Raw genomic sequence first — 111,048 nt, 5'->3', positions numbered from 1 at the left:
GGTCATGCGTGATCCCGAGGAGCACGAGTTCTGCCTGGTCCAATACTTCCGTTGAGAAGCCGGCTGGTCACTACACAGTTTGACGAAGCCCAAAGGGACACCTTCGATTCCGAGCTGCCATGGTCACGGCTTGTGGATCGACGCATGCCTCGATCGCGGCGAGGTGGCGACCGAGCCGGGTGTCGGACAGACGGTCGTCGACGGGTTCGATGTTGTCGGCTTCACGATGTGGGCCGCTGTCACAACCCCGTGCCGGTCGCGCAGAAGATCACTGCTGGGTAGGTGGCGACGAATGCCCAGGTGAAAGTGGACAGGCGCATGAGGACGGCGGTACCGAGGTGCAAGAGAGCTCCGCTGATCAAGAGTGCGTAGGTGAGCGGTCGAATGCCGAGGAGCGCCAGGGGAAATGCGCACTCCAGCAGGATGACCGACCAGCACATCGCCGTCGCGATGCCTCGATGGCGCGCCAAGATCTTGCCGGCCCGCGCGTGCCCATAGGCCTGTGTCGCCAAGACGCCCGGTAATGCCGCTCCGCTGCGCCACGACGGGCTGACCAGCTTCGCCGCGCCTGCCGTGAAATACGCGAGACATACTTGTGCTGCCAAGAACCAGAGCACGATCTCGTTGGCGCGCTCTTGCCCGATGCCGAAGGCGAGAGCCAACGATGCAAAGACGATGATTGTCAACTGGTCTGCCCCGTCGCCTCCGAAGCGCGAGCGCATACTCAGCAAGATGTAGGTCACGGCAATCACGCCGGCAGCCAAGGAGTTGAAGGCCGACGAGGGGTGCAGCGCCAGGAGGACCCCGCAGGCCAGGCAGACGGCGACAAGGCCGAGCACTCCCGGATACGCCAGCAGCCGTCCGGCGCTGCGCTGGAAGGGCCTCCTCGTCAGCATGGCGACACTCGTAGTCGACACAGGCCAGCTGGCGAGGGCGCCATCGGAAAGATGCCGAGGCATCGCCAGCCTCTCCATCGACCCGATGATGACGGCAACGGAGCCGATCGCCGCCGAAAGATGCAGCGCGTCCGAGCTGGTGAACATCGGCTGCTTACCTCTCGCCGAGCAACTGTTCTGACAGATGCATGGTCGACAAGAAAATCACGTGGTGATCCGGATCTTCGTCAGCTCCCTTCGACCGCATGATGAGAAACTGGGTGGCCTGGGCGCGATAGTCTCGTGGCAGACTGCAGACAAAGTTGAGCGTCGCGATATATGGCAGCGTGAGTTGCATCTGGGCGGTGTCACGGTTCAGCGACAAGCTGGCCTTGACGAGTTCGACCGTCACGTCGATCAGTGCCTTGTTATGCCGCCTGCCTGGATTCCAGACCGGTCCTATCCATTTCGGAGACGGGTGCGGACGAACCTCGCACCAACGAGTTATGTGGCCATCCGGCAGCCGATCGCGGTACAGCAGATGAAGATCGTCCGTCGCCGGTGTGGGCGCAAAGAAGTTCCAGCGCGGTATGAATCCGAATACGTCGTGCGCGCGAATCCACTTCTCCGCCCTGCCGGCTTCCCACTTCTCGACATTACGGGGTATCTGACAGACGGCAGAAACTGAAAACCACACCAAGAGAAATATGGCAAGCGCAGCTGATATCAGATGGTCGATCGCCATCTTGATCAATGCACATGCCCGAGAGCTTCACGGCGGATATCGAGCAATTCCCGTGCCGTGGTGGCCGGGCCCAATCTCCGAATTTGCTCGTCCGAGAGGTGCCGATCCTCTTCCTCTGCGGCCATGACAGCTGCCGTACACAGGACAGCGACGGTGACGGCCATGGCAGCCCACGCGACAAAGGTGCCGTTCTCGCAACAACTTGCGTCCGCCGTCAGGTTCGCCTCCAGCTGATCCTCCGGCACCTGCGCCAACGCGGCCCGTTCAGCTGGGGTCAGCGGCGGCTCGTGTTTGAGGGCCACGGCCGCCAATGCGTCGTCGGTACCGTCACGCCGGTGCTCGACGAGAGTCAGAGATTCCGGGCTCAGCTGTCCACCGTTGTACGGATTGTCCAGGATAACTACGCCGAGGTCGTCCGGTGGGAAGATGTTCGTCGCGAGGGTCCGGCCGCCATATCGAACGCTCGCGAATACGGGAGAACGCTGCAGTAGACGCCAAGCCTGGTACGTCGAAAGTCTCGTGCGACCTTCGAAACGGGGCCGGAGCTCGTTCTCGACCATGGCGACATCGTCGCCATTTCGCAGGGTAGCGGCATCTCGAACTCGCTGCAGTATCGGATCATCCTGGGCGGCGACGAAAACCCGGACGGATCCGGGCAGGCAAAGCAGCGCACGATCAGGCTGTGTAGGGACGTAGTCCAGAACCTCGATCTCGCGATACCTGAGCGATCGCATCGCAAGCTCGTCAGCGGCGAGCTGCAACAGTGTTTGTTGATCCACGTCTCGACCTCCCAGCTAAGGGTGACGCCTTCTGACCAGACCAGACGGAAACGTAGCACACGCACTCGTCGACGAGACGGTATTTCGGGTCAGGCGGGCCACCGCGCGGCCGCGGCGCCCCGATTCGTGGCGTGTGCACGAGTTCGTCGGCCACGGTGAACGCGTTGAATTGCCCGGGGCGATTCAGCGTGATGGTCAAGACGGTGTATCAAGCGTCGCGAATACCGACCTCGAGCAGGTGCAGGGCGGCGTCGACTGTGGCGGCGACGAGGGTGTCGTCCAGTGGGCCGGTGGCGGGGAGCATGGCGTGCAGGAGTAGTGGCCCGGTCAAGATGTCCGCGACGAGGTTGGAATGAGTGACCGGTGGTATTTCGCCGCGGTCGACCGCGCGTTGGAACATCGCCTGGGTCGACCGGCGGCGAGGGGCCATGAAGGACTCGTGGAACAGCGCGCTCCACTGCGGGTCGGTGCTGAGATCACCGAGCAGGCCTGCGATGCCCGCTGCGATGATCGGGGTGTTGAAGAACTCGACCTGTGCGCGTTGCAGCGAGATCAGGTCGTCGCGCAGGTTGCCGGTATCGGGCGCAGGATCGGTGCCGAAGTGCGTAGCCATGCTGTTGGCAATGAGTGCGACGCGTCCCGGGAAGCGGCGGTACAGCGCGGTGCGCGTAGTACCAGCCAGCGCGGCGACCTTGTCGATAGTGATCGCGCTATAGCCGTCTGTCAGCAGTAACTGCTCGACGGCGGCGGTGATGGCGGTGTCCAGGGCCGTGTTGCGGGGGCGGCCCATTCCGGCGGGTTTTCCCTTGTCAGACATACGCGACACATCGTAGCGGTTCAACTCTTGTCGGACATACGATACACGATGTAGCGTATGTCCATGGGTGAAATCTGGATCATCGGCGCGACCGGTCGCGCCGGGGGAAACATCGGTGCCGAGTTGCGCGGCTGCGGGCATCGGATCGTGCTGGTCGGCCGCAATGCTCAGCGATTGGCCGAGGCTGCGGCGGCGCTCGAGGCGCTGGGCGGGGCACCTCCGCGAACGCTGATCACCGATGACCCGGTCGGCCGGATCGCCACGGGCGGACCGGATGTCGTCGTCAACACGGTCGGCCCCTTCGGTGCGACGACCATCCCGACCGCGCGGGCGTGCGTAGCCGCGGGCAGTCACTATGTGGACCTGGCGAACGAATTCCAGCCGGTGCGGTCGTTGCTGGAGCTGGATTCGGTGGCCCGCGCCGCCGGGTCGACGCTGGTGACGGGTGCGGGGTTCGGCACTCTGGCGAGCGAGGCACTGGTCTACGAGCTGTGCACGGGGCGTCCCGCCCCGATCCGCGTGCGAGTGGCAGCGATGCCTGTCGTGGACGGCTTGGGATCGGCCGTGCTGGCCAGTGTGGTGGACGCGGCGGCGACCGGCGGGCTGACCTACCAAAACGGTCGCCTCGTGCGGACCCGGCTGGGTGCTCACCCGCACCACATTCCGCTGCCGGACGGTACGACGCGTGCCACCGGGGCCGTACCCACCGGTGAGCTGGAGGCCGCGCGCCGGGCCTCCGGTGCCGACGAGGTGATCGCGACCTCCAGCGAGGTGCCCACCGGCCGGGTAGCTAGAGCCGCACTGCCGATCGTGGGTGCGGTGCTGCGAGTAGATGCGGTGCGGCGCAACGTAATCCGGATTGTCGACCGCTGGCAGCTGACACCACCGAGCACGCCGGGTGAAGGGTCGTGGGCCTACGCGTCCGCGGAATGGCAGGACGGGGAAGAACGCAGGGCGTGGTTGCACACCGGCGAGGGCTACCAGTTCACCAGCCGTGTTGCCGCCACAGTCGCGGGAAGGCTGGCCGACGGTGATGCCCGCCCCGGCGCGTTCACCCCCGCCGCATTGTTCGGCGCCGACCTCGCCCGATCCGCGGGCGCCACCATCACTCTCGACACGACCGCGAAGGATCCGCGATGACTGACACCACCCGCGAGCATGTACGTATTCCGGCAGGCGCGGACACCGAATTGGACTGCTGGCTGTACCTCCCGTCGTCACCGGCGCCGCATCCGACGGTGGTGATGGCCCACGGCATCGGCGGAGTCAAAGCCGCCGGCCTGGCCCCGTTCGCGGAGTTCTTCGCCGACAACGGCTTTGCCGCCCTCGTCTTCGACTACCGGCACTGGGGGCGGTCCGGCGGCACTCCGCGCGAACTCCTCTCGATCCGCCGCCAGCGAGAGGACTACCGCACCGCCCTGGCCTGGGCGCGTCGCCACGACTCGCTCGACAACGATCGCCTGTTCATCTGGGGAACATCCTTCGCCGGAATGCACATCCTCGATATCGCCGCCACCGATCCGGCACTGGCCGGAGCCATCGCACAATGCCCCCTCGTCGACGGCCTGGCCGGGACGGGAAAGGTGCACCCACCGCGCGCGCTGCGCCTGATCGCCACCGCAGTGGCCGACCTGCTCGGTGGCGTCGTCGGCAAGCCGCCGAAATATCTGCCCCTCAGCGTCGCACCCGACAGCATCGGCGTGATCGCCACAGACGACGCACTCAGCGGACTGCACCGACTCGCCCCGGCTGACGGCGAGCCGTGGCCGAACCGCATCACCGCACGATCACTGCTCGACATCGCTGTCCACCGCCCCGTCCGCAGTGCCAGCCGGATCCGATGCCCGCTGCTGATGGTCGTCGCCGAGACCGACACCATGGCCCCCACCGGACCCGCCACTCAGACCGCCGCGCGAGCACCCCGCGGCGAGCTCTACCGCAGCCGAGGCGGGCACTACGACGTCTACGCCGGCGGCCTCGACCACCCCGATGTGCTCCGCATAGAACTGGAGTTCCTCACCAGACACGCCGCCGGCCGCGGTCGATAGGCTCGCTCGTCCTTCTCGGCGCGCATCCTCCCGACACGCACGGTCATGGCATAGCGGGTCGACCTACCAGTCCGCGCGCTACTCGAATGTCGCCGAGCTTCACCGGCTGGAGTGCGGCCGAGGCCGGTCCGGCCGACCTCAGCCGGCCGCGAAGCGCGGACGCTCTGATCGAGCGCAAGCCCGCCGGTCTATCACCGATGACAAACTCGACCGACATCGATTGGACCGCACGCCAGACTGCCCCATCGTTGGTTGCAACAGGACCGGTCGGTACCGCAGGATCGACTCCTCGAGAAGTCTCAGCGTGAGTTCGTCGCACCGAGTGGGTGATCGCGAACTCGAACAGTCACCACGGCTGGCCTCGCTCCACCGGCCACCATGCTTTTCCTCGAACAATTCTAATGGTCGGAGGTTGTGGAGTGGTCGATCCGATGGGGCGGCACGAGTGGTACATCCGCACCGTGATCTCGCTGCCGGAGATGGAGGCGCATGCTCGAAGTCCGCTCTGCGCCGACGGCCGGCTCCGCACCCCGACCGATCAGATCTTCGGGTGGCAGGTCGAATGCAGTTGCGGACAATGGCGCGGGAAGCTGTGGCAGCGCGCGGCTCGACCGCTCGATCACAACTTGCCCGAACGCGTCCTGTTCAGCGCGGACGGGGAGCTGTCGCCCGCGTCACGGCAGGCGGTGCTGGCGGACTGGGACGGCCACGTTCATCGCGTCTGGACAGTCATGCCGGTTCGCCTCGCGCACGAGTTTCTGCTCGAAGCTCAGCTTCGCCTGACCGAAGCGGTCCGATTCGCTCGCAGCACCGATGCTTCCTGGGATGACATCGGCTCCGCCGCAGGCGGCATCGCCGGACCAACTGCACGCGAGCTCTGGGAGGGTGTTTCCGCACCGGAGCCGCAGGTCATTGGTTCTCTCGACGACCAATGGAGGATCTGAAGGACTTGCTGCAGCCGCAGAATAGAGCAAAAGACCCAGCCTCTTTTGATCTCGCAGGGTCGTACGGCAGGACAGTGGCGTCCGTTCCAAATCTAGAAGTTAGCTATTCTTCACAGGCGCGTGCTCGGATTTCTGAGGTGCCTGTTCAGGAGATCATCGTGCATGTTGACACAATTCTGAATCTCGCGGCTCGAAAAGTGAGCATGGCCGGGTTGTCGCCGAACGAACTCGCGTGGTGACTCCGACGATGGTGCACAATCCCGGTTTACGGATACCTCCCCAGTACGGTCCGTTTCTGTCACCGCAGGATCTGCTGCGTGCGGTCAGTGGATCCGCCGACAGTGATTGCCCGCTGGCGCAGTGGGCGGGAACGCTGGGTTCGTTGTATCGAGCGTGGCTCGGTGATCCGTCGGCCGAGACGATTCGCCGGCAAGTCGCGGGGGTTGTCCACGAGATCGATGCGTGGATCGCCGCGCAGTTGCCCCGGCCGCGGGCCGGGACGCCTCGGGGAACCGATTCGGTGGGTGGGGTGATCGCGCGGGTCGCGGAAGCCTCGGCGTGCGCGCATTGGGCTCTGCATCATATGGAGGATGCCGTCCAGCGTCACCGGGCTTGGGATCACCTCGCGGAGATGCGTGAGGGTTATGAGGATCTGGTGTTGCTGGCACTGGGTGGCTTGATCAGATTGCCCAAGTCCTGGCCCGGAATCAGCTGGCTGGCCGGCGCCACAGCGAAGTAGCCTGGACAGGTCACGTTGCGCCTCGACAGCCCGTCGAGCAGGCGAAGTGCGTCGGTGAGTTCGGCGGAATCGCCTGGGGGACTGTCGACTTCGTCGAAGCCGGGTCGCGAGAGCCCGGCCCCGCCGCACTGATGCGAGATGGGGCCGGGCTCTGACCCGACCGCTACTTCACGAAGTTGCGGACGCCCTCGAAAACCGTCGCCGACGACAGCAGCGAGATATGGCCGATGCACAGCGTCTGGGTGTTGGTGGCACCGCTGAGAATGGTGCTCGTATCGGGGTTGATGATTTCGTCGCACGGTGACCACCAGGTGCCGTAGTTCACCTGTCCCGGGGTTTCGTCGCCGGCGTTGAGTTCGGCCAGGAATGCCGAGCCGGGCCGCATCTCCACGCACGAGTCGTCATAGCATCCGTCGGCAACTTCGGTGCCGTGATTGGGGCCGCCGATGGAGACCCAGTCGTCGACGAAACTCAGGCCGTCGAGCTTCTTCAGGTACCAGCGGCTATTGAGGCCACCCATCGAGTGGGTGATGATGTCGACTTTGGCGGCACCTGTTTTCGCGCGCAGTGCATCGACTTGCGCTTTCACCTCCAGCGCGATGTTCTCGTTCGATTGGGAGGTGTCGTAGCTGAATCGTGCCAGCTCTTCGATGGAGTATCCTGCCGCCAGGAACCGGCCTCGCATGTAATCCCAATTCGACGCCGAACCCTGCCAGCCGTGGACGAAAAGAATCGGATCCCGCTCTGCGTCCGCAGCGGCCTGTGGCGTGGCGATGCCAATTGCAGCGGTCGCGGTCGCGGCCAGGGTGATTGCGGCCGTCGCGGCACGACGCGCGATCGATGTGTTGTGCATGAAAATGACTCCGATCTGCTCGCGGCACTGCGAGCAGACAGAAGATACTTCGCGAGGACTCATCCCGTGCACTGTGAAATTTAATTGTTCAACTTGCCGCCGTATTCTTGGAATTATCGCGGCACCGAAGAGGCATAGGGAAAGTGGCGTCGAACCGCTTGGTCGAGTGGCGCAGTCGGGTGGTCGCGGCTGACGAGGGGAGCTGGGCATCTCCCTGATCGATTGTGCCGCAGCATGATTCACTGATCGAGTGGAAGTGGCTGCACTGTGTGCGGCAGTCTCCTTGTTCGCTTGTCGCGCATGCGGGGGACTGATGTGTCACGAGCCGTCTTCGATGGTGTCCGCGGCGGTGACATCGTCGTTCGGCCTGGCAAGATTCTGACCGGCCGTGGGGCCTTCGAGGATGCGGATGGTCAGTGCCGCTGCCAGGGTTCGGCCTTCGCGGGGCTGCGTCGGGTCCAGACCGGTGAGTTCGGTGATCCGGTTGAGCCGGTAGGTGAAGGTGTTCGGATGCACGAACAATTCCCGTGCGGCTGCTTGCCGGTCGGCGCCGTGCTGCAGGTGCGCCTGGAGGGCGGCGATCAGGTGCGGGTGTCCGGCCACTGGCTCCAGCAGCTCGATCAGGCGTTGTTTGGCCCGGCCGGGCCGGGTGATCTGAAGCTCGAGCAGGAGATCGTCGAGACGGTAGCAAGCAGGCGGGCGGCCCCTGAGCCGGGCGAACAAGGCGAGTTCGCGGGCATCGGCGACGGCGGAAGGGATCTCCTCGAGAGCCACGCCAGGCAGGAGTCCGAGATAGGGTCTGGCATCCAGTGTCGAGCGCAGCCTCTCGGCGAGCTGATCAAACCGATCCGGGGCGATCGCGGTGTCGGCGAGCAACGCGATCCCTGTGCCGCCGTCGAACTGGAACAGGACGGTCGAGGTGGAGAGGTCGTCGAGACAGCGGGCGATGACCTGTTCGCGGCGCCGGGCAACGAGTTCGGGGACATCGGGGGCAGCAGTGGCGTCCAGGTCGATCGCGAGCACGGTGTAGGAGCCTGCCAGCGAGATCCCGGCCTTCGCCGCATGGCCTTGTGCCGGGGAACCGGACAGCAACGCGGCCAGCAACTCCCGGCGCGCACCCTGGTCGCGCCCGAACGTCTCCCGCTCGACCACAGAATAGGACTCGGCCGCGATGATGACGATATGCCCGGTCACCTCGAGCAGCCGCTGCTCGATGTCGGCGAGCTCGGACCTCTGCTCGGGCGTGGTGGCCAGGGCGGTTGCCCCTGACACCGCTGCCCGCGCCGTTGCGTGCACCAGTTCCAGCAGAGCCGGCAGGGGGAGCCGGTGCTCGGCGTGACGCTCGGCCAGTGGTGCTATCGCCCGCGCGATGTCGGTGCGACCGAGCGATCGCTCCGCGCTCATGGCGTCGAGAAGCACCCGCGCGCATGTGCTGATCGTTGGCGCGTACTCGGCCTTGACATACTGCTCAGGTAAGCCTGCGGCCTCGCTCGCAGTTCGCACGCTCTGTTGTATCTGCTGAGCGACAGCAGAGCGGCGCTGCGACAGCAGCACCCGCAGTGCCGGCGGCTGCCTAGTGCCCTCATCCACAGACATCGCCCCATTGTTGTCGGTTGCGGTCCGGCTGTGAAGTCACGGGCGGCCTCGAAAACGATCAGCTCCGAAGGGGTCGGTGCCGGGTAGTCCGGGGTGGTCGACCTCGAGCTCGCTGACATCGAGCGCTTCGCGGCTGGTCGCCAGGATCCGCAGGCGCGGACAGGCGCCCAGCAGTGTTTCTCCGGACAGCATGCGGGGCGGGCAGGTGACTGTCGTCATAGCTTGCCCTCCGCACGGGGCCGCTATTGTGTTAGTGACTAACAGTTGTTAGTGGATAACACTTATCTCGCTCGGGGTCGTCGACGCGACGACCGAGAATCGGAGGATTTGCGATGGCGTCATGGCTGTACCGGCTCGGCCGGTTCTCGTTCCGGCACAAGTGGCGGGTGATCGCCGCTTGGGTGATCGCCGCGATCGCGGTGGCCGGGTTGGTCGGTGCGCTGAATCCGAAGTTCGCCAAGGATTTCGACCTGCCGGGAACCGATTCGGGTACGGCGACGACTCAGGTGGAGAAGTATTTCCCGGAGGTCATGCAGCAGCAGATGCGTGCCTCGACGAGCGTCCTGATCGCGGCTGAGGACGGCATCGCCAACCACACGGCGCAGATCGACGCGCTGGTGGCGGATCTGCGAACACTGCCGGATCTGACCGATCCGGCGACCGTGGTCGATCCGGTGCTGGTGGCACAGGCCGATCCCGTGATGGCAGCGTCGGTCGTGGGCGACGACGGCAAGGTCGGACTGATCCAGGTTCGCCAGAACACCGAGATCATGGACCTGAAGGTGGACCAGAAACACCACCTTCAGGACATTCTCGCCCAGCACAACGGCAACGGCCTCCAGGTGGAGGCCACCGGTTCGCTGATGCAGGTGATGGAGCCACCCGGCAAGGCCGAGATGATCGGCTTCGCGCTCGCCTTCGTCGTCATGATCGTGGCTTTCGGAGCGCTGATCGCCGCGTTCATCCCGCTGGTGACCGCCGTGGTCGGGGTGCTGATCACGATCCTGCTCGTCACGTTGAGCGCGGAGTTCATCAGTGTCAACGAGAGCGCGACCGGCATTGTGACGATGCTGGGCATCGCGGTATCCATCGACTACGCGTTGTTCATCGTGTCCAGGTACCGCAGTGAGCTGTCGCGTGGCGGCGAACGCGCCGAGGCTGCTGGGCGTGCGGTCGGTACCGCCGGTTCAGCGGTGGTCTTCGCCGGGCTGACAGTGATCATCGCGGTGGTCGCGTTGACGGTGATCGGTATCCCGTTGATCTCGCAGATGGGGATCGGCGCCGCGGTCGCGGTGGCGATCGCGGTGTTCGCCGCGTTGACGCTGATTCCGGCGATTCTCGGTGCGGTGGGGCGCTTCGCGTTCCTCCCGCGGGTGCCGTGGATCAAGCACGCGGAGCAATCCGGGACCGCCGAGACCAACGGGGTGAAGTTCGGGCGGATGGTGGTGCGCCGACCGGTGCCGTTCATCATCGCGGGCCTTGCGATCCTCACGCTGGTGGCGCTGCCGATGAGCAAGCTCGAGCTGGCGTTGACGACGAGCACTCCGGACGAAACGCGCGCGATGACGTTGCTGCAGCGCGGATTCGGGCAGGGCATCAACGGCCCCTTGCTGGTCATGGTGCACAGTGACGACGGCGACGTGAGCGCGGCGGCCGAGGCGAGCGTGGCCCACATCAAGACCCTCCCCGATGTCGCCAACGCCGACACCCTGATGTGGACCGGCAACAAGGCCGCGCAGCCGTCGCAGGTCTCGGACACCGCGTTGATCATGGTGATCCCGACCAGCGCGCCCGCGGACCAGGCGACCCACGATCTCATGGAGCGGATTCGCGACTACGCCCCTGTCGCCGAGACTGCCGGCGCGCAACTGCATGTCGGCGGCCAGACCGCGATCATGTCGGACCTGTCGGCCAAACTCGATCGAGCGTTGCTGCCGTACCTGATCGTCGTCGTCGGGCTGGCGTTCCTGATCATGATCGGGGTGTTCCGATCGATCTGGGTTCCCCTGGTCGGCACCCTCGGCTTCATCTTCTCGGTGCTGGCCACCTTCGGTGCCACGGTCGCGATCTTCCAGGAGGGCGCTTTCGGCCTCATCGAACAGACCCAGCCGATCGTGTCGTTCCTGCCGATCTTCCTCATCGGCGTGGTTTTCGGGCTCGCGATGGACTATCAGGTGTTCCTGATGACCCGCATGCGGGAGGAGTACATCCACGGCATGACGGCAAAGGACGCCATCATTTCGGGTTACCGGCACGGGGCGCGGGTGGTGACCTCGGCCGCGATCATCATGGTCAGCGTCTTCGCTGCGTTCATGCTCGCTCCCGACACCATGATGAAGATGCTGGGCTTCGCGCTGGCGATCGCGGTGTTCTTCGATGCCTTCATCATTCGCATGATGGTGGTGCCTGCCGTCATCGCGATCCTCGGCGACCGCGCCTGGGGTCTGCCGAAGTGGCTCGATAAGCTCGTGCCGAACTTCGACATCGAAGGTGGAGCCGTCCGCGACCGTGGCGTTCCCGCGGACACCGGCGCTCCCGTCGCTGCCGAACTCGTCGAAGCGAGGAGTTGACCCGGCACAGCCGATGAAGGAGCCGAGATGACGAACGCGATTGCCCCGGGCGAGAGCCCGGGGCGTCGGGTCGGGCTGCGCGAGAAGCAGAAGATGCGCACCCGCACCGCGATCCGCGAGGCCGCGATGCGCCTGTTCGAGCAGCAAGGCTATACAGCCACCACTGTCGAGCAGATCGCGAAAGAGGCCGACGTTTCCCACACCACGTTCTTCCGCTACTTCACCTCGAAGGAGCAGGTCGTCATCAACGACGACCTCGCCGAGGAACGGGAAGCCGCGATCGCCGCCCTGCCCCAGGGCCTCGATCATTTCGATCTGCTCCGCGCGATAATCCACGAGCTCTATCGGCTCGCCCTCGAGAATCCGTGGGCATCCAGCCCCGAGCGGATGAAACTGATCCACGCCGAACCGGCCTTGCGAATGGCGTATCAGATCGAATCCGACCGGGCGATCTCCGAAGCCAACGAGTTCTTCGCCGGCTATCTCGGCGTCGCACCGGACAGTCTTCGGCTCCGGGTGTTCATCGCGGCGGCGGGTGGGGTCATGTTCCACATCGCCAACAGCACTGTGGATCCCCGCGACGACCAGGCATTCGCCTCGGTGCTCGAGGCGGTCGATCTGCTCGAGCAAGGACTGCCGCTGTAGCGGTGGTGGACGGTGATCAGCTGATCGCCGCCGGCAGTGTGAGAGTCGTCTACTTCGGCCCGGCAATCCGGCAAAATTAGAACGCGTTCTAGTAGGGTTCGGCTATGGAACGACTCACTGGATTGGATGCCAGTTTCCTCTATCTGGAGACCGATACCCAGCATCTACACGTCTGTGCACTGCTGATTCTCGACCCGGCCGACGGGCCGTACTCGTTCGCGAATCTCCGCGACGAACTGCGCAGGCGATTGCCTCTCATCCCGCATATGCGCCGCCGGGTTCACCCGGTGCCGTTCAACCTCGACCATCCGCTCTGGGTCGACGACACCGACTTCGACATCGACAACCACATCCGGCGCGTCGACCTGCCGGAGCCGGGCGGTCAAGCCGGTCTGGCCGCGCTGATCGGTGACATCGCGAGCCGGCCGATGGATCAGAGCCGGCCGCTGTGGGAGATGTCGGTGGTGGAGGGGCTCGACGACGGCAAGGTGGCGGTTGTCTGCAAGTACCACCATTCGGCCGTCGACGGCATCACCGGCACGAACATGATGATGCACCTGTGCGATCTGGAGCCGGGGCTCGGCCGCCCGGAACCCGAACCGTGGCAACCGGAACCGGTGCCCGGCGATCTCGAGCTCATCGCGCGCGCCGCGGTCCGGTTTCCCGCCAGGGCCGGGATGCTCGGCATGGTTCCCAAAACCCTCGGCATGGTCGCCGGTTTCGCGCAACGGCGGCGGAACAATGAAGCGGGGATGGCGCTTCCGTTCTCCGCGCCGCGCACACCGTTCAATCAGGCCGTCACCGGGACACGGTCGGTCTCGTTCACCAAGACGGACCTGGGCGTGATCAAGGAGATCAAGGCCGCGTTCGGGGTGAAGGTGAACGATGTCGTGCTGACCGTGGTCGGCGGCGTGCTGCGCCGCTACCTGGCGGATCGGGGCGAGCTGCCCGATCGCTCCCTGGTCGCCTCGGTGCCGGTTTCTGTGCACGAATCCACCCGCCACACCGAGGGAATCAACAAGGTCTCGACCCTGTTCTGCCGCCTCGGTACCGATATCGCCGATCCGGTCGAGCGGCTGGAGGCGCTGGCCGTCGCCAACCGCGACGCCAAGGCCGAACATGATCTGATCGGCGCCGACTTCCTCCAGGATTGGTCGAAGTATGCCCCGCCCAACACCTTTCGTCTCGCCTCCCGCGTCTATTCGTCGCTGAAGCTGGCCGAACGGCACCCGGTGGTGCACAACCTGGTGGTCTCGAATGTGCCCGGTCCGCCGATGCCGCTGTACTTCCTCGGTGTCCGGGTGGACGGCATGTACCCGTTCGGTCCGGTCTTCCACGGCGCCGGGCTCACCGTCACCGTGCTGTCGAACTGCGGTGACCTGGATTTCGGGTTCATCGCTTGCCGTGACCTGGTTCCCGATGTCGACGCGCTGGCCGATGCGGTGCCCGCCGTGATCGACGAACTGCTGACCGCGGCACGCGCTCGGGGCTGATCGCCCACTTTCGAAAGTCCGCCCTGTTCGCCATCGGCGTCGAACAGGGTCGTCGACTACAGCCGCGCGGCCACCGCCCGGCACGCGTCGGCCAGCGCCGGCACGAACCGGTCCGGCGCGACAGCACACGCCGCATGACCCGCCGCGACCGGATGAACGCTCGACCCGGGAACCGCGGCCGCGAGTTCGATCTGCCGGTACACCGGGATCGCCCGGTCCTTGGTCGTGATGACCACCGCGGTCGGCACCCGCAGCTCCGGCAGCCACGCGGAAGCGTCGAACGTCCCGATCTCGGCCAGCACGGGCGCCAGCGCCCATCCGCTCGTACTGCGGAATTCGCCTACCGCCCACCGCCGTAGCTGACCCGGCACCAGGGCGGGCGGCAGTTCCGGCAGGCCGCGCGTCAGCCGCCTGGCCCGCTGATACGGATAGTCGCCCATCGCCTCGGCGACGGTGGCGAAACCGCGATGGAACGCCCGCTCACGCCGCTTCTCCTGGAAGCGATACGGAGTCGCGCACAGCACCAGCCCGGCGACCCGGTCCGGATGCCGGTGGGCGGTGAGCAAAGAGACGATGCCGCCGAGGGAATAGCCAACGCAGACAAAGCGATCCAGGCCGAGCGCGTCGGCGACCGCCACCACATCGTCGGCACAGTCGTCGAGCCGGAACCGCGCCGATTGGATCCCGCGCCCGTGCCAGCGCTGATCGAACAGCACCACGCGATACCCCGCGCTGAGGGTCTCCAGCGCCGGAAACCAGTTCAGGGCCGCCGTGCAGGCGGTGCCGTGCAGCAGTATCAGGACGGGTGCGCCGACTGGTCCCGGGATGTCCACGACGTAGGTCTGGCCACGCCCCGGAAGCTCGAGCATCCGTCCACCGGGAATCTCGTCGACGGCGGGCACGACGAAAGGCCCCGTCCGCACTGGTCGCGCAGCTCCCACGAAGGCCTCCTCGAACATTTCTAGAACTCGTTCTATTTGATGATGCCATATCGGCGCGTGCGCTCAGGTTGCCTCATTTGGCCTATCGCCCGGCCACCTGCTGGATTGCGTGGAGCCACCCGGCGTTGTCCTCGACGACATCCGCGATTGATCGACGGCCGAGATTCACGTCGTGGATGCGCCACCCGCCGCGCGGCGGAACCTCGTCGCAAGGCGATCGAACGCCACCGCGAGCTCGTCGCCGTCGATCACCTCGATGTCGACGTCGAGCTGTGTCAGCCACAGCGCGAGCCGGTCTGGGTCGTTGGAACCCAGCTCGACATGGCACGTGGACTCGTCGACCACCTCGATATCGACCGGGATCCGGATCTTCGCGGCGACCTCGGCGGCGGGAGCATGCACGAGTACCCGCGCGCGGTAGGTCCAGGCTGCCTTGCTGACGCGTCCGACGACATACTCGACGACATCGTCCGCAGGGATCACACGCGGCTGGAACCGCGCACCCGTCGGTGCTTGCGCAACCATGCGGTCGACACGAAAGACCCGCCAGGCGTCACGGTCGAGATCCCACGCGAGCAGGTACCAGAGCGGCCCCCAGCTAACCAGCCGTTGCGGTTCGGTGTGGCGGGCTCCTGCACTGCCCCCGGGCTTCGTGTATCCGAACCGGAGCCGTTCGTGGCCGCGGATCGCGGCAGCGACCGCGCCGAGAACCGAGAGGTCAAGCGGCGGCTCCGCCCCTGGAACGACGCTCGTCGCCTCGCGTACCGCCTCGACGCGCCGACGCAGGCGCGAGGGCAGCACTTGCTCCAGCTTCGCGAGCGCGGTCAGCGATGTCTCCTCGACTCCGAGCCTTTGGGTCGCGACCGCACCCAGTCCGACCGCGACGGCGACGGCTTCGTCGTCGTCGAGCAGCAGTGGCGGCATCGCCGTCCCCGCGACCAGTCGGTACCCGCCAGCGACGCCGGGCCGCGCGTCCACGGGATAGCCGAGCGACCGCAGCTTGCCGATATCGGCGCGCACCGTCCGCGTGCTCACATCGAGCCGGCCGGCGAGCTCGGAGCTCGTCCAGTCCCGCTTGAGCTGGAGCAACGACAGCAGCTCGAGCAGGCGGGCCGAGGTCTCCAACATGTTCTCGATCATTTCAGCAATTGCGGAAGATATCCTGCCGCATTACCCGGGAATGTGGGTGTCATGAACAACAACAACGCACTCACACCCTTCCGCATCGACATCCCGCAGGCCGACGTCGACGACCTTCGCCACCGGCTGACACACACGCGCTGGCCGATGCCAGTGCCGGGCCGAGACGATCGCACCGACTTCAGCCGGGGCATCCCGCTCGCATACCTGAAGGAGCTCGCCGAGTACTGGCGCGACGGGTTCGACTGGCGTGCGCAGGAGGCGAAACTCAACGAGTACGAACAGCTCACGACGGTCGTCGACGGCCAGACGTTCCACATCGTCCACGCGCGATCGGCGAACCCGGAGGCCACCCCGCTGATCCTCAACCACGGCTGGCCGGGCTCGTTCGTCGAGTACCAGCGACTCATCCCGCTACTGACCGACGAGTTCCACGTGGTCATCCCGTCGCTGCCCGGCTTCGGGTTCTCCACCCCGCTGTCCGGGTCCGGCTGGGAGCTGGCACGGACGACGGAGGCCTACGCCGAGATCATGACGCGGCTGGGCTACGAGAGGTTCGCCGCCCACGGCTCCGACATCGGCTCGGGCATCACCGGCCTCCTCGCGGCGCGCTACCCGGAGCGCGTCATCGGCACGCACACCGGCGCCGACCCCAAGTGGCTCGGGTTGGTCGGCGACAAGTTCCCTTACCCCGACGGTCTGTCCGATGACGAGCTCGCCCAGATCGAGGCAGTGCGCACCGAGGACGCGGCCGAGCGCGGGTATCTCGAGATGCAGAACCACCGTCCCGACACGATCGGCGCGGCGCTCACCGATTCGCCGGTCGGTCAGCTCGCGTGGATCGCCGAGAAGTTCAAGACCAGGGCGGGCGGCGCCTACCGGACGCCGGACGAGTCGGTCGACCGCGACCAGCTCCTCACCAACATCAGCCTGTACTGGTTCACTCGCAGCGGCGCATCCAGCGCGCAGTTCTACTACGAGGGCGAGCACTCCGGATTCGACTGGGACATGGCCTCCAGCGTGCCGTCCGGATGGGCCGTGTTCGACACCCACCCGCTCATGCGCCGCGCGCTGGACCCGTGGAAGGCGATCGGCCACTGGAGCGAGTTCACCGAGGGCGGCCACTTCCCGGCAATGGAGGTGACGGAGCTGCTCGCGGACGACATCCGCACCTTCTTCCGCGGCATTTCCTGACCCCGCGTCAGGACCGGCCGGCCACGAAGACCCCATTCGAGGCCGGCCGGTCCGGCGCGTCCAGGATCTCGTCGAACCGCAGGGTCGAGACCGAGGTGACTGCCTCGCCGCCGGGCCGGAGCGCTCCCTTGGCCGCCGCGAGCGCCTCTGCCCGTTCGGCGTCGGTGCGGAGCACCTGCGCGACGTCGCCACCGACGTCTGAACTGGATCACACAGCGCTGACCGAAACATGTCGGCGAACCCGGCTGGACCGCAGCGCCCCGGCTCGGCCTTCAAGACAGGCGGGGACCACACCCGCACGTGAATCTTCAGCCCAGATATGGCGTGCGTCGCCCCTCCATGTAGTGAGTCAGCCTGAGTCGCTGCGTGTGGTGCATGTCGAGGCTGTCCAGTTCGGCAGGGGGCACGAACCGTAGTTCGGTGGACTCGTCGGAGATGGCGAGGTCGCCGCCGGTGACACGGGCTAGGAAGCATACGTTGAACTGGCGTCGGACCTCGCCATCGCTGTAGGCGATCACGTGGCGTGGATCGGTGTAAGTACCGACGAGCCCGGTGATCTCGATGTCGAGGCCAGTTTCTTCTTTGACCTCGCGCACCGCGCAGCCTGGGAGGCTGTCGGTCATCTCCATGCCGCCCCCGGGTAGTGCCCACAGGCCGCTGTCGGCGCGCCGCTGAAGCAGGATGCGGCCGTTGTCGTCGCACACGACGGCGGACGCCGCGACGACAAGACTGTTCGGCTCTGGTGCGGCGGGGTCGTCGTAGAACTCGGTGCGCGCCATCGGCTCAGCCTTTCACCGGTCGGCCAGTTTGCCAGACCGCGTCGAAACTGTCTGTGTAGGTGTCGAACAGGCCACCGTCGAGGGTACGGCGCAGGTGCCAGACGGGCGCACCGTAGGCGTTCACGCCCCACACGTGGGCATTGACATACATTTCGTCGTCGGCGCGGAAGATGCTGTTGTAGAGCGTCGTTTCGTGGGTCCGCACCTCGATGCCCGGGCTTGCTACCAGCGCGCGGTAGTGCATCAGGGCCAGACGGCAGCGAGATTCGATACCGTGCCCGAATTTCTCTTCCCTGCCCCGTTGCTGGACGTTGGCACTGTCGGCGTCACCCACGGCTATCCGTATCGCGCAGCCCGCCTCGGCACGTTCGGTCAGCAGGTCGTTGAGCCGTGGGTATGCCTCATGGAGAAAGACCGCGGCGTAGACCAGGATGTCGATGTGGTCGCGCGCCGGCGTCAGCAGATTGACGAACATCGACGCCGAGACATCTGCTCTCCGGTCGTAGAGGGCAACGAGTTCGGGACTGACGGCACGAGCTGTGCGTGCCTGCTGTAAGGCGGGCCACAGGGCGTGGACGTCCTCACCCAAGCACTCAGCAGCTTGGATTGCGGTGCGCCGCCGGGGGACTCGACCGAGGTTTACCCAGCGTTCAACGGATTTCGGGTCCACGTTGGTCGCCTCAGCCAGTCTCGCGTGTGTCCATCCTCGCGCGGCTATCGCGGCGCGCAACCGCTCGTTCGACATAGGGACGTTGTACACCCGTTGGGACGTCCTGAAATGGGAAACGCGGGAGGTTCCGTCGTCCCGGCGATCAGAGAGACGCTGATGCCAGCCCCGCCGCAGGGTCGAGAAATCCCCGGCGGCGGGAGCAATCACCGACGAGGGGAAGTTACTGTGTGGAGACGAACTACCGGGCAACGGGCAACGGTCGATGCGATACAGGCGAGGCTCGCTCGCGAGGCAGCCTGTGCCGCGATCGCCCAGGACGACGAGCAGACCGGCCGCGACACCGTGATCGTGCACTCGGCACCGGTAGTGCGGTTCTCAATCGACCAGGCACGCACGACAGTCCGGGATCATCGCGGCTGTGACCGCACCATCTGCCCGCGGAAGATGGCCGCGATCAATGTCCTGGTCGGCGCCGGCCTGATGAAGCTGGATCGTCGTGTCGGGTACTGAGCACGAGCCGGGCACCGTCCCGGCGGCACGGTTGGCAGTCGTCGACGCGATGCGCGAGGTCGTCCGGGCCGACCGGCCCCGGGTCGCCGGCTGGCTCAACAGCTGGCACCCCGTCGACGAGACCGGACACGTCGGATCCGCATTCGCTGTCGGGCCGCACCCCGGCCACGACCTGTACTCCGACATAGCGGGCGCGCTGGCCGCGGTCGCAGTACTGACCGCGCCGGGCCCGACAGCGTTCGACGCGATCGGAGTCGACGCGATCTTCACGCCCGCGCTGCAGCGCCTCCTCGGGGTTGCCGAGCGCTTCGCTCGCGACAGCGGTGCGACGGCTGTCGACGTCGCTCACATCGAGATCGCGCTCGACCAGCGTCGAACGGAAGGGGATACCTGATGGGCACCATGACCCTGACCACCGCGCCACAGATCGCCGCCGGGGAAAGTGTCCCATTCACCGCTCATCTTGGCTTCCCTGGAAGTCGAGGTGTGTGCGAGCATTCCGCGATGGCTGGTGGAACTGATAATTGGCCGGTCGTCGACCTGGCCGACCTTCTGGAAGTGCTTGATCTCGCCGAGGTCGCGCCCGGACGATTTCGGGCGAGGAACGTGGCTTCGACGCTGCCGACTACGTTGGGCAGTCAGACGCTGGCGCAGGCAGTGGTGGCGGCCGAGCGCACGGTGCCGCACATGGCGGTGCAGTCGCTGCACGGTGTGTTCCCCCGCGGTGGGGACGCCGATCGGGAGGTCGACGTGGACGTCGAGGTCGTCCAGTCGGGGCGGTCGCTGGCCACCGTGCAGGTGTCGTTCCGGCAGGACGGGCGCGAGCACGCGCGGGTGTTGGCGATGCTTAGTGTCGACGAACCGGACTTCCTCGCACACCATGCCGCACTGCCGCCCGAGGTGCCGGGTCCGGAGGACTGTGCCGACCTGCCGTGTGCCCTGTTGCCGTGGGAGGTCCGGACGCCCGGTGGGGCGGACGCGCTGGCGCTCGACCTCGCGGGCCCACCATCGCTGGATGTGTGGATGCGCTGCGACAAGGCTCCCGATCTGCCTGTGGTCTCGCGGGCGCTATTAGCCCATGGCAGTGAAGGCTTTCTGGGCCCGGTCGCCCTGCGCCCCTACCCGCAGTCCGAGATCGTGCGGCGCGGTCGTCGGGGGAAGTCGGCCATGCTCACCCAGACCGTCACCTTCCATCGGCCGTTCACCGTGCACGACTGGCTGCTGTTGCGCTGCGAGAGTCCTTTCGCGGGCGCGGGCCGCATGTATTCTCGGATTCAGATATTCACGCGCGCAGGAGAATTGGTGGCTTCGGCGGATGCGCAGGGCCTTATGCGCGCGCACGGATATCCAAGCAACGCCTTGCACTCCACGGGAGGGGCGACACACGGCTCTATTCACCCGCGCCACGGTTTCATGAACTCCTGATCACTCACCCGGACCGGTGCCAAGTTGACGGTGATGACTGCTGGGAACGTTCATGTCTGGTCCGCCGTGCGCGGCCAGTCTGATCGGATCACCCAAACACGAGTAGCCGCCTACTCGACACTGTGACTTCCGATTGAGGGACAGTCGAGAGGAGATCGGACAGCAGCAACGAGAAGTATCGCCTCCGGAACAACTGGAGCCTGCCATTTGCGGCTGGTCACGGCGGAAAGGTCGTCGCGGACATGACTGAAGACGAGCGCCATCGGTGGGCCATGGACAGGCTTCCATTCCCCTACGCCGAGGCATTGCGGCTATACGAGGCGGGAATCACCGACGAGGTCATCGCTGAGGTGCTGGGAGTCGACATCAATGCGGTGGACTCGGTGCTCGATATGGCCGCGCGGAAGCTGGCTGTGATCCGTGATCGAGATGGTGGGTGAGGTTTTGCCGGGGCCCGAACAGTTTCCGAAGCCTGCCGGGACTGACTACCCTGAAATGATGGTGGCGGGGTGGTCACTGACCGGGCGAGCCGAGGAAATCGCCAAGCTGTGGGAAGCCACCGCTCCGAACACACCCGGCTGTGTCGTGGCGGGTTCTGCCGGTGTCGGGAAGACCAGACTGGCCACCGAGATCGCGTCGCGGTGGCGTTCCGAAGGCCGACCGTGCAGGTTCTTTGTCGCTACCCGGTCAGCCCAGTCGGTGCCGCTTGGCGCGTTTGCCGAGGTCAGCGAAAACTTCGGCACCGATCCGTTGCGCCGGGTCCAGGCAATGGTCGAGGCCCTGACTACGATGACAGCGGTAGGACCCGGTCTGCTGGTCATCGATGATGCCAACCTGCTCGACGAGCAATCGGCCTTGGTGGTGTACCAGATCGTTCGATCAGCAAAGGCGTCAGTGCTGCTGACGCTTCGCCATGGTGAACTCGCCCCGGACGCGTTGTCGGGGCTGTGGAAGGACCAGTTGCTGCTACGTCTGGACCTTCAGCCGCTCTCGCAGCTCGAAACCACCGGTCTGCTGACCCAAGCCTTGGGCGGTCGGGTCGAATCCTCGACTGCTGCCAGAATGTGGCAGTTCACCCGCGGAAACGTTCTCCACCTTCGGTATCTCGTCGAAGGCGAGCTCGCGAGCGGCCTACTCACTTGCCGTCACGGGGTCTGGGTGTGGGATGGAAGGCCGTCCGTTTCGCCGCCCTTGGCCGAACTCGTCGCTGCCAGTATCGCGCGCCAACCACCGATGGTTTTGGGCGTGCTGGACGTGTTGTCCGTTGTCGACCCGATCGGGGTCGACGTGCTGACCGCGGTGTGTGATCCACAGGCGGTCGAAACCGCGATCGCGGCCGGGTTGATCACCATCGACCGCGGCAGCAGCGCGGCATCGGTCAGACTGGTCCATCCGTTGCTGGGTGAAGTGCGGCGAGCAGCGAGCTTGCCGGCACGGCTGCGGGCGCTGCGGGGCAGTGTTGTGCAGGAGCTGCAAATCCGGAACGACGACTGTGGGCCAGTCGAAAAGGTCCGACGCGCGGTGCTGATGTGCGAGTCCGACCTCACTGCCGATCCAGCCGTGCTTATCGAGGCCGCCCACGCCGCGTTGCGATTGTCCGACCCGGTCACTGCCGAGCGGCTTGCCCGCCACGCCGTCGCCGCCGGTGGTGGTTTCCGCGCGGACCTTGTCCACGTCAGCGGACTGATCGAGACGCAGCAGTTCCAGGAAGCGGTCGAGGTCGCCACTGCGCTCGAACGCAGGCCGCTGCCGCCACGTGTACACGTGCCCCTTGCGCTGGCCCGCATGGTTGCCGAAGCCACCTTGGCAGGCCGACCTGAGAGCGGACAGTTCTCCGCCATCGAGCACGACGCAACCGCTGCGGGATTGACCTGCCTGTACGACGCTTCGGTTGCTTTCACCGCGGCGTTCCACACAGACCCGGTAGCGGCGCTCGAATCAGGTCGCAAAGCACTGGGCACAACAGCGCCGATGGACAAAGGGTTCGAGGTCCTGGCCGCGGTCGCCGTCACCGGTGGGACTGCGATGCTGGGTGCCTACACCGAGATGACGACGGCAGCCGAACATGCGTACGAGCTGTGCCGTACTTCGGATAAGACTGCAACCTTGCATTTCCTGAACGGCTGCTTCCACCTGATGGGACTTTGCACCGCCGGCTATCTCGCCCAGGCCGACGAGCTCGTCGCGCGACTGACGCGCGAGCCGCTGGATTTCCCGCTGGCCTATTCCTATTGGTCACTCCTGGAGTCGATGGTCGCAACCGCCCGGGGCGACCTGGCGGCCGCGGTCCGCAAAGGACAGGAAGCACTCGCGGTGAGGTTGCCTTCCGAATCCACCTGGATACCCACTGCTGCGCTACTCCAGCAGATCATCGCCGTCTCCATGCAGGGAGACGCCACCTCGGCATCGTCTCTGCTCAGTGAATATCGACCTCCGGGGCCCGCTGCCGAGGCCTTGCGCCCACGTAACCACCACCTGTTGGCACGGGCGTGGGTGGCTGCCGCAACCGGTGTCACCAGCCGTGCCATCGCACTCGCTGTCGATGCCGCGGACATGGCACAGCGGCAACAATTCCTCGCTCACGAGGTCGTCTGTCGCCAAACCGCGGTCCAGTTCGGCGACAGACACCAGACCTCACGGCTCACCGAACTCCGTGCACTCGTCGAAGGACCGCGAGTGACGGTAGCTGCCGATCACGCCGAGGCCCTCGAGCGGGGCGACTCTCAGGGCTTGAAGGAAGCTGCCCGTCGCTATGACGAGTTCGGCGATCGTATTGCTGCTGCGGATGCTGCCGCGCAGGCCTCGCAACTGTTCCGGGCGCAAGCGTTTCGAGGTGCAGCCCTGACCACTGCAGCCGCTGCTCGACGATCAGCCTCGGTGACCAGTGCGGCCACGCCCGCCCTCCGCGCGTTGCACGGTCCGGCTCCCCTCACGGCCCGGCAGCGCGAAATCATCGCTCTGGTCGCCGTCGGCATGTCCAATCAGCAAATAGCCCGAGAGCTGGTCATGTCGGTCCGCACCGTGGAGGGCCACCTCTTGCGAGCGTGTCAACGGGCCGGAGTCAACAGTCGCAACGAACTCGCCCAGTTGCTCGAGCGCCCCCGATGACGAGCGGGTAGAGAGGCGTTCATCAACTTCTTTCGGGTTGTACGCGCCTGCTTCCATGGGTAGGTACTGGTGCTGATCGAGAGAGAACCGCAACACCGTTGGGGGACAGGCAACTTGCTGGTTCGGCTGCGGTCTGAATCGCTACTCACCGGTATGTCTGGCCGATTCTGGTGGTCCCGCGGGTGTGGCAGTGTCGTCGCGATGCGTTGATGCCAATAGCTGGGTTCAGATGCGCCCCAGCGGAATTCGCTGGGGCACAAGAATCTACCGTCCATTCGGGAAGGAACACTGTCTGTGGAGGACGCCCATGTCTCCCGTCGGCCCGCGCCGCAGTCGCCGTCGTACTCCGACCGGGGTGCTGGTTGCCCGGTGCAGGGGCTCGTCTATGTGCCCGAGTTCGCTGCCGATCCGCACGGCAACTACCGCGCCATGCGCGAAAGGCACGGGGCGATAGCGCCGATCGAGTTGTCGCCGGGCGTCCCGGCCAGCCTGGTGCTCGGGTATCGGACCGCGGTGCGAATCCTGCACGACCCCGACCACTTTCCCGCGGATCCGCGGGTGTGGCAGGACAGCATCCCGGAGGACTGCCCGGTGCGGCCGATGATGCAGTGGTATCCGAACGCGCTGCGCAACTCCGGACCTGTCCACGCTCGCTATCGGCAGGCCTACGTCGCCGCGATCGGCAGCATCGACCACCATGCCCTGCATGCGACCGTGGAACAGGTCGCTGTTCCGCTGATCAATTCGTTCTGTGGCACCGGCTCCGCGGACGTGTTGACGCAGTACGCTTTTCCGCTGGTCTTCGAGACGCTCAACCGGGTGGTCGGCTGCACTCCGGAGCTGGGACGGCGGGTTGCCACCGGGATGGCGGCGCTGTTCGACACCGTCAACGCGGCCTGGGGTATGGAGTACTTGTCCGCGGCGCTGATCGAGCTGATCACCCTGCGCCGCGACGCACCGGGCGACGATCTGACCTCGCGGCTGGCTCACCATGCCGCGGGTCTGGACGACGAAGAGATGCTGTACAACCTGATCAGTTTCTACGGCGCCGGTATCGAGCCGATGCAGAATCTCATCAGCAATGCGCTGCTGCTCATTCTGACCGACTCCCGATTCGGTGGCGGGGTGATCGCGGGCAGCCTGTCCACGCGCGACGCGCTGGACGAGGTGTTGTTCCTCGACCCGCCGATGGCGAACTTCTGTATCACCTATCCGCGGCAGCCGGTCATGATCGACGATGTGTGGCTGCCCGCCAATCAGCCGGTGGTGATCAGCCTGTCCGCGTGCAACAACGACCCGGCAATCGCCCAGGGCGACCGCAACGGCAACCGATCCCACCTCGCCTGGGGTGCCGGTCCGCACGCCTGCCCGGCTCGATCGGTGGCCTATCAGATCGCGCAGGACGCGCTCGATCAACTGCTCGACGCGCTGCCGGACCTGACCCTGGCCGTGCCGGCGGAAGAGATCGGCTGGCGGCCGGGACCGTTCCACCGGGCGATGACGACGCTACCGATCAGCTTCCCGCCGTCCGCGCCCCTGTTTGTCCCCTGAGTGGTCCGGCCGCGGGGTAAGTTGCCCACCACGCGGCCGAAACCGGCTGCGGCACTGTCGATCACGGGCCGCGGTCCCTGATATGGAGGAGATTGTCATGGAACCGATCGTGCTGGATTCGACCGGCGCCGACATCCAAGGTGAGTCGGCGCGCATTCAGCAGCGTGGTCCGGTGGCGTTGGTCGAGCTGCCCGGCGGCGTGCCCGCCTGGTCGGTGACCGATCAGGCGGTGCTCCGGAGCCTGCTCGCCGACCCCCGGGTGTCGAAAGATCCCAGACAGCACTGGATGTCGTTCATCAACGGCGAGATCACCGAGGCGTGGCCGCTGCTGCCGTGGGTGGCGGTGGACAACATGTTCACCGCCTACGGCGCCGATCACCGTCGGCTGCGCCGACTGGTCTCCCCGGCATTCAGCCATCGTCGCAGCATGGCGTTGCGTCCGCGGATCGCCGAGATCACCGAGAGCCTGCTCGACGCGCTGGCCGCCGTCCCGGCCGGCGAGCCGGTCGATCTGCGCACCGGCTTCGCCTACCCGGTTCCGATCCGGGTCATCACCGAGCTGCTAGGTGTGCCCGAAGAGCTGGGGCCTGCCTTGCACAAGTGCGTCGACGGCTTCTTCGACGGCTCGTTCACCGCCGAACAGGCACAGGCCAACTACCTCGAAATGTACCGATTGGTCAGCGAACTCGTCGACTTCTGTCGCCGGAATCCCGGCGATGACGTCACCAGCGTGCTGATCGCCACCCGCGACGAGGACCACGACTCACCGCTGTCCGAGAAGGAGCTCGTCGACACGTTGATGCTGGTCATCAACGCCGGTCACGAGACAACGGTCAATTTGCTCGACCAGGCGATCGTCGCCCTGCTCACCCATCCCGAGCAGCGGGCAGCGGTCGCCGCGGGTGATGTGTCGTGGGCGGACGTGGTGGAGGAGACGCTGCGCTTCCAGGCGCCGGTGGCGCACCTGCCGCTGCGGTACGCGGTCGAGGACATCGATATCGCCGGCGGGTATCGGATCGGCAAGGGCGAGGCCATCCTGGCCTCCTACGCCGGTGCCAGCCGTGACCCGAAAGTGCACGGCGCCGGCACCGCCGCGTTCGACCCCACCCGTGCCACCCGCGAGCAGCACCTCGCCTTCGGCCACGGTGCGCACCACTGCATCGGCGCATCGCTGGCCCGCCTCGAGGCCGCCGTTGCGCTGCCTGCGCTGTTCGACCGGTTCCCGGAGATGAGACTGGCCACGAGCCCGGACGAGTTGGCGCCGGTGCAGAGCTTCATCTCCAACGGGCACACCAGTATTCCGGTGTATCTGCACGCACACTAGTTCGAAGTCACCGCCTCCGCGCAGTCCTGCCGGAGGCGGCGCCTTCGCTGTGGTCCCGGTGGTGTTTCTCAGTGAACGAGTCATGGGGTAGCCGACTACGCGCGACGAACCCGCGTTCGAAGGCGCAGGCTGACGAGAGCACAACACCATCTGGAGGTGCACTCATGACAACGACCACGACGCCGGCTTCCCGCACGGAACCTCCCACGTCGCAGATCCGCTATTCACCGAGTTTCCCCGCCGAACACCGCCGTTTCGTCGAGAAGTCGATCGAAAACATGATCGAACGTTCCTCCGCGGAGACCGCGCGCAGGCGCGCCGACGCCGCCGAACGGACCGCGATCTCGCAGGCGCTCTACGCGCCCCTGATACGACTGGCACAACAGGATCCCGACACGGCGGACATGCTGCGGAAAGCGGGTGAAACCCCGGTACCGTTCGACGAGGATCTGGCACACCCGCAGCGCACCGACTCGCGCGGGAACCACCCGGAAACAACGGCACCGCTCGATATCCGGGCAGGCACCGAGATCTTCGGGATCCCGTATCACTTCGATTGGGCGTGGCACGACCCGGCAGGCGGCAGACCGTTCAAGATCATTGTCGATCGCGACAACGGCCGCGTCGCCATCGACGGCCGCGCAGGCCCGAAGATCAGCGGCGCCGAGGACTTCGTCTACGCGCGCGCCGGATTCGGGGTCACGCTGCAGACCGATCATGAGGTCTCCGTGATGGGTCGCGCGTACCGGACGACCGACGACCACTACACGGTCGGCGCCGGGTTCGGCGGCAACGCCACCGCGGAGGGCGGTACCGATCTCTCGGTTTTCGAGAACGGCAACTTCGTCACCTCCGCCACCGACAAACGCTGGCGTAAGCGAGTCAGCAATGAGGTCGACGTCTACAGCAGTGGCGGATTCGGTCCCGGGGCGACCATCGATGTGTTCTGGACGATGCGTCCGGGCAACACGTATACGTTCAACGTCGGAGCGTGGGTCTTTGCCCACCGGGACGACGGCCTCGGAAACACGTGGAGCCAGTCCGACATCATCGCGAACCTCATCTTCATGAGCGTCTTTCGATAGCGGGGCGGCGGCTGACCAACGGTCTGTGGGAACCTGGGCGGCGCGCATTCCGCGGAGCCCGATCCGCCGATCGGTGATCGAATGCTCGACCAAATCTGGAACACGTTCTACACTCCGGCCATGGACCTTGTCGCTATCGAGGAGATCAAGCGTCTCAAGCACCGCTACTTCCGCACACTCGATCTGAAGCTGTGGGACGAGTTCGCGGACTGCCTCGCCGAGGATGTCTCCGCGCGCTATGGCACGCAGGCCATGGGCGAGCCGCTGCATTTCGGCGATCGGGCCGGCGTCGTGGCGTTCATGGAGAAGAACCTCGGGCCCGGGATCGTCACGATCCACATCGCCAACCATCCCGAGATCGAGGTCGATGGCGATACCGCGAAGGGATCCTGGGCGTTCGAGGACACTGTTCTCGTGCCGAGCGCGAAAGTACAGATCCGTGGTGGCGGATACTATTCCGACACCTATCGTCGCGACCCGGATGGGGTGTGGCGGATCGCCTCGACACGGTACGAGCGCATCTACGAGGCGTTGACCTCGCTGGAGGACCTCCCGAGCTTCACACTGCTCGCCAACCGCTGGGATCCTTCGATCGAGCACTGACTATCGCCACACCATGGTGGCCGGACCGGCCCTGCTCCGCCGGACCGGTCGAGCTAGCGCTGTTCCGCCAGCGCCCGACGCGACTCCTCGTGCAGGATCGCGAGGAGTTCCTCTTCCAGCGCGACGAATTCGGGGGCGGTGATCGTGGACAACTCGCGTGGTCGCGGCAGGTCGATGCGCAGTTCGTGGCGCACGGTGGCCGGGCGCGCCGACAGGACGAGCACGCGGTCCGACAGGTACACCGCCTCACGGACATCGTGGGTGATCATCAGGACCATCCAGCGGTAGCGCTGCCAGACCTCCTGTAACCACGACTGCATCTCGGTGCGGGTCAGTGAGTCGAGTGCGCCGAAGGGTTCGTCGAGCAGCAGCAGTTCGCGCTCTTGGACCACGGTCCGCAGAAGGGCGGCCCGCTGTCGCATCCCCCCCGACAGCTGGGACGGGCGAGCGTCCTCGAAACCGGACAAGCCGAAGACCGGGAACAGTTCGCGGGCGCGGCGCCGGGCCTCCGATTTCGGGACACCCTGGACGCGCAAGCCGAGGATGGTGTTGTCGAGGACGGTTCGCCAGGGGAACAGCAGGTCCTTCTGCGGCATGTAGGCGCAGTGCGATGCGGTGTCCTCGCCGTCGGCCGCGCGGAAGCCGACGCTGCCGGAATCGGGGGATTCGAGTCCGGCCAGCATGTTGAACACGGTGCTCTTGCCGCAACCACTCGGCCCGATGACGGTGACGAACTCGCCCGATCGGACCGTGAACGACACCCCGCCCAGCACCTCGAGGTCCGGGCTGCGCCGACCGGGCTGCGGAAACGACTTGGTCAGATGGTCGACGACGATTCGGTCGCCCCCGGCGTCAGTCATGTCGGCTCCTGTTCTGCGCGCGCGACCACGGCGCGACGAGGCGTTCGATCGCGAACGTCGACAGGTACAGCGTGATACTCAGCAGTGCCGTGACCAGCACCGCCGCCAATACCAGGTCGGTGCGGAACGAATTCTTCTGCAGGCTCATATAGATGCCGAGTCCGGCGCTCGCGCCGACATATTCGGCGAACACCGCACCGACGACCGCGTAGGTGATCGCGATCCGTAGCGCCGTGAAGAACCGCGGCAGCGCGGACGGCAGGCGCACGTAGCGGAACTCCTGCAGCCGCGAGGCGCCCATGCTCCGCAGCAGCGCGCCCGCGTCACGGTCGGCCGCGGCGAATCCCTCGATCAGGCCGATAGCCATGGGGAAGAAGGTGACCAGCGCGACCACCAGGATCTTCGGCAGCAGACCGAACCCGAACCAGATGATCATCAACGGTGCGATCGCGACGATCGGCACGGTCTGCGACGCGACGAACAGCGGCACCAGCGCACGCCGCAGCCAGGGCGAGAAGTCCACGATCACCGCCAGCACCCACGCCAGCGTCAGCGACACCGCGAACCCGACCACCGTCACCTGCAAGGTGGCGGCCGCGTGCGAACCGATCTCGTCGCGGTGTGCCCACCCCTGCTGGACGACCCGCAGTGGCGACGGCAGCACCTGCGGACGGACGCCACTGCTCGTGACGTAGACCTGCCAGATCGCGACGAGGACCACCACCGTGACCAGCGACGGCACCGCCCACCGGATCCCGGCCCAGCGAGCCGTCCCGCCGTCACCGTCGGCGAGGACCGGCGGTGACGCGGCTACGGACCGCTCACGGGGTGGCGAGGTACTCATTGGTGAAATAAGTCGACCAGTCGGGTTCGGTGGTCAGCGGCTTCCCGTCGGGGCCGGTCAGCAGACCACCCCGATACAGGAAGCCGGAATTCGCCGACCACTGCTCCACCGTCTGGAGGCCCACCTTGCCCGCGGCGTTCTTCATGAACTGCTCGGCCAGCATGCGCTGGCTCTCGAAGACCAGTTTCTCGTCGGTGAACGCGCCCGGATTGGCGTCGATGAGATCCTGGGCCGCCGCGTCCGGATTGTCCGCGGCGAACTGGTAACCGCGTTGCAGCGCCTGCACGAATTTCGCGGCGCGGTCCGGGTTCTGGGCCAGCCAGCCCTCGTTGCCGTCGACCACGATCGCGTAGGCGTCCGGGAAACCGAAGTCCGTGTACCGGAAGTAGCGCATCGGGGTGCCGTGGTGTTCGGCCTCGATCCCTTCCCACGCCAGATACGAGACGGTGAAGTCGGCCTTACCGGAGTAGACCGCTTCGTAGGCCGACGAACCCAGCATCACCGAGGTGAAATCGCCGGTGCCACCGTCGTTGCGGATGACCTGCTGGAGGGCTTCCTTCTCGCCCGGGTCGCCGAAACCGGCGTAGGTCTTGCCGTCGAGGTTCTTCGGGCTCGCGAGGTCGGCGCGATCGGCGCGCACGCCGATCCCCGTCGCCCAGTGCTGCAGCGGGGCGAGCACCGACTTGACCCGCGCACCCGACGCGCGGGCGAAGGTCGACGAGTTGTGGGTGCTGATCCCGAACTCCGCGTTGCCGGCATCGATCACCGTGTCGACGGAGGTGTTGTTGTACGGCAGGACCTGCACGTCCAGACCCGCGTCGGTGAAATAGCCGCGTTGCAACGCGACGTAGAGCCCGACGTGGTTGGTGTTCGGTGTCCAGTCCAGCGCGAACCGGATGGTGTTGTCGGAGCCGCCGCCCGAACCGCAGGCGGTGAGCAGCGACACGGCCGCGACGGTGGTGGCCAGGACCGCGATCGCGCGGCGCAGACGCCCGGTCATGCGGCGGGCCAGGGCTGCGGATGCAGGGCGGTGTCCCAGAACATCAACTCGTAGCGCACGGCGGCGACGAACGCCTTCTCCATCGCCGCGCGCTCCTGCTCGCCCGCCGCCTCGGCGGCGGCATCGACCAGCGTTCGAGCCGTGGCCGCGGACTGCTGGAACTCCGCCGCGCCGTAGGTGGTGACCCACTGGGCGTACGGGTGTGTGGGGTCGGCGGCGATCACCTTCGCGGCGCTCTCGGCCAGGTCGCGTCCCACTTCGGCATAGATCCAGAAGCAGGGCAGCGCGGCTGCCGCGGCGACGGCGTAGGACTCGGTCGCGGCGGCCGCGATCAGGTAGGAGACGTAGGCCAGGCAGGTCTGCGAATGCTCCGGCTCACCCTGCCGCGGGGGCAGCACGCCACCGGTGAGCAGCTGCTCGTGCATGGCCGACTCGACAGCGGCGGCGTTCGCGGACGACGTCGCCCAGAAGGCCGCGGTCTGCGGGTCCGGCGACTTGGCGGCGAGAATCGCCAGTGCCTTCGAGTACCCGGTGAGATACAGCGAATCCTGCTCGATGTAGGTGCGGAACACCTCGAGCGGCAACGTGCCCTCGCCGAGGTGCCGCAGGAATTCCAGGTCGTCGATCGCACTCCGCAGGACTTTGGTCCGGTCCCAGAGGTGATCGGTGAACAGGTCGGTATTTGTGGTGTGGGCGCGCAACACCGTGACATCCCTTCGTCAGCATTACCTGAACAGGTTCAGCGGGTCTGTTCTCAGCCTCGCGGTCGCGAGGCACCCCGTGTCAGAACTCGACCGACACTAGCAGCGACCGCCGACACGCGGACTACGCCCGGTTCCGTCCAGACCCCCGGTGACGGTGGTAAGTGTTCGGCCGCGGATCGGTGCCAAGTAACTTGGCTGCCAAGGAAGCCGTCTTCCGCACCCGTCGGACCCGCCGAACAAAGAGAGCTGATCAATGTCGACCTCTACCGCGCGTGCACACATCGGTGTCACCGGCCTGGCCGTGATGGGCAGCAACATCGCCCGCAACTTCGCCAAGCACGGCTATACCGTCGCGCTGCACAACCGTTCCGTGGCCAAGACCGACGCGCTGCTCGCCGAGCACGGCGATGACGGCGATTTCGTCCGGACCGAGACCGTCGAGGAGTTCGTCGCCGCGCTGGAGAAGCCGCGGCGGGTGCTGATCATGGTCAAGGCGGGCGAGGCGACCGACACCGTCATCGAGGAGCTGGCTGCCGTGATGGAGCCGGGCGACATCATCATCGACGGTGGCAACGCCCTCTACACCGACACCATCCGTCGCGAGGCTGCCCTGCGCGAGCGCGGCCTGAACTTCGTCGGGGCGGGCATCTCGGGCGGCGAGGAGGGTGCGCTCAACGGTCCGGCGATCATGCCGGGCGGACCGAAGGAGTCCTATGAGTCGCTCGGCCCGTTGCTGGAGTCGATCGCGGCGCAGGTCGACGGCACCCCGTGCTGCACCCACATCGGCCCTGACGGTTCCGGGCACTTCGTCAAGATGGTGCACAACGGCATCGAATACGCCGATATGCAGTTGATCGGCGAGGCGTACCACCTGTTCCGTGACGCGCTCGGTTTCGACGCCGGGCAGATCGCGGAGGTGTTCACGCAGTGGAACTCCGGGGACCTGGAGAGCTACCTGGTCGAGATCACCGCCGAGGTGCTCGCGCAGGTCGACGCGAAGACCGGCGAGCCGCTGGTCGACGTCATCGTCGATGCGGCCGAGCAGAAGGGCACCGGCCGCTGGACGGTCAAGTCCGCGCTCGATCTCGGTGTGCCGGTGACCGGCATCGCGGAAGCGGTCTTCGCCAGGGCGCTGTCCGGTTCCCGTGCCCAGCGCAAAGCCGCGGTGGGCCTCGCGTCGGGCACACTCGCCGACAAGCCCACCGATGTCGAGCAGTTCACCGAGGACATCCGGCAGGCCCTGTACGCGTCCAAGGTCGTCGCCTACGCACAGGGCTTCGACCAGATCGCCGCGGGCAGCGCCGAGTACGGCTGGGATCTGCGCCCGGGTGATCTGGCGACGATCTGGCGCGGCGGCTGCATCATCCGCGCCCGGTTCCTGAACCGGATCAAGGAAGCCTACGAGCAGGACCCCGCCTTGCCGAGCTTGATCCTCGCGCCGTACTTCCGACAGGCGATCGAGACCGCGATCGACAGCTGGCGGCGCGTGGTGTCCACCGCCACCCTGCTCGGGATCCCGGTCCCGGCGTTCGCGTCCTCGCTGTCCTACTACGACGCACTGCGCGCCGAACGCCTGCCCGCCGCACTGACTCAGGGCCAGCGCGACTTCTTCGGCGCGCACACCTACGAGCGCATCGACGCCGACGGCAAGTTCCACACCCTGTGGAGCGGTGACCGCAGCGAAGTGACCGCGGACTGATCTCCGGATACGAGTCTGGCGGGGGATAGGATCGCAAACCCCTTCGGTACCCCCGGCCGGACACGCCCCCTCTGACATGTTCGGAGGGGGTTTCTCGTATCCGGAAGTGCTCAGCGCGGCCGGGGTGGACTCGCCGCGATCCCGCCCGATCGGGGAGTGAGCTTGCCGCCGTGACTATTCCACTGCGGAGCCTGGTCAGTGGCGCTCTTCGAGGCCGACCGATTCTCGGAGTCGGGCGGCGGCCGCGTGGAGTTCGGGGTCGGTGGAGGCGGAGGAGGTCATGAGGGTGGCCAGGGCCTCGGCGATGACGTTGAGTTTCTCCTGGGCGGTCTCGCTGGCGCGGCGGCCAGCGTTTTCGAGGAGGACCACCAGCAGCAGGGTGAAGACGCTCGCGACGGTGTGGATGGCGACCTGCCAGGTTTTGAGATCCGTCCACCACGGCAAGCTGATCAGCCACGCGGCGACGATGGCGACGCAGAGGAAGAAGAACGGAGCCTGGCTCACCCGCAGCTCGGCCTGCTCGACGAACCGGTCGAAGGGCGATCGGTGATCACGTACACGACGGCTGCGCGCGGCCTCGGTGCGGCGCTCCATCACCGGATTCTAGTCTCCTCGAACTCGGGTCGCATCACTGCCGACGCTCCGGGACATTCCTTTATCTGTTCACTTGGACAGATAAAGGGCGTAGTGTTCTGAGAGGTGAACGGCAGCATCGTGGCAATGCACATGAGCGACGGGATCGTCGATGCGCCGACGTCGCTGATCTTCGCGGGGATCGCGGCCGTGGGGCTCGGGTTCGCGGGCTGGCGAGCGCGGGCCGAACTCGATGAGCGCGCGGCGCCGATGGCGGGGCTGGTGGCCGCGTTCATCTTCGCGGTGCAGATGGTGAACTTCCCGATCCTGCCCGGCGTGAGCGGGCACCTGCTGGGCGGGGCACTGGCCGCCATTCTGGTCGGGCCCTACCTCGGGGCGCTGTGCGTGGCGATCGTGCTGGTCGTCCAGGCGCTGCTGTTCGCCGACGGCGGGCTGACCGCACTCGGCACCAACATCACCAACATGGCCCTCCTCGGTGTCGGGGCGGGATATCTGGTCGCCCGCGGCGGGGTCGCGCTGCTTCGCCGGCGGACCGATACCGGCATGGGCATCGTGGCCTTCGTCGCCGCGCTCATCGGAACCCTGTGCGCCGCGATGGGTTTCGTCGTCGAGTACGCGATCGGCGGCGCCGCGGGATCCACGGTCGGTGCCGTCGCGGGGTACATGTTCGTCACCCACGCGCTGATCGGGATCGGTGAAGGCATCATCACCGCGATCACCGTGGTGGCCGTGGTGAACGCACGACCGGACCTGGTCTATGTCCTGCGTGCGGCGGAATCAAGCTCCGCCGCAGCATCTCCCGCTCCCGCACGGCTGTCGTTCACCAGTTTCCTGTGGGCGTTCGCCGCGGCCGCGGTGCTCGTCGCGGGCGTGCTGTCCTATGCCGCGAGTTCACAGCCCGACGGGCTCGACGCCACCACACAGCGCGGGTGCATCACGGTCGAGGTGAACGGCGCCGAGGAACTGCATGGTGAGTGCATCGCCCAGAGCGCCGAGGAACACCGGTTCGCCGGTTCACCGCTGGCGGACTACACGATCGGCGGTGACAGCGATCTGGCCGGTCTGGCGGGCATCGTCGGTGTCGCGGCCGCCTTCGCCGTGCTGTTCGCGGTGGTCCGCACGATCCGGATCGGGCGAAGCGCAACGCGCCCGGCGGTCCGTGCTGGTGATGTCGCGGCGCGGTCGAACGCGGAGCCGGAGTAGGTGAGCGGCCCGGTCCACCGGCTGTATCTGGTGGGGAATTCGCCGGCGCATCGGGCGCAGGCCGAGGTGAAGATCGTCTGCGCGGTGGTCGCGGTGTTCGCGGTCGTGGCGACACCGCGGGAGTTGTTGTGGCCGTTCGGCTGCTATGCCCTTGGCTTGGTCGCGCTGTGGCGATGGTGGGGAATCCCGGTGCGCTGGATCGCGCCACGGCTGCTCATCGAGTTGCCGTTCGTCGTGCTGGCGATCCTGCTGCCCTTCGCCGCCGGGGAACCCCGCACCGAGGTCCTCGGGCTGTCGCTGTCGGTGACCGGCCTCTACGCCGCGTGGGGGATCATCGCGAAAGGCACTATCGGCGTGGGTATCTCACTGACATTGGCCGCGACGACGAGCGTGCGCGCCTTGCCCGAAGGGCTGACGCGGCTACGCGTGCCTGGCACGATCGTCATGATCGTGGTGCTGATGCTGCGCTACGTCGACGTGCTGGTGGCCGAGGCGGCGCGGATGCGGCTGGCGCGGATCTCGCGCGGCGACGACCCGCGCACACTGCGCCAAGCCGGTGCGACCGCACGCGGCGCGGGCACCCTGTTCCTGCGATCCTACGAACGTGGCGAGCGGGTCCATTTGGCGATGCTGTCGCGCGGATTCGACGGCGCCGTACCCGATGTCGGCACCCGGCCCGCCACCGGCAGGCAATGGCTGCTCGGCTGTCTGCCCGCGGCCGCCGCGATCGCTGTCTGCGCCGGTGCTTGGATGGTGCGGTGACCGAACCGACGACACCCGCGGTGCGTGTGGTCGATCTGACCTTCGCCTATCCCGACGGGACCGGCGCGCTGAACGGGGTGAACCTGCAGATCGCGCCGGGGGAGCGGGTGGCGGTCCTCGGGCCCAACGGGGCAGGCAAGTCCACGCTGATGCTGCACCTGAACGGGGCGCTCACGGCCGCCTCGGGGCAGATCCACATCGGCGATGTGCGGCTGGACCGCGACAGTGTCCGCGCCATCCGGCAACGGGTCGGGGTGGTGTTCCAGGACCCCGACGACCAGCTGTTCATGCCGACCGTGGAACAGGACGTCGCGTTCGGGCCCGCCAATTTCGGCGTCCGCGGCGAGGCTCTCGCCGAACGCGTGCGCGAGGCGCTCGACGCGGTGGGGATGACGGATCGGGCCGGGCGCTCACCGGCGCACCTGTCGCTCGGGGAACGCCGGCGCGCCGCGCTGGCGACGGTGCTGTCGTGCAGGCCCGAAGTCCTCGTGCTCGACGAACCGGCCGCCAACCTCGATCCGGTGGCACGCCGCGAGCTGGCCGAGATCCTGCTGTCGCTGCCCACCACCATGCTCGTGGTGACCCATGATCTGCCCTACGCGCAACGGATCTGCGATCGGGTCGTCATCCTCGACGCGGGCGAGGTCGTCGCCAACGGACCCACCGCCGACATCCTCGGCGATGCGGACCTGCTCGCCGCACACCGTCTCAGCTGAGCGTTCGGCCATCGCGTCGGCGGGTTGCCGAGGAGTAGCCTCAGCAATGGGTTCATCCCTCGACGAGCCGAGGCTGCGATGCACGAAATGGCGATCACCCAGAGTGTCATCGACGCCGTCTGCGAACACGCGGCGGGCGCGCGGGTGCACAGCGTGCTCCTGGAAGTGGGCGTGCTGTGCGCGGTCGTTCCGGAGGCGATGCAGTTCTGCTTCGAACTCGCCGCCGAGGGAACTCTCGCCGAGGGCGCGCGTCTCGAGATCGACGCGGTACCCGGCCGTGCGGCCTGCCGAAGCTGTGGCGCCGAGTTCACCGTGCTCGAACCGATCGCCCTGTGCGAGTGCGGCAGCGCCGATGTCGAGATCAGAGCCGGGCACGAACTCCGAATCCGGTCGATGGAAGTGAGCCGAGAATGTGCGCAACCTGTGGATGTGGCGACGACAACGCCGCGGTGATCACCCTCCCGCACGAGCACGAGCACGAGCACGAGCACGAGCACGAGCACGAGCCGCACCGGCACAGTCATGGTCACGGCGGAGATCACGTGCACCTGCCGGTGACCGAGACCGTCACCCTCGAACAGAAAGTCCTGGCCAAGAACGACCTCTTGGCCCAGCGCAACCGTGACTGGCTCGCGGCCCGCGACATCCTGGCACTGAACATGACCAGCTCACCCGGTGCGGGCAAGACCACCCTGCTCGAACGCACGATCCGCGAGTTCACCGAGGTGCCGATCGCGGTGATCGAGGGTGATCAGGCGACCCTGCTCGACGCCGAGCGGATCGGGGCGACGGGCTGTCGGGTCGTGCAGATCAATACCGGCGCGGGCTGTCATCTCGACGCCGAGATGACCTACCGCGCGCTCGAGTCCCTCGACCCCGCGCCCGGCACGCTGCTGTTCGTCGAGAACGTCGGCAACCTGGTGTGTCCGGCGTTGTTCGACCTCGGCGAGCGGGGCAAAGTCGTGGTTATCTCGGTGACCGAGGGTACCGACAAGCCGCTGAAGTATCCGCACATGTTCGCCGCGGCGTCCCTGGTCCTCGTCAACAAGATCGATCTGCTGCCCTATGTCGACTTCGACCTGGACAAATGCCGGGAATACGCGACGGCGATCAACCCGCACGCGCAGATCCTGCCACTGTCGGTGACCAGCGGTTCCGGTCTGGCGCAGTGGTACGACTGGCTCCGGCTGCAGCGCTCGGCAACTATTGAGGATCACTCACCAGCGACATAGACTGACGTGATCAGGATCACGTCGCAGGCTCCCGGGCCTGCGATGCCCCGCTTCAGAAAGTGGCACAGCCCATGCCCACCCAGGAAGCAATCAAAGCAGAACAGGCCCTGATCCACGTGCTGTGGATCAACGCAGGCCTCGGTTGTGACGGTGATTCGGTCGCGCTGACAGCAGCGACACAGCCCAGTATCGAGGAGATCGCGCTCGGCGCTCTTCCTGGGCTCCCGCAGATCGCGGTGCACTGGCCGTTGATCGATTTCGAATGCGGTCCCACCGGCGGCGCCGACGATTTCCTCGAATGGTTCTTCAAAGCCGACCGCGGTGAACTCGAACCGTTCGTACTCGTCGTTGAAGGCTCCATCCCGAACGAACAGCTCCACGAGGAGGGCTACTGGTGCGGCTTCGGCAACGATCCCGCCACCGGTCAGCCGATGACGACCAGTGCGTGGCTCGATCGGCTGACCCCGAAGGCCACCGCGGTGGTCGCGGTCGGTACCTGTGCCACCTACGGCGGCATCCACGCCATGGCGGGTAACCCCACCGGCGCGATGGGCGTGCCGGACTATCTCGGCTGGGATTGGAAATCCAAGGCCGGAATCCCGATCGTGTGCGTGCCCGGTTGCCCTGCCCACCCGGACAACATGTCCGAAACGCTGACCTACCTGCTCTACATGGCGACCGGACAGGCGCCGATGATCCCCCTCGACGAGGCGCTGCGCCCGAAATGGTTGTTCGGCGCCACCGTCCACGAAGGCTGTGATCGAGCCGGCTACTACGAGGAAGGTGACTTCGCCGACGAGTATGGCTCCCCGAAATGCATTGTGAAACTGGGATGTTGGGGCCCGGTCGTCAAATGCAACGTCCCCAAGCGGGGCTGGATCAACGGCGTCGGTGGCTGCCCGAATGTGGGCGGCATCTGCATCGGCTGCACCATGCCGGGATTCCCGGACAAATTCATGCCGTTCATGGACGAGCCGCCGGGCGGGAAGATCTCCTCGACGGCATCAGGGCTGTACGGGTCGGTGATCCGCAGCCTGCGCCACATCACCGGACGCACGGTGGACAAGGAGCCGCGTTGGCGGCACAAGGGCGAGAAGCTGGAATCCGGCGCCACCCGCACCTGGTAGGAGGCGATTGGAATGACTGCCATCATCCCCGAGCCGTCACACAAGCGGATCGATCCCGACAGCCTCGTCGAAATGGCCTGGGACCCGATCACCCGCATCGTCGGCAGCCTGGGAATCTATACCAAGATCGATTTCGACAACCGTGAAGTGGTCGAGTGTCACAGCACCTCGTCCATCTTCCGCGGCTACTCGATCTTCATGCGGGGCAAGGATCCCCGTGACGCGCACTTCATCACCAGCCGCATCTGCGGTATCTGCGGCGACAATCACGCCACCTGTTCGTGCTACACCCAGAACATGGCCTACGGGGTGAAACCGCCGCACCTGGGCGAGTGGATCGTCAATCTCGGCGAGGCCGCGGAATACATGTTCGACCACAACATCTTCCAGGAGAATCTGGTCGGCGTGGATTTCTGCGAGAAGATGGTCGCCGAGACCAACCCCGGTGTCCTCGCCCAGGCGGAGAAGACCCCGGCCCCGCATTCGGCCGAGCACGGCTACCGCACCATCGCCGACATCATGCGCGCGCTCAATCCGTTCACCGGCGAGTTCTACCGGGAGGCATTGCAGGTCAGCCGCTACACCCGCGAGATGTTCTGCCTCATGGAGGGCAGGCACGTGCACCCGTCGACGCTGTATCCCGGCGGCGTGGGAACCGTCGCGACGATCCAGCTGATGACCGACTACATGACGCGCCTGATGCGCTACGTCGAATTCATGAAGAAGGTCGTGCCGATGCACGACGACCTCTTCGACTTCTTCTACGAGGCGCTCCCTGGGTACGAACAGGTCGGATTGCGGCGCACCCTGCTGGGTTGCTGGGGCTCGTTCCAGGACCCGGAGGTGTGCAATTTCGAGTACAAGGACATGGAGGAGTGGGGCAGGCGGATGTTCGTCACCCCCGGCATCGTCATCGACGGGAAACTGCTGACCACGTCCCTGGTCGACATCAATCTCGGCATCCGAATCCTGTTGGGCAGTTCGTATTACGACGACTGGACCGACCAGGAGATGTTCGTGAAGACCGACCCGCTCGGCAATCCGGTCGACCGGCGCCACCCCTGGAATCAGCACACCAACCCCAAGCCGCAGAAGCGCGACATGGACGACAAGTACAGCTGGGTGATGTCGCCGCGCTGGTTCGACGGCACCGACCATCTGGCACTCGACACCGGGGGCGGGCCGTTGGCCCGGCTGTGGTCGACGGCGCTGGCCGGGCTGGTCGATATCGGCTACGTGAAGTCGACCGGGCACAGTGTGCAGATCAACCTGCCCAAGACCGCGCTGAAGGGCCCGGTCAGCTTCGAATGGACGATCCCCGCGTTCGGCAGCAACACCATCGAACGCGATCGCGCCCGCACCTACTTCCAGGCCTATGCCGCGGCCTGTGCGCTGCACTTCGCGGAGCAGGCGCTCGAGGAGATCAGAGCGGGGCGGACCAAGACGTGGGAGCACTTCGAGGTGCCGGAGGAGGGCATCGGCTGCGGGTTCACCGAGGCGGTACGTGGAGTGCTGTCCCATCACATGGTGATCAGGGAAGGCAAGATCGCCAACTACCACCCGTATCCGCCGACGCCGTGGAATGCCAACCCCCGCGACAGTTTCGGCACGCCGGGCCCGTACGAGGACGCGGTGCAGGGCCAGCCGATCTTCGAGGAGAACGACCGCGAGCACTTCAAGGGCATCGACATCATGCGCACCGTGCGCAGCTTCGATCCGTGCCTGCCGTGCGGGGTGCACATGTACCTCGGCAACGGCAAGACGCTGGAGAAACTCCACTCGCCCACCCAGACACTCACCGGGGAGTAACGGTGATGCCGGATCGGCCGGGGGAGCACGACGAGGCAGCGATCGACCAAGACCGATGGCGCGGCGCAGGCGAGCGGATCGAGACCCTGCTGAACGCGAGTTCGGCGGGTGGGGTCGTCGCCCGTGAACGTGCCGAGCAACTGGTGCGCGAGGTCGCCGACCTCTACGGCGCCGGACTGGCACGGGTCCTCGCGCTCGTCGACGACGACGTGCGCGATCGGCTCGCCGCCGACGATCTCGTCGCGAGCCTGCTGCTGGTGCACGGCCTGCATCCGCACGACGTGCACACCCGCGTCCGCGCGGCGCTCGACAGTGTCCGCCCGTACCTGGGGTCCCACGGTGGTGATGTCGAACTGCTGAGCGTGACCGACGGCGTCGTGCGCCTCGAACTGTCCGGTAGCTGCCGCACCTGCCCCTCGTCCTCGGTGACCCTGGAACTGGCGGTGGAGGACGCGGTGCGTGCCGCGGCGCCGGAGATCGAGTCGATCGAAGTGGCTGCCGCGCAACCGGAGTCGACCGACGCCCTGATCTCCGCCGACTCACTGTTCGCGCGGGTACACGCCGAGGCCCGCCCGGTGGGCGAGCACCACGGGAGCTGGATCGCTGTCCCGGAGCTGGGCGAGCTCGGTGCAGGCGAGGTCGGCGGCTTCTCCATCGGCGGGCACGCGGTGCTCGCCTGCCGGGTCGGTGACGAGCTGTTCGTCTACCGCGACCACTGCCCGTCGTGTGACAACTCCCTGGCCGGTGCCGCGCTGCAGCGGCGGGACGGATTCCCGGTCGGTGACGCGGTCCTGCGCTGCCCGACGTGCCGAGCGCACTACGACGCCGTCCACGCCGGTGCCCGGGTCGACGGCGACGGCCATCTGGAACCGCTGCCGGTGCTGGTGCGCGCCGGTGAACTGTCGGTGGCCGTCCCGGTGGGGGTGGGCGGGTGAGTTCTCCGCTGGGGGTGCTGCGGCGCCTCACCGTCGACCGCAAGCCCGCCGTGCCTGCGGGCGAACGGTGTGAGATGTGCGCGGAGTCCATCGCCGCCGAGCACCAGCACGTGGTGAATATCGAAGGACGTCAGCTGCTGTGCGTATGCCGGGGCTGCTACCTGCTGTTCACCGACCAGAACGCCACCCTGCGGTATCGGGCGGTGCCCGACCGGTACCTGCGCTTCCCGGAGTTCACCATCAGCCACGGCGAGTGGGACGCGCTCGAGATCCCGGTCGGTCTGGCGTTCTTCTTCGACAATTCCGCACTGGGCCGCACCGTCGCGTTCTATCCGGGACCGATGGGGGCCACCGAATCCGAACTGCCCCTTGACCAGTGGCGCACGGTGCTCGACCGGCACCCGGAGATCGACGTGGCCCTCCCCGATGTCGAGGCGCTGATGATCCGGGTCCCCGAGCGCGGCACCGCCGAGGCCGCCTGCCTGCTCCTGCCCATCGACGCCTGCTACGAATTCGTCGGCCACATGCGGTTGCTGTGGCGCGGGTTCGACGGCGGCCAGGACGTGCACCGGTATCTCGACGAGTTCTTCGCCGCGGTGTCGGCGCGCGCCCGGCCGGGTGGTGTGTGATGTGCCCGGCCTACTCGACGACCTTCGCGGTACTCGGCATCGCACCCGAGCCCTACGCCGTGACGCCGACCCTGACAGCGCGCGTCGGGATCGCCGCGCTCGCCGAGGAACCGGTGCACGCCATCGCCTTACGCGCGCAGGTGCGGATCGAACCGCACCGGCGCGGCTACACCGACGAGGAGAGCGCGGGCCTGGTCGACCTGTTCGGGCCACGCGAACGCTGGCGTGACACCCAGCGTTCCTTCCTCTGGATGCACTGCGCCACCATGGTTCCCGGATTCCACGGCGGGGCTCAAGTCGACCTGCCGATGCCGTGCACCTACGACTTCGAGGTGACCGGGTCCAAATATCTGCACGCCCTGCGCGAGGGGACGGTGCCCCTGATCTTCCTGTTCAGCGGCACTGTGTTCATCCGCGGCGCCACAGGTTTCGCAGTGCAGCAGATACCGTGGGACCGCGAGGACAAGTTCCAGATGCCGGTCTCGGTGTGGGGCGACCTGATGGCCGCGCACTTCCCGAACTCGGGCTGGCTGCGCCTGCGCCGCGACACCCTCGACGCGATCGCCGCCTACAAGTCCGGCCACGGGCTGCTCGGCTTCGACGACGCGGTGACCCGCCTGCTCGACACCGCCGAGGACAGCTCATGAGTACGGAGCTGACGAGATCACGGGCCAGGGCACGCGCGGTCGCCGACGCGGTGCTCTACGAGGGCTATCTGCTGTACCCGTACCGGGCGAACTCGGCCAAGAACCAGTCCCGCTGGCAGTTCGGTGTCCTCGGACCCACCGGGGCCGCCGCAACCGGCCTCGGTGAGGAAGCGGAACTGTCGGTCCAGTGTCTGATCGAGGCCGGCGAGCACGCCTCGATCACCCTGACCGTCCGGTTCCTGCACCTACAGCGCCGCACGGTCGAGGACGCCGGGGGAGACCCGGTCGCCGAGCTCGTCGTCGACGGCCGATCGTGGATCAGCTGGGACGAGGCGGTCGAATGCGAGGAGCGGATCGGTCCGCTGCGGCTGACCGATTCGACGGCACGCTTATCGATTCCGGCCGGAACCGATCTCGAGGTGATCCCCGGTCCCGACGGTTCTCCGGCCGGGCGGCTGGTCCGGAGCCGCGTGCACCTCGACGGTGAGGTCCAGGTGGCGGTGGAACCCGACGGGCGATGGACGCGTCTGAGCGTCACCCTGCGCAATATCGGTGCCCCGGCGACCGATCGGGAGGAGGCCATGGCCCGCTCACTGATCGGCGCGCACGTCATCGCCGACATCGACGACGGCTCGTTCGTCTCGCTGCTCGAACCCCCGCCCGATGCCGAAGCCGCCGTGGCCCGCTGTGTCCAGCACCGCTGCTTCCCGGTCCTGGCCGGACGGCCCGGTGACCACAGCATCGTGCTGATCTCCCCGATCATCCTCTACGACCACCCCGAGATCGCCGAGCAGAGCGAAGGACCGCTGTTCGACTCCACCGAGATCGACGAGATTCTCACCCTGCGGGTGATGACCATGACCGATCAGGAGAAGGCCGAAGCCCGCGCGACCGATCAGCGAGCCGCCCAGATCATCGACCGCTGCGACGCCATGACCCCGGAGGCCCTACAGCAGTTGCATGGGGTCCTGCGGGATCCACACGCCGAAGCCGCCGCCCTGATTCCGGAGGTGCCCGACGGCGTCGACTGGTGGGAACCGTTGGCCGACAACGCTGTTCGACCCGAGTCCGACGCGGTCATGGTCGGCGCGGTGAAGGTGCGTAACGGTACCCGGGTCCGCCTGCATCCGTCGCGGCGCGCCGACGCGCACGACCTGTTCTACGACGGCAGGGTCGCCCGGGTCGTCACGGTGCACGCCGATGTCGACGGGCAGGCGCACGTTGGCGTGGTCATCGAGGACGACCCCGCCGCAGAACTGCACGAATGGTACGGCCGCTACCTGTATTTCGCCCCGGAGGAGATCGAACCACTCGACAGCCCACGAGAATGAGAGAAGAGGTCAGTCATGGCCACCATAGGAATGATCGCCGTCGGATTCGCGGCAGTGGTCGCCGCTGCCGCCGCGATCCTCGGCGTCCGCTCGATACCGGACCTACAGCGCTACATGAAGATTCGCCGGATGTGAGATGACGGCACGGGTGCTCGTCGCCGGGATCGGCAACATCTTCCTCGGCGACGACGGTTTCGGGCCCGAAGTGGTGCGACGGCTCCCGCCGCACGGTGCGACCGTGCGCGTGGTCGACTACGGCATCCGCGGCATGCACTTGGCCTACGACCTGCTCGACCCCTGGGACGCGCTGGTGCTCGTCGACGCGATTCCCGACCGCGGTACCCCCGGCGCGCTGTCGGTCTTCCACGCCGAACCCGACGCCACCGGTGCCGCGCAACTCGACGCGCACGCCATGAATCCCGATGCGGTGTTCGCGAGTGTGCGTGCTCTCGGCGGGAGCCTGCCGCCGACCGTCGTCGTCGGTTGCCAGGTCCGCTCGGTCGAGGAGGGCATCGGACTGTCCGAACCAGTTCTCGCCGCGGTCGACCCGGCGGTGGCCGCGGTCGCCGAGGTGCTCACGCGACTGGTCACCGAGCCACGCGAGCCACTCACCCCGTCGAACCGATCGGAGGGATGAACCATGTGCCTCGGCATTCCCGGACAGGTCGTGGAGATCCTCGACGGCTACCACGGGCAGCTCGCCCTGGTCACGGTCTCCGGCGAGGACCGCAAGGTGAACATCGGCCTGCTGGACGAGGATCCGGTGCACCCCGGCGACTGGGTGATCATCCACATGGGTCTGGCGGTCGAGAAGACCGACGAGGCCGGTGCCGCCACCGCCCTGGCCGGGTTGAACCTGCTCGGACGAGGCGAACAGCCATGACCGCCGACCGTCGACGCCGTCGCCTCGTGGTCCGCGGGGTGGTGCAGGGCGTCGGCTTCCGCCCCTTCGTCTACACCACCGCCGCCGAACTGTCCCTGTCCGGGTCGGTGGCCAACGACAGCTCCGGAGTGATCATCGAGATCGAAGGCACCCGAGCCGATCTGGACGAGTTCGCGCGACGACTGCGCGAGCACCCACCACCCCTGGCCGTCGTCGAATCGGTCGACCAGCGCACCATTGCGCTCCTCGGCGGCACCGGATTCCGCATCGCCGACACCACCCGCGACGGCGGCGGCCGGACTCTGGCTTCACCCGACGTCGCGATCTGCGCCGACTGCGCCGCCGAACTCACCGATCCCACCGATCGCCGCTACCGCCACCCCTTCATCAACTGCACCAACTGCGGTCCCCGGTTCACCATCATCGCCGAACTGCCCTACGACCGGCCCAGCACGTCGATGGCCGACTTCCCGATGTGCCGGCGCTGCGCCGTCGAGTACGCCGACCCGGCCGACCGACGCTTCCACGCCCAGCCCATCGCCTGCCCCGACTGCGGCCCCCGCCTGACCTACACCGGGCCGGGTGACCCGGTGGAGTCGGCACGAAACCTCTTACGCGAGGGCGGAATTCTCGCCGTGAAGGGCATCGGCGGCTACCACCTCGCCTGCGACGCCACCAACGAGGACGCCGTGGCCACCCTGCGCCGCCGGAAGCGGCGCGGCGACAAACCGTTCGCCGTCATGGTCGCCGACCTGGCCGGCGCGCGCGCGATCGCCGAGGTCGACGACAGCGCCGCCGCCTTGCTCGGCGGCCCTCAACGGCCGATCGTCCTGCTGCCTCGTGGCGCCGACCCGCTTGCTCCCTCGATCGCGCCACGCAACCCCGACCTCGGTGTGCTGCTCGCCTACACGCCACTGCACCTGCTGCTGTTCGGGCTCCCCGGCGACCCGCCCGGCCCGCGAGTACTGGTGATGACTTCGGGCAATCTCGGCGGCGAACCGATCTGCTTCGACGACGCCGATGCCCGCACCCGTCTCGCCGAACTCGCCGACGGCTGGCTCTCCCACGACCGCCGCATCCTCACCCCGTGCGACGACTCGGTGGTGCGTGTCGTCGACGGCATCGAGCTGCCCCTGCGCCGCTCGCGCGGCTACGCGCCACTCCCGCTGACCCTGCCCGTCCCGGTACCGCCGACGCTTGCTGTCGGCGCGGACCTGAAGAACACCTGCGCGGTCGGCGACGGCCGCTACGCGTGGCTCAGCCAGCACATCGGCGACATGGACGACCTGGCCACTCTGCGCGCCTTCGGCTTCGCCGCCGAGCACCTCGCGGAACTGACCGGGGTCCAACCCACCCAGCTCGTCGCCGACGCGCACCCGCGCTACCGATCCACCACCTGGGCGCGCACCCACGCCGAAGGCCGTCCGGTACACACCGTCCAGCATCACCACGCGCACATCGCCGCGGTCATGGGCGAACACGGACTCGGCGCCTCGGACACGGTCACCGGGATCGCGTTCGACGGCACCGGATTCGGACCCGACGGCGCCATCTGGGGCGGTGAGGTCCTGGCCGCCGGCTACAAGGGCTACCGGCGGCTCGCGCACCTGAAATACGTGCCGCTGGCGGGCGGGGACGTCAGCGTGCACCGGCCCTACCGGATGGCGCTGGCGCATCTGTGGTCCGCGGGACTGGACTGGTCGGACACGATCGCCTCGGTCGCCGCCTGCCCCGCCGACGAACGCGCGGTGCTGGCACACCAATTCGGTTCCGGCTTCGGATGTACCCCGACCTCGAGCATGGGACGGCTCTTCGACGCCGTGTCCTCGCTGGCCGGAATCCGCCACACCGTCGACTACGAGGCCCAGGCCGCGATCGAACTGGAGGCCGTCGCGCGGGCGGCCGACCCCGGCTCCCGCGCCTACCGGTTCGGCCTCGACCATGCCGCCGACCCGGCCGTGATCGACCCGGCCCCGGTTGTGGCCGCCGTGGTCACCGACGCCGCCCAGGGTGTCCCGGCCGCCGTGATCGCCGCTCGCTTCCATTACGCGGTGGCCGCGCTTGTCCTCGACCTCGCCCTGGATTTCGCATCGCCCCCGACGACCGTCGCGCTCTCGGGTGGGGTGTTCCAGAACGCGCTGCTGCTCTCGGCAGCACGCACTGTGTTGCGCGACAACGGGTTCCCTGTCATCACCCATCGCCGACTGCCGCCCAACGACGGTGGTCTCGCGTTCGGGCAACTACTCGCCGCCGGTGCGGGTTGAGCGAAAGGAGAGCAGCGATGTGCCTGGCAGTTCCGGGAAAGGTGCTCAGCCTGCACGAACGCGACGGCACCATGATGTCGGTCGTCGACTTCGGCGGCGTGCACAAAGACGTGTGCCTGGAATACATTCCGGACGCGGCGATCGGCGACTACGTGGTGGTCCACGTCGGCTTCGCCATTCAGCGCCTCGACGAGGAATCGGCGTTGCGCACACTGGCCGAATTCGAGCACCTCGGTGTGCTCAACGAGGAGTTCGGCGACGGGTTCGCCCTCGCCGCCAAACAATCCGGGCTCCCCGATCCCACGGCAGAACCGGCAGCGACCGACTCCGGCGCCGGCGACGACACGGAGGTGACGTCATGAAGTATCTCGACGAATTCAGCAACCCCGACCTGGCGAAGAACTTGCTCGACCAGATCCGCGCGGCCACCTCCCAGCGGTGGGCCATCATGGAAGTCTGTGGCGGACAGACCCATTCGATCATCCGCCACGGCATCGACCAGCTGCTGCCGAACGAGATCGAGATGATCCACGGCCCCGGCTGCCCTGTGTGCGTCACCCCGCTCGAGGTGATCGACAAGGCGCTCGAGATCGCCGCGCAGCCCGGGGTGATCTTCTGTTCCTTCGGCGACATGCTCCGGGTCCCTGGCAGCGAACGCGATCTGTTCCGGGTCAAGAGCGAAGGCGGTGACGTGCGGGTGGTGTATTCGCCCCTGGACGCGCTGACCATCGCCCGGCAGAACCCCGACCGGCAGGTGGTGTTCTTCGGTATCGGCTTCGAGACCACCGCACCGGCCAACGCGATGACCGTCTATCAGGCCAAACGGCTGGGCATCGAGAACTTCTCGCTGCTTGTCTCCCACGTGCTCGTCCCACCCGCCATCGCCGCGATCATGGAGTCGCCGAGCTGCCGGGTCCAGGGCTTCCTGGCCGCCGGGCACGTCTGCAGCGTGATGGGCACCGAGGAGTATCCGCCGCTGGCCGACAAGTACGGGGTACCGATGGTGGTCACCGGCTTCGAGCCCCTCGACATCCTGGAAGGTATCCGGCGCACCGTGACCCAGCTCGAGAACGGCAGGCACGAACTCGAGAACGCTTATCCCCGCGCGGTCCGCGCCGAAGGCAACCCGGCCGCGAAGACGATGCTCACCGACGTCTTCGAGGTCACCGACCGCGCCTGGCGCGGGATCGGTGTGATCCCGAACAGCGGCTGGCGTCTCTCGGAACGCTACCTCGCCTACGACGCCGAGCACCGGTTCGCGGTCACCGACCTGCACACCGCGGAGTCCTCGATCTGCCGCTCCGGCGAGGTGCTGCAGGGGCTGATCAAGCCGCACGAATGCGCCGCCTTCGGCAAGCAATGCACACCGCGAAACCCGTTGGGAGCCACCATGGTCTCCTCCGAAGGCGCCTGCGCGGCCTACTACCTGTACCGGCGCCTCGACCTGCCCGCGGAGGTGGCTCATGCGTGAGGACAACGCGGCGGTCAGGCTCGACATGGACAGCTGGGTGTGCCCCATGCCGCTGCGCGACTCACCGACCATCGTGATGGGTCACGGTGGCGGGGGAGCGATGTCGGGTGAGCTGATCGAGCACCTGTTCCTGCCCGCGTTCGGCTCCGCTGCCGAGGCGGGCATGGGTGATTCGGCGGTGCTCACCCTCGGCGGGGCGCGGTTGGCGTTCTCGACCGACTCCTTCGTCGTGAAACCCCTGGCGTTCCCCGGCGGGTCGATCGGGGACCTGGCCGTCAACGGCACCGTCAACGACCTGGCCATGGCGGGCGCGCGGCCGATGGTGCTGTCCACGGCGTTCATCCTCGAAGAAGGCACCGCGCTCGCCGAGATCGCCCGGGTCGCCGAGGCCGTCGGCACCGCCGCCCTCGCGGCGGGCGTCAAGCTGGTCACCGGCGACACCAAGGTGGTCGACTCCGGCCACGGCGACGGCATCTTCATCAACACCGCGGGCATCGGCATCGTCGACGACGGCATCGACATCCGCCCGCAGCGGGCCCGTCCCGGCGACGTCGTGCTCGTCAGCGGTGACATCGGGGTGCACGGCGTCGCGGTGATGAGCTGCCGTGAGGGCCTCGAATTCGGCACCACCGTCTGCAGCGACACCGCGCCGCTCAACGGACTGGTCGCCGCGATGCTGGCCACCGGCGCCGACGTGCACGTGCTGCGCGACCCGACGCGCGGCGGGGTCGCGGCGACACTCAACGAGATCGCGGGTGTCGCGAAAATCGGTGTGGCACTGGATGAACGGAAACTGCCCGTCCCCGACGCGGTCCGTGATGCGTGCGGCCTGCTCGGCCTCGATCCGATGTATGTCGCCAACGAGGGCAAGCTGATCGCCTTCATCGCCCCCGAGGACGCCGACCGAGTGCTCGAGGCCATGCGGGCGCACCCGCTGGGCGCCCGCGCCGAAGCCATCGGTGTCTGCGTCGAGGACCATCCGGGCATGGTGGTCGCCCGCACCGCCCTCGGCGGCACCCGGGTGGTGGATCTGCCCGCCGGAGAACAACTGCCACGGATCTGCTGACAGGAGGCGCGATCATCGACGGGACCGACATGTTCGCCCGCTACGCCTACGCGCCCAACCGGCTCGGCTACTGCGGTCCCTCCGACGCGCGGGCGCTACACAACGGCTCCGCCGAAGAAATCCGCGCCCTGGCCCGGCAGTTCTCCGGAGCCTGGCCCTACCTGCGGGCAATGGCGACACTGACCGGCATCACCGATCCGCTCGACCGCCGCCTCGTCGAGTCCTATTGGCTCGGTGGCGGGATCGGCGCCGACCTCGACGCCGACGCGTTCACCGCCGAACTGCTCGCGATCATCGCGCCGATGGCCGGGCACTACTGGTCCTACCTGAACGCCGACCTCGCCGGGGAAGCCGCCGCCAACCACGGATTCCACGTTTTCGGCGTGTATCCCTGGACCCGGCTGCTCGGCCGCGGCGCCGACGAGCACCCGATCCGCATCCTGGACAGCTGCCGCATCACCTGGGGCACCGTGATGGCCCGCGAAGACGGCGCCGCTGCTGTCCGCTGTCAGCGGCTGATCCTGGACGGTCCGCGGCTGCGGTTGTCCGCTCCAGCGCTCCAGCGCGCCGAGGTCGACGACCAGCACCTCGCTACCGAAGTGGCTGTCGGTGACCAGGTCGCCGTGCATTGGGGGCGGGTGTGTGGCCGCCTCGATTCCGCTCAGACGCGGGCGCTGGCCGCCAGTACCGCACGACAACTGCGGGTGACCAATCGCCGGTTGACCGACACCGTCCGAACCGCTCGACCGTAGTCCGATCCGGGATGTCAGGGGTGGACGAGAGTGCGGTAGGTATCGAGAATGCGGCGGATGGAGGACGTCACCGGCAGTTCACCGTCGAGCGGCGCCCAGACATACCGCGCGTGGACCGTGAGGCGGATCGGATCGGTCGCCGCGACATCCACCGCGAAATGCAGGCGGCGAACCGGGCGCGCGTCGGGGGACAGGTAGTCGAAATCCCCGACGTGGTGCCGAATCCCGGTGACAACCAGGCCCGTTTCCTCGTACACGCCCCGGACGACCGCGACGGAGAGGGACTCCCGCGGCAGCACAGTGGTGCCGGGAAGCTTCAGAGTGGCCTTGATCGGGCCGGTATCGTGGCGCGCGAGTAGCAGCACCTGTCCACCGCGATCGATGATCGCACCGACCCGTGGTGCGGTACCGTCGATCTCGGCTCGACGCGACAGTTCCTCGAACTCCAACTCGGATACCACTAGGACTCACCGGCTTTCGACTCCGACACCGATCACCACCGCCGCCGGGTTCGACGACCGTGTCGGTGATTACCGTACGTCTCCGGCACTACGGGCGTAGGCGAATCAGAACGCAAGATTGCGAAGCCGTGACCGAGCCCACGCACCCGGATCCGCCGGAATGAGATCCTGCCGATCGGCGCCGATGGTGGAACCGGCGTCAGGCTACCGGTGCGGGGCGTCCCTGCGCCGGATCCTTGCTGCGGGAGTCGGGCTTGGCGTGCGATCCGGGTTGGCGCCGGCCGTTGGTGACGTCCTGTTCTATCCGTCGACGACCGTGATCTTGGCCTGATCGGGATCGATCTGCGTGTCTGAGGGATTCGCATCGGACTTCACCGTGATGCGCGACTTGTCGATGCCGTCGGCTTCGAGCTCGGCCGCGATGTTGTCACCGCGGGCCTCGGCCAGAGATTTGGCGGTGGCGGCGTTCGAATCCTTGGCGTAGGTCGTGATCTCTATCTTGGTGTCGTTTCCCTGCAAGGCGGCCGCAACCGCGGTGAGGGTGACGGTGTCGATCGTGCCGAGGTCGGAACTGCCCGGGTCGAAGGAGATGGGGGCGGCAACCAAGATCTTGTTGATCGCATCCTGAACCGATTGCTGCACGTTTTCGCGCACGGAACTCACCGCCGCGGAGGCCGTTGCGACGATGCTGCTCTGCAGGGTGTCGACCTGGGCGGTCGGAGTGGTCGTCGGCGTGGATGTGGTGTCGTCGGAGTTACACGCCGCGGTCATCAGCACAACCGCCGCGATCGACGCTATCCCATAGACACTGCTCGCGAGTTTCACTGGAATCTCCTGGTCTGTGAATGTCGGACAGCGGGTCGTGCTCACTTCGATCTCATCTCGTCGAGATCGTCGTCGCCATTGCGCCCGCTGCGTCGATCGACAGCACCGGGCCCAGAACTGGAGTTGATCCCATAGGCGAATCGTGCACCGCCTCCAGTCCGCGCGCCTCACCCGAATCGGGTGAATCCAGAGGGTCGGCGTTTCGGTCGCTTGTCGGTCCTTCCGCGGTATCACTCGACGGGTAGCACCGCGACAGTCCCGGCCTATACCCAGACCGGGGAGGTGGCCCGTTCGACTTTCCCGTTGTGCGGAGCGGCGTTTTATGTCCTCTGCGGCAGGCCAATAGCGTCGGATTCATGGAGTGGAATTTTCTATCGGCCGAAGAGCTTTCAGCTGCCCTGCGTGCCGGTGAGGTGACCTCAATGGAACTCACCGACGAGGCGATCGCCCGCATCGAGCGGGACGACAAGGTGATCAACGCGATCTGTGTGCCGGACTTCGACCGTGCGCGGGCAGCCGCACATCGTGCCGACCAGGCGCGCGCCCGCGGCGAGGACCGGCCGCTGCTCGGCATTCCGGTGACGGTCAAGGAGTCCTACAACATCGCCGGGCTACCCACGACCTGGGGCATGCCACCGCAGCGGAACTACGTACCGGCCGAGGACGCGGTACGGGTATCGCGGCTGAAGGCCGCCGGCGCGGTGGTGCTCGGCAAGACCAATGTGCCGTTGGGGCTGCAGGATATCCAGAGCTTCAACGAGATCTACGGCACCACCAACAACCCGTGGGATCACGATCGCACGCCGGGCGGATCCTCCGGCGGATCCGCGGCGGCCCTGGCGTGCGGATTCGGCGCGCTGTCCCTCGGCTCCGACCTCGCCGGATCGCTGCGCACCCCCGCGCACTTCTGCGGCATCTACGCACACAAGCCGACACTCGGGCTGGCGGCGACTCGCGGTATGGTCGCGCCGCCTGCACCGGCACTGCCGACCGACCTCGACCTCGCCGTCGTCGGTCCGATGGCGCGCACCGCGCGCGACCTCACCCTCCTGCTCGACGTCATGGCCGGACCGGACCCGCTGACGCACGGCATGGCATACGACATGACGCTGCCGCCTGCGCGCCACGAGCGGCTCGCCGGCTTCCGGGTCCTGGTCCTCGACGAGCATCCGCTCATCCCCACCGGGTCCGCTGTGCGGACGGGAGTGAACCGGGTGGCCGACGCGCTCGTCGACGGGGGCGCCCGCGTCGAACGGCACAGTCCGCTGCTGCCCGATCTGGCCGAAGCCGCGACGCTCTACACGCGGTTGCTGTTCTCGAGCACCGTTGCACGTTTTCCCGTCGAAGCCTACGAGCAGCTGCAGACCGGTGCCGCCGCACTGAACGCAGACGACCAGAGTCTCGACGCCGCGCGGCTGCGCGGCATGGTGATCAGCCACCGCGACTGGATCGAGGCGAATACCCGTCGCGAGCTCCACCGCCACGGCTGGCGTCAGCTCTTCGCCGAGGTCGATGCCGTCGTGTGTCCGATCACGCCGACTCCCGCGTTCCCCCACGACCACAACCCCGACCTGCTGGAACGCCGGATCGACATCGACGGCGTCACGTACCCGTACTTCGATCAGCTCGTCTGGGCCGGTCTGGCGACCATGCCCGGCCTGCCCGCCACCGCCATCCCCGCCGGCCGGTCTCCCGAAGGCCTGCCGGTGGGAGTGCAGCTCATCGGACCGATGCTCGAGGACCGCACCGTACTGCGGCTGGCCGAACTACTCGAGCAGAAGATCGGCGGCTTCCAGCCGGTCTTTCCGTAGATTGCACCGCCCGACCTGGGGAAGGTCAACCACAGGGTGTGCCCGGTTGTCAGTGGTCCGATTCGGGAGCGCGGCGCCGGGTATGCGCGAGGTGGTGTCGCCGTGCTCGGGTGGCATCGCTGACAGCCGTAGGAGGAGGTCGAATTGGATATCGAACGAGGCAATACCAAACATGGACCCGCCCACGACGAGGAGCTGGCCGACGAGCTGGACCGGGCCCTCAGGGGCGCGGGCGGTGGCGAGGCCTGGCGGGAGCCGGAGCCGCTTTCCGACGACGACGCCGAGATCGACGTCCGATCCGACTACGGCAAACGCGCGTTCCCCGACCCCGCTGCCTCGCAGTCTCGTCCGGGCGCGCCGGCGATGGGCGACGGCGATGATCGCAGGGCAGCACCGCTGATCGATATACGCAGGCTTACCGACCTGCCGAACGCCGTCGTCTCCGCGGCCTTTCAGACCGCGGCGCGCGTGCGCCACGCGCGGGTGTTTCATCCACGGGGAATCCGCCTCGCCGGGCGGTTCCGGCCCGCGCAGAAGTACGAGCCGTGGTTCGGTGCGGGTGATCGGGCGGTTATCGCGCGACTGTCGAAGGCACTGGGTAGTCCGGTCGGGGTGCCCGATGTCCTCGGGTTGGCCTTTCGGGTGCTCGACCGCGACGATCACCCGTGGGACTTCGCTTTGGCGACCACCGGTCGCGGCACCCTCGGCCGATTCGTCTTCACCCCTGCACTCGGCTGGTCCACCGCCTGTTTCGGCTCGCTGCTGCCGTACCGGTTCGCCGACGCGTCACCGGCGTGGCTGTTCGCCGAGCCGCTCGACGCCGAGGCGCTGCCGAACACGGCGTCCTTGCAAGCCGTCGGTGACTACCTCGACGATCGGGTGATTCGCTACACCCTGACCGCTGACGGGCTCGGCAGTCCGGCCGAGATCATCGGTGAGCTGGACCTGCGGCGAGCCGCACCGGGTGAGCACCGCACCGATTTCTTCGATCCGGTCCTCAACCATCCCGCCGGGGTGGCGCTGGTCCCGAACGTGGTCAACCGGATCCGCGAGAGCGCCTACACCGGAAGTCGGCGCGGTCGGGATGACGAGGGGTCGCAGCCGCCTGCCTGAGCGGAACGTGGCGTAGGCGACGATGCGGCCGCGGAACCACACGCCGGAATCCCCTGGACATCGGATGGGCGACGCCTACCAGCGAAGTTCGCCGGCCTCGTCCTGGAGTGTCCCGGTGGGTCCGTCCGCGCCGATCGTCGCCAGCCGCACAACGGTTCTGGCGCTTTCCTCGACAGGTCGCCCACCTCCCATGCCCAGGGCCGCCGTCATGTCGGTGTCGGTGAAGCCGGGCTCCAACGCATTGAACTTGATGCCCGGCTCGGCCTTGGCGTACTGCACCATGAGCATGGTCGCGGCTGACTTGGACGCCGCGTAGAGCGTCGCAGGCAGCCCGAACTCCGGCCTGTCGGGATTGTTCACCGCCCAGAACGATCCGGCGCTGCTGGAGATCGTGAGGACGACAGGATGCTGCGATGCGCGGAGCAGCGGGAGTGCCGCCTCCGTGACCCGGACGACGCCGACAGCGTTGGTGTCGAACACACGCAGAGCCGTTGGGCCGTCGACGATCCCGCCGCCGGAGATACCCGCATTGTGAATCAGCACGTCCAGACGACCCTCGACCGAGTCGATGGTCGCCAACGCCGCGGTCACCGACGCGTCGTCGGTCACGTCGAGCTGTACGAACCGCGCACCCAACTCGGCCGCGGCTTTCTCGCCGCGCTCGACGTCGCGGGCCCCGATGTAGACGGTGTGACCGAGGTGAATCAGTTGTCTGGCGGTCTCGTAGCCGATGCCCTTGTTGGCTCCGGTGATCAGCGTGACGGTCATAGTGCTTCCCTTCCGATATCCGTTGCCCGGGTGGGCATCAAGGACGCTATGTGCGACCGCTCCCGCCAGGCAGCGCCCCTTCGGTCCCAGGGTGTGACAGGGCCCCTTTGTGCCGGCGCTCGAGCTCTACGCTGGTGGCATGACGAACCGGCCGAACACCTTGGGCGAGTACCTCCGTGCACGCCGCGGACTCGTGACGCCGCAGCAGGCCGGCATTCCCGAACTCGGTGTGCGGCGGGTGCCTGGCCTGCGACGGGAAGAGGTCGCCATGCTGGCCGGCATCAGCGCCGACTACTACCTACGTCTCGAGCGTGGCCGCGACCGCAACCCGTCGACACAGGTTCTCGAGTCGATCGCGCGAGTGCTGCATCTCGACGACGACCACATCGCGTACCTCATGACGCTGGTGGCCGACAAGCCCCGCCAGAGCCGACGACGTCCGCGCAAGGAGACCATGCCGCCCGGCATGGTGCAGCTCCTGGCATCCCTGGCGCAGCCTGCCTACATCGAGGGGCGCTACTTCGACATCCTGGCCTCCAACTCGTTGGCTGCAGCGCTCTCGCCCCGCTTCACCGTCGGCGGCAATCAGCTCAGGGACATGTTCCTCGACCCAGCCGAGCAGGCCCTGTACCCCGACTGGAAGAACGCCACGCAGTGCCTCATCGCCAACCTGCGCCAGTCCGTAGGCACCGACATCGACGACCCGCGCTTCATCGAGCTCGCCGGCGAGCTCTCACTCGCGAGCCCTCGGTTCCGCGAGCTGTGGGCCCGGCACGATGTGAAGGGACAGTATGGATCGCCCATGCGATTCGACCACCCTCAGGTCGGTGAGATGACGCTCAACCGGGAGAGGCTCAGCATCGGTGAGGCCGACGACCTCAAACTCGTCGTTTTCCACCCCGACCCCGGCACCGTGCATGCCGACAAGCTTGCCCTGCTGGCGTCCGCGGCCCTGCCCGCATCGACCACCGTCCACCACCGCGAACGATCAGGCACGTGACACTGCCCTGTCGCCGGCGCGAGCTCGGCCGGCTGTCCTGCCCGGCCCAGCTCCATGGATCCTGATCCAGACGACCGGTGTTGCCGCGATTGTCGTGGCGGTGCTGTTGGTGGCCTGCTCGCGATGTGAGAAACCCCTGTGACTTGCTGTCCCCGGTAGTGCGCCGGCGAACGAACTATGTACCGTCGTTGCCTTCGCGCAGGGAATGGATCATGCTCCGCAGGCTCCGGAACGCGTCCGACTGCTCGGTCTCGGTCATGCCCGCCAGCATTCTGACCTCGACGGATCGGACCGCTGCGCTCGCCTTCTCGAGGCTGCGTCGGCCACGAGGGGTGAGCCGCGTGGGAAGTGCCTTCCCGACGGGTGCCTCCGCGGGTCTGCTCACGTAGCCGTCTCTTTCCAGGGCCTGGAGCAGCACGTTCATCGTCTGCCTGGTCACGAACGCGCCCCGTGCGAGCTCGGAGTTCGACAAGCCCGGTCGTTGAGCCAGCAGCTCGAGGCAGGAGTAGTGCGTCACGCTCATCCCGAGCGGTCGCAGCACCTCCTCCATCGCGGCGCGCAGGGCGCTCGACGCCTCTTTCAGCAGGTAGCCCAGTGACGTCTCCAGGTCGACGCCGATACCGTCTTGACTCATGTCAGCATTCTGACATAGATTGAAGCATGTCAGAAACCTGACACGAAGAGGAGGAGCATCATCATGCCCGCCACCGGCCCCGACTTCCTCTCGCTCCAAGCGCGCGACCTCGACGCTTCGCAGGCGTTCTACGAGCGGTACCTCGGCCTCGTCCGCTCGCAGACCGGACCTCCGCACGCCGTCGTCTTCGAGACGAAGCCGATCGCGTTCGCGCTCCGCGACATCGTTGCAGGCACCGATCTCGCATCCGCTGCTCAGCCAGGCATCGGTGCCGCGATCTGGCTGCACGCCACAGACGTCCAGGCCATTCACGATGCTCTGGTCGCCGACGGTCACACCATCGTCTCCGCGCCGATCGACGGCCCCTTCGGCCGGACATTCACCTTCGCCGACCCCGACGGCTACCGGATCACTCTCCACGACCGCGCCTGACCGGCGCAGCGCCAGGTTCGACCCGGCGGGACCACTGCTTATCCGAGTTCTTCGGCGAGCCCGATGAGCAGGCCTTCGGGGCCGCGGATGTAGCAGAGCCGATAGGCGTCCTCGTACTGAACCACTTCGCTGCTGACGAGCTGCGCGCCGTGCTTGCCGAGGCGAGCTAGCGTCTCGTCGATGTCGTCCACGGTGAACATGACGCGGAGGTAGCCCAGCGTGTTCACCGGAGCGTTCCGGGGACCGGCGAGCACCTCCGGGGCGAGGAAGCGCGAGAGCTCGAGCCGGTTGTGGCCGTCCGGTGTGCGCATCATGGCGATCTCGACGCGCTGGTCGCCGAGCCCGGTCACCCGTCCGGCCCATTCGCCGTCCACCATGGCTCGACCCTCGAGTTCGAGGCCGAGTTCACCGAAGAACTCGATCGCAGCCGTGAGGTCTTCGACGACGATGCCGACGTTGTTCATCCTGACTGGCATGGGGTCATTCTAGAGGCGCTGCTGCCTCGGCGAGGACGGCGAAACGCCGGACGCGTGCGGTGGCAGCCCGGTCCTGATTCGCGATCAATCAGCCGGCGAATCCGGCAGGGCGGCAGCGACTTCGGTGGCGGCGCGCTCGCCGGACTCGATGGCGCCCTCGATGTATCCGGCGTGCTCGCGGGCGGTTTCGGTGCCTGCCCAGTGGAGGTGGCCCAGCGGTGTCGTGTCGGCAGGCAGGTGGCCGTCGTCGGTGCCGATGATCGGCAGGGCCGTGTAGCCGCCGCCGACGTGCTGGTCACGGTGCCATGACTTCTCGTGCCAGCCGCGCGGCTCGAGGACTCGCGGGCCGAGGTGGGCGGCGAGTGGGCCGAGGATCGCCGCGCGGCGGGCGTCGTTGTCGAGCCCGTCGAGGGCGCGGGCTTCGGGACCCGCGACGAGGATGCACAGGTGGCCGGGACCGCCGGGCGGTGAGGTATCGAAGCTCGCCAGGCCCGGCTCGGTGAGCGCCAGCAATTCGGCGTGGCCGCGATCGCGCCAGAACGGCCGATCGTAGACCGCGATCGCCTTGTACACCGAACCCATATAGGTGTTGTCCTGCAGCCGGATTCGCGCAGCGGGCAGTGCGGGGTGGTGCTCGATGCGCGCGGCCATCGGGGGCGGGACGGTCACGATCACCTTCGCGGCGCGGTAGCTTCCGGTGGCCGAATGGATCGTGACGCCGTCGTCGTCGCGGTGGATCGCGGTGACCGCGCTGTCGAAGATCACCCGGTCGCCGAGGTCGGCGGCGAGTCGTTCGGCCAGCGTCCCGGCTCCGTCGGCGACCAGGCTCTCCTGTGCGCCGCCCGCGGTGGACAGCATGGTCCGGAATCCGCCTTGGAAGCGGATCATGTCGAGAAAGGCGTGCACCGAGTACCGGTCGAGGTCGGCGGTGGTGGACACCGAGGTGATGACCTCCAGCAGCCGCCGTGCCCGCCGGTTCGGTACATGTCCCAGCCATGACCGCAGGCTCTTCGTCCGCCATGCGCGCGGTGCGCCGACCCGCGCGGCGATCTCCCACACCAGCAGGACCGCGTACGTGGCCACCGCGTCCACGCCCGAGTTCGAGACGACCGTGTCGCCGTCGACGACCGTGGCCCGGTCGGGTGTCCGCATCGCGAAGACCGTTGTGCCGAGTTCGGCGGCCAGCGCCTCGAAGCGGTGGTGCCCGTGGCCGATCCATTGGCCGCCGAGGTCGACCCGTGAACCGAGCACGGTGGTTTCGGCCAGCATCCGCCCGCCCGGCCGTGCGGCGGACTCGAGCACGAGGACGTCGATGCCCCTGCGGTGCAACGCGCGGGCCGCGATCAGTCCGGCCATGCCCGCGCCGACAACGACGACAGTCGCTGTGCGCGGTAGACCCCCGCCGTCGGGCAGGCCGGGAGATGTCTGCTGGGCCATCGTCTCACTCCAGATGTGCGTCAGGGCCGACCGCGCAGCACCCGCTCCGATGCGAGAGTGCGGAAATAAGTCGGACACCCGTACGAATCACGATAGAACGAAGGTGACGTGCGACGCAATGGGTGACAACCCCGAGGTCATGGCGTGGTGCGCCGAGCGGGCTCAACGCCTGGTCGTGCTCCGGGCGACCGGCTGCGGATCGGCGAACAGCATCAGCATGTCGAGGGCTTGGTTCAGGTCGCGCCGTGCGCGGTCGGCGTCGGGCTTGGACACGTACTGCAGGATCAGTCCATCGATCTGGGCCAGCGCCAGCCTGCCGAGCGTGTCGAAGCCGACCGCGCAGCGCTCACCCGCGGCCTGGGCCGCCTGTTCGCAGAACTCGGTGACAACCGAGCTGTAGCGCTCGTACTGCAGCTGGGCCAGGCTGCCGCCGGGCTCGGTGCGCAGCGAGTACGTCATGAGCTCGTACTGCATGATCTGCAAGCCGATCCGGTCGGCGACCAAGAGCTCCCAGAAGCTGGTGACGCCGTGGCGCAGCGCGTGTTCGACGCCTTTGTCGAGCTCGAGCTGGGCCCGTAGCGCCCCGGAGATGTCGCCGATGACGGTGGTGATGACCGCCTGGAGCAGTTTGTCCTTGGTGGGGAATACGTAGTGCAGCGTGCCGAGCGGGACGCCCGCCTCGGCCGCGACCGCGCGCAGCGTGGTGGCGGGTACCCCGATCGCGCTGAGCACGGTGACAGCCGCCGTGACGATCTGCTCCTCGCGCTCGGACGCTTTGACGTAAACCACGGGTTCTCCTCGCTCCACGGCGGACGAATATCGCCCCAACTCTTGCACACGCCATCCGGGTGACCTACATTACAGTCGGACAACCGACCGAGATTTGACGAAGGAACCGGCGATGACCGATATCGATGTTGTGGTGGTAGGTGCCGGTCTCGCCGGCCTGACCGCGGCCAGGGAGCTCACTGCGGCAGGCCGCACGGTGCGGGTGCTCGAGGCGCGAAACCGGGTGGCCGGGCGTAACGCAGGCGGCACCCTGTCGAACGGGGTTCCGGTCGAGATGGGCGGACAGTGGATCGGCCGGACCCAGACCGAGGTCCTGAAACTGGTCGCCGAACTCGGCCTCGAGACCTTCCCGACCTACGACGAGGGGGAGTCGGTGACCCGCTACCAGGGCACTGTCACCCGCTCCGGCGACGAAACCTTCGGCCTCTCCGACGCGGCCGCCGTGGAGGTGGGCCGCCTGCAGGCCGAACTCGAGGCGATCGCCGCCACCGTCTCGCTGTCCTCGCCCTGGACCGCGCCGGACGCGGCCGAGCTGGATCGCCGAACCCTCGACGAGTGGTTGCGCGCGAACACCGACAACGAGGAGGTACTGGCGTTCTGGGCCGCGGTCGTGCCCGCGCTGTTCTCCGCCGAGTCCGCGGAGATGTCGTTGCTGCACTTCCTGTTCTACCTCAAGTCCGGGGGCATGCTCGATGTCCTCGTCGGCGTCACCGGCGGTGCGCAGGAGTTGCGGGTCGTCGGCGGCACGCACCAGATCTCCGAACGGCTCGCCTCGGCGCTCGGTGACGAGGTCGTCCTGCTCGACGCCCCGGTGTCGGCCATCGCCCACGACGAGAACGGTGTGCGGGTCACCTATTCCGGTGGGACGATCGCCGCCGGGCATGTCATCGTGGCGATTCCGCCGACCCTGGCCGGCCGCCTGCGCTACCAGCCCGCCCTGCCCGCCACACGCGACGGTCTCACCCAGCAGATCCCGATGGGGTCGGTCATCAAGGTCCAGATCGCCTACCCGACGCCGTTCTGGCGCGACGCAGGCCTGAACGGATTCGCCTTCGACCTCGACGGCGCCATCAGCGTCACCGTCGACAACTCCCCGCCGGACGGGTCGTGCGGGGTGATCGTCGCGTTCTTCGAGGGCGCGCACGCGCGCACGGCGGCGAGCTGGAGCATCGGCGAACGACGTGCCGCCGCGGTGGCCACCCTGACCGAGCTGTTCGGTCCCCGAGCCGCCGATCCGATCGACTACGTCGAATTGAACTGGATGGAAGAGGAATACACCCGCGGTTGTTACGGCGGCCGGTTGGGCGCCGGGGTGTGGACGCAGTACGGAGCGGCGCTGTCGGCGCCGATCGGGCGGATCCACTGGGCGGGCGCGGAGACGGCCGAGGTGTGGAACGGCTACATGGACGGCGCGGTCCGGTCCGGTCACCGCGCGGCGGCCGAAGTCCTCGCCCGTATCGATTCCTGACGGAGGCTCATCATGACGACATCAACCGAACGTATCGCTGTCCCGCCGCTGGACTCCGCTGTCGTGCGACTGCAGCACGGTGAGCAGACCTGGGCGGCACTGTCCCTGCGGGACCGCCTCGATCTGCTGACCGCGCTGTCGGAGGCCACGCGCGCCCACGCGCAGGAGTGGGTCGACGTCGCCTGCCGTATCAAGAAACTTCCGGCGGATTCACCGCTGGTCGGGGAGGAATGGATCAGTGGGCCGTACGCGATGCTCAGCAGCATCGGCGCGCTGTCGGCGTCGCTGACCGCGATTCTCGAGGGCCGAAGTCCCCTCGACGGCTTCGGTCAGTCCCGCGCGCCCGGCGACCGTGTCGCGGTTCGGGTGCTGCCGCACAACATCTTCGATCGACTGCTGCTCAACGGGTTCTCCGCCGAGGTGTGGACCATGCCCGGTGTGTCACCGGTCGAACTGCGCGACACCGCGGGCCTGGCCCAGCGCAGGCCCGCCGACACCGACGGTGTCGGTGTCGTTCTGGGGGCGGGCAACATTTTCTCGATCGCGCCGCTGGACACGCTCTACGAACTGTTCGCGCACAACCGGGTCGTGCTGCTCAAGCTCAACCCGATCACCGATCCGCTGTTGCCGGTGTTCGAGAAGGTCTTCGCTCGTTTCATCGAACTCGGACTCGTCGAGATCGTGACCGGCGGTGTGGATGTCGGGCACGCCGCGGTGACCCATCCAGGGATCGGGCACATCCATATCACCGGCAGTGTGAAGTCCCATGATGCCATCGTGTTCGGTTCCGGTGTGGATGGTCTGGCCCGCAGGCATCGCGGAGAAGTGTTGCTGGACAAGCCGATCACCAGCGAACTCGGTGGGGTGTCGCCGACGATCGTGGTGCCGGGGAAGTGGTCGGCGCGTGATCTCGACTATCAGGCCGAGCACATCGTCACCCAGAAGCTGCACAACAACGGCTACAACTGCGTCGCCTCCCAGGTGCTGGTGCTCAGCAGCGACTGGGCGCAGAAGGACGCGTTCCTGGCCGCACTGCGGACGGCATTCGCGAAAGCACCCGACCGCGCGCCCTACTATCCCGGGAGCGATGATCGCTGCGCGAAGGCGGTGACCGATCATCCCGGCGCCGAACGCATCGCCGACCGGGTTCTCCTGGACGGCCTCGTCGCCGACGACATCGCCTTCGACGAGGAGTATTTCGGCCCGGTTCTCGCTGTCACCTATCAGCCGGGGGAGGGCCGCGAATTCCTCGATAACGCAGTCGAATTCGCCAACCGGCGATTGTCGGGCACCCTCGGCGCGAATATCGTCATCCATCCCCGCACCGAGCGTGGGCTCGGCACCGGATTCACCGACGCGATCGCCGCACTGCGCTACGGCACCATCGCGATCAACGCCTGGACCGGTGTCGGCTATCTCACCGCCCGCGCGACCTGGGGTGCCTTCCCCGGCCACACGATCGACGACGCACAGAGCGGAATCGGGGTCGTGCACAACGGTGTCCTGCTCGACCACACCGAACGAACCGTGGTCCACGGCCCGTTCCGTCCGTTCCCGCGCTCGGTGTTGTGCGGCGAGTTCACGATGTCCCCGCGTCCGCCGTGGTTCGTCACCAACCGGACCGCCGCGACCACCGGCCGCAGGCTCGCCGCGTTCGCGGGCGCCCCTGGTTGGCGGAAGCTGCCGGGTATCTTCCTGTCGGCTCTGCGCGGATAACGGCGCGCCCGGTGCGTTCTTCGTACCGATTGCCAGCTAACTCCCAGCTGAGACCGAGCCGGCCCGGAGGAACCGGCACAACGATGGGCGGAGTCGAAAGTTGAACATCCGACGAGCAACACACGCCCGTCGACCGGATTCGAAGGAGAACTCCGTGAACGTTGTCAGGACCACAGCGGCGAAGGTGGCCATCGCCGGAGGTGTCGCCGCTGCACTGATCGGACTCGGCGCCGGAGCCGCCGGTGCACAGCCGCACGACAGCCCCGACCAGGGGCGTCCGGGCCCCGCTCAGCAGCACAACCCCGGCCCGAACCAAGGACCACAGCAGCACGGCTTCTGGTTCTTCGACCGCTGGGTGCCGGTGCCCTGGTGACCGGACCGGCCGTTCACCGACCACGGTGAACGGCCGCTCCATCGATGCCGCTTGGCTATCATCGGCGAGTGTGCAGCTACAGGTGAACGACGTCTACGGCGGAGTGGTGGGTACGGTGCTCACCAGCGTCATGCTGGCGGCCGTTCCGGCGGACCAGACGCCGATGTATGCGGCAGCGTGGATCGTGGCGAGTGTGGCCATCGCCGCGGTCACGCGCAGCTACGGCCAGCATGTGTCCACGCACCAGGCCGGGTCGAGGTCGGGGTTCTTGGTCGATCTCGGTCGCACCATGCTCACCGGCATACCGATGGTCATCGCGTGCGTGCCGACGCTGATCGTGCTGTTGCTCGCGCATTTCGCGGGGTGGAGCGACGACGTCTTCCATTCCGACGGTTCGGTGACTCCCGGCTACACCACGATGGCGCTGGGACTCAACGCTGCGATCCTGTTCTGCTGGGGCATGGTGGCGGCACGGGTCGGCGGATACTCCCGATGGGGTGCCTGCGGGGTCGGCATCGTCAACACCACCCTCGGACTGGTGGTCGTCGTACTCAACGTCATCCTCAATTAGCCCATTCGGCGACGTCTGCTTCCCCCGTGTGGGCAATAGTGGCACCCCCGATGTGGTCGGCGCAGTATCGAGGTGCCGACGAGATCTCGGGTTGGGTCCGCTGTCAGTGCGCTGTGCTGAAATTGCTGTATGACAACAACTTCCGTCATCGAATTCGACGTCGTCGCCACTACCGGCAGTGGGTGGGTCGCGTTGTGGGATGCGGCGTCCTTCGCCCATGTGACCGATCAGGCCGGCTGGGAGATGGAGCTGATCGAACCGGACGAGGCGGGGCATCTGTCGGGTGGTCATCTCGTTCCGCTGAACATCCTGTGCGACGGTCGCTACGGAGTGCGCGTGCGATGCGGTGCGGAGTTTGCCCCGGTGTTGGACGAGCGGGAAGCCGCCTATCGGAAGTTGGAATCGGAGCCGTACCTGTTCCGGTCGACCGGGACCGTGCACGTGACGGGAGCGGAGTTCATCGGCACCTACGAGGATGAGGAGCCGCCGCAGGCGTTCATCCTGCCCGCAGGGGAGTACACCGTGAATGTGCACCTGCTGGATTGGGAACAGGAGCCCGGCATGGTCCTGCCCGACGGCGCGGCGGCGCCGGACGCACTGCCCGACTTCGTCGTCCTCGTCGGTCCGAAGACCGGCGAGCAGTTCCGGCGGGATGAGGTAACCTTCGACGACATCTGACCGAACGGGCGGAGCCGGACGAGGCTGCGGAGATCGACACTCCCTACCGCGGCGAGGCCGACGCACGGGAATCGGCCCTTTCCTCGAGACGGGCCAGCTCAGGTCGCTTGGCGACACGACCGTCGCCGGAGGAGCGTCCGGTCAGTCGGCGAAGCAGCCATGGGCCGAGAAAGGTTGCCAGCCACCGTAACTCGGTGCCGACCAGTGCTGCTGGATGCGGCTGCGGCAGTGGTGGGGACAGTGGTGTGGTCCAGCTGTCGTCGGATCCGGGCAGCCACAGTGCCTCGGCCAGTGCATCGGCGATGCGCTGGTGCCCCAATGGGCTGGCATGTAGCCGGTCCGAGGACCACAGGCGCGGATCGGTGACTACCGCGTGATCACAGGTTTCTGCCACGACCACGCCATGGCGTGCGGCGGCCTCCCGGATCACCGCGTTGAGCGCGACGGTGCGTGCGGCGACGGGCCGGGCCAGGGGCGTGATGCGGGTGATATCGGGAAAGGTCAGCGTCGCCACCGTCGCACCGTGGCCGGTCAAAGCCTCGAACATCGCCTCGAGATGCTGACCCACCGCATCGGCGTCGAAACCTGGCCGCAGCAGATCGTTCACGCCGGCGATCACGGTGGCGACGTCGGGGCGCAGCGCCACAGCGGCATCGAGCTGTTCCTGGCGAACCTGGCTGGCGAGTTTGCCGCGTACGGCCAGATTGGCGTAGAGCAGAGACGGGTTCGCTCTGGCCATCGACGTCGCGAGCCGGTCGGCCAGCCCGATCACACCGGTTCGGTCGTCGCCGTCGCCGACACCTTCACTCTGGCTGTCGCCCAACGCGACATACCGTGCGAAGACGGGCGCGCTGTGCGGGTCGCTCATGCCGAGGTCTTGCCTTCGATAGCCTCCCGCGCCTCCTGCTGGATCCGCGGGTACTCCTGGGCCATCCGGGCGGCGAGCGCCTGGGCCGCAGAAAGCGGTCGCACCATCACCATGAACGCATCGATCTTGCCGTCGGCGTCGAAGTGCAGGAAATCGCAGCCCGACAGCTGTAGCCCGTCCACGGTGGCCTCGAACACCAGTGCATGGTCGCGACCGTCGGCAGCGGCGATCTCCCGCACGTACCGGAAGTTCTCGAAGACCCGCAACACCGCCCGCAGGATTGCCGCCGTCACTGCCTTGCCCGGGTACGGCGCGAAGGCGACGGGACTGGTGAACACCACATTGTCGGCCAGCAACGCTTCCATAGCGTCCGGGTCCCGGGCCTCCACCGCGGTTCGGAAAGGATGCACCATGCCTCCTAGGCAAATAATTGACTAATTTCCGTCGAGGCTAGCGGTGAACCACCGCGAGTGTCCAGGGGCAGACAACTACTCAAATTGAATAGTCTCGATCCTGCTAGGGTGGCCGGATGGCGTTACGACACGCGGTGCTCGCCGCTCTTCTCGAGGGGGAAGCCTCCGGCTACGACCTGGCCAAGGAGTTCGATGCCTCGGTGGCGAACTTCTGGATGTCGACCCCGCAACAGCTGTACAAAGAGCTCGAGCGCATGACGGCGGAGGGCCTGATCGATGCGCGGGTGGTCGAGCAGGAGAAGCGCCCGAACAAGCGGCTGCACTCCATCACCGATGCCGGCCGAGATGCGTTGCACGCCTTTATCGCCGATCCCACCAGGCCCACGGTCATCCGCGACGAGATGCTGGTGAAGGTGCAGGGGATGGAGTCCGGCGACGAGTCGGCCGTCGAGGCTGTCCTCATCGAGCGCCTTGGCTGGGCACAGGCCAAACTCGCTCGATATGAGCGGCTCCGCGTGCGCCTGCTCGACGGCCGAAGCGAACATGCCTATCTGAGCGAGGCCGAGCGGGTCGGCTCCTACCTGACCCTGCTGCGCGGAATCTCCTTCGAGCAGGAGAACATCCGCTGGTCCGAGTTCAGCCTGACCGCCATCCGGCAGCGTCGAGCGTCGGCGGCGAACAGTCCGGCCGCCGACCCGCAGCCTTGACAACCTGCTCGATCGCGCTGAGCTGACCATGCCAAGTCGCTGACTTGGAACTTTGGCTGTTTCAGTCCGCAGGGATATCGCCACGTCGTAGCCTCGGTGCGTGAAATGTGCGGTGCTGGTCCGATGCGGGGTTGTCGCGCTGGTCGTGATGGCGACCGGTGGGTTGCCGAGTCCAGCTTCGGCCGATCCGGTCGCGCAGTTCCTGGAGATCGAGCGGACCGCCGTTGCCCGTGCGCAGTGTGGGGAAGGGTCGCTGCCGGAGACCGGCGTGCAGGGCGAGGTTCCGCTGGCCGACCGCAACAGTGGTCGCAGCCAGCAGGGGTATCGCTGCAATCTGACGCTGGTCGGCCGGTATCAGGGCCAGGGGGCAGGCATCGTCAGCCCGACCTACGGGTACTGCTCCTACACCGGGTCCAACTGGCCGATGGGTTTCCTCTCCGACCATCCCGGGGTCCAAGTGCTCGATGCTTCCGATCCGGCGAATCCGAGACTGTCGACCACCCTGACCGAACCGGCGATGCAGGGCGGCACGTGGGAATCGTTGAAGGTGAACCACGAACGTGGGTTGCTCGCCGCGACCGGTGTCGGAATCGGGTACGGCGCCGGCTATTTCTCCATCTACGACATCTCCGAGGATTGCGCGCACCCGCGACTGCTCAACAGCGGGCCCGGTTCGCAGCTGACGATGCCGCTGCCGATCACCACGCACGAGGGTGGATTCTCACCCGACGGCCGAACCTATTGGGCGGCAGGCACTCTGCCGCCCGGATTGCTGCACGCGATCGATGTCGGCGACCCGAGCAATCCGCGCGTGATCTGGACTGGATCGACAGGTCTGTCCAATCACGGGTTCGGCATCAGCCCCGACGGAAACCGCATGTACGTGTCGACGCTGGCCGGTATCACGGTGCTCGACATCAGTGCCGTGCAACGCCGCGACCCGAATCCTGTTGTGCCGCACATCTCCCAGCGGTTCTGGCTCGACGGACAATTCACCCAGCACACGATTCCGATCACCAAGGACGGCGAGCCGTTCATCCTGACCGTCGACGAGGCGGGCTCGGGCGGGGTCAAGATCATGGACATCGCCGACGAACGAGATATTCGCCTGGTCGACACCATCAAGCTCGAGATCAATCTGCCCGAGAACGCCGACCGGTGGGCGCAATCGGCGCAGGGGGAGGGCCTGTTCGGGTACGACGCGCACTATTGTTCGGTGGATCGGGCCGAAGATCCCACCACGCTCGCATGCGGCTGGATTCAGTCCGGCATCAGGGTTTTCGATATTCGTGACCTGCGCGATGTCCGCGAGATCGCCTACTACAACCCGCCAGGGCAGGTCGGCAAGAAGCAGCAGCTGGTCAATTCCCTGCACGCCGACACCCACCCGATCCTGATGGCGCCACCACTGACCGGAACCATCGCCGTCGGTCGTGCGCTGCTCGAAGGTGCCATCTCGGCGGGCGATCTCACCAGCGACCGAGCGAAACTCATCGGCGCCGATCTGTCGGCGGACTGGTGCTTCTCGCCACCGGAGTTCCACGGTTCACAACTGTGGGTCAGCTGCATGGACAACGGATTCATGGTGCTCGACCTGAACGAATCGGTGTACCCGCCGCGATGACACGGACAACGGTATCGGCTGTCGCCCTTGTTCTTTCGATGCTACTCGGCGTCGGCGTCGGCGCGCTGTGGTCGCCGTGTTCGGAGAAGCCTGCGGCCACGGTACTCACGCCGACGGAGATCGGATTCGCCCAGGACATGGCCGCCCACCATGAACAGGCGATCGTGCTGTGCGACGCGGTGACCACCGGCGTCGATCCGTCAATCACCGCGATGTGCGGGCAGATCCGGACCACCCAACTGAACGAGATCGGTGTACTGCGCGGCTGGCTGCACCTGCTTGACCAGCCGCAGGCAGCCACGGTACCGATGGCGTGGATGAGCGGTCACCAGCACGGGCCGAATGCGCTGATGCCGGGGATGGCGACCTGGGCCGAGGTCGACGAACTGCGCAGATTGCCGGATCCGCGCGCCGCCGAGGTTCGCCTGCTGCAGTTGATGATTCGCCATCATCGCGGCGGGATCGAGATGGCCAACTATGCCGCGCTGCACGCCTCGTCGATGTCGGTGATCCAGGTCGCCGGGCAGATGGCCAACGAGCAGAGCGGCGAGTTGTCGGCGATGTCGGTGCTGCTGGCCCGCCGCGACGGTCAGGCGCTGCCCTATCCGTGAGTGCCGGGCCCGGCCGAGATCGCGGCGAGCAGTAGCGTTCGCGCCTGCGGCCAGCCGACGACACTGGCCGAGGCGATCGGCAGCGGCGCCATGACGACCAGGCCCCGCATCGTGGCCACGCACGTCAGGATCCAGTCGGCGAAGTCGGGTCGGGTAGCCAGGTCGGGCAGCGCCTGCTCGGCCATCGCGATGGCCAGCGCGTGCGCGGTGTCGACTCCCGCGGCGATGTGCTCGCGCAATTCGGCATCGGTGCGCGCGGCGAGGAGCAATTCGGTGATGACGTGGGCGATCGGGAGATTGTGGATCTCCCACAGCATGTCGAGCGCTTCTTCGCACCGCTGCGGCCCGGCGTCGGGTAGCGCGCGCATTCTTTCCTGCGCCTGCTCGGACAACCCTACCGCGAGCTGCAACAGCGCGGCCTCCACCAGCGCGGTCTTGGTGGGGAAATGATGCTGCAGTGCCCCTTGGCTCACGCCGGCCCTGCGCGCGACCGCGCGGGCGGAAGTGCCCGCGTACCCGCATTCCTCCAGGGTCGCCACGGTCGCGTCGAGGATCGCCTCGCGCGCCACCGTGTGCTTGGCCGCGCGGGTCACCGCAGCCGCTCCGGAACGATCTCCATCCCGTGAGCATAGGTAATCCCACACAACGTATGAGCGGCTCATTTCCGATACGCGGACGATATGTGGCCAACTGGGCCTGGTGGACCCCAGCGAATTTACTCTGCACAGTCGCGATTCCACTGGGTGCAGGACTACTCGTACTTCCGGTAGCCGAAGGTGGTCACATCGAGGTCGAATCTGCTGTTTCGAAACCAGCAGTTGCTCGCTGCGTTGGTGCGGATTCGACTGCACACCAACGCTGTACGAGCTGCGTCACACTTCGAAACTGACAGACGGCTGGACCCGTATCGTCAGTGCGATGAACGGGTATCTGCTGGCCGCGGGCCTGACCTCGGCGGTGGTGTCGGCGATCCACATCGTCGCCGGGCACGTCGATCCGGTGCGGCCGCTGCTGGCCAGCTCGCTGGCCGATGTCCCGAAGCGAACCATGCACGCGGTGTGGCACATGGTGAGCGTGGACCTCGTCGCCACCGCGGCGACGCTGCTCGCGCTGGCGTGGTGGGAGCCGGCGGGGACCGAGCTGGTCGCGATGCTGACCGCGGCTCGATTTGCCGCCTACACGGTCGTTTTCCTGGTGATCGCGTCGCGCCTGCCAGGCCGCGCGCCGTTGTTGCGCCTTCCTCAGTGGATCCTGCTGGCGCCGGTGGCGATTCTGGCCGGGCTCGGGGGTTGGTGAACGGTCATGGAGTCGATTCGAGCTGCTGTTTGAGATTGCGCAGGGTGCGGTGGATGTTCTTGCGCTGGAACTCCACAAAGGTGTCGCCACCGGTGGCGACCCGGTCGAAGACCTGCACCACCGCATTCGGCCACCGCCCGCGATCGTCGTGCCAGGTCTCGGTGACCCGGGTACCGCCGTTCTGCGGCGCGAATCGGTACTCCCAGGTGGCGATCCCGCCGCGCAGCCACGGCCGCCGGACACCGATCGCCTCGACCCGGAACGCGAACCGCTGCCCCGGATCCGCCGCGATCACCACGCAGCGAGTCACCCAGCGCGCGGCGCCCCGCTTGTTGAACCCCTCGAATTCCATTCCGACATACGTGGACTCGCGCTCCTGCGTGACCTTCGCGCCGCGGTTCTCCGGACTCCACCGTCCCATCAGGGTCGGATCGCTGACCTGGCGGTAGACCGACGCCGGGTCGGCGGCGATGTCGATGCTGTCGGATACCGTCATGATGCGACTCATGGACTCGAACCTACCGGCAACCTCACCTGAGCCCGGCGCGTCAGCGGGTGCGCAGGGGAGCGCCGACGTGATGCAGGTGTTTCAGCGCCTCGCGGTACGAGGAGATCAGTCCGGTTTCGTGGTAGGGCACGCCGATTTCGGCGCAGTAGTCGCGGACGATCGGCTGGGCGCGGCGCAGGTTCGGTGTCGGCATACTCGGGAACAGATGGTGTTCGATCTGGTAGTTGAGCCCGCCGAGGGCGAGGTCGATCAACCCGCCGCCCCGGACGTTGCGGGAGGTCAGTACCTGGCGGCGGAGGTAGTCGGGGCGGTCGTTGCCGGTCAAGGTCGGCATGCCCTTGTGGTTCGGGGCGAAGATGCAGCCCATGTAGAGGCCGAAGAGGCCCTGGTGGACAGCGAAGAACGCGAGGGCCTTGTCGGCGGGCAGCACCGCGAACAGCGCGGCCAGGTAGACGGCGAAGTGGCCCAACAGCAGCGCGCCTTCCCATCCGCGGTGTTTGACCGACCGATTTCCGAGCGCTCGCACGCCGGCCACATGGAGGTTCAGGCCCTCCAGCAGGAGGAGGGGGAAGAACAGGAACGCCTGTGCCCTCCCGATGAGGCGAGGCAGACCGCGGCTCGACCGTGCCTGCTGCTGTGACCAGACCAGAATGTCGGGCGCGACATCGGGGTCGAGTTCCTCGTGGTTCGGGTTGGCGTGATGCCGGGTGTGCTTGTCCTGCCACCAGCCGTAGCCGAGGCCGATGCCTGCGTTGCCGACGAGTCGCCCTACGAGCTCCGTCGGCTGCCGTAGCCGGAAGACCTGGCGGTGGGCGACATCATGCATGACGAGTGCGATCTGAGCGAACGTCACGGCCATGAACCCGGCGACCAGCAGCGTCCACCACGAATCGCCGACAAGCACGAACGCCGCCCAGCCCGCCACGAACGCGACCCCGGCGAGGCTGAGCCGGACGGCGTAATAGCCGGGCCGCCGGTTCATCAGCCCCGCATCGGAAATCCGGCGCAACAGACGGGCGTAATCACCGTCGGCCCCGCGCCGCGGTGAGGGTGGAGATGACTCGGGGACCAGAGCAGATGTCGTCATGACTCCGAAGCTAACGACGAGAATCTCGTTGCTCGTAATCCCTTGGTAGGGTATGGAATCACACTGTGGAGTGAGGCCGGACGTCCCCTGCGGTTGTGGGTGCCCGCGTCAGCGTGCCTTGCGAACCGGAGGCGGGGCCCAGGTTCCGTCGAGAGCTTCGGCGCGCGGAGCGTACAGGCGCATGGTGATACCGACCGGGCCGCTGGGCGCCGGTAGCCAGTTCGATTCGTGGTCAGGCCCCGGGTTCTTGCGGGAGACGTAGATGTCGAGCGATCCGTCCGGATTGTGCTGCAAGGAATCTCGGTCGCCGAGAGCGAATCGGTCGAGTTCGTTGGGGATCTGGAACCCCTCGGCGTCGTACATGGTGATCGACCAGAATGCCGCTGCTGGTGGCAGTTTGCCCGCGTCGAAGTGGATCACGTAGTCGGTGTCGCCGACGAGTGGGTCGCCGTCGGCGTCGGTGACCAGCAGCGGATAGATCGCGTCTTCGGGCGGGTTGGCGCCCAGACCCGCCAGCGTGATGGCGGACCGCTTGACGTAGTCGTTGCCGTAGACGCCGATCGTGCCGAGCACGCTGACCCACCCGTTGACCGGCGCGGCCAGTGTGGTCGGCGACGCGGCCACTGCGGCCCGCGCCGCCGTGACACCTGCTTCGATCGCTTCGAGGTCCGCGGGGGAGAAGCGGGTCTCGTCGAAGTCCTGGCCGGGTGTGATGCCCAGCAGTGCGATGCGCGCGAGCTGGGAGAAGTCGGTGCTGTGCGGCGGGTCGACCTTCAACGCCGCGGCGGCGCGGCCGAAGAACTCCGTCGCCGACATCGCGTTGACCTGCCGCAGCGGTTCGGTCTCGGTGACCAGGGCGGGATCCGGCTGAAACGGCGCCGGGTCGGCCAGTTCGGTGATCTGCAGACCGTCCTGGAACGCGTTGACCGCCGCGTAGTCGGCGGGCCCGTTGGTTTGGGTTCGGCCGATCATCCAGGCGTGGGGGGTGGGGGCATGAATCACCGGGACTCCGGCAGGCAGGTCGCCGCTGTATCCGGGCCCCACGACGATGAAGTCTTGTTCGGCGGTGCCGGTCGTCCGTTTGCCCGGGTTGGCGAACACATCGGTCCATGCGTCCAGGATCGGGAGCATGAAATACCGGTCACCGCTGTCGGGAACGTGGACGCGGACGGGACCGCGAGTCAGATCAAGCCACGCCGAGGAATACAGCGTGTCGAAATTCGGCCGCACGACCGCGCGAAAGTCGGCATCCGGGAACTCGCGGATGTGGTGGAACCGGTTCGGAGGTCCGAAAGCCGGGGTGGAGCCGACCGGTGAGTTCGTCTGCTGCTGACGGGTGACATCCATCGTCACCAGCGAGTACAGGTAGATATACGCTTCGTAGCTCAGAGTTTGCAGATCGCAGGACAGTACGCTCACGACGCCTCCGCTGTGGATCGCTCCTGTCGGGATTCAGCTGCTTTCCGAAGGTATCAGGGATGTGTAACGACGCGGTGACGTGGAGTTGCTGTTCAATTCCCCAGGCGAGAATCTCCTCCGCGAGATCTGGCCGGGTCCGCCAGTCCGGCGCCGGTGACGAGGGGAAGGTCGAGCGTCGTTCGGATGCCCGGCGGGGCGGCGACGACGGCGGGGATGGCGTTGACCAGACGCATGGCGGTGCCGACGAGGCTGGCGTGGTTGTGGTCGCCGTGGTCGCTGAACATGGCCAGGTCCAGGGTGTAGTGCGGTTCGCCGGTGATCTCGACGCGATAGGACCCACCGGTGCGGGCCGGCTGTGGCCAGTCGGGGGCGAGGTCGGCACGCAGGCGGGTGACGTGCTCGAGCACGGTCACGGCCCGCTCGCCGACCATGCCCCGCACTTCGAAACGCAGGGCAGCCGCGGTGCCCGCGGCGATGGTGCCCGACTCGATGTCGAATGCCTCCGGCGCGGGCAGTCGCTCGAAACTCTGCGTGACACTGTCGAGTTCGAGGTCGAGTCCGGCCGCGAGCTGGCGCACCACGCTGCCCCACGCCAGCGACAACACCCCGGGTTGCAACAGCAGGGGAGTCTCGTGCATCGGCCGGCCGAAGCCCATGATGTCGAACATGACCGCCGGATTGTCGTAGGTCGAGTAGTCGACGATCTCGAGGCAGCGCACTTGCTCGACGTAACGGCAGGTGCCCAGCAATGCCAGCGGCAACAGATCATTGGCGAAACCGGGATCGATGCCGTTGACGAACAGCGATGAATTGCCCTGCGCTGCGGCTTGTTCCACCGGTTCGAGAAGATTCGCGGGAAGGACCTCCCACGGATACTGGAGGAACACCGGTGCGCTGGCCACCACATTGATACCGGCGGCGAGCAGCGTGCGCAGATCTTCCAGCGCCTCCAGCAGCCGGTTGTCGGTCATGGCGGTATAGACGACGCAGTCCGGACGCAGCGCCAGGATCTGCGCGGCATCGGTGGTGGCGTGCACGCCGGTCGGCGTGGATGTTCCGGCGAGTTCGGCGGCGTCGCGGCCGGCTTTGGCAGGCCCGGAGACGTGCACGCCGACCAGGTCGAACCGAGGATCGGCCAGCACCCCCGCCAGCGCATGCCGACCGACATTGCCTGTGCCCCAATGCACTACGCGGTGAACCATGGTGTCGTCCTCACAGATCGGGAAGGGGGATGGCGAGATTGGGCGCGATGAGCCCACCGTCGACCTCGAGCACCTTCCCGGTGAGGAAAGCACCCGCGGGGGAGGCGAGAAACAGCGCGGCCGCGGCGATATCGGTCGGCTCGCCGAGGCGCTGCAGCGGGGTCGCCCGCTCCATCTCGGCGCGCATCTGCGCATTGCCCGCGACGATGTCCAGCGCCGAGGTCAGGATCGAGCCCGGCGCGATGGCATTGACCCGGATGCGTGGGCTCAGATCCATCGCGGCACTGCGGGTGTAATGCGCCAGGGCGGCCTTGGCGGTGGCGTACGCGGCGAACGCGCGCCCCGGCAGCCTCCCCATCGTCGAGGTGATGTTGATGATCGATCCGCTGCCCGTGGTCGCGAGCATCTTCGGCACCGCGGCCCGCACCAGGGCGTGCGCTGTCCCGACGTTGAAGGCGAAAGCCTCGGCGAGGTCGTCGGGGGAGGTGTCGAGCAACGGCCTCGGCAGCGCCCCACCCACGTTGTTGACGACGATGTCCAGGCGGCCGAACCGCTCGACCGCGGCCTCGGCCAGCGCGGTGACCGCGTCCTGATCGGCGAGGTCGGCCACCACGACGAGCGCCTGCCTGCCGGTCGCCTCCACCTGCTCGGCGACCTGCCGCAGATCGGCTTCGGTGCGCGCGGCGATCACCACGTCGGCGCCCGCCTCGGCGAAACCGAGGGCGATCGCGGCGCCGAGGCCGCGTCCCGCCCCGGTGACGACAGCTACCCGGTCGTCGAGCCGGAAGTGGTCGAGAATCATGATCACCCCTTCGTGTCGAATATTCGACTAATATGTGGCGAATAGTCGAAGCAGTGTAGGGCGGGTCGCACCCGCGGACAAGGGGGTGTCATGCCGGAATCCGCGTCGCCACCAACTCGCCGCGTCATCGAGGTGATGGAGCTGCTGGCCCGGAGCGACCGAGCGCTGACCGCCTCGGAAATCGCGGCAAGGCTCTCGCTCGCTCGCGCGACGATTACCGCCGTACTCACCGAACTCACCGAGGCGGGCTGGGTGCACCGCGATCGCGATCGCCGTTTCGGCCCCGGCCCCGCCCTCGCCGCGCTGTCCTCCGCCGGCCCCGAGATCCCGAATGCGACGGTGAGCGCCGAGCTGAAGGCACTGGCGATGGCGGCGGGGTGCGGCGTGACACTGAGCCGAATCACCGACGGCAGGCTTACCGTGGTGGCCAAGGAGTATGCGCTGGGCGCGCGCATCGTCCCCGGACTCGCTGTGGGGCAGTCCATTCCGCTGGCCTATCCGGCGGGTGCCGCGGTGATGCCGTGGCGGGGCGAGCCCGAACGCAGCGCGTGGCTGGCGACGGCGACCGGTCCGGCACGGCGGAGCGCTCCCGCGCTGCTGCGGTTCGTCACCACCCACGGCTGCGCGGTGTTCCGCCCGGACTCCGACGACGCGGGCCTGGTGGACGTGCTCGCGGAGCTGCTCGGTGCGGTCGGGGCCGAGGTGGTCCAGCCGGAACTACGCGCTCGGGTACTTCGCCAGCTGGCGCGTCTCACCGCGCGCCCCTATCGCGAAGCCGACCTCGCCGGCGAGAAGCCGCTGCCGGTCAGCTACCTGTCGGCACCGGTGTTCGACAGCTCCGAGGCGCCCTACGAGGTCCAGATCGGTCCGCTGCGCTCCGCGGTCAGCCACACCGACCGTGCGCAGTATGTCGAAACCATCAGAAAGGGCGCGGAGGCGGTTTCGCTGGCCTACGAGCGGCGCGGGTAACGACTGTACGCGCGCGGCGAGAAGGGGCCCGGTGTTGAGACCGGCGTCTGTTGCGCGGTCGGTCCGCGGAATCTGTGGTCAGTCGGTCCGATGGTCTGCTGCTGGTACCGGTGCCTGCTGGTTCAGGTCGCTGATCGGGGTGCTTTTGGGTCGCGGAAGGCCGGGAGAGCGGGAATGAGAGTGTTGGCGTAGTCGCGAATCCGTTGTGGCGGGAAGGCGTCTGGGTCGGCCAGGACCAGGCGTCCCGCTTCCCAGAACAGCGCGTAGAGGGTGCGGGCGGTGAGTTCGACATCGAGGGTCGGTAGCCGTTCGGGTGGGCACGATTCCCGCACGAAGGTGGCGAGCGCGGCGATGAAGGCCTGGCGCCCCCGCTCGAGTCGACCGCGGAAGGTGGGGGTGCTGGCGTCCGCGATGAGGAAGATGGCGCGCCAGCGATCGGGTGCGGCCTGCACGGCGGTGAGGAAATGTTCGAGACTCTCCGATGTCGCCTCGGTCGGGCTCCCGGCGCCGGCGAGCGGCACAGCCTTGGCCATCTGTGCCAGTGCCGCGGTTTCCTCCCGATCGAGTGAGGCGCGCAGCAACTGGTCGGAATCGTCGAACAATCCGTAGACGACGGGGCGGCTGACGTCGGCCTCCTTGGCGACGGTGTCGATGGACACCTTGTGTACGCCCTGCTCGACGATGACGCGCAGGACCGCGTCGAGTAGTTGTTCGCGCCGCTGTTCGGGTGCCATTCGCGGTGCGTAGGCGCGGTTTCGCCGTTCGGCCATTGTCGCGGTCCACCTCTTTCGTTTCTGGGGCCTGCTTGACATCCGGCAGCGCCGCCGCCAATACTACACTCACTGTAGCTACAGTGTGTGTAGCTTTTACTGGAGGTGGAAATGGCGCGGCGATACTGCATCATCGGGGCCGGTTACACCGGGTTGGCGGTGGCGAAGGCCTACACGGATCTGGGTTTGGACTACGACCATGTCGAGGCCACGGCGGCGATCGGGGGCAACTGGTCGCACGGGGTGTACGACTCCACGTACCTGATCAGTTCCAAGGGCGTCACCGAATACCCGGACTACCCGATGCCGGAGGACTACCCGGACTTCCCCAGCGCGGCGCAGATGCGTGAGTACCTGCGCGGCTTCGCGGCCGAGTTCGGAGTGGACCACCGCATCGAGTTCGACACCCTGGTGACCGATGTCGCGCCGCTCGACGATACGGGCCTGGCCGGCTGGCGGGTCGAATTCGCCGACGGCACGGTGCGCGAGTACGACGGTGTCGTGGTCGCCAACGGCCATTACTGGGATGTCAACATCCCGTCCTATCCGGGTGAATTCACCGGCACACAGATCCACTCCAAGAACTACAAGCGCCCCGCCGACCTCGACGGCCCGCGCGTGCTCGTGGTCGGCGCGGGCAACTCCGGCTGCGATCTGACTGTCGAGGCCGCGGTGACCTTCGGCAATGCCGAGATCTCGCTGCGCCGCAGCTACTGGTTCATCCCGAAATACGTCCTGGGGATTCCGAGCGGAAACTTCGATGTCGGTTCGGTGCCGGTGCCGCGGCTGGTGCAGGAAGCCATTTTCCGGTCGCTCGTCACCATCGGCATGGGCAGGTACGAGAGCTTCGGACTGGCCAAGCCCGAGCACCGGATCTTCGACCAGGATCTCGTGGTCAACCAGCAGCTCCCGTATTTCCTCAAGCACGGCCGGATCACCGTCCGGCCGGAAATCGCGCGCTTCGACGGTCGCACCGTGCATTTCACCGACGGCACCAGCGGCACCTACGACACCATCGTCTGGGCGACGGGGTTCAAGACCACCTTCCCGTTCTTGCGCGACGGCCTGCTCGAATGGCAGAACGGGCAGCCACGACTGGTGTCGCACACCTTCGCGCCCGGCCTGGCGAACCTGTACTTCGCCGGACTGGTCGCGCCGCGCTCGGGCGCGGGCATGCTGCTGATGAACAGCTCGCGGCTACTCGCCGAAGCCGCGCTGCTCCAGCAGCGGTTGCGCACGCCGGTGGGCGATCTCTATGCGCGCGTCAGCGAGCCGTCCGCCGAGATCCTCGCGGGTGGACCGGAATTGCGCTGGGAGGTGTTGCGTGGCCGATGGCTGGTGCGCGCGCTGGCCCAGCTGCTGACGGTGCGAGCCCTGCTGCCGGGTTCCGCCGAGCTCACCCGGGCGGCACCGCGGCCGACCGCGCCCTCCGAGATCGCGCACGGGCGTCGCCTGCTGCGCCCGATCCGTGCCGCCGCTCGTCTCATCGCCTGACCCCTTTCGCCACACCAGGAGTTCGCCATGCCACCCAAGAATCGGTCGCCCCGTATCGTCACCGTCGGCAGTCCATTGACGCTGCCGTGCGGGGTGACCCTGCCCAACCGGATCGCCAAGGCCGCCATGAGTGAACAGCTCGGTGAGGTCACCGGCGCCCCCAGCCAGACGTTGACCCGGCTCTACAGCGCCTGGGGGCGCGGCGGCGCGGGTCTGCTCATCACCGGCAATGTGATGATCGACCGCCGCGCCTACGTCGAGCCGCGCAACGTGACCCTCGAGGACGAGCGCCACCTCGAGGCCGTCGGCAACTGGGCGCGCGCGGGATCCCGCGAAGGTTCGGTCATGGTCATGCAGATCAACCACCCCGGACGGGTCGCGGTCGGACCACTGCACCGACGCCCGGTCGGACCGTCGGCGCTGCGGCCGCAGGCGCTCGGCTTCAACCTGCGCAAGCCGCGGGCGCTGAGCCTCGACGACATCGCCGATCTGCGCCGCCGCTACACGCGCACCGCCGAACTCGCAGTGGCAGCGGGCTTTTCCGGCGTGCAGGTGCACGCCGCCCACGGATATCTGCTGTCGCAGTTCCTCTCGCCTGTCGCAAACCAGCGTTCCGATCGTTACGGCGGCAGTCCCGAGAACCGTCGTCGGCTGCTGCTGGAAGTCGTGGCCGACGTGCGACAGGCGATCGGTCCCGGTGCCATCGTCTCGGTGAAGCTCAACTCCGCCGACTTCCAGCGCGGGGGACTGACCGAAGCGGAATCCGTCGATGTCGCCCTCGCGCTCGAACAGACCGGAGTCGACCTGCTGGAGATCTCCGGCGGCAACTACGAAGCTCCCGCCATGACCGGCGTCGTGCAGGACAGCGCCAGGGAGCGCGAAGCGTACTTCCTGCGCTACGCGCGAGAACTGCGGGCCCGCTCGGCGATACCACTCATGCTCACCGGCGGCGTCCGCACCCGTGCCTTCGTCGACGAGGTGCTCTCCGACGGCGCGGTCGATGTCATCGGGATGGGCCGCCCGTTCGCCGTGCGGCCCGACATCGCGGCGGAACTGCTGGCAGGGGCCAGGGAACCGCAGAGCCTGCCCACCGCACCGCGCATCCCCCTCGCGGCCGCCACTCCGGTCAATTCCTACCTCCAGCTCGCCTGGCACGCGGCGAACTTCCGGCGCATCGCGGCGGGCGACAAACAGGTGACCGGACTAGGGGCGGTGCGCACCCTGGCCGCCGCGGGCACCACCGTGACCGCGCGCGCACTCACTCAGTTCTGACTTTCGAGGAGAACCCATGTCGCTACCCACCCCCACTTCGAGTACCAGGGCCGTCATCACCGGAGCGTCGTCCGGTATCGGTGCCGCGCTCGCCGAAGGTCTCGCCCAGCGCGGATATTCGCTGATCCTGGTGGCGCGCCGCGAGGACCGGCTGCGCGAGCTGGCCGACCGGCTCGACAGTCGCTACGGCATCGAATCCGAGATCCGCACCGTCGACCTGGCCGCGCGCGGCGAACGCGCGAAGCTGTGCGACGAGCTGGCGGGGCGTGACATCGCCGTGCTCTGCAACAACGCGGGCTTCGCCACCTACGGGGAACTCGCCGCCGCGGATCCGGCGCGCGAACGCAGGCAGGTGGAACTGAACACCGTTGCGGTGCACGACCTCACACTCGCTGTGCTGCCCGGCATGGTGGCGCGCCGCGCGGGCGCGATCCTGATCACCGGCTCGACAGCGGGCAATCAGCCGGGCCCCAACAATGCCACCTATGCCGCCTCCAAGGCGTTCGCCAACACGTTGGCCGAGTCCCTGCACGGTGAGCTGGCCGGTTCCGGGGTGCAGTGCACGCTGCTCGCGCCCGGGCCGGTGCGCACCGAATACGCCGAGGTCGCCGAAGTTCCCGAGCTCGACCGCTTGGTCCCCGGTCCGCTGTGGGTGAGCGCGGAACAGGCTGCGGCGCAAGCGATCGCGGGTATGGATGCGGGTCGGCGGCGGGTGGTGCCCGGTCTGTTCGCGAAAGTGCAAACCGTCGGCGGTCAGTACACCCCGCGTGCGCTCGTCGGACCGCTGCTGCGCGCGGTCTACCGAAAGGTCAAGTAGCCATGGGCTGGGAACCTGCCATCCGCACTGTCGGACGCTCCCTGAGCACCGACCTGCGTCGCGTGCTCGCGATGGGTGACCCGCGCCGGAGCCTCTACCGGGACGCCCACTACTTCAGCGCGACCGTCGAGATCGATCCGGATCGGATGCGACAGTGGCTGCCCGCCGGCGTCCGGTTGACCGAACCCGCGCGCGCGGACCTGTTCACCGCGTTCTTCCCCGACAACAACTTCGATTCGCAGGGCTACCACGAGGCCGGGCTGTTCGTCCACGTCAGAACCGTGCAGGGCACCGGAATCCACTGTCCCTGGATGATTCTCGACGACGATGTGGCCTTGATCATCGGCCGGGAACTGCTCGGCTACCCGAAGAAGCTGGGCGAGATCGACTGGACCGTCACCGACACCGAGATCCGTGCTGAGGCCACCCGCCGTGGGCACAAGCTGCTCAGCATGAGCGGCAGGCTCGGCCCGACCCTGACCGATCCACCGCCGATCCTTGGCCGCCCGCACCGCAATGTGGTCGGCCTGGCCGGTGTCTTCCCGTCCTGGCTGGTGGGTTTCACCCCGCGCGAGCGTGTTGTCGAGGTCCGCCGGATCGACGACTTCCAGCTGACAGTCCACGGCTCAGAACGTGATCCGCTGGACCAGATGGGCATCGGCCGCGTGATCGAGGCCCGGCTGCACCGGGTCGACCTGCTGGGAGTCTGGGTACCCCCGATTCCGATCCGGCCACTCACACCGCTGTTCGCGGCCGGCCGTCTGCGGCCACGGACCCTGTGATCGCCGCGCCTCCGACCATTGCCGCCAGGAGCCTGCCATGAGCATCGCCGACCGGCTCGCCACCGAGCCCCTCGCCATCCCCCGACCGGCCACCACCGCGCCGTTCACCCGTATCGACACATTCGACAAAGCGCTGACCGCGCCCGGCGGTTTCGGGCCACGGCTTCGCGCCGCGCGCACCGCCGCACTGGCCTTTCGTCGGGAGTTCGCCGCCACCGGCCGCCCCGACTCGGTGCGCACCTGCGACCTGATCTCCCTGCCGTATCCCACCCGCTACGGACTCTTCCGGGCGGCCGTGAGCCCGGCGCCGTTCCTCACCATCAGCAACCGCATGCTGATCGTGCGCTGGACCGACACCGACGGCACCCGCCGCACCCTGCTGTTCGAACCCAGTGATCACGAACTCGATTCCTACACACCCTATTTCGCCGAACTCCAGCGGTACACGCCCGGGCCGGTGCGCAACCTGTTCGTCACCGAGCACTCCGACGTGCTCACCGCCTGCCACCGCGCCGGAATCGATCCGGCCGAGGTCGACTATCTCGCCTTCGACCACCTGCACACCCAAGACGTCCGGCGATGGCTGGGCACCACGCGTCCCCAGCCAGACATCAGCCCGAACGCGCCGGTGGTGGCGGCGTTCCCGAACGCCAAGCTCCTCGCGCAGCGGGACGAACTGGAAGCGATGGCGGATCTGCACCCCTACCAGCGGCCCTGGTATCAGCCCACCACCTTCGTCGACCTACCGCCGGCGAAGATCGTGCCGCTGGACGGCAGCGTCCTGCTCGGACCCGGCGTCGCGCTGCTGTCCACGCCCGGACACGCCATGGGCAACCAGTCGCTGGTGCTCAATACCGACACCGGGATCTGGGCGATCAGCGAGAACGCGATCGCCACCGAATGCCTCACCCCGGAGAACTCCCGCATCCCTGGTCTGGCACGGACGGCGAAGTCCTGGGGACACGAGGTCGTGCTCAACGCGAACACCATCGAGACCACCTACGAGCAATACAACTCGATGGTCATCGAGAAGACCATCGTGGATGTGTCGCAGCAGGACTCGCGGTTTCTGCAGTTCTTCCCCTCCAGTGAACTGACCGGTGCGCTGCTCAATCCCGGCACGGCACCCACGTTCAGCCACCGTGCGATTCGGCACGACTGAGCCAAGGCGGACATCATGACCACCACCGCAGGCTCCGGCTTCTTCGCTCGACTACTCGATCCGGCGCAGCGCAGCGACCCATATCCGCTCTATGCCGACATGCGTGCCCACGGGCCGACCCGACTCGGCCGGACACCTGTCGTGGTGCTGTCCTCCTATCGGGACTGCGTGACCGTGCTCCGGCACAGGGCGGCGAGCGTGGAACGCCACCACGCCTCGATTCCGCTGGGGCCCACTCCCGTTCACGACCTCGCCGGGGAGCACGCCGGTGCCCTCGCCGGCACCGCCTCGATGCTGTTCCGGGACGCGCCCGATCACACCCGGTTGCGTCGCCTGGTCGCCAAGGCGTTCACCCCCGCCGTGGTGCGCACCCTCGAACCGCGCATCACCGAGATCGCCGATGCCGCCCTCGACCGCGCGGCCGAGCGCGGACACCTCGACATCGTCGCCGATCTCGCCTACCCACTGCCGATCACGGTCATCTGCGAACTGCTCGGGGTCCCACTCGACGACGAACCGCAGTTGCGGCAGTGGTCGACGCTGCTGGCGCGCAGCCTCGATCCGATCTCGGCGACCGTCACCGCCGACCGCCCCGATCCCGCGCGACTTGTCGGCGCGAGCAACGAAATCCACGACTACTTCGAACAACTCGTCCGCCGTCGCACCCGGTCAGGCGAGGATCTTGTGTCCGCGCTGATCGCGGCGGAGGAATCCGGCGACTCGCTCACCCACGACGAACTCATCTCGACCTGCGTACTGCTGCTCATCGCCGGGCACGAAACAACAGTCAACCTCATCGCCAACACCCTCCTGGCCCTGCTGCGCCATCGCCACTATCTCGCCATCCTCGGCGTCGCCGCGCCGTTCGCCACCGCGGTGATCGAAGAGAGCCTGCGCTACGACCCGCCGGTGCAACTGGTACCCCGGATCGCCCGCGAACCCATCGAACTGCCCGGAATCGAGCTGGCGGCAGGTGATCTCGCGATCATGCTCATCGCCGCGGCCAACCACGACCCCGAGATCTTCACCGACCCCACCCGGTTCGACCCGGCCCGCGCCGATCGCCACCTCGCCTTCGGCCTCGGCCAGCACTTCTGCCTCGGCGCACCCTTGGCCCGCCTGGAAGCCTCCGTCGCGATCACCCGATTCGCCCGCCGCGTCCACAACCCACGCCTCGTCGTTGACCCGCCGCTCTACCGAGACCACATCACGCTTCGCGGCCCCGCGACCATGCCGGTCACCTTCACCGCTATTGCCTGATCCGCCGCCCCGGCATTCGGCAACCAGCCGCGGCGCTGACCTCGACCCAGCATCCGAAAGCGGTGAGGACCGGCGAAGATCCACCGCGCCGAACGAATTCGGCGGTCCGCAGCTGGGACGCCTCCGGCCACGGGTCGGCCCGGGATCCGTTCATGACCTCCTGTGCGGCGGCGCCGAGGCGGCAAAAGGTCAGTGCGCGAGTTTGAGTCCGACGACGCCGGAGACGATCATGGTCAGGAACACGATCTTCAGTACCGCGACCGGCTCGTCACCGGTGGCCATGGCGTAGGCCACGGTGAGGACCGCCCCGATCCCGACCCAGACCGCGTAGGCGGTGCCGATGGGGAGTTCCCGCATCGCGAAGGCCAGGCCGGCCATACTGGCCGCCAGGGCGGTGAAGAACACCACCGATGGCCCGAGCCGGGTGAAGCCTTCGGTCTTGCCCAGGGCGGTGGCCCACACGGCTTCCAGGAATCCGGAGACCACGAGCAGAATCCACGACATGACAAGCCCTCCTCGGGCCGTCTTGTCGCACTCCGGGTACGGCACCCCTCGTCCGGAAGCCCTCTTCCCGGGCTCGATTTCACTGTGGCACGCCGGCTACCGGGCGGCAAGCGATGGTGCCCGACCTCACCACCCGGTCGTCACGGCAGGTCGGCGAAGCGCACGTCGTCGGCTACGGCGGTCGCATGGAGGCCGTCGGCGCCCGGCTGGATGGCCGTCAAGCGTGCACCGAGCGGCAGCCGCTGCAGCGGCACGACGAAGGTCAGGGTCCGGCGCAGCATCGTCAGCGAGAGTGTCGGCCCGCCGACCGCGGACTGGACCGAGACCGGCGTGACCTCGATGCCCTCGTCGGTCGGCGCGACGGTGACGAAGACTGTCGCGGGCACCGACATCCCGGCCACCGGGAATGTTCCGGTGACGCGCAGCCCGTCCGGGCTGTCGGAGATCGATTCCACGCCCGAGGGCGCGAAGCCCCGCACGACGTCGTAGGGAACGACGGCCGTCGCCGTCGCGGTGGCCGCGACCAGGTTCGAGGTGCGGTTGCCGAGCACGTCGCTCAGCGGCGCGGACACGTCGGTCAGCACGACATCGAGGTGGTGGACGGAGATATTCTCCCCAGTCCAGTCGCCCACCCGGATATCGATCTCCGGATAGACGCCGTCGGCGGCCTGGGTCAGAAAAGGAAACCCGCGGATATCGACATCCGGCCGGTGCGGAAGGTTGTACTCGGCCGCGACCTTGCGGCCGATCTCGTTCTGCACCAACACGACTGCGACCCGATCGCCGCCGATCAGCGCGATCACCGACACGACGATCAGTATCAGCACTGCGCGCATACACTCACCCTCTCGACCATCCCACCATCATGCTGTGCCCACGGACCCGGTATGCACAGCTCGGCCGCCTGTCACACGGAGCAGTTCGAGTTTGCCCGCGTCGGGGGATGTGGCGGCGGCGGTGTAGGTCACCATGTACAGGTCGGCGCCCGGCACCAGGAGCACGTCGCAGTCGAGCAGAAGTTCTCCCACTTCGGGGTGGATGATCGTCTTCCGATCGGTCACGTGTTGTGCTGTGGTCGCCGTCGCCCAGAGGTGAGCGAAGCCTGGCGAACCTTCTCGCAGGTCCTGGACCAGCCGGTTCAGGCGCGCGTCGGTGGGATAGCGGGTCAGCGCGTCTTTCAGGTCCGCCACGATCGACGCCGCGAACGCCTCGTCTCCGCGCTCGGAACGAATCGGCCGCATCGCCGCACGCGCGGCGCCGTGGCCGAAGAGCGCGAGCGCGAGATTTCGTTCCGGTGCCGGGATCACGGCGGGATCGCCGTGCAGAGCTGTCCACATGCTGTTCCACCACACGAGGGACCAGTCGGCGGTGAACACGCCGATCGGGATGTCACCGAGGCGAGTGGTGAGTCGTTGGATACCGGCGGGAACGTGGTCGCTGATGGTCCCGTCCTGCGGCGGTAGCTGTCCCGCACTGCGATAGAGCTGATCGCGCTCGGCGCGGGACAGTTGCAGAGCCCGGGCGAGCGCCGCGACGACCTGAGGTGAGGGGTTGACGGCGCGACCCTGCTCCAGACGCAGCAGATAGTCGACCGACAGCGACGCCAACTGGGCGAGCTCCTCGCGCCGCAGCCCGGGGGCGCGACGGCTCCCGGTGACGGCGAAGCCCGCGTCGAGCGGTGACAGACGGTCGCGCCAGGTGCGCAGAAGCTCGCCGAATCCGGGACGGGCGGAAACCATGGAGCCATTCTCGCCGCGCGGCACCCGACGAGCCTGGGTACTGCCGGTCCTGGTGTCGGTCACGGCACTGGTTCGACCGATCGCGGGCGGCGAATGTCGATGACGACATGAGTAGTAATCCAGTCGAGGAGGTTTTATGCGCACCATCGTCATGACCGGCGCGAGTCGCGGCATCGGGCGGATCGCCGCCGAGCGCGTCCTGCGACGTTCGCCCGATGTGCACCTCGTTGTCGTCGCCCGAGGTTCATCGGGACCCGAGTTGTCGGCAGCGCTGCGTGCGGACGGGTATGAGGTGTCCTCCGTCTCGGCCGATCTCGGTTCGCTCGCGAGCGTCCGGACCGCGGCGATCGAGATCTGCGATCGGCTCGCCGCCGGCGATCTTCCACCGCTGTGCGGCTTCGTCGGCAACGCAGGTATTCAGTACACGAACGCGCAGACCACAGGCCCCGAAGGGCTCGAGGCGACGTTCACAGTCAACGTGTTGGCCAACCACCTTTTCGTCCGGCTGCTGGGGGAGCGCTGCACCGCGCCTGGTCGCATCGTCATCACCGTGAGCGACACCCACTTCGGCGATTTCCGGCACAACATGGGCATGGTTCCAGGCCCGGCCTGGCAATCTCCGGATGCGCTGGCCCGCATCGGCGCTTTCCGGGAGCCGCACACCACAGCCGCTGGGCGTACCGCGTATTCGACAAGCAAACTCGCCGCGATCTATCTGGTGCACGAATACGCCCGTCGGCTGCCCGCCGGGATCGATGTCGTCGCGTACAACCCGGGATTCGTCCCCGGCACCGACCTTGCCCGCGACGCTGACCCCGCTTCCCGGTTCGCGATGCGGCACATCCTGCCGATCATGACGCTGACCCCGTTGGCCACCAGCCGCAGGGCCGCGGGGCGATACCTCGCGGATGTCGTGCTCGGTGATATCGCGGCGCCCACCGGGTCGTACGTCGACCGCGGCCAGGTGGCCCGGTCATCCGCGGAATCCTATGACCGGCAGCGCGAAGCCGAAATATGGGAGGCAGGCGAAGGTTTCCTCGCGGCATACGACGCCTGAAGCGACAATCCCGCGATCCAGCCCGCTGGTTACCTTCGGCCAGAGTGGTTATGTCCGGTGTAACGGGCCCTCGCGGGCTCGATCGACTACAGGGACGAGAGTGACCATGCTTGTGCGAAGAACAGTCGTGACGACAGCGTTGATTGTCGCCGTGCTCGGTGGGTCTGCGGGCTGCGCCGAGGTGGAGAAGGCGGTCAACAAGGGTGGTGACACCCGGTGTAGTGAGTACACCGCCCAGGACTCGGCCAAAAAGCACACGACGGTGACCAAGTTCCTCGAAGAAGAGCGCGGCGACGACGCACCGATCGACCAGAACACCGTCGATCTGGCGGTCGCGGCCATCAACCTTATGTGCAGCGCCCAGGCGAATCCGGATACGCCGATCCGGGAGGCGGATCTGTCCGGAGTGCTGGTGCCGAAGTAGGGCGCGAACTCACCGGGGACGTGCCTGCGCCCGCCCGCTCTGGCTGTGTGCGTCGGCGTTCAGGTTGAATCCGGTGACTGGCCTGACTTCGTGTCCGGGTCGACCTTGTCGGCGCGTTCCCACTCCTTGTCCAGGTCGGCTCGCGAATCGGCCGCGTCGTTGCGATGCACGTTCGCCTGCTGGGCGAGCTGCTCGGCCTGCGCGGCTTTGGCGTCGGCTTCGGCCTCGGCCGCGCGGCTCTTGGCGGCGATCTCCTCCGCCCGCGCCTCGCGCTGACCGATTTCGACTTCCTGTTCCGCCGCCCGGTCACGGATGCTCGCTGCTTCGGTCCGGTGGTGTTCACGCTGCCTGCGCATCAACAGCCACGCGCCGACGAGCACAACGACTACCGCGACGACGATGATCACGATCACACTGGTGGTGCTCATCCTTTTTCTCCTCGCACCCCTCTCCAATCCTAACGCCGCTCGACCACCATCGAGCTGGGCAGATAGCCACCGGCTGGGGATGCTCACCCGCACAGCGCGTGGGTGAGCATGGCGTGGATATCCACGGTCGTGGGTGTACCGGTGTAGGAGATGGTGACCGCGCGCCCGGCCGTGCCCGCACCGGAGAGGGCGGAGAAGCCGTGGACGCCGCCGACATGGCCCACAAATTTCGCGCCACACGGTAGTTGCGTGTACGCGATGCCGAGCCCGTAGGAGATGCCGTCTCCGTTGCCCATGTCGGATCCGTCGAGCATCTGCTGCAACTGGGTCAGCGGCACCACCTGCCCGGCCAGCAGCGCGGCATAGAACCGGTTAAGGTCCGCGCCTGTACTGACCAGCGCGCCCGATGTCCACGGCAGCGACGGCTCCATGCGCGTCGCCTCGGCGACGGTGCCGTCTTCGGTGGCGTACCCGGTCAGATGCGGATCGCGCAGACCGGTTTCACCGGTGGCAGGCAGGTAGGTGTCCGACAGACCCAGCGGAGTGAGAATGCGATCGCGCAGCTCATCGGCATAACTGCGCCCGGTCACCGCCTCGATCAGCATTCCGGCGACGATGTAATTGATGTTGGTGTAGCTGAACTGGGTGCCGGGGGCGAACCGCGCGGGATAGTGCAGCGCGAGCGCGATCTCCTGCGCGGGGGTGAAGGTGCGGCCGTCCACTGCCGCGGCGTGTTCGCTCGTTTCCCGGGACGGGGTGGGGTCGGGCAGTCCGCTGCGATGACCCAGGACCTGGCGGACGGTGATGACATTCCCGTCCACGCCCGCACCGGCGAGAAGACCGGGCAGATATCTCCCGATCGGCTGGTCCAGGTCGATCCGGTGTTCGGACACCAATTGCAGCGCGATCGCGGCGGTGAAGGATTTGGTGATGCTTCCGACCCGGACATGTTCGGGACGATCGGCCGGGATCGGGGTCTGCGCGGCGATATCGGCGAGACCGGCGGCCACGACGGTGCTGTCGCCGTTGTCGGTGAGCGTTGCCAGAGCCCCGACAGCGCCGGAGCGGATCAGCGCGTCGAGATCGGCGCGCACCGCGTCCGCGCGGGCGGCAGTGACCGACGGCGCGGAAGCGGGCTCGGCCGTGCTGGTCGTGCAGGCAGTCAGGAACATCACCGCAGTGCAGACCGGGAGAACGAAACTTCGTAGACGCATGCTCCGACGGTAGAAACCAGTGTCCCGCAAGCACATCGGACTGCGGTACGGCAGGACACCGGACTGGGGAGCCAGACTCGGATCAGCCTGCGGTACCGACCCCCGGGGCGACGGAGTCGGGCAGGATCTCGACGTATCCGTCCGTGCCGTTCACCCGGATGCGCTGACCGTCACGGATCAGTTCGGTGGCGTGCTCCACGCCGACGACGGCGGGCAGGCCGTACTCGCGGGCGATCACCGCACCGTGGGTCATCAGGCCGCCGACTTCGGTCACCAGGCCCGCGATCGCGACGAACAGCGGGGTCCAGCTCGGATCGGTGTAGGCGGTGACCAGGATGTCGCCTGGTTCGAGGTCGGCCTGTGCGATATCTGGCACGACGCGGGCGCGACCCTCGATCGTCCCGGCGGACACTGCCATTCCGGGGAGTGCGCCCGTGGGCAGGTCGGCGCGCCGGTATGCCCCGGACAAGGTCTCACCGTCGGAGGTGAGTACGCGCGGCGGGGTGAGCGACTGAAACGCGCGGAACGCGTCCCTGCGTTCGTCGATGAGCTCCGGGCTCGCCCGGTGGGTGCGGGTCACCTCGCCGAGCTCGTCGAATGTCAGGTAGAAGATGTCCTCGGGCTCGCGGAGCACTCCGGCCTCGACGAGACGCGCGGCCTCGACGAGCAGGGCTTGCTTGTAGACGAAATAGCGGCTGACCATGCTGTACTTCGGATACTCCCGATAGCCGGAGAACGTGCGGACGCGATCGATCATCCGTTCGGTCTCTTCGGCCTTCCGGTCTCCGTCCGGCAGGGCGCGGAGTCGTTGCAGGAGCTGTTGTTTCGTCTGCTCGGCGTCGCGCAGACCGTCCTCGAAACGCTGCCTCCCCGCGCCGGGCCCGAAGTTCTTGATATTGCCGAGGATCGTCGGCACGAGTGTGGTGGGGCTTTCGCTCCAGCGTGGCCTGGTGATGTCGATCTCGCCGACGCAGCGCATGCCGTAGGTGTCGAGGAAGTCCTCGATCGCGGCGCGTGCTCGCGGACCGCCTGTGTGTTCGTCCAGTTCGTCCAGGAAGCCGCCCCCCGCCGCCCCTTCCTTTTCGACCTGCTGCAGAGAGGCGACCACCTCCGGATGCGGGCGGATCGCATCGGCGACGTCCAGCAGTGCGAAGCCCATCTCCGAGGTGACGTTCCCGGGAACCGACTGGGTGAGCGCGTCGCCCGCGTTCTTCTCGCCCAGCCATTCCCGCAGCCGATCGTTGAGCCACCACGTGGCGTCCATGGCGGCCGTGATCACCTGCAGACCGCGCGGGGTGAACAGGACTCGCCGCAGCTCCTGGATATCGGTCAGGATGAAGTCGACCAGTGCCGGTCCGGACTGGGTCCGGATGTCGCGTTTCAGGGTCGCGAGGGAGGACTCGCTGGTCGCGATCAGCTCGGCGACGAGGTCGGGATCGGCCTCGATCGGCGCAGGTGCGGCACCGGCCGATACTGCGGTGGAATCCTCGTCCGGGACCTGACGAACGAAGTCACCGCGATCGATCACGGTCTGCAGTGCGTCCCCGATCAGCGGATCGGACTTGCCGAGCCCTTCGATCAAGCCCGCGCCCTTCGCCGGCGACGACAGCAACGCGGTGACATCGACGAACAACCGTCCACCCGCGGTACGCATGGGTGCCCGGCTCGTCAGCTGCCACAACGAGATTCCCAACGGCTTCATCGCATCGGTCATCATCTGCTGATGGCCGACCGACACGTAGACGCGGTTCTCGTCGTCGGCGGCCACGGGAATCGGGAACAACGTGGTGATCGGCCTGCTCTGCACGATGCGCAAACCCTTGCCGTCCAAACACCATTCGATGTCCTGGGGGCTGCCGAAATGTGCTTCGATGCGGCGGCCCAGCCGCGCGAGCTCGAGCACCTCGGCATCGGACAGCACCGGTTCGTTTCGGCGCTCCTGCGCGATCTCGCGCACCTGTGTCCCGCCCGTCGGCACCGGCTCGACGGCGAGCTTCTTGGTGGCGATCGTTGCGCTGGTGATGTCGCCGTGGCGGACCCGGTAGACATCGGCGTTCACGAGGCCGGAAACGAGAGCCTCACCGAGACCGAAGCCCGCGTCGATGGAAACAACCGTGCGATCGGAGGTGACGGGGTCGGCCGTGACCAGGATGCCCGCGGCGTGTGGGAACACCATCCGCTGCACGACTACCGCCATTCGAATCAGTTTGTGGCCGAATCCATTTCGCAGGCGGTAGGTGACGGCCCGCTCGGTGAACAGCGAGCCCCAGCATCGGCTGACGTGCTCGAGGATCGCCGCCGCTCCCATGACATTCAGCGAGGTGTCCTGCTGGCCGGCGAAGGACGCGGTAGGCAGATCCTCGGCCGTAGCACTGGATCGGACAGCGTATGCATCATCCGCACCGAGCCGGGCGTGGGCGCTGATGATCTCGGCCGCCACGTCATCGGGAATGACGAGCTCTTCGATCGCGCACCGGATCTCCGTGCTCAGCTCGTGGATCGCTTCCCGGTCGTCTGCCTCGAGGCGCGACAGCCTCTCGATCTTGTCGCCGATCGACGGCGCGCCCGCCATGGCCTGTACGAAGGCTTCCGTCGTCACACAGAAGCCGTCCGGTACCTCGACACCGTCGATGCGCGACAGTTCACCGAGGTTCGCGCCCTTGCCGCCGACGATCGCGACCTGCGTCCGGTCGACCTCCCCGACATCCAGCACATAGACCATCCCCGCTACTCCTGACCTGGTGGTTTCGGTTTTCGCGAGCGATTATGGACCACAATTCGGCGCCTCATGATGGCCCGGAATCGTGTATACAGTAGAAGGGGGAAGGGACGAAGCATCGCGCGATGGCGGGCTTCGGGTTTCACCGGTGAATCTCGGTACATCTCGGTACGACTCAGGATCGGACAGGGGTGATCTCGGATGCGCTGTGTCGTGTTCGGCGCCACCGGATACCTCGGTGGCCGGCTCGTTCCGGACTTGCTCGACGCCGGGCACACGGTCCGGGTCCTCGCCCGGGACCCGGGCAAACTCACCGAGGCGGTATGGCGCGACCGGGTCGAGGTGGTGCGCGGCGATGTCACCCGCGTCGAGGACGTGCGCGCCGCGCTGGACGGTCAGCAAGTGCTCTACTATCTCGTCCACTCCCTGGCCCGAGCGGATTTCGAGAACGTGGATCGCGAGGCGGCGAGTCTGGTCGCGACCGAATCCGACCGCGCGGGACTGACCAGGCTGGTGTATCTGGGCGGCATCACTCCCACCGGCCAGAAGCTGTCACGACACCTCGCCTCGCGTGCCGAGGTAGGGGAGATCCTGCTCCGCGCGCCGACCCCCGCCGTGGTGTTGCGCGCGGCGGTGATCATCGGTTCCGGATCGGCCAGTTTCGAGATGTTGCGGTACCTGACCGAGCGGCTGCCCGTCATGGTGACGCCGCGCTGGGTGCGCAGCCGGATCCAGCCCATCGCGGTGCGAGACGTGCTGCACTATCTGGTGCGCGCGGCCGACCTGCCCGGCCGGGTGAACGACGCCTTCGACATCGGTGGCCCCGACGTACTCACCTATGAGGGCATGATGCGCGGTTACGCCGTCGAGGCGGACCTGCCACGCCGGGTGATCGTGCCCGTCCCCGTGCTGACTCCGTGGCTGTCATCCCAATGGGTCAACCTGGTCACCCCGGTACCGCGTGCCATCGCCGTACCACTGATGGAATCGCTCATCAACGATGTCGTGTGCGCGGACCACCGCATCGCCGACTACATCCCGGACCCACCGGACGGGCTCACCTCCTATTCCGGCGCGGTGCGGCTGGCGCTGCATCGCATTCGCGATCTGGACGTCCCCACCCGATGGTCGGACGCCGGCCTGCCCGACGCCCCGTCGGACCCCTTGCCCACCGATCCGGACTGGTCCGGCGGATCGCTGTACAGCGATGTGCGGGAACGGGATACGACCGCCGACCCGGCTACCCTGTGGGCGGTCCTCGAAGCCGTCGGCGGCGAACACGGGTGGTACTCCTTTCCCCTGGCCTGGGCACTGCGCGGGTGGATCGACCGGCTGCTCGGCGGTGTCGGCCTGCGCCGCGGTAGGCGCGACCCGCACCGCCTGCGGGTGGGCGAAGCGCTGGACTGGTGGCGCGTCGAACACCTCGAGCGTGGACGGCTGCTGCGGTTGCGCGCGGAGATGCGGGTGCCAGGGCGTGGCTGGCTCGAACTGTCGGTCACCCCGTCCGCCGACGGCGGCGCCCACTACCGGCAGCGCGCCCTGTTCGAACCACACGGCTTGGCCGGGCACCTCTACTGGAAGGCGCTCAGCCCCTTCCACGCGGCCATCTTCGGAGGGATGGCCCGCAACATCACCGGGGCTGCCGAGTGAACCGGGGACGAAGAGGGCGGTTCAGAGGAGGGCGGGTACCCGCTCGGCGGGCAGGGGCGGAGACGGCGGGGTGCCGTCGCCGAAGGGTCGTCCGCCGAGTTCCTCGCGGTGATGGGGGGTCAGCCAGTTCGACAGATCCGGTCCAGCGGGCACGACTCCGGTCGGGTTGATGTCGCGGTGCACCACGTAGTAGTGCTCCTTGATCTGCCCGAAGTCGATGGTGTCGCCGAAGCCGGGGGTCTGGAACAGGTCGCGGGCGTAGGCCCACAGCACCGGCATCTCGCTGAGTTTGCTGCGATTGGTCTTGAAATGGCCGTGATAGACGGGGTCGAAGCGGGCCAACGTGGTGAACAGGCGCACGTCGGCCTCGGTGATGGTGTCGCCGACCAGGTAGCGCTGGGTGCTCAGCCGCTCGGTGAGCCGGTCGAGGGCGGCGAAGAGCCGGGTGTAGGCATCGTCGTAGGCGTCCTGCGAGCCGGCGAAACCGCAGCGGTAGACGCCGTTGTTGACCTCGCGGAAGACCTCGGCGTTGATCTCGTCGATCTGGGCGCGCAGCGGTTCGGGATACAGCCGCGGTGCGCCGGGCCGGTGGTAGGCGGCCCACTCGGTGGAGAAGTCGAGGGTGATCTGGGCGTAGTCGTTGGTGACGACCTGCCCGGTCGGGATGTCGACCACCGCGGGCACGGTGATGCCGCGCGGATAGTCCGGGAACCGGGCCAGGTAGGCGTCGCGCAGCCGGTGGATGCCCAGCACCGGGTCGACCTCACCCGGGTCCAGATCGAAGGTCCAGCTGAGCTTGTCGTGGGTGGGCCCGCACAGGCCGAGCGACAGCACCGGTTCGAGCCCGAGCAGCCTGCGCACGATCAGGGTGCGGTTGGCCCACGGGCAGGCCCTGGCCGCGACGAGCCGGTAGCGGCCGGGTTCGACGGGGTAGCCGTCGCGGCCGTCGGCGGTGATCCGCGTCGTGATGTAGTTGGTGTCGCGGCGGAACTCACCGGCCTCGACGTAGCTCCCCGCATCGGAATCACTCACCTCCTCAGTCTTGCAGATCCACCTGCCGGTGCGCCGTGCGCCGACCGATTCCCTCGGCGTCGCCGAGGGCCCGGCGCAGGCTGTCGGGACCCAGGCCCCGGGACAGGCCGAGAATCACTGCGGCGCAGCCGATTCCGGAAAGGACGAGGCTGGTGGTGAACAGGGCGGGATAGCCGGCTAGCTCGCCGACGATGCCCGCCGCCATACCCGCCACACCTTGGACGACGACGATGGCGCAGGCGAGCAGGGTGTAGTCGCTGCCCGCGTGGTCGGGCTCGGAGGCGTCCATCATGAGGGCGAACACGGCGACGGTGGCCGCGCCGCCGAAGACGTGCTCGGCCAGGCTGGCGGTGACGAGGAGTTCGAAACCACCGAGGCCGAGGGCGGCGAACAGATACAGCGCGATGCTCGCGGTCTGGGTGACACCGCCGATCAGCAGCGCACTGCGTCGGCCGTAGCGGTAGGCCAGCCAGCCGCCGAAGGCCGCGCCCGCCAGTGCGCCCGCCGAGGAGAGGACGCCCTTGATCACCGCGATCTGGCCGAGATCGAGACCGGCATCGGACAGGAACGGGCCGGTGAGCGCCGACGCCATCGAATCGCCGAACTTGAACGCGCCGATCAGCGCGATGAAGACGAGGACGCCGGGGCGGCGCAGCCGGATCCACCAGGCGCCGAGCAGGTGCGCCGGATGCGGGCGCGGCGGGCGGTCGGCGACCGGTTCGCGCAGCAGCCACACCGGCACCGTGGTCAGCACGATCAGTACTGCCATGGCGAGGAACAGCATTCGCCACCCGGACACGGCGAACATCCACAGCAGGGCGCCACCGCCGACGATCATGCCGATGCGGTAGGCGCCTACCTGGATGCCGTTGCCCAGCCCGCGCTGGCGCGGACCCAGCAGGCGCACCGCGAGACCGTCGGTGGCCACGTCCTGCGTCGCCGAGAGCAGGTTCACCACCACGATGCCGACGAACAGCCAGCGCAACGACGACGACAGATCGAGAACGGCGAGGACCATCGCGACCGCGGCCGCGGACAATTGCAGCACCAGCAGCCAGGTGCGCCGGGTGCCGTAGCGGTCGACGTAGGGCGCCCACAGGAACTTCAGCGCCCACGGCAGGAACAGCACACCCGAGGCGCTGATCGCGACCAGCGAATACCCCGATTCGCGCAGCACCACCGGCAATGCCTGAGTGAAGAAGCCGAACGGCAGGCCCTGCGCGAAATACAGGGCCGACAGCAGAACCAGCGTGCTTGTCGTGATCACACCCGGTCGGGTGGCGGTGCTCATGGGGACATCGTCGCAGAGCGCCCCCGCCCCGCACCCTTTGTGATCCCGCTGCGCGCAACCAGTGAACGCGCAGGCCGACGGCGTCATCGTGGGTTCATGACATCCACCGAGACGAAACGCGTGGCCGATTCCGAACTGGATGACGCCTTCCGCCCGATCTTCGACCGCATCGCCTCCGGCGCCGTCGCCCGCGAAACGGACCGGGAACTCGCCTACAGCGAAATCGCCGACCTGCGCGCCGCCCGGTTCGGCGCGCTGCGCGTTCCGGTGGAGTTCGGCGGCTACGGTGCGACGGTGCACCAGCTGTTCGGGCTGCTCATCGACCTCGCCGCCGCCGAATCGAACCTGCCGCAGGCACTGCGCGTGCACTTCTCCTTCGTCGAAGACCAGCTGCTCGCCGAACCGGGCCCGGCGCGGGAACAGTGGCTGCGCGCGGTGACCGGGGGCACCCTGGTGGGCAACGCCATCACCGAACCCGGTGTCGGCGCGGTCGACCGGTACCGCACCCGACTCACCCGCGACGGCGAGCACTGGCGGCTCGACGGCACCAAGTTCTACAGCACCGGCTCCCTGTACGCCGACCACATCCTCGTGGCCGCCGACCGGGACGGCGAGCGGGTGGGTGTCCTGGTCGGCGCCGGCGCCGAGGGCGTGCGGCAGCACGACGACTGGGACGGCTTCGGGCAGCGGCTCACCGCCAGCGGCACCACGGAATTCACCGCCGTGCGGGTCACCGAGGAGCAGATCCTCGGCCCCGGCTACGGCGTGCCCGGCCCCACCTACGCGACCGCGTATCTGCAGCTGATCCAGCTGGCGGTGCTCGCGGGCATCGCCCAGCGCGCCGAAAGCGATGTGCGGGACTGGGTCTCGCGACGCACGCGCGGCTATACCCACTCCGCCGCCGACCTGCCCCGCCACGATCCGCTCGTGCAGCAGGTGATCGGCAAACTGTCGGCGGCCGCGTTCTCCGCCCGCGCGAACGTGCTCGCGGTGGCCGATCTCCTCGACGAGGTGCTCGGCGCCGGAGCGAAGGACGACACCGCGCTCACCGCGGTGGAACTCGCGGCCGCGCAAGCCCAGCTCGCGGTGATCGACACCGTGCTGCCCGCGACGAGCCTGCTGTTCGAAGTGGGCGGCGCGTCCATCGTGTCCGAAGGCCTGCGCCTGGACCGGCACTGGCGCAACGCGCGCACCATCTCCGTGCACAATCCCGCCATCCAGAAGGCAAGGGCGGTGGGCGATCACCTGCTCAACGGCACCGACCTTCCCTTCGGCTGGAGTGCGGGCGAACGGGCTCCGGCCGGAGAGCAGGCGCGATGACCCGCCGGATCCGGTTCAACGCCTTCGACATGAACTGTGTGGCCCACCAGTCGCCCGGGCTGTGGCGCCACCCCGACGACCAGTCGCACCGCTACAAGGAGCTCAGCTACTGGACCGAGCTGGCACAGTTGCTCGAACGCGGACGCTTCGACGGCATCTTCATCGCCGACGTCCTCGGCATCTACGACGCCTACGGCGGCAACGACATCGCCGCGCTGCGTCACGGTGCCCAGGTACCGGTTGCCGATCCGCTGCTGCTGGTGACGGCGATGGCCGCGGTCACCGAGCACCTCGGCTTCGGCATCACCACCGGCACCGGCTTCGAGCATCCGTTCCCGTTCGCCCGGCGCCTGTCCACCCTCGACCACCTCACCGACGGCCGGATCGGCTGGAACGTGGTGACCGGCTATCTGCCCTCGGCCGCCCGCAATCTCGGCGCCGACGACCAGCTCGACCACGACGACCGCTACGACCAGGCCGACGAATACCTCGAAGTGCTCTACAAGCTGTGGGAGGGTTCGTGGGAGGACGACGCCGTGGTGCGCGACGCCGAGCGCGGCGTCTACGTCGATCCGGCGAAGGTGCACCACATCGGCCATCGCGGTCGGCATTTCACCGTGCCCGGCATCCACCTGTCCGAACCGTCGCCACAGCGCACCCCGGTGATCTACCAGGCGGGCGCCTCCCCGCGCGGTGTCCGCTTCGCCGCCGAGAACGCCGAGGCCATCTTCGTGGCCGCGCCGTCGAAACGCGTGCTCACCCAGACCGTTTCGCGGATCAGGGCGGCGCTCGAGGAAGCGGGCCGTGACCGCTATTCGGCCAGGATCTACGCGCTGGCCACCATCGTCACCGATGCCACCGACGAGGCCGCGCGCGCCAAACACGCGGAGTACCTGTCCTACGCGAGCGTGGAGGGCGGGCTGGTGTTCATGTCCGGCTGGATGGGCATCGACCTGTCGCGCTACGACCTCGACGACCCCATCGGCGAGGTGCACAGCAACGCCATCCAGTCGGCGGTGGCCGCGTTCCAGGAATTCGACGACGACGGTCGCGAATGGACCGTGCGCGACATCGGCCGCTGGGCCGGTATCGGCGGCATGGGCCCGGTGTTCGTCGGGTCGGGGGAGACCGTCGCCGACCAGCTCCAGGAATGGGTGGACGAGACCGACCTGGACGGGTTCAACCTGGCCTACGCGATCACCCCCGGCACGTTCGACGATATTGTGCGGCACGTGGTTCCGGTGCTGACCGCGCGCGGTGTCTACGCCACCGAGTACGAGCCGGGCACGCTGCGGCACGCGCTGTTCGGGGCGGGGGACCGGCTCCCCGACGGCCATCGCGGGGCGAGTTACCGCGTGGGCGGCCGGAATTCGACCGCCCTGCCGGAATCGGAGTCCCGGCCGGGTACGGTCGCGGCCATCGATTCCCGCTGATCACAATCCTGCTGCGGCGGCGCGGAATCGAGCATCATTCCGATATGACATCGCACAATACCGCTTCACGTTCCCCGCGTTCGGCCGCGATCGTCGGCGCCGGACAGACCGGCGTCACCGCGGCGCTAGGTCTGCTCGACGCCGGCTTCGAGGTCACGCTCTACAGCGACCGCGACCAGCCTGCCCTGCGCAACGACGTCCCCGCCACCGGCACCGCCCTGGAATTCGGTGTGGCACAACAGGCCGAGCTGGCTCTCGGCCTCGACCCCTACACCGCCAGGGCACCCCGCCACACCGGGCTCAGCGTCCGCATCGCCGACCCCGACCGCAACGAACTGATCGCCTTCGACGGCGTGTTCGACGGCTACGTCGGCGTCGCGGTCGACACCAGACTCAAGGCCGACGAGCGGCTCACCACCTTCCGCGAGCGCGGTGGCCGCTTCGTCGTCGAGCAGGTCACCCCGGAAACCCTCGACGGCATTGCCGCCCAGCATGATCTGACCCTCGTCGCGACCGGTCGCGGTGGTCTGTCCGACCTGTTCCCGATCGACACCGCACGCACCGTCTACGACGCGCCGCAACGCTCGCTGCTCACCGTCACGGTGACGGGGCTGGGCCACGACCCGAGTGTGTTCGCCCACCGCAGTCCGGCGGGCGGCGCGCACAGCGGATTCTCCATCTTCGCCGATCAGGGCGAGGGCTGGTGGGGTCCCTACCTGCACAAGGACGCTGGGCCGAGCTGGGCTTTCCTCGGCTGGGCCCGGCCGGGCAGCGACTGGGAACGCCGCTTCGGCGCGGCCGATTCGGCGGCCTCGGCGCACCGTATCGTCACCGAGCTGTACCGAGACTACATCGACTGGGATCTGCCGGAAGTCCTGGCCACCCAGGTGATCGAGGACGACCCGCACTCGTGGCTGAAGGGCGCTGTCCGGCCGGTGGTGCGTGCGGGCGTCGGCACCACCGCGAGCGGTCATCCGGTGGCTTCGCTGGGCGACACCTCCGTCGCCTACGACCCGATCGCGGGGCAGGGCGCGCAGAGCGGGCTGGTCCAGGCGCAGCGGCTGGTCGCCGCGGCCGCGGTGCACGACGGCGCCTTCGACGAGACCTGGATCGCCGCGCGCTACGCCGAATTCCTCGCCGCGCGCAGCGATGCCGCCGCGAAGGTGACCAGGCTGTTCCTCAGCGATCCGGCGTTCGCCGACATCGGCGGGCAGTTCTTCGCCGCCGCGGCGGTCGAGCCGCGGTTCGCGAGCGCGCTGGTGGGACTGCTGCATCATCCGCAGCCGTTCCTCGGCATCGAGACCGTCGAGCAGGCGGGCGCCTACATCGAGGAGGTCACCGGGCTGCCCGCGGGCGAGGTACTGGCCCGGTTCCAGCCCGCGGGCAGATTCGCGCGGTCGGAGTACGGGGGCGCGCTGACCCGCGCCTGAGCGGTCCGGATATCACCGCCGCGAGGGTCGTTGCCTCGCGGCGGTGAACCGGCTACTCGAATTCGCCGATGTTGCCGATGACGCGGTTCAGCTGGGCGCGGCCGTCGGACAGGTTGTAGGTGACGCACGCGATGGCGAGTTCGCCTGCTTCGATCTTCGCGGCGATGCTGCTCGACCGCTGGGTGAGCAGCAGCGCCGTCTCCTCCACGTGCCGGGCCTCGAGCTCGTCGACGGTGCTGAGTCCCTCGCGGCGGCCGAGCAGGATCGAGGGGGTGACCCGCTCCACGATGCTGCGGATGAACCCGCCGGGCACGGCGCCGGAATCCAGGGCGTCGATCGTCGCGCGGACGGCGCCGCAGCTGTCGTGTCCGAGGACAACGATCAGCGGCACGCCCAGCACGTCGACGCCGTACTCGATCGATCCGAGCACCGAACCGTCGACGACGTGACCGGCGGTGCGGACGACGAACATGTCGCCGAGGCCGCGGTCGAAGATGATCTCGGCGGCGACCCGGGAGTCACCACAACCGAACAGGATCGCCGACGGATGCTGCCCAGCGGTCAGTTCGGCACGGTCGGCTGCGCCCTGATTGGGATGCTGCAGCCTGCCTTCGACAAAGCGATCGTTTCCATCGCGGAGTGTCTTCCAAGCGGTAACGGGACTGGTATGCGGCATATGTCCAGTTTTACACGGTGCTGCCGGTTCCTCGGTCCGCCACCTCGGGCGTGGCGCCGTGCCGAGGCTCCTGTGCCAGGGGGCCGCAGCGGACATCGAACCGGTCGCGCACGGTATCCAGGGTGCGACGCAGGTGTTCGCGGTCGCGACGGTGCGTGAGCGCGAACCGCGTCATGGCCGCCACTCGGCGTGGCAAGGGATACCAGCGATCGAAGTCGAGTCCGAAATCGCGAAATACCGTGAGCGGAACGTTGTCGTAGATGATGCCGGCGTTGTACAGCGTGAGCGCGAACAGCGTATACGGGACAACGGTTCTGGTCTTGCTCAGCAGTTCCGGCACGTCGAGTTCGTAGAGTGGGGTGTCGCTGATCCGGTCCAGGAACATCAGGTGGGTCAGGAAATAGCCGATCATCGAGGTCAAGTACAAGGTGGCAGACCGGGGCTGAATCGACAGGACCGCTCCGCTGCTGGAGACGTAGGGCTCGTAGGGGTGATCGCGCCGCATGACGTAACCAGTGCAGTTCACTATCCAGCTGCCCGGCGGGATGGTCGTCGTCACACCGCTGCGAAAGACCAGCCGGGTCGCCTCGTGGTCGTCGACGGCATCCACGAGGTAATCCATCACCACCCGGCGCAATCCCTAGGCGATCGTCGAATTCTCTGCTTCCGAAAGGATTCCCAGCAGGAAGCTGCCCGTCTCCGGGGTCACCCAGGTGCCGTATGTCGTGCGATGCCAGTCCCACACGTCGGCCTCGTTGGTTCCGTCGAAACGGCGGCTGGTCTCTCGGATGAGACTGCTGGAAAGTTCACCAGCCCACCACCTTCGGGCACCAGCAGGGAACAACCGCTCGCGGCTCTGGAAGAACGTCCCCACCCCGGCTACGAGATTCACCTCGCGGCCGGGGTACTCCGTGATGAGTTCGAGCGCGGTGTCCATGGCAGTCTTGCCGCCACCGATAATCCATACCGGGGCAGCACTGCCTCGTATGTCGTCGCCGTGGAGATCGCAGAAGTCGGGCGATACCGACCGCACCCGCGTGCTGGAGACATCGAACGGCGCATTCGGCGCGATGCGGAATCCATAGGCTTTGATCAGGCGCTTGGCCTCGACCACGACGGTCGCGCCGTCCGCGGACTCGCAGGTGATCCGGACGATGCCCGCGGTCTCGTCGTGCGAGACCATGGTCCATCCGAAGAGCTCGTCGACCTGGACCCGCTGTTTGATCGTGTCGAGGCAATATTCGAGGTGATCGAGCACCTCGGGTTTCGTCGCCAGGTACGAGCGTTCCCGACCGAGGGTCCATGCGATATTTCCGGCGGTGAACAAGCCGTGCGGCTGGTGCAATCGCACGTATGGGTAGGTGTCGGCCCACATCCCCCCGACCTGTTTTCTGCTGTCGACCAGGACGACCTTCTGATGACGTGCGAGATACCGGCTGGCGACCCACAAGGCATTCAGCCCGGTGATTCCCGCCCCCACAATGCACACATCGCAAGTCTTTGTCGTCATGGCCTCGGCCTTAGTCGGCTGATGTCATCGGCCCGCGTCGCCGCTGCAGGACGCGCTGGCATACGGACCGGTGGCGGTCTGCTCGGCAAGGACGTCGTCGCCCACCAGGATTCGGCAGGTGATCTCGCCGCCGTCGGCGCCGGCCGAAGCGGTGAGGGTGACGGCCTTGACGATTCCGTCGACGGTGACTTCCTTGGTCCAGGGCAGGGAGACGTCGGTGTCCGTGGCGACGTCCATGCCGCGACCGGAGTAGGTGATCGAACTCGCCTGGCTTGTCCCGTCGACCTGGTAGGTGACGGCGACGGTGCGGTTGATCTCCTTGTCGACCTCGTTCAGCGCGGTACCGACGAGGGCGATGCAGGCGCCTATACCGAGCACCATGACCAGCAGGACACCGCCGAGCACCCATGGCCAGACTTTGCGCTTGTTGGGCGGGGGCGCATAGCCACCCTGGGGGTAGCCGCCCTGCGGATAGCCACCTTGGGGATAGCCACCTGGGGGATAGCCGCCTTGGGGATAGCCGCCTTGGGGATAGCCGCCTTGGGGATAGCCGCCCTGCGGGTACGGGGTGCCGCCCGGTGGCTGACCGGTCGGCGGCTGCCAGCCAGGTGGCGGCCGGTTGTGGGGCTCTTGCGGCGATCCGGGAGGCTGGTGGCCAGGTTCATCCGACATGTGAGCTCCTTTGCTCGGCGACGTGCGGCTCCGCACCGTAAAGGTGAGACCTGGGTCACAAGATTGATCGTACTGTGGGTCTTTTTCGGTCGGAAGAGCCGGACAGGGGCGTGATCAGCGGCGTTTCCGGGAATTACCAGGCCCACCTCGACCTGACCGCAGTCCTCGGGTAGCCGCCCGGCGATCGTTCCATTCATCCAAGACCAGCGGGGGATGCCCGGCCTACCGTCGGATCATGACAGCGACACATTCCCCCACCGGACGATCGGTCGACGATCAACTCCTCGCCGTGCTCGACGAGTGGCAGGCCGCGATCGTCGCCAACGACGCGGACCGCATCGGCTCGTTCATGACCGACGAGTGGGTGATGGTGTCCGAGAACGGCGTCACCACCGCGGCACAGTTCCTGGCATTCGTCCGGTCGGGCGACCTCACACACTCGGCGATGGCGCGCGTCGGCGACGCGCGAATCCGCTACTACGACCGGGTCGCGCTGCTGACGACCCGCGTCGTCAACACCGCCCACTACCGGGGTACGCGGTTCGACGCCGACGAATGGACCACCGACGCCTTCATCCACGACGACGGCCGATGGCGGTGCCTGCTGACCCAGATCACCGCGACGAAGGTTCCTACCGATAGCCCCGTTTGATCAGGTACGCGGCCCCCGCCTCGAACCCCGCGGGGCTGAGCTGCTCGAATCCGAAGGCGTCGGCGAGCCGGTTGGTCGTGTTGAACGCGGCACAGACGGCGAGGGCGTCCCTGACCTGCTGGTGCGAAACACCGGCGGCCAGCACAGGAATTTTGCGGCGTCCGGTGGCGGAAAGCCGGAGAACAAGCGGACGAGCGCGAACAGCAATCTGGTCCCGGGACGGTACCCGCGGTCGAGAATCTGGAGGCGCATTATGAATCGTCCTCCTCTGGAATTGCTGCGGCGAGGGCGGTGAGTCCGGCAGCATACATACGCGCGGACTGCCCGACCGCTGCTGCTATCACCAGTTCGAAGAGCTGGTCCTCGCTGAATCCCGATTCCCGCGCCGCGGCGAAGTCCGCATCGGTGATCGCGACGGGTTTCGTGGCGACCTTGTCGACCACCGTGTGTAAAGGCGGGGCGACATCAATGTTGTCGAAAGCGCGCTGTCGTTGATCCGGTGATGTCGCACCCGCTCCGCGGAGAATACTGTCGACCAGAACACGGAGCATGGCTTGTTTGGTGTCCTCGTGTCGCATGCGGTCGCTCACCTGCCCAACGATAGGCGCACCGCACATAGCTGCGTGTTTCCCTGCTTGCGGCGTGCTGCGATCGCTATCGTGCAGGGGTTCGGGCAAGGCTCTGACGGAAGTGAGTGCGGTGAAGCAGCTGACCAGATCCGGCGAGGCGGTGCGGTTGGCGCCGCCGACATTCGGCAGTTTCCTGCGCTGGTTGCGCGATGATCGCCGGATGTCGCGCGAGCGGTTGGCGATGTCGGCGGGAGTCAGCGCCAGCTACGTGACTCACCTGGAGTGGGGCGACCGGGATCATCCGGCGCGTGCGGTCGTCGAGGCATTGGCGGACTGCCTGGATCGGGCCCGGACGCTGCGGGTGACCGAGCGCAGGCATCTGTTCGACCTGGCGGGGATACCGATCGCGGTGACTCCCTCGATCGGCCAGCTGCGCGCGGCCATCGGCGACGATGCGCTCCGCAGTCTCGACGCGCACCGTGGCGGGATGGCGGGATACTTCGACTCCCGCGGCAATATCCTGGCGCTCAACACGGCCGCACGCACGATGCTGCCGGGATTGCGCGAGGGCGGCAACGGGCTGCACTGGTTGTTCGGTGACCAGCTGGCACGGCAGGTTGTCGTGAACTGGGACGACGTCGCGCGGAGGTCGGTGAGCGGACTGCGCGGGCGAATCGGTGCCGTCGGTCAGGCCGGATGGCCCGAGCGCCTGCTCGGCGAGCTCGGGATGTACCCGGAGTTCTGCGGGCTGTGGCGCCAAGGTGAGGTGACGTTTTCGACAGGGTTGTCGCCGATTCGACTCCGCGACCCGATGACCGGGCGCCCCATTGACGTCACCGTGCAGGTGTTCGACGTCGACGTCGTCGATCACCCGGGATGGGTGCGAATTTTCCTCGGCACGTAATGCGATCACGCTTTCGAGTCACAGGGGAACAAATGAATTCCACGCGCGGGCTCGATCCCGAGGGCGGCGACACGGCACCTGCGGTCCGGCGCAGGGGTTTCCACCTGGGCGGGGCGATCGGCGCGCTGGTACTGGTGTGGCTGTCGCTCACGCCGTCACTGCTTCCGAGGGGGCCGCTGTTCCAGGGCGTCGTCACCGGCGCGGCGGCGGCCTTCGGCTACGCACTCGGCCTCGCGGTCGCCGCGCTGATGCGGTGGATGGTGCAGCGAGAGCCGGGGCCGACGCCCACGGTTGTCCGGTGGGGATTGGGAATCGTCGCGGTACTCGGCACGGTGACCGTCCTGGTCTGGTACGCCGATTGGCAGAGCGATCTGCGTTCGCTCATGGGGGTGAGCGGCCTTGCCTGGCATGCCTACCCGATCATCGTGGCGATCAGCGCCGTGGTGTTCGTGGTGTTGATCGCGGTGTCGAGATTGTGCTGGGCGCTGTCGCGCTGGGTCGGTGGGCTACTGGGGCGTGTGCTGCCCACTCGCGTCGCCGCTGTGCTGGGCGGTGTTGTCGTGGCGGTGGTGGCTGTCGCGGCGATCAACGGCGTCGTGGCCGATGTGGCGATGTCGGTGCTCAACGAGACGTTCAAGGCCGTCAATCAAGAGGATTCCCCGGATACCGAAGAACCCGTCGTTCCGGAGCGCTCCGGCGGTCCCGGATCGCTGGTGAGCTGGGACTCGCTCGGTCGGCAGGGCCGGATCTTCGTCGCCAACGGACCGACCGCACGCGACCTGACGGTCTTCAGCGGCAAACCCGCGCGGGAACCGATCCGCGTCTACACCGGACTCGATTCCGCCGAGAACATCAGGGCCGAAGCGGATCTCGCGGTGGCCGAGTTGCGGCGAGCCGGCGGGTTCGACCGTGCCGTGCTCGGTGTGGCGACCACGACCGGCACCGGCTGGATCAACGAGTCGACCGCGTCGGCACTGGAGTATCTGGCCAACGGTGACAGCGCACTGGTGAGCATGCAGTACTCCTACCTGCCGAGTTGGCTGTCGTTCGTCGTCGACCAGGAACGGGCCAGGCAGGCCGGTCAGGCCTTGTTCGAGGCGGTACACGCCGAGTGGGACACCCTGCCCGCGGATCGGCGGCCGAAGCTGGTCGTCTTCGGCGAGAGCCTCGGCTCCTTCGGCGGCGAGGCCGCGTTCGCCGGTATCCAGGACATGGCCGCCCGCACCGACGGCGTCCTGTTCGTCGGCCCCACCGCGACCAACCCCGTGTGGGGCGACGCCACCGCGCGCCGCGACCCTGGCTCACCGCAATGGCTGCCGATCTACCGCGACGGGCACACCGTCCGATTCATCGCCGACGCACCGGATCTCGCCCGCCCCGACACCGCGTGGGGATCACCCAAAGTGGTCTACCTCCAGCACGCGTCCGACCCGATCACCTGGTGGACACCGCAACTGCTGTTCCAGAAACCCGATTGGCTCAGGGAGGAACGCGGTCACGACGTCCTGCCGAGCACGCGCTGGATCCCGGTGGTGACGTTCCTGCAGGTGTCGGCGGACATGGCCGTCTCGACCGATGTGCCCGACGGACACGGCCACACCTTCCACGCCGACATCGCCGACGCCTGGGCCGCGATCCTGTCACCGGCGGGCTGGAACCCGGCCGACACCGAGCGCTTGCGAGCGATCCTGAGTGGCACCGAATGAACGCCACATCCGGAAATGATCCGTCGCCCGGGTCCTGACGGAAACGTGGAGCGAAACAGCGGCGGTGAAATCCCACTTATCGGTCGAGTCGTACGCCAGAATGTCGCCATGCGGACATTTGCCGGGATGTTGCACGCGGTTATCGCCGGGGTTCTGGTTGTCGTGGCAGGGCCCGGTGTCGCGGCCGCTGTGCCCACGGGAAGTGCCGACCAGGGGCAGCTGCTGCCCTGGCCTGTTCGCGGACCGGAGGGAGTGCAGGCGGCGGGGGCGGCGCTGGCGGACGGCATCACCGGAACGGTGGTGTGGTCACGGGAGGCGCACACTCCGGTCCCGATCGCCAGCATCACGAAGGTGATGACGGCGCTGGTCGTGATCGTCGCCGGTGATCTCGAGCGGCCGGTGACCGTGCCGCAGGAAGCCGTGGGCTACTGCGGCAGGCACAACGGAAGCACCGCGGGGCTGGCGCCGGGCGAGGTCCTCACCGCACGGCAGCTCCTGTACGGGCTGATGCTGCCTTCCGGCTGCGACGCCGCCTACGCGCTTGCCGAGGCCTACGGGCCCGGCCAGGACGGCTTCATCGCCAGAATGAACGACACCGCGCGTGTCATGGGCCTGGCGGGAACACATTTCACCGACCCCAGCGGTTTGCCGAACCCGACCGACAACTCCACCTATTCCACACCGGTGGACCTCGTGGCGCTGGGTGTGCGGGCGATGGGCCTGCCGGTCTTCCGCGACATCGTCGGTTCGCGGACCTTTCACGTTCCCGCCGGAGCGGGTAACCGCGAGCACCACTGGAATTCGACGAACCGGCTGCTGCTCGAATATCCCGGCACCCTCGGCATCAAAACAGGGAACACCGACGCCGCGGGACACTGCCTGCTGTTCGAGACGGTCCGGGCGGGAATTCCGCTGATCGGTGTGGTGCTGCACAGCTCACCCCACAGCAGCGTCACGGCGAAAGAAGACGCCGAGCGGATGCTGAACTGGGCTTACGATCCGATCCTGAACGTTCTGCAGCCCGTGCGCTGATTCGCGCGTGCACCTAGCGCATCAGGTTTCGTCTCGTGGATGGCACGAGGGGTCATGCGCGGTGAACAGCCGGTTCAGCGCCGTTTCCATGGCGCGTTTGCCCGACGGGCTCAAGGCGGCGAGGAACTCGTCCTGGACCTGTTCCAGCTCGGCGAACGCCTCTTTCAGTGTGCGGAGGCCCTTCGGAGTCGGTACCACGACGTGTCTGCGCCGGTCGTCGCCACGCTCGCGGGCTGCCATGCCCGTGCGCTCCAAACGGTCGATCACAGCGACCATGGTCGTGCGGTCGAGGCCGGTGACCCGGGCGAGATCCTGCTGGGAGAACACGCCCGTACTGGCGTAGGACAGTACACGGAAGTCCTTGCCGCGCAGGCCGTAACGGTCCAGCGACTGCTCCACGGCATCGCGGGCCGCATCGCCGACCCGGAACAGCATGAAGATCGGCGCCTGGGTGATCTGCTCCACTGCCGTCGCCTCTCGCATCAGCCCATCTTAGTCACGTACGCTGATCGTCAGTACCACTGATGATTGGAGCTCGATATGCCCGATGCCAGAGTCGTCAAGGTCGCCCTCGTGGTCCTTGGCCTGATCACCATGACGCCGGTGCTGGCACTTGTCACGCCGGCTGCCCTGGAGTACTACGGACTGACTCAACTGGCCCCGATGGAGGAGGCCCTGCTGCGGCACCGCGGCATGATGCAACTGGTCCTGGGAGCCGCGCTGGTCTGGGCGGCGTTCGTCCCCGCGGTTCAGGTGCCGGTGGCGCTGGCCGCGATCACCACCAAGACGACGAATCTGGTACTGACGCTGTCGGATTCGACCACCCGGCCGGACGCCCCGTTGTTCAGCACGGTGTTCGACTCGCTGGCCGTGCTGCTGCTGATCGGCCTGATCGTGCTGCGGCTGCGCCCGACAGCGAGCCGGGTGAGGATCTGACAGGAACCCGCGTGCGCTCACCGTCCCGCGGCGGTGAGCCGGTGGTCCGCTTCGAGCAGCATCCACCCGCTCAACTGCACCGAGAGATCGCGGCTCAGGTTCACCGACGACTCGGCGGCCGAGTCCGCGAGCGGGAGAAAGGTGCCCGGATACTCCCGGACCGTGACAGCACGGGTCCAATCGGTACCGAACAGCGGTAGCCCGTCCACCTCGGCGCGGTGTTCCCAGGCTGCCCGCGCGGACGCGTGCACGATGTCCGCGGCGGTGGTGTCGCCCAGGGACAGTGCGACTTCGGCGAGATATCGCGCGAGGATACCCATGAACAGCCCGGAATCGCCCCCGGCGGTCGCTGTGATCACCCCGGCGTCGGTGAGCTCGTCCGCGACCGCGGCGACGAGCGCGGTCGCCCGGTCATGGTGGCTCGATTCGCCTGTGCGCAGCGCCAATTCGGCTTCCAGCCCGATGGTCACGCCCTGGCAGTAGGTATGGATGGTCCGGTTCACCCTGCCGCCGGGCTCATGGACACCGTCGAGGATCAAGCCGCTGTGCGCGTCGCGCAGACGGGTGTGCAGGAAGTCGGCAAGGTCCCCGGCGCGGGAAAGCTCGCCAAGCCGAGCCCACGCGATAGCGGTCGGGCCGATCGAGGGGGTGTTGTAGTAGTCGTCGCCGAAGCGCCATGGCACCGCACCGACGGCCGGGTTCCAGCCGTCGATCAACTCCGCTCGCAGCTCCTCGACGGCGTCGCCGAACCGGATGTCGAGCAGCCGGTCGGCGCGGTCGAGGGCCAGCGCCAGCCACGCCATATCGTCGTAGTACCGGTTGGTCCAGCCCGTGATGTTGCGGGTTCGGATTCCGCGGGCGATCGCGACGACCCGGTCGATGCGTTCGGGGGTGCGGGCGCGGGACGCGGCGTCGACCGCACAGTCGAGCAACTGAGCCTGCCACCAGTAGCACCAGCGTCCGAACGACTGTTCCGCTGCCGACGCCGGCCAGACGAGCGCGCCCAGCTTCCGCTGCGTCAGCCCCCAGAGCGGGCGCACATGCCGCTTCACGATCGCTCGTTCGGCCAGGTCCGCCCGCTGTCCGGGGTCCGTGGGGCCGGTGGACAACGCCCGCGTGATGGTGCCCGCCCGCCCCGGCTGCTCCAGCGCGGAGTACGCGATCGCGGCTCCGGCCGCGAACAGCGCACTGCGTCGGTTGATGCCCTTGTGCCGGCCAGTCATCTGCTCGAGCTCCTCTTACTGGATAACGACATCGGAGCCGAGAACCGTACCGACAGAGTCCGGTGCCGGAATGACCAACACTTGAACTACTCAGGTTTGCCGCGAAAACGTTGTCGGAACCTACTCGGTGAACTCGACCTTGGTTCCGTCGATCCAGCCCGGCAGATTGTCCGCGACGAAGTCGGACATGTCGCGACCTTCGTCAATGGTGGATTCGACGTCGGCGAGGTAGGCGGCCATCGCTCGCTTGGCCGACGGAGTGGACGCCGCGGTCAGGAACTGGGCGCGTTCGATGTGCAGACCCTTCTCCAGCGACGTCGAACCACCGTGGTAGATGGCGTGTTTGATGC

At 67.3% G+C, this 111,048-nt stretch carries 118 protein-coding genes, 2 pseudogenes and 2 riboswitches (1 of these 122 only partly in view); of the genes and pseudogenes, 70 read left to right on the top strand and 50 right to left on the bottom strand.

Annotated features, from left to right (window positions below):
* Window positions 1–55: the 3' end of a VOC family protein gene (locus ACWF9G_RS06805; protein WP_379303132.1), read on the top strand. It extends 323 nt beyond the left edge of the window; 55 of the gene's 378 nt are visible here — the last part of the coding sequence; its start codon lies beyond the left edge, outside the window; the stop codon is at window positions 53–55.
* Window positions 56–239: 184 nt separating this feature from the next.
* Here ACWF9G_RS06805 and ACWF9G_RS06800 read toward each other — a convergent pair whose 3' ends face one another.
* The 4 genes from ACWF9G_RS06800 to ACWF9G_RS06785 all read right to left on the bottom strand — a co-directional run bounded on the left by ACWF9G_RS06800 (window position 240) and on the right by ACWF9G_RS06785 (window position 3,216).
* Window positions 240–1,043, bottom strand: a complete 804-nt coding sequence (locus tag ACWF9G_RS06800) for an HTTM domain-containing protein (protein ID WP_379303130.1) — start codon at window positions 1,041–1,043, stop codon at window positions 240–242.
* A 7-nt stretch (window positions 1,044–1,050) separates the two neighbouring features.
* Window positions 1,051–1,620 (bottom strand): hypothetical protein, encoded by a 570-nt coding sequence (locus tag ACWF9G_RS06795; RefSeq protein ID WP_452514190.1) that lies wholly within the window; start codon window positions 1,618–1,620, stop codon window positions 1,051–1,053.
* Between the two features lie 5 nt (window positions 1,621–1,625).
* Window positions 1,626–2,399 carry a hypothetical protein gene (locus tag ACWF9G_RS06790; protein WP_452514188.1) on the bottom strand — a complete coding sequence of 258 codons (774 nt, stop codon included), beginning with the start codon at window positions 2,397–2,399 and terminating at the stop codon, window positions 1,626–1,628.
* Window positions 2,400–2,607: 208 nt separating this feature from the next.
* Entirely contained in the window at window positions 2,608–3,216 is a 609-nt protein-coding gene (locus tag ACWF9G_RS06785) for a TetR/AcrR family transcriptional regulator (RefSeq protein ID WP_452514186.1), read from the bottom strand.
* A 63-nt stretch (window positions 3,217–3,279) separates the two neighbouring features.
* Between ACWF9G_RS06785 and ACWF9G_RS06780 the strand changes: the two genes are divergently transcribed.
* The 4 genes from ACWF9G_RS06780 to ACWF9G_RS06765 all read left to right on the top strand — a co-directional run bounded on the left by ACWF9G_RS06780 (window position 3,280) and on the right by ACWF9G_RS06765 (window position 6,947).
* A complete protein-coding gene (locus ACWF9G_RS06780) occupies window positions 3,280–4,356 on the top strand; it encodes a saccharopine dehydrogenase NADP-binding domain-containing protein (protein ID WP_452514184.1) in 1,077 nt (358 codons plus the stop codon).
* A complete protein-coding gene (locus ACWF9G_RS06775; protein ID WP_452514182.1) occupies window positions 4,353–5,264 on the top strand; it encodes an alpha/beta hydrolase in 912 nt (303 codons plus the stop codon). Before ACWF9G_RS06780 ends, ACWF9G_RS06775 begins: the two co-directional genes overlap by 4 nt.
* A 419-nt stretch (window positions 5,265–5,683) precedes the next feature.
* A complete protein-coding gene (locus ACWF9G_RS06770; RefSeq protein ID WP_452514180.1) occupies window positions 5,684–6,208 on the top strand; it encodes a hypothetical protein in 525 nt (174 codons plus the stop codon).
* Window positions 6,209–6,440: 232 nt separating this feature from the next.
* A complete protein-coding gene (locus ACWF9G_RS06765; RefSeq protein ID WP_452514178.1) occupies window positions 6,441–6,947 on the top strand; it encodes a hypothetical protein in 507 nt (168 codons plus the stop codon).
* A 163-nt stretch (window positions 6,948–7,110) separates the two neighbouring features.
* Here ACWF9G_RS06765 and ACWF9G_RS06760 read toward each other — a convergent pair whose 3' ends face one another.
* The 3 genes from ACWF9G_RS06760 to ACWF9G_RS06750 form a co-directional block, all read right to left on the bottom strand.
* Entirely contained in the window at window positions 7,111–7,863 is a 753-nt protein-coding gene (locus ACWF9G_RS06760; RefSeq protein ID WP_452514176.1) for an esterase/lipase family protein, read from the bottom strand.
* Between the two features lie 255 nt (window positions 7,864–8,118).
* Window positions 8,119–9,303 (bottom strand): PucR family transcriptional regulator, encoded by a 1,185-nt coding sequence (locus ACWF9G_RS06755; protein ID WP_452514175.1) that lies wholly within the window; start codon window positions 9,301–9,303, stop codon window positions 8,119–8,121.
* A gap of 129 nt (window positions 9,304–9,432) precedes the next feature.
* The gene (locus tag ACWF9G_RS06750; protein ID WP_452514173.1) at window positions 9,433–9,615 is read right to left on the bottom strand and encodes a hypothetical protein; all 183 of its coding nucleotides are present in this window, start codon (window positions 9,613–9,615) and stop codon (window positions 9,433–9,435) included.
* Between the two features lie 113 nt (window positions 9,616–9,728).
* Here ACWF9G_RS06750 and ACWF9G_RS06745 point away from each other — a divergent pair, with 113 nt between their 5' ends.
* From ACWF9G_RS06745 to ACWF9G_RS06735, 3 genes are all read left to right on the top strand, one after another.
* Window positions 9,729–11,966, top strand: coding sequence for an MMPL family transporter (locus ACWF9G_RS06745; RefSeq protein WP_452514171.1), 2,238 nt, complete (start codon window positions 9,729–9,731; stop codon window positions 11,964–11,966).
* Between the two features lie 27 nt (window positions 11,967–11,993).
* Entirely contained in the window at window positions 11,994–12,611 is a 618-nt protein-coding gene (locus ACWF9G_RS06740; RefSeq protein WP_379303106.1) for a TetR/AcrR family transcriptional regulator, read from the top strand.
* Between the two features lie 104 nt (window positions 12,612–12,715).
* The gene (locus ACWF9G_RS06735) at window positions 12,716–14,104 is read left to right on the top strand and encodes a WS/DGAT/MGAT family O-acyltransferase (protein ID WP_452514168.1); all 1,389 of its coding nucleotides are present in this window, start codon (window positions 12,716–12,718) and stop codon (window positions 14,102–14,104) included.
* Between the two features lie 56 nt (window positions 14,105–14,160).
* Here ACWF9G_RS06735 and ACWF9G_RS06730 read toward each other — a convergent pair whose 3' ends face one another.
* Both ACWF9G_RS06730 and ACWF9G_RS06725 read right to left on the bottom strand, forming a co-directional pair.
* The gene (locus ACWF9G_RS06730) at window positions 14,161–15,045 is read right to left on the bottom strand and encodes an alpha/beta fold hydrolase (protein ID WP_452514166.1); all 885 of its coding nucleotides are present in this window, start codon (window positions 15,043–15,045) and stop codon (window positions 14,161–14,163) included.
* Between the two features lie 165 nt (window positions 15,046–15,210).
* A complete protein-coding gene (locus ACWF9G_RS06725) occupies window positions 15,211–16,173 on the bottom strand; it encodes a helix-turn-helix transcriptional regulator (RefSeq protein WP_452514396.1) in 963 nt (320 codons plus the stop codon).
* Window positions 16,174–16,236: 63 nt separating this feature from the next.
* Here ACWF9G_RS06725 and ACWF9G_RS06720 point away from each other — a divergent pair, with 63 nt between their 5' ends.
* Window positions 16,237–17,379 (top strand): epoxide hydrolase family protein, encoded by a 1,143-nt coding sequence (locus tag ACWF9G_RS06720; protein WP_452514164.1) that lies wholly within the window; start codon window positions 16,237–16,239, stop codon window positions 17,377–17,379.
* A gap of 7 nt (window positions 17,380–17,386) precedes the next feature.
* Here the strand turns inward: ACWF9G_RS06720 and ACWF9G_RS06715 are convergent, their stop codons facing one another.
* The 3 genes from ACWF9G_RS06715 to ACWF9G_RS06705 all read right to left on the bottom strand — a co-directional run bounded on the left by ACWF9G_RS06715 (window position 17,387) and on the right by ACWF9G_RS06705 (window position 18,903).
* Window positions 17,387–17,554, bottom strand: coding sequence for a hypothetical protein (locus ACWF9G_RS06715; protein ID WP_452514163.1), 168 nt, complete (start codon window positions 17,552–17,554; stop codon window positions 17,387–17,389).
* Window positions 17,555–17,687: 133 nt separating this feature from the next.
* Window positions 17,688–18,158, bottom strand: coding sequence for an NUDIX hydrolase (locus tag ACWF9G_RS06710; RefSeq protein ID WP_379303096.1), 471 nt, complete (start codon window positions 18,156–18,158; stop codon window positions 17,688–17,690).
* 4 nt (window positions 18,159–18,162) lie between these two features.
* Window positions 18,163–18,903, bottom strand: coding sequence for an XRE family transcriptional regulator (locus tag ACWF9G_RS06705; RefSeq protein WP_452514161.1), 741 nt, complete (start codon window positions 18,901–18,903; stop codon window positions 18,163–18,165).
* A 150-nt stretch (window positions 18,904–19,053) separates the two neighbouring features.
* Here ACWF9G_RS06705 and ACWF9G_RS06700 point away from each other — a divergent pair, with 150 nt between their 5' ends.
* From ACWF9G_RS06700 to ACWF9G_RS06660, 9 genes are all read left to right on the top strand, one after another.
* The gene (locus tag ACWF9G_RS06700; RefSeq protein ID WP_452514159.1) at window positions 19,054–19,338 is read left to right on the top strand and encodes a hypothetical protein; all 285 of its coding nucleotides are present in this window, start codon (window positions 19,054–19,056) and stop codon (window positions 19,336–19,338) included.
* Window positions 19,325–19,732, top strand: a complete 408-nt coding sequence (locus ACWF9G_RS06695; RefSeq protein ID WP_452514157.1) for a hypothetical protein — start codon at window positions 19,325–19,327, stop codon at window positions 19,730–19,732. Before ACWF9G_RS06700 ends, ACWF9G_RS06695 begins: the two co-directional genes overlap by 14 nt.
* A gap of 110 nt (window positions 19,733–19,842) precedes the next feature.
* The gene (locus ACWF9G_RS06690) at window positions 19,843–20,763 is read left to right on the top strand and encodes an acyl-CoA thioesterase (protein WP_452514155.1); all 921 of its coding nucleotides are present in this window, start codon (window positions 19,843–19,845) and stop codon (window positions 20,761–20,763) included.
* A 242-nt stretch (window positions 20,764–21,005) separates the two neighbouring features.
* Window positions 21,006–21,203 (top strand): hypothetical protein, encoded by a 198-nt coding sequence (locus ACWF9G_RS06685; protein WP_379303088.1) that lies wholly within the window; start codon window positions 21,006–21,008, stop codon window positions 21,201–21,203.
* Window positions 21,193–23,871, top strand: a complete 2,679-nt coding sequence (locus tag ACWF9G_RS06680) for a LuxR C-terminal-related transcriptional regulator (RefSeq protein WP_452514395.1) — start codon at window positions 21,193–21,195, stop codon at window positions 23,869–23,871. The genes ACWF9G_RS06685 and ACWF9G_RS06680 overlap by 11 nt, the downstream gene beginning before the upstream one ends.
* Window positions 23,872–24,240: 369 nt before the next feature.
* Complete coding sequence (locus ACWF9G_RS06675; RefSeq protein WP_452514393.1) at window positions 24,241–25,422, top strand: cytochrome P450; 1,182 nt, start codon at window positions 24,241–24,243, stop codon at window positions 25,420–25,422.
* Window positions 25,423–25,519: 97 nt separating this feature from the next.
* Entirely contained in the window at window positions 25,520–26,746 is a 1,227-nt protein-coding gene (locus ACWF9G_RS06670; RefSeq protein ID WP_452514153.1) for a cytochrome P450 family protein, read from the top strand.
* Between the two features lie 164 nt (window positions 26,747–26,910).
* The gene (locus ACWF9G_RS06665) at window positions 26,911–27,831 is read left to right on the top strand and encodes a hypothetical protein (protein WP_452514151.1); all 921 of its coding nucleotides are present in this window, start codon (window positions 26,911–26,913) and stop codon (window positions 27,829–27,831) included.
* Window positions 27,832–27,951: 120 nt separating this feature from the next.
* The gene (locus tag ACWF9G_RS06660; protein WP_452514391.1) at window positions 27,952–28,434 is read left to right on the top strand and encodes a nuclear transport factor 2 family protein; all 483 of its coding nucleotides are present in this window, start codon (window positions 27,952–27,954) and stop codon (window positions 28,432–28,434) included.
* Between the two features lie 53 nt (window positions 28,435–28,487).
* On the opposite strand, the gene ACWF9G_RS06655 is transcribed toward ACWF9G_RS06660, so the two are convergent.
* The 4 genes from ACWF9G_RS06655 to ACWF9G_RS06640 all read right to left on the bottom strand — a co-directional run bounded on the left by ACWF9G_RS06655 (window position 28,488) and on the right by ACWF9G_RS06640 (window position 31,842).
* On the bottom strand, window positions 28,488–29,294 hold the full coding sequence (locus ACWF9G_RS06655; protein WP_452514150.1) for an ABC transporter ATP-binding protein: 807 nt from the start codon (window positions 29,292–29,294) through the stop codon (window positions 28,488–28,490).
* Complete coding sequence (locus ACWF9G_RS06650) at window positions 29,287–30,138, bottom strand: ABC transporter permease (RefSeq protein ID WP_452514148.1); 852 nt, start codon at window positions 30,136–30,138, stop codon at window positions 29,287–29,289. The genes ACWF9G_RS06655 and ACWF9G_RS06650 overlap by 8 nt, the downstream gene beginning before the upstream one ends.
* Window positions 30,116–31,138, bottom strand: coding sequence for an ABC transporter substrate-binding protein (locus ACWF9G_RS06645; RefSeq protein ID WP_379303076.1), 1,023 nt, complete (start codon window positions 31,136–31,138; stop codon window positions 30,116–30,118). The genes ACWF9G_RS06650 and ACWF9G_RS06645 overlap by 23 nt, the downstream gene beginning before the upstream one ends.
* A complete protein-coding gene (locus ACWF9G_RS06640) occupies window positions 31,135–31,842 on the bottom strand; it encodes a TenA family protein (protein ID WP_379303074.1) in 708 nt (235 codons plus the stop codon). Before ACWF9G_RS06640 ends, ACWF9G_RS06645 begins: the two co-directional genes overlap by 4 nt.
* Window positions 31,833–31,929: riboswitch (TPP riboswitch) on the bottom strand. (Overlaps the previous gene by 10 nt.)
* Window positions 31,930–32,095: 166 nt before the next feature.
* Here ACWF9G_RS06640 and gndA point away from each other — a divergent pair.
* Window positions 32,096–33,541, top strand: coding sequence for an NADP-dependent phosphogluconate dehydrogenase (gndA, locus tag ACWF9G_RS06635; RefSeq protein ID WP_452514145.1), 1,446 nt, complete (start codon window positions 32,096–32,098; stop codon window positions 33,539–33,541).
* Window positions 33,542–33,736: 195 nt separating this feature from the next.
* Here gndA and ACWF9G_RS06630 read toward each other — a convergent pair whose 3' ends face one another.
* Entirely contained in the window at window positions 33,737–34,135 is a 399-nt protein-coding gene (locus ACWF9G_RS06630) for a low affinity iron permease family protein (RefSeq protein WP_379303070.1), read from the bottom strand.
* Between the two features lie 105 nt (window positions 34,136–34,240).
* Here ACWF9G_RS06630 and ACWF9G_RS06625 point away from each other — a divergent pair.
* The 20 genes and pseudogenes from ACWF9G_RS06625 to ACWF9G_RS06530 form a co-directional block, all read left to right on the top strand.
* Window positions 34,241–34,933 (top strand): annotated as a pseudogene (locus ACWF9G_RS06625) (energy-coupling factor ABC transporter permease); the annotation flags it as partial.
* Window positions 34,934–34,948: 15 nt separating this feature from the next.
* Window positions 34,949–35,338, top strand: coding sequence for a PDGLE domain-containing protein (locus ACWF9G_RS06620; protein WP_452514389.1), 390 nt, complete (start codon window positions 34,949–34,951; stop codon window positions 35,336–35,338).
* Entirely contained in the window at window positions 35,339–36,100 is a 762-nt protein-coding gene (gene cbiQ / locus ACWF9G_RS06615; protein WP_379303068.1) for a cobalt ECF transporter T component CbiQ, read from the top strand. It begins immediately after the preceding gene.
* Window positions 36,097–36,816 carry an energy-coupling factor ABC transporter ATP-binding protein gene (locus ACWF9G_RS06610; protein WP_379303066.1) on the top strand — a complete coding sequence of 240 codons (720 nt, stop codon included), beginning with the start codon at window positions 36,097–36,099 and terminating at the stop codon, window positions 36,814–36,816. The genes cbiQ and ACWF9G_RS06610 overlap by 4 nt, the downstream gene beginning before the upstream one ends.
* A 78-nt stretch (window positions 36,817–36,894) precedes the next feature.
* Entirely contained in the window at window positions 36,895–37,269 is a 375-nt protein-coding gene (locus tag ACWF9G_RS06605) for a hydrogenase maturation nickel metallochaperone HypA/HybF (RefSeq protein ID WP_379303064.1), read from the top strand.
* Window positions 37,227–38,048 carry a hydrogenase nickel incorporation protein HypB gene (gene hypB / locus ACWF9G_RS06600; protein WP_452514142.1) on the top strand — a complete coding sequence of 274 codons (822 nt, stop codon included), beginning with the start codon at window positions 37,227–37,229 and terminating at the stop codon, window positions 38,046–38,048. The genes ACWF9G_RS06605 and hypB overlap by 43 nt, the downstream gene beginning before the upstream one ends.
* 71 nt (window positions 38,049–38,119) lie before the next feature.
* Window positions 38,120–39,175: an NADH-quinone oxidoreductase subunit B family protein gene (locus ACWF9G_RS06595; RefSeq protein ID WP_379303060.1), complete on the top strand. Its 1,056-nt coding sequence runs from the start codon at window positions 38,120–38,122 to the stop codon at window positions 39,173–39,175.
* A gap of 12 nt (window positions 39,176–39,187) precedes the next feature.
* Entirely contained in the window at window positions 39,188–40,984 is a 1,797-nt protein-coding gene (locus ACWF9G_RS06590; RefSeq protein ID WP_452514139.1) for a nickel-dependent hydrogenase large subunit, read from the top strand.
* 5 nt (window positions 40,985–40,989) lie between these two features.
* The gene (locus ACWF9G_RS06585; protein WP_379303056.1) at window positions 40,990–41,919 is read left to right on the top strand and encodes a NifU family protein; all 930 of its coding nucleotides are present in this window, start codon (window positions 40,990–40,992) and stop codon (window positions 41,917–41,919) included.
* On the top strand, window positions 41,916–42,548 hold the full coding sequence (locus ACWF9G_RS06580; protein WP_379303054.1) for a DUF5947 family protein: 633 nt from the start codon (window positions 41,916–41,918) through the stop codon (window positions 42,546–42,548). The genes ACWF9G_RS06585 and ACWF9G_RS06580 overlap by 4 nt, the downstream gene beginning before the upstream one ends.
* A complete protein-coding gene (locus ACWF9G_RS06575; RefSeq protein ID WP_452514137.1) occupies window positions 42,548–43,195 on the top strand; it encodes a DUF6084 family protein in 648 nt (215 codons plus the stop codon). The genes ACWF9G_RS06580 and ACWF9G_RS06575 overlap by 1 nt, the downstream gene beginning before the upstream one ends.
* Window positions 43,192–44,526 (top strand): hypothetical protein, encoded by a 1,335-nt coding sequence (locus ACWF9G_RS06570; RefSeq protein ID WP_452514135.1) that lies wholly within the window; start codon window positions 43,192–43,194, stop codon window positions 44,524–44,526. Before ACWF9G_RS06575 ends, ACWF9G_RS06570 begins: the two co-directional genes overlap by 4 nt.
* 15 nt (window positions 44,527–44,541) lie before the next feature.
* Window positions 44,542–44,661, top strand: coding sequence for a DUF6893 family small protein (locus tag ACWF9G_RS06565; protein WP_379303048.1), 120 nt, complete (start codon window positions 44,542–44,544; stop codon window positions 44,659–44,661).
* Window position 44,662: 1 nt separating this feature from the next.
* Window positions 44,663–45,163: a hydrogenase maturation protease gene (locus ACWF9G_RS06560; RefSeq protein ID WP_379303046.1), complete on the top strand. Its 501-nt coding sequence runs from the start codon at window positions 44,663–44,665 to the stop codon at window positions 45,161–45,163.
* A gap of 3 nt (window positions 45,164–45,166) precedes the next feature.
* Window positions 45,167–45,409 (top strand): HypC/HybG/HupF family hydrogenase formation chaperone, encoded by a 243-nt coding sequence (locus ACWF9G_RS06555; protein WP_355272704.1) that lies wholly within the window; start codon window positions 45,167–45,169, stop codon window positions 45,407–45,409.
* Window positions 45,406–47,673 carry a carbamoyltransferase HypF gene (hypF, locus tag ACWF9G_RS06550; protein ID WP_452514133.1) on the top strand — a complete coding sequence of 756 codons (2,268 nt, stop codon included), beginning with the start codon at window positions 45,406–45,408 and terminating at the stop codon, window positions 47,671–47,673. The genes ACWF9G_RS06555 and hypF overlap by 4 nt, the downstream gene beginning before the upstream one ends.
* Window positions 47,674–47,690: 17 nt before the next feature.
* Window positions 47,691–48,035, top strand: a complete 345-nt coding sequence (locus ACWF9G_RS06545; protein ID WP_063002942.1) for a HypC/HybG/HupF family hydrogenase formation chaperone — start codon at window positions 47,691–47,693, stop codon at window positions 48,033–48,035.
* Window positions 48,032–49,144, top strand: a complete 1,113-nt coding sequence (gene hypD / locus ACWF9G_RS06540; RefSeq protein WP_379303040.1) for a hydrogenase formation protein HypD — start codon at window positions 48,032–48,034, stop codon at window positions 49,142–49,144. Before ACWF9G_RS06545 ends, hypD begins: the two co-directional genes overlap by 4 nt.
* Entirely contained in the window at window positions 49,137–50,210 is a 1,074-nt protein-coding gene (gene hypE / locus ACWF9G_RS06535) for a hydrogenase expression/formation protein HypE (protein WP_452514131.1), read from the top strand. Before hypD ends, hypE begins: the two co-directional genes overlap by 8 nt.
* A gap of 29 nt (window positions 50,211–50,239) precedes the next feature.
* Window positions 50,240–50,962, top strand: a complete 723-nt coding sequence (locus tag ACWF9G_RS06530) for a DUF6390 family protein (protein WP_452514129.1) — start codon at window positions 50,240–50,242, stop codon at window positions 50,960–50,962.
* A gap of 14 nt (window positions 50,963–50,976) precedes the next feature.
* On the opposite strand, the gene ACWF9G_RS06525 is transcribed toward ACWF9G_RS06530, so the two are convergent.
* Window positions 50,977–51,423, bottom strand: coding sequence for an NUDIX hydrolase (locus tag ACWF9G_RS06525; RefSeq protein ID WP_379303034.1), 447 nt, complete (start codon window positions 51,421–51,423; stop codon window positions 50,977–50,979).
* Window positions 51,424–51,723: 300 nt separating this feature from the next.
* Window positions 51,724–52,248, bottom strand: coding sequence for an OmpA family protein (locus ACWF9G_RS06520; protein ID WP_379303032.1), 525 nt, complete (start codon window positions 52,246–52,248; stop codon window positions 51,724–51,726).
* A 356-nt stretch (window positions 52,249–52,604) separates the two neighbouring features.
* On the opposite strand from ACWF9G_RS06520, the gene ACWF9G_RS06515 reads away from it, so the two are divergent.
* Together ACWF9G_RS06515 and ACWF9G_RS06510 are read left to right on the top strand one after the other, a co-directional pair.
* The gene (locus ACWF9G_RS06515; RefSeq protein ID WP_452514126.1) at window positions 52,605–54,059 is read left to right on the top strand and encodes an amidase; all 1,455 of its coding nucleotides are present in this window, start codon (window positions 52,605–52,607) and stop codon (window positions 54,057–54,059) included.
* 144 nt (window positions 54,060–54,203) lie between these two features.
* Window positions 54,204–55,172 (top strand): hypothetical protein, encoded by a 969-nt coding sequence (locus ACWF9G_RS06510; protein WP_452514125.1) that lies wholly within the window; start codon window positions 54,204–54,206, stop codon window positions 55,170–55,172.
* 75 nt (window positions 55,173–55,247) lie between these two features.
* Here the strand turns inward: ACWF9G_RS06510 and ACWF9G_RS06505 are convergent, their stop codons facing one another.
* Window positions 55,248–55,940 carry an SDR family NAD(P)-dependent oxidoreductase gene (locus tag ACWF9G_RS06505; RefSeq protein WP_452514123.1) on the bottom strand — a complete coding sequence of 231 codons (693 nt, stop codon included), beginning with the start codon at window positions 55,938–55,940 and terminating at the stop codon, window positions 55,248–55,250.
* A gap of 139 nt (window positions 55,941–56,079) precedes the next feature.
* Here ACWF9G_RS06505 and ACWF9G_RS06500 point away from each other — a divergent pair, with 139 nt between their 5' ends.
* On the top strand, window positions 56,080–56,940 hold the full coding sequence (locus tag ACWF9G_RS06500; RefSeq protein ID WP_452514121.1) for a helix-turn-helix domain-containing protein: 861 nt from the start codon (window positions 56,080–56,082) through the stop codon (window positions 56,938–56,940).
* Window positions 56,941–57,115: 175 nt separating this feature from the next.
* Here ACWF9G_RS06500 and ACWF9G_RS06495 read toward each other — a convergent pair whose 3' ends face one another.
* Window positions 57,116–57,574, bottom strand: a complete 459-nt coding sequence (locus ACWF9G_RS06495) for a MarR family winged helix-turn-helix transcriptional regulator (RefSeq protein WP_379303022.1) — start codon at window positions 57,572–57,574, stop codon at window positions 57,116–57,118.
* A gap of 63 nt (window positions 57,575–57,637) precedes the next feature.
* On the opposite strand from ACWF9G_RS06495, the gene ACWF9G_RS06490 reads away from it, so the two are divergent.
* A complete protein-coding gene (locus tag ACWF9G_RS06490; protein WP_452514119.1) occupies window positions 57,638–58,006 on the top strand; it encodes a VOC family protein in 369 nt (122 codons plus the stop codon).
* Window positions 58,007–58,044: 38 nt separating this feature from the next.
* Here the strand turns inward: ACWF9G_RS06490 and ACWF9G_RS06485 are convergent, their stop codons facing one another.
* The 3 genes from ACWF9G_RS06485 to ACWF9G_RS06475 all read right to left on the bottom strand — a co-directional run bounded on the left by ACWF9G_RS06485 (window position 58,045) and on the right by ACWF9G_RS06475 (window position 60,708).
* Window positions 58,045–58,482 (bottom strand): VOC family protein, encoded by a 438-nt coding sequence (locus ACWF9G_RS06485; protein ID WP_452514118.1) that lies wholly within the window; start codon window positions 58,480–58,482, stop codon window positions 58,045–58,047.
* Between the two features lie 84 nt (window positions 58,483–58,566).
* Window positions 58,567–59,919 carry a flavin monoamine oxidase family protein gene (locus ACWF9G_RS06480; RefSeq protein WP_452514117.1) on the bottom strand — a complete coding sequence of 451 codons (1,353 nt, stop codon included), beginning with the start codon at window positions 59,917–59,919 and terminating at the stop codon, window positions 58,567–58,569.
* A gap of 162 nt (window positions 59,920–60,081) precedes the next feature.
* Window positions 60,082–60,708, bottom strand: a complete 627-nt coding sequence (locus ACWF9G_RS06475; protein WP_379303015.1) for a TetR/AcrR family transcriptional regulator — start codon at window positions 60,706–60,708, stop codon at window positions 60,082–60,084.
* Between the two features lie 112 nt (window positions 60,709–60,820).
* On the opposite strand from ACWF9G_RS06475, the gene ACWF9G_RS06470 reads away from it, so the two are divergent.
* The 5 genes from ACWF9G_RS06470 (at window position 60,821) to ACWF9G_RS06450 (ending at window position 65,514) form a co-directional block, all read left to right on the top strand.
* Complete coding sequence (locus ACWF9G_RS06470) at window positions 60,821–62,176, top strand: flavin monoamine oxidase family protein (RefSeq protein ID WP_452514114.1); 1,356 nt, start codon at window positions 60,821–60,823, stop codon at window positions 62,174–62,176.
* A gap of 12 nt (window positions 62,177–62,188) precedes the next feature.
* On the top strand, window positions 62,189–63,892 hold the full coding sequence (locus ACWF9G_RS06465) for an aldehyde dehydrogenase family protein (RefSeq protein WP_452514112.1): 1,704 nt from the start codon (window positions 62,189–62,191) through the stop codon (window positions 63,890–63,892).
* 154 nt (window positions 63,893–64,046) lie between these two features.
* The gene (locus ACWF9G_RS06460) at window positions 64,047–64,265 is read left to right on the top strand and encodes a hypothetical protein (protein ID WP_452514110.1); all 219 of its coding nucleotides are present in this window, start codon (window positions 64,047–64,049) and stop codon (window positions 64,263–64,265) included.
* A gap of 70 nt (window positions 64,266–64,335) precedes the next feature.
* Window positions 64,336–64,836 (top strand): hypothetical protein, encoded by a 501-nt coding sequence (locus ACWF9G_RS06455; RefSeq protein WP_452514109.1) that lies wholly within the window; start codon window positions 64,336–64,338, stop codon window positions 64,834–64,836.
* A gap of 129 nt (window positions 64,837–64,965) precedes the next feature.
* Window positions 64,966–65,514: a hypothetical protein gene (locus ACWF9G_RS06450; protein ID WP_452514107.1), complete on the top strand. Its 549-nt coding sequence runs from the start codon at window positions 64,966–64,968 to the stop codon at window positions 65,512–65,514.
* Window positions 65,515–65,557: 43 nt separating this feature from the next.
* Here ACWF9G_RS06450 and ACWF9G_RS06445 read toward each other — a convergent pair whose 3' ends face one another.
* Together ACWF9G_RS06445 and ACWF9G_RS06440 are read right to left on the bottom strand one after the other, a co-directional pair.
* Window positions 65,558–66,382, bottom strand: coding sequence for an SGNH/GDSL hydrolase family protein (locus ACWF9G_RS06445; RefSeq protein ID WP_452514105.1), 825 nt, complete (start codon window positions 66,380–66,382; stop codon window positions 65,558–65,560).
* Window positions 66,379–66,792, bottom strand: a complete 414-nt coding sequence (locus ACWF9G_RS06440) for a nuclear transport factor 2 family protein (RefSeq protein ID WP_452514387.1) — start codon at window positions 66,790–66,792, stop codon at window positions 66,379–66,381. Before ACWF9G_RS06440 ends, ACWF9G_RS06445 begins: the two co-directional genes overlap by 4 nt.
* A 119-nt stretch (window positions 66,793–66,911) precedes the next feature.
* Here ACWF9G_RS06440 and ACWF9G_RS06435 point away from each other — a divergent pair, with 119 nt between their 5' ends.
* The 3 genes from ACWF9G_RS06435 to ACWF9G_RS06425 all read left to right on the top strand — a co-directional run bounded on the left by ACWF9G_RS06435 (window position 66,912) and on the right by ACWF9G_RS06425 (window position 69,737).
* On the top strand, window positions 66,912–67,502 hold the full coding sequence (locus tag ACWF9G_RS06435; RefSeq protein WP_452514103.1) for a PadR family transcriptional regulator: 591 nt from the start codon (window positions 66,912–66,914) through the stop codon (window positions 67,500–67,502).
* A 148-nt stretch (window positions 67,503–67,650) separates the two neighbouring features.
* The gene (locus tag ACWF9G_RS06430; RefSeq protein WP_452514385.1) at window positions 67,651–69,126 is read left to right on the top strand and encodes an LVIVD repeat-containing protein; all 1,476 of its coding nucleotides are present in this window, start codon (window positions 67,651–67,653) and stop codon (window positions 69,124–69,126) included.
* The gene (locus ACWF9G_RS06425) at window positions 69,123–69,737 is read left to right on the top strand and encodes a DUF305 domain-containing protein (RefSeq protein ID WP_452514102.1); all 615 of its coding nucleotides are present in this window, start codon (window positions 69,123–69,125) and stop codon (window positions 69,735–69,737) included. The genes ACWF9G_RS06430 and ACWF9G_RS06425 overlap by 4 nt, the downstream gene beginning before the upstream one ends.
* On the opposite strand, the gene ACWF9G_RS06420 is transcribed toward ACWF9G_RS06425, so the two are convergent.
* Window positions 69,728–70,330 carry a TetR/AcrR family transcriptional regulator gene (locus ACWF9G_RS06420; protein WP_379302995.1) on the bottom strand — a complete coding sequence of 201 codons (603 nt, stop codon included), beginning with the start codon at window positions 70,328–70,330 and terminating at the stop codon, window positions 69,728–69,730. The two genes, ACWF9G_RS06425 and ACWF9G_RS06420, sit on opposite strands and share 10 nt — an antisense overlap.
* Before the next feature lie 325 nt (window positions 70,331–70,655).
* Here ACWF9G_RS06420 and ACWF9G_RS06415 point away from each other — a divergent pair, with 325 nt between their 5' ends.
* Window positions 70,656–71,033, top strand: a complete 378-nt coding sequence (locus ACWF9G_RS06415) for a hypothetical protein (RefSeq protein WP_452514100.1) — start codon at window positions 70,656–70,658, stop codon at window positions 71,031–71,033.
* Window positions 71,034–71,037: 4 nt separating this feature from the next.
* On the opposite strand, the gene ACWF9G_RS06410 is transcribed toward ACWF9G_RS06415, so the two are convergent.
* From ACWF9G_RS06410 to ACWF9G_RS06390, 5 genes are all read right to left on the bottom strand, one after another.
* Window positions 71,038–71,541, bottom strand: coding sequence for an SRPBCC family protein (locus ACWF9G_RS06410; RefSeq protein ID WP_452514098.1), 504 nt, complete (start codon window positions 71,539–71,541; stop codon window positions 71,038–71,040).
* A gap of 40 nt (window positions 71,542–71,581) precedes the next feature.
* Complete coding sequence (locus ACWF9G_RS06405; RefSeq protein WP_452514096.1) at window positions 71,582–72,628, bottom strand: fatty acid desaturase family protein; 1,047 nt, start codon at window positions 72,626–72,628, stop codon at window positions 71,582–71,584.
* A 108-nt stretch (window positions 72,629–72,736) separates the two neighbouring features.
* On the bottom strand, window positions 72,737–74,047 hold the full coding sequence (locus ACWF9G_RS06400) for a DUF1254 domain-containing protein (protein ID WP_452514095.1): 1,311 nt from the start codon (window positions 74,045–74,047) through the stop codon (window positions 72,737–72,739).
* Window positions 74,048–74,139: 92 nt separating this feature from the next.
* Window positions 74,140–75,249: an NAD(P)H-dependent amine dehydrogenase family protein gene (locus ACWF9G_RS06395; RefSeq protein ID WP_452514093.1), complete on the bottom strand. Its 1,110-nt coding sequence runs from the start codon at window positions 75,247–75,249 to the stop codon at window positions 74,140–74,142.
* Between the two features lie 10 nt (window positions 75,250–75,259).
* Entirely contained in the window at window positions 75,260–76,051 is a 792-nt protein-coding gene (locus ACWF9G_RS06390) for an SDR family oxidoreductase (protein WP_452514091.1), read from the bottom strand.
* 90 nt (window positions 76,052–76,141) lie between these two features.
* Here ACWF9G_RS06390 and ACWF9G_RS06385 point away from each other — a divergent pair, with 90 nt between their 5' ends.
* Window positions 76,142–77,020: a helix-turn-helix domain-containing protein gene (locus tag ACWF9G_RS06385; RefSeq protein ID WP_452514089.1), complete on the top strand. Its 879-nt coding sequence runs from the start codon at window positions 76,142–76,144 to the stop codon at window positions 77,018–77,020.
* Window positions 77,021–77,142: 122 nt separating this feature from the next.
* Here the strand turns inward: ACWF9G_RS06385 and ACWF9G_RS06380 are convergent, their stop codons facing one another.
* Window positions 77,143–77,754 (bottom strand): TetR/AcrR family transcriptional regulator, encoded by a 612-nt coding sequence (locus ACWF9G_RS06380; protein ID WP_452514088.1) that lies wholly within the window; start codon window positions 77,752–77,754, stop codon window positions 77,143–77,145.
* Window positions 77,755–77,901: 147 nt separating this feature from the next.
* On the opposite strand from ACWF9G_RS06380, the gene ACWF9G_RS06375 reads away from it, so the two are divergent.
* Genes ACWF9G_RS06375 through ACWF9G_RS06350 form a run of 6 tightly spaced genes read left to right on the top strand, consistent with a single transcriptional unit; the run spans window position 77,902 to window position 84,577 of the window.
* Window positions 77,902–79,284 carry a flavin-containing monooxygenase gene (locus ACWF9G_RS06375; RefSeq protein ID WP_452514086.1) on the top strand — a complete coding sequence of 461 codons (1,383 nt, stop codon included), beginning with the start codon at window positions 77,902–77,904 and terminating at the stop codon, window positions 79,282–79,284.
* Window positions 79,285–79,311: 27 nt separating this feature from the next.
* Window positions 79,312–80,556 carry an NADH:flavin oxidoreductase/NADH oxidase family protein gene (locus ACWF9G_RS06370; protein ID WP_452514084.1) on the top strand — a complete coding sequence of 415 codons (1,245 nt, stop codon included), beginning with the start codon at window positions 79,312–79,314 and terminating at the stop codon, window positions 80,554–80,556.
* Between the two features lie 16 nt (window positions 80,557–80,572).
* Window positions 80,573–81,373, top strand: coding sequence for an SDR family NAD(P)-dependent oxidoreductase (locus tag ACWF9G_RS06365; RefSeq protein ID WP_452514082.1), 801 nt, complete (start codon window positions 80,573–80,575; stop codon window positions 81,371–81,373).
* A gap of 2 nt (window positions 81,374–81,375) precedes the next feature.
* Window positions 81,376–82,155, top strand: coding sequence for an acetoacetate decarboxylase family protein (locus ACWF9G_RS06360; protein ID WP_452514080.1), 780 nt, complete (start codon window positions 81,376–81,378; stop codon window positions 82,153–82,155).
* Window positions 82,156–82,192: 37 nt separating this feature from the next.
* Entirely contained in the window at window positions 82,193–83,317 is a 1,125-nt protein-coding gene (locus ACWF9G_RS06355; protein WP_452514078.1) for a hypothetical protein, read from the top strand.
* A gap of 15 nt (window positions 83,318–83,332) precedes the next feature.
* A complete protein-coding gene (locus ACWF9G_RS06350) occupies window positions 83,333–84,577 on the top strand; it encodes a cytochrome P450 (RefSeq protein ID WP_452514076.1) in 1,245 nt (414 codons plus the stop codon).
* Between the two features lie 189 nt (window positions 84,578–84,766).
* Here ACWF9G_RS06350 and ACWF9G_RS06345 read toward each other — a convergent pair whose 3' ends face one another.
* From ACWF9G_RS06345 to ACWF9G_RS06335, 3 genes are all read right to left on the bottom strand, one after another.
* Window positions 84,767–85,081: a DMT family transporter gene (locus ACWF9G_RS06345; protein ID WP_379302971.1), complete on the bottom strand. Its 315-nt coding sequence runs from the start codon at window positions 85,079–85,081 to the stop codon at window positions 84,767–84,769.
* An 11-nt stretch (window positions 85,082–85,092) separates the two neighbouring features.
* Window positions 85,093–85,159, bottom strand: a riboswitch (guanidine-III (ykkC-III) riboswitch).
* A 62-nt stretch (window positions 85,160–85,221) separates the two neighbouring features.
* Window positions 85,222–85,917, bottom strand: coding sequence for an LmeA family phospholipid-binding protein (locus tag ACWF9G_RS06340; RefSeq protein WP_452514073.1), 696 nt, complete (start codon window positions 85,915–85,917; stop codon window positions 85,222–85,224).
* 27 nt (window positions 85,918–85,944) lie between these two features.
* The gene (locus tag ACWF9G_RS06335) at window positions 85,945–86,973 is read right to left on the bottom strand and encodes a helix-turn-helix transcriptional regulator (protein WP_452514071.1); all 1,029 of its coding nucleotides are present in this window, start codon (window positions 86,971–86,973) and stop codon (window positions 85,945–85,947) included.
* Here ACWF9G_RS06335 and ACWF9G_RS06330 point away from each other — a divergent pair.
* The gene (locus ACWF9G_RS06330) at window positions 86,957–87,877 is read left to right on the top strand and encodes an SDR family NAD(P)-dependent oxidoreductase (RefSeq protein ID WP_452514069.1); all 921 of its coding nucleotides are present in this window, start codon (window positions 86,957–86,959) and stop codon (window positions 87,875–87,877) included. The two genes, ACWF9G_RS06335 and ACWF9G_RS06330, sit on opposite strands and share 17 nt — an antisense overlap.
* Window positions 87,878–88,004: 127 nt before the next feature.
* Window positions 88,005–88,301 carry a hypothetical protein gene (locus ACWF9G_RS06325; protein WP_379302963.1) on the top strand — a complete coding sequence of 99 codons (297 nt, stop codon included), beginning with the start codon at window positions 88,005–88,007 and terminating at the stop codon, window positions 88,299–88,301.
* Window positions 88,302–88,360: 59 nt separating this feature from the next.
* On the opposite strand, the gene ACWF9G_RS06320 is transcribed toward ACWF9G_RS06325, so the two are convergent.
* The 3 genes from ACWF9G_RS06320 to rph form a co-directional block, all read right to left on the bottom strand.
* The gene (locus tag ACWF9G_RS06320) at window positions 88,361–88,729 is read right to left on the bottom strand and encodes a hypothetical protein (RefSeq protein WP_452514067.1); all 369 of its coding nucleotides are present in this window, start codon (window positions 88,727–88,729) and stop codon (window positions 88,361–88,363) included.
* 83 nt (window positions 88,730–88,812) lie between these two features.
* A complete protein-coding gene (locus tag ACWF9G_RS06315) occupies window positions 88,813–89,943 on the bottom strand; it encodes a serine hydrolase domain-containing protein (protein ID WP_452514065.1) in 1,131 nt (376 codons plus the stop codon).
* Between the two features lie 82 nt (window positions 89,944–90,025).
* On the bottom strand, window positions 90,026–92,665 hold the full coding sequence (gene rph / locus ACWF9G_RS06310) for a rifamycin-inactivating phosphotransferase (RefSeq protein ID WP_452514063.1): 2,640 nt from the start codon (window positions 92,663–92,665) through the stop codon (window positions 90,026–90,028).
* Between the two features lie 198 nt (window positions 92,666–92,863).
* On the opposite strand from rph, the gene ACWF9G_RS06305 reads away from it, so the two are divergent.
* Window positions 92,864–94,312 (top strand): SDR family oxidoreductase, encoded by a 1,449-nt coding sequence (locus tag ACWF9G_RS06305; RefSeq protein ID WP_379302955.1) that lies wholly within the window; start codon window positions 92,864–92,866, stop codon window positions 94,310–94,312.
* 21 nt (window positions 94,313–94,333) lie between these two features.
* Here ACWF9G_RS06305 and ACWF9G_RS06300 read toward each other — a convergent pair whose 3' ends face one another.
* Window positions 94,334–95,344, bottom strand: coding sequence for a glutathione S-transferase family protein (locus ACWF9G_RS06300; RefSeq protein ID WP_452514061.1), 1,011 nt, complete (start codon window positions 95,342–95,344; stop codon window positions 94,334–94,336).
* A gap of 4 nt (window positions 95,345–95,348) precedes the next feature.
* Window positions 95,349–96,635 (bottom strand): MFS transporter, encoded by a 1,287-nt coding sequence (locus tag ACWF9G_RS06295; RefSeq protein WP_452514059.1) that lies wholly within the window; start codon window positions 96,633–96,635, stop codon window positions 95,349–95,351.
* Between the two features lie 96 nt (window positions 96,636–96,731).
* Between ACWF9G_RS06295 and ACWF9G_RS06290 the strand changes: the two genes are divergently transcribed.
* Genes ACWF9G_RS06290 through ACWF9G_RS06280 form a run of 3 tightly spaced genes read left to right on the top strand, consistent with a single transcriptional unit; the run spans window position 96,732 to window position 100,818 of the window.
* The gene (locus tag ACWF9G_RS06290) at window positions 96,732–97,955 is read left to right on the top strand and encodes an acyl-CoA dehydrogenase family protein (RefSeq protein WP_452514057.1); all 1,224 of its coding nucleotides are present in this window, start codon (window positions 96,732–96,734) and stop codon (window positions 97,953–97,955) included.
* A complete protein-coding gene (locus ACWF9G_RS06285; protein ID WP_452514055.1) occupies window positions 97,952–99,388 on the top strand; it encodes an LLM class flavin-dependent oxidoreductase in 1,437 nt (478 codons plus the stop codon). Before ACWF9G_RS06290 ends, ACWF9G_RS06285 begins: the two co-directional genes overlap by 4 nt.
* 44 nt (window positions 99,389–99,432) lie before the next feature.
* Entirely contained in the window at window positions 99,433–100,818 is a 1,386-nt protein-coding gene (locus ACWF9G_RS06280) for a styrene monooxygenase/indole monooxygenase family protein (protein WP_452514053.1), read from the top strand.
* A 52-nt stretch (window positions 100,819–100,870) separates the two neighbouring features.
* Here ACWF9G_RS06280 and ACWF9G_RS06275 read toward each other — a convergent pair whose 3' ends face one another.
* Genes ACWF9G_RS06275 through ACWF9G_RS06260 form a run of 4 tightly spaced genes read right to left on the bottom strand, consistent with a single transcriptional unit; the run spans window position 100,871 to window position 103,676 of the window.
* Entirely contained in the window at window positions 100,871–101,494 is a 624-nt protein-coding gene (locus ACWF9G_RS06275) for a carbonic anhydrase (protein ID WP_452514051.1), read from the bottom strand.
* A 10-nt stretch (window positions 101,495–101,504) separates the two neighbouring features.
* The gene (locus ACWF9G_RS06270) at window positions 101,505–102,104 is read right to left on the bottom strand and encodes a hypothetical protein (protein WP_452514049.1); all 600 of its coding nucleotides are present in this window, start codon (window positions 102,102–102,104) and stop codon (window positions 101,505–101,507) included.
* A 30-nt stretch (window positions 102,105–102,134) separates the two neighbouring features.
* Window positions 102,135–103,004: an FAD-dependent oxidoreductase gene (locus ACWF9G_RS06265; protein ID WP_452514047.1), complete on the bottom strand. Its 870-nt coding sequence runs from the start codon at window positions 103,002–103,004 to the stop codon at window positions 102,135–102,137.
* Between the two features lie 24 nt (window positions 103,005–103,028).
* Window positions 103,029–103,676, bottom strand: coding sequence for an MmpS family transport accessory protein (locus tag ACWF9G_RS06260; protein ID WP_452514045.1), 648 nt, complete (start codon window positions 103,674–103,676; stop codon window positions 103,029–103,031).
* A gap of 235 nt (window positions 103,677–103,911) precedes the next feature.
* On the opposite strand from ACWF9G_RS06260, the gene ACWF9G_RS06255 reads away from it, so the two are divergent.
* Entirely contained in the window at window positions 103,912–104,328 is a 417-nt protein-coding gene (locus ACWF9G_RS06255; protein ID WP_379302941.1) for a nuclear transport factor 2 family protein, read from the top strand.
* Here ACWF9G_RS06255 and ACWF9G_RS06250 read toward each other — a convergent pair.
* A complete protein-coding gene (locus tag ACWF9G_RS06250) occupies window positions 104,309–104,473 on the bottom strand; it encodes a hypothetical protein (protein WP_452514043.1) in 165 nt (54 codons plus the stop codon). The genes ACWF9G_RS06255 and ACWF9G_RS06250 overlap by 20 nt on opposite strands.
* Before the next feature lie 106 nt (window positions 104,474–104,579).
* A complete protein-coding gene (locus tag ACWF9G_RS06245; protein ID WP_452514041.1) occupies window positions 104,580–104,918 on the bottom strand; it encodes a hypothetical protein in 339 nt (112 codons plus the stop codon).
* A gap of 100 nt (window positions 104,919–105,018) precedes the next feature.
* On the opposite strand from ACWF9G_RS06245, the gene ACWF9G_RS06240 reads away from it, so the two are divergent.
* The 3 genes from ACWF9G_RS06240 to ACWF9G_RS06230 all read left to right on the top strand — a co-directional run bounded on the left by ACWF9G_RS06240 (window position 105,019) and on the right by ACWF9G_RS06230 (window position 108,539).
* A complete protein-coding gene (locus ACWF9G_RS06240) occupies window positions 105,019–105,801 on the top strand; it encodes an MmyB family transcriptional regulator (protein WP_452514039.1) in 783 nt (260 codons plus the stop codon).
* A gap of 32 nt (window positions 105,802–105,833) precedes the next feature.
* Entirely contained in the window at window positions 105,834–107,507 is a 1,674-nt protein-coding gene (locus ACWF9G_RS06235; RefSeq protein ID WP_452514037.1) for an alpha/beta hydrolase, read from the top strand.
* Window positions 107,508–107,615: 108 nt separating this feature from the next.
* Complete coding sequence (locus ACWF9G_RS06230) at window positions 107,616–108,539, top strand: D-alanyl-D-alanine carboxypeptidase family protein (protein WP_452514035.1); 924 nt, start codon at window positions 107,616–107,618, stop codon at window positions 108,537–108,539.
* 21 nt (window positions 108,540–108,560) lie between these two features.
* Here ACWF9G_RS06230 and ACWF9G_RS06225 read toward each other — a convergent pair whose 3' ends face one another.
* Complete coding sequence (locus ACWF9G_RS06225; protein WP_452514033.1) at window positions 108,561–109,022, bottom strand: MarR family winged helix-turn-helix transcriptional regulator; 462 nt, start codon at window positions 109,020–109,022, stop codon at window positions 108,561–108,563.
* Between the two features lie 57 nt (window positions 109,023–109,079).
* Here ACWF9G_RS06225 and ACWF9G_RS06220 point away from each other — a divergent pair, with 57 nt between their 5' ends.
* Complete coding sequence (locus tag ACWF9G_RS06220; RefSeq protein ID WP_379302927.1) at window positions 109,080–109,475, top strand: hypothetical protein; 396 nt, start codon at window positions 109,080–109,082, stop codon at window positions 109,473–109,475.
* 17 nt (window positions 109,476–109,492) lie between these two features.
* Here ACWF9G_RS06220 and ACWF9G_RS06215 read toward each other — a convergent pair whose 3' ends face one another.
* Both ACWF9G_RS06215 and ACWF9G_RS06210 read right to left on the bottom strand, forming a co-directional pair.
* Window positions 109,493–110,698, bottom strand: coding sequence for a glycoside hydrolase family 76 protein (locus tag ACWF9G_RS06215; protein ID WP_452514031.1), 1,206 nt, complete (start codon window positions 110,696–110,698; stop codon window positions 109,493–109,495).
* A gap of 120 nt (window positions 110,699–110,818) precedes the next feature.
* Window positions 110,819–111,048, bottom strand: a pseudogene (locus ACWF9G_RS06210) (enoyl-CoA hydratase/isomerase family protein); the annotation flags it as partial.

It is taken from the genome of Nocardia sp. NPDC055029, assembly GCF_053608525.1.
This window is presented reverse-complemented; position numbering and strand designations above follow the sequence as displayed.

Bases quoted from the DNA above. Each gene is read 5' to 3' on its own strand.
- ACWF9G_RS06800 (WP_379303130.1), bottom strand. From the start codon at position 1,043: ATGTTCACCAGCTCGGACGCGCTGCATCTTTCGGCGGCGATCGGCTCC.
- ACWF9G_RS06795 (WP_452514190.1), bottom strand. From the start codon at position 1,620: ATGGCGATCGACCATCTGATATCAGCTGCGCTTGCCATATTTCTCTTG.
- ACWF9G_RS06785 (WP_452514186.1), bottom strand. From the start codon at position 3,216: ATGTCTGACAAGGGAAAACCCGCCGGAATGGGCCGCCCCCGCAACACG.
- ACWF9G_RS06780 (WP_452514184.1), top strand. From the start codon at position 3,280: ATGGGTGAAATCTGGATCATCGGCGCGACCGGTCGCGCCGGGGGAAAC.
- ACWF9G_RS06775 (WP_452514182.1), top strand. From the start codon at position 4,353: ATGACTGACACCACCCGCGAGCATGTACGTATTCCGGCAGGCGCGGAC.
- ACWF9G_RS06760 (WP_452514176.1), bottom strand. From the start codon at position 7,863: ATGAGTCCTCGCGAAGTATCTTCTGTCTGCTCGCAGTGCCGCGAGCAG.
- ACWF9G_RS06750 (WP_452514173.1), bottom strand. From the start codon at position 9,615: ATGACGACAGTCACCTGCCCGCCCCGCATGCTGTCCGGAGAAACACTG.
- ACWF9G_RS06745 (WP_452514171.1), top strand. From the start codon at position 9,729: ATGGCGTCATGGCTGTACCGGCTCGGCCGGTTCTCGTTCCGGCACAAG.
- ACWF9G_RS06740 (WP_379303106.1), top strand. From the start codon at position 11,994: ATGACGAACGCGATTGCCCCGGGCGAGAGCCCGGGGCGTCGGGTCGGG.
- ACWF9G_RS06735 (WP_452514168.1), top strand. From the start codon at position 12,716: ATGGAACGACTCACTGGATTGGATGCCAGTTTCCTCTATCTGGAGACC.
- ACWF9G_RS06725 (WP_452514396.1), bottom strand. From the start codon at position 16,173: ATGTTGGAGACCTCGGCCCGCCTGCTCGAGCTGCTGTCGTTGCTCCAG.
- ACWF9G_RS06720 (WP_452514164.1), top strand. From the start codon at position 16,237: ATGAACAACAACAACGCACTCACACCCTTCCGCATCGACATCCCGCAG.
- ACWF9G_RS06710 (WP_379303096.1), bottom strand. From the start codon at position 18,158: ATGGCGCGCACCGAGTTCTACGACGACCCCGCCGCACCAGAGCCGAAC.
- ACWF9G_RS06705 (WP_452514161.1), bottom strand. From the start codon at position 18,903: ATGTCGAACGAGCGGTTGCGCGCCGCGATAGCCGCGCGAGGATGGACA.
- ACWF9G_RS06690 (WP_452514155.1), top strand. From the start codon at position 19,843: ATGGCTGGTGGAACTGATAATTGGCCGGTCGTCGACCTGGCCGACCTT.
- ACWF9G_RS06685 (WP_379303088.1), top strand. From the start codon at position 21,006: ATGACTGAAGACGAGCGCCATCGGTGGGCCATGGACAGGCTTCCATTC.
- ACWF9G_RS06680 (WP_452514395.1), top strand. From the start codon at position 21,193: ATGGTGGGTGAGGTTTTGCCGGGGCCCGAACAGTTTCCGAAGCCTGCC.
- ACWF9G_RS06670 (WP_452514153.1), top strand. From the start codon at position 25,520: ATGGAACCGATCGTGCTGGATTCGACCGGCGCCGACATCCAAGGTGAG.
- ACWF9G_RS06665 (WP_452514151.1), top strand. From the start codon at position 26,911: ATGACAACGACCACGACGCCGGCTTCCCGCACGGAACCTCCCACGTCG.
- ACWF9G_RS06660 (WP_452514391.1), top strand. From the start codon at position 27,952: ATGGACCTTGTCGCTATCGAGGAGATCAAGCGTCTCAAGCACCGCTAC.
- ACWF9G_RS06655 (WP_452514150.1), bottom strand. From the start codon at position 29,294: ATGACTGACGCCGGGGGCGACCGAATCGTCGTCGACCATCTGACCAAG.
- ACWF9G_RS06650 (WP_452514148.1), bottom strand. From the start codon at position 30,138: ATGAGTACCTCGCCACCCCGTGAGCGGTCCGTAGCCGCGTCACCGCCG.
- ACWF9G_RS06645 (WP_379303076.1), bottom strand. From the start codon at position 31,138: ATGACCGGGCGTCTGCGCCGCGCGATCGCGGTCCTGGCCACCACCGTC.
- gndA (WP_452514145.1), top strand. From the start codon at position 32,096: ATGTCGACCTCTACCGCGCGTGCACACATCGGTGTCACCGGCCTGGCC.
- ACWF9G_RS06630 (WP_379303070.1), bottom strand. From the start codon at position 34,135: ATGGAGCGCCGCACCGAGGCCGCGCGCAGCCGTCGTGTACGTGATCAC.
- ACWF9G_RS06605 (WP_379303064.1), top strand. From the start codon at position 36,895: ATGCACGAAATGGCGATCACCCAGAGTGTCATCGACGCCGTCTGCGAA.
- hypB (WP_452514142.1), top strand. From the start codon at position 37,227: ATGTGCGCAACCTGTGGATGTGGCGACGACAACGCCGCGGTGATCACC.
- ACWF9G_RS06595 (WP_379303060.1), top strand. From the start codon at position 38,120: ATGCCCACCCAGGAAGCAATCAAAGCAGAACAGGCCCTGATCCACGTG.
- ACWF9G_RS06590 (WP_452514139.1), top strand. From the start codon at position 39,188: ATGACTGCCATCATCCCCGAGCCGTCACACAAGCGGATCGATCCCGAC.
- ACWF9G_RS06585 (WP_379303056.1), top strand. From the start codon at position 40,990: ATGCCGGATCGGCCGGGGGAGCACGACGAGGCAGCGATCGACCAAGAC.
- ACWF9G_RS06575 (WP_452514137.1), top strand. From the start codon at position 42,548: ATGTGCCCGGCCTACTCGACGACCTTCGCGGTACTCGGCATCGCACCC.
- ACWF9G_RS06570 (WP_452514135.1), top strand. From the start codon at position 43,192: ATGAGTACGGAGCTGACGAGATCACGGGCCAGGGCACGCGCGGTCGCC.
- ACWF9G_RS06565 (WP_379303048.1), top strand. From the start codon at position 44,542: ATGGCCACCATAGGAATGATCGCCGTCGGATTCGCGGCAGTGGTCGCC.
- ACWF9G_RS06560 (WP_379303046.1), top strand. From the start codon at position 44,663: ATGACGGCACGGGTGCTCGTCGCCGGGATCGGCAACATCTTCCTCGGC.
- ACWF9G_RS06555 (WP_355272704.1), top strand. From the start codon at position 45,167: ATGTGCCTCGGCATTCCCGGACAGGTCGTGGAGATCCTCGACGGCTAC.
- hypF (WP_452514133.1), top strand. From the start codon at position 45,406: ATGACCGCCGACCGTCGACGCCGTCGCCTCGTGGTCCGCGGGGTGGTG.
- ACWF9G_RS06545 (WP_063002942.1), top strand. From the start codon at position 47,691: ATGTGCCTGGCAGTTCCGGGAAAGGTGCTCAGCCTGCACGAACGCGAC.
- hypD (WP_379303040.1), top strand. From the start codon at position 48,032: ATGAAGTATCTCGACGAATTCAGCAACCCCGACCTGGCGAAGAACTTG.
- hypE (WP_452514131.1), top strand. From the start codon at position 49,137: ATGCGTGAGGACAACGCGGCGGTCAGGCTCGACATGGACAGCTGGGTG.
- ACWF9G_RS06530 (WP_452514129.1), top strand. From the start codon at position 50,240: ATGTTCGCCCGCTACGCCTACGCGCCCAACCGGCTCGGCTACTGCGGT.
- ACWF9G_RS06515 (WP_452514126.1), top strand. From the start codon at position 52,605: ATGGAGTGGAATTTTCTATCGGCCGAAGAGCTTTCAGCTGCCCTGCGT.
- ACWF9G_RS06505 (WP_452514123.1), bottom strand. From the start codon at position 55,940: ATGACCGTCACGCTGATCACCGGAGCCAACAAGGGCATCGGCTACGAG.
- ACWF9G_RS06500 (WP_452514121.1), top strand. From the start codon at position 56,080: ATGACGAACCGGCCGAACACCTTGGGCGAGTACCTCCGTGCACGCCGC.
- ACWF9G_RS06495 (WP_379303022.1), bottom strand. From the start codon at position 57,574: ATGAGTCAAGACGGTATCGGCGTCGACCTGGAGACGTCACTGGGCTAC.
- ACWF9G_RS06490 (WP_452514119.1), top strand. From the start codon at position 57,638: ATGCCCGCCACCGGCCCCGACTTCCTCTCGCTCCAAGCGCGCGACCTC.
- ACWF9G_RS06485 (WP_452514118.1), bottom strand. From the start codon at position 58,482: ATGCCAGTCAGGATGAACAACGTCGGCATCGTCGTCGAAGACCTCACG.
- ACWF9G_RS06480 (WP_452514117.1), bottom strand. From the start codon at position 59,919: ATGGCCCAGCAGACATCTCCCGGCCTGCCCGACGGCGGGGGTCTACCG.
- ACWF9G_RS06470 (WP_452514114.1), top strand. From the start codon at position 60,821: ATGACCGATATCGATGTTGTGGTGGTAGGTGCCGGTCTCGCCGGCCTG.
- ACWF9G_RS06465 (WP_452514112.1), top strand. From the start codon at position 62,189: ATGACGACATCAACCGAACGTATCGCTGTCCCGCCGCTGGACTCCGCT.
- ACWF9G_RS06450 (WP_452514107.1), top strand. From the start codon at position 64,966: ATGACAACAACTTCCGTCATCGAATTCGACGTCGTCGCCACTACCGGC.
- ACWF9G_RS06445 (WP_452514105.1), bottom strand. From the start codon at position 66,382: ATGAGCGACCCGCACAGCGCGCCCGTCTTCGCACGGTATGTCGCGTTG.
- ACWF9G_RS06435 (WP_452514103.1), top strand. From the start codon at position 66,912: ATGGCGTTACGACACGCGGTGCTCGCCGCTCTTCTCGAGGGGGAAGCC.
- ACWF9G_RS06430 (WP_452514385.1), top strand. From the start codon at position 67,651: ATGGCGACCGGTGGGTTGCCGAGTCCAGCTTCGGCCGATCCGGTCGCG.
- ACWF9G_RS06425 (WP_452514102.1), top strand. From the start codon at position 69,123: ATGACACGGACAACGGTATCGGCTGTCGCCCTTGTTCTTTCGATGCTA.
- ACWF9G_RS06415 (WP_452514100.1), top strand. From the start codon at position 70,656: ATGAACGGGTATCTGCTGGCCGCGGGCCTGACCTCGGCGGTGGTGTCG.
- ACWF9G_RS06410 (WP_452514098.1), bottom strand. From the start codon at position 71,541: ATGAGTCGCATCATGACGGTATCCGACAGCATCGACATCGCCGCCGAC.
- ACWF9G_RS06405 (WP_452514096.1), bottom strand. From the start codon at position 72,628: ATGACGACATCTGCTCTGGTCCCCGAGTCATCTCCACCCTCACCGCGG.
- ACWF9G_RS06395 (WP_452514093.1), bottom strand. From the start codon at position 75,249: ATGGTTCACCGCGTAGTGCATTGGGGCACAGGCAATGTCGGTCGGCAT.
- ACWF9G_RS06390 (WP_452514091.1), bottom strand. From the start codon at position 76,051: ATGATTCTCGACCACTTCCGGCTCGACGACCGGGTAGCTGTCGTCACC.
- ACWF9G_RS06385 (WP_452514089.1), top strand. From the start codon at position 76,142: ATGCCGGAATCCGCGTCGCCACCAACTCGCCGCGTCATCGAGGTGATG.
- ACWF9G_RS06380 (WP_452514088.1), bottom strand. From the start codon at position 77,754: ATGGCACCCGAACAGCGGCGCGAACAACTACTCGACGCGGTCCTGCGC.
- ACWF9G_RS06375 (WP_452514086.1), top strand. From the start codon at position 77,902: ATGGCGCGGCGATACTGCATCATCGGGGCCGGTTACACCGGGTTGGCG.
- ACWF9G_RS06370 (WP_452514084.1), top strand. From the start codon at position 79,312: ATGCCACCCAAGAATCGGTCGCCCCGTATCGTCACCGTCGGCAGTCCA.
- ACWF9G_RS06365 (WP_452514082.1), top strand. From the start codon at position 80,573: ATGTCGCTACCCACCCCCACTTCGAGTACCAGGGCCGTCATCACCGGA.
- ACWF9G_RS06360 (WP_452514080.1), top strand. From the start codon at position 81,376: ATGGGCTGGGAACCTGCCATCCGCACTGTCGGACGCTCCCTGAGCACC.
- ACWF9G_RS06355 (WP_452514078.1), top strand. From the start codon at position 82,193: ATGAGCATCGCCGACCGGCTCGCCACCGAGCCCCTCGCCATCCCCCGA.
- ACWF9G_RS06350 (WP_452514076.1), top strand. From the start codon at position 83,333: ATGACCACCACCGCAGGCTCCGGCTTCTTCGCTCGACTACTCGATCCG.
- ACWF9G_RS06345 (WP_379302971.1), bottom strand. From the start codon at position 85,081: ATGTCGTGGATTCTGCTCGTGGTCTCCGGATTCCTGGAAGCCGTGTGG.
- ACWF9G_RS06340 (WP_452514073.1), bottom strand. From the start codon at position 85,917: ATGCGCGCAGTGCTGATACTGATCGTCGTGTCGGTGATCGCGCTGATC.
- ACWF9G_RS06330 (WP_452514069.1), top strand. From the start codon at position 86,957: ATGCGCACCATCGTCATGACCGGCGCGAGTCGCGGCATCGGGCGGATC.
- ACWF9G_RS06335 (WP_452514071.1), bottom strand. From the start codon at position 86,973: ATGACGATGGTGCGCATAAAACCTCCTCGACTGGATTACTACTCATGT.
- ACWF9G_RS06320 (WP_452514067.1), bottom strand. From the start codon at position 88,729: ATGAGCACCACCAGTGTGATCGTGATCATCGTCGTCGCGGTAGTCGTT.
- ACWF9G_RS06315 (WP_452514065.1), bottom strand. From the start codon at position 89,943: ATGCGTCTACGAAGTTTCGTTCTCCCGGTCTGCACTGCGGTGATGTTC.
- rph (WP_452514063.1), bottom strand. From the start codon at position 92,665: ATGGTCTATGTGCTGGATGTCGGGGAGGTCGACCGGACGCAGGTCGCG.
- ACWF9G_RS06305 (WP_379302955.1), top strand. From the start codon at position 92,864: ATGCGCTGTGTCGTGTTCGGCGCCACCGGATACCTCGGTGGCCGGCTC.
- ACWF9G_RS06295 (WP_452514059.1), bottom strand. From the start codon at position 96,635: ATGAGCACCGCCACCCGACCGGGTGTGATCACGACAAGCACGCTGGTT.
- ACWF9G_RS06290 (WP_452514057.1), top strand. From the start codon at position 96,732: ATGACATCCACCGAGACGAAACGCGTGGCCGATTCCGAACTGGATGAC.
- ACWF9G_RS06285 (WP_452514055.1), top strand. From the start codon at position 97,952: ATGACCCGCCGGATCCGGTTCAACGCCTTCGACATGAACTGTGTGGCC.
- ACWF9G_RS06280 (WP_452514053.1), top strand. From the start codon at position 99,433: ATGACATCGCACAATACCGCTTCACGTTCCCCGCGTTCGGCCGCGATC.
- ACWF9G_RS06275 (WP_452514051.1), bottom strand. From the start codon at position 101,494: ATGCCGCATACCAGTCCCGTTACCGCTTGGAAGACACTCCGCGATGGA.
- ACWF9G_RS06265 (WP_452514047.1), bottom strand. From the start codon at position 103,004: ATGACGACAAAGACTTGCGATGTGTGCATTGTGGGGGCGGGAATCACC.
- ACWF9G_RS06260 (WP_452514045.1), bottom strand. From the start codon at position 103,676: ATGTCGGATGAACCTGGCCACCAGCCTCCCGGATCGCCGCAAGAGCCC.
- ACWF9G_RS06255 (WP_379302941.1), top strand. From the start codon at position 103,912: ATGACAGCGACACATTCCCCCACCGGACGATCGGTCGACGATCAACTC.
- ACWF9G_RS06235 (WP_452514037.1), top strand. From the start codon at position 105,834: ATGAATTCCACGCGCGGGCTCGATCCCGAGGGCGGCGACACGGCACCT.
- ACWF9G_RS06230 (WP_452514035.1), top strand. From the start codon at position 107,616: ATGCGGACATTTGCCGGGATGTTGCACGCGGTTATCGCCGGGGTTCTG.
- ACWF9G_RS06225 (WP_452514033.1), bottom strand. From the start codon at position 109,022: ATGCGAGAGGCGACGGCAGTGGAGCAGATCACCCAGGCGCCGATCTTC.
- ACWF9G_RS06220 (WP_379302927.1), top strand. From the start codon at position 109,080: ATGCCCGATGCCAGAGTCGTCAAGGTCGCCCTCGTGGTCCTTGGCCTG.
- ACWF9G_RS06215 (WP_452514031.1), bottom strand. From the start codon at position 110,698: ATGACTGGCCGGCACAAGGGCATCAACCGACGCAGTGCGCTGTTCGCG.